Source organism: Treponema primitia ZAS-2, from assembly GCF_000214375.1.
GTDB lineage: Bacteria > Spirochaetota > Spirochaetia > Treponematales > Breznakiellaceae > Termitinema > Termitinema primitia.
The window spans coordinates 461,374-576,716 of sequence record NC_015578.1; the positions used below are offsets into that span (position 1 = coordinate 461,374).

Below are 115,343 nucleotides of genomic sequence, written 5' to 3' on the forward strand. Positions count from 1 at the left end.
GTAAAGATGCTGTTTAATATCCGGGTAGGTCCCGGTAAAATTCCGGAGCGCTTCCCCCACAGTGGAACCCTCCGTAGTAACTTCGGATTTGCGATCCGTAAAATTTCTCAGTGCCGTGGGTATCAAAATCGTAACTGCCATGCTCTCTCCTCCTCATAAAACCTTCATGCTTCAATCTTTATCTCTTCCGGCAGAAATTGCTCCCGGTTTGTAGTCAGTTCCCAGCTGGTAAAATCCCCGGCCTTGCCCTTATCCACCGCAGTAATGATGTAGGAATAAAAGGGCAGGGCATATTCCTTGTCATAGTCAGAAGGCCTTGCCGGATGGTCTGGGTGGGAATGGTAAAAGCCCAGCACTTCCAGTTTCCGTTTCCGGGCCTCCAGTTCCGCCTTCATTAAATCCTCAGCCTCGATCCTGAAACGGTGGTACTGTTCCTCAGTCTCCCGGGCGTTCCTGATAGGGATAATGTCTTCAGTATTCCTGCTTCCCCCATCATCGATTGTGCCCAACAGTATCCCGCAGCACTCGTTTGGGTAGGCACTTTCCCCCTCCCGGCGTATTGCCCCTTCCAGTTTTTCTGACAGGAGAATCATTCTCCCGCCTCCCAGAAGGAATCCGAAATATACCGGGAACCGCTGTCCCCCAGAATGGTGACCACCACTGAACCCTTTGGCAAAGTCCGCCCAAGCTGGACGGCGCCTACCACATTGGCTCCAGAGCTTATCCCCACAAAGATACCTTCTTCCCGGGCAAGCCGCCGGGTCATGGCGTAGGCTGCTTCGGTATTCACCTCCACAATCCCTTGGGGCATTTTTTCATCGTAGATCCCCGGCTTGATGGTGCTTCCCATATGCTTGGTCCCTTCGATTCCGTGGAAGGGCGAATCAGGCTGCACCGCGTACACCCGGATATCCTTGTTATAATCCTTAAGCCGCCGGGAGGTTCCCATAAAGGTGCCCGAGGTTCCCAGGCCGGTAATGAAATGGGTAACCCTTCCCCCGGTCTGTTCCCAGATTTCAGACCCCGTGGAGTTGTAGTGGGCCCGCCAGTTGGCATCGTTGTTGTACTGGTTGGGGAAAAAGTACCGCTCCGGGTCCTTAGCCGCCGCTTCCTTAGCCGCCAGAAAGGCCCCATCCGAGCTTTCCAGGGGGCTAGTCTCCACAATTTCCGCCCCGTAGTTCCTGAGTATACGCTTCCGTTCACTGCTGGCATTGGCGGGCAGGTAAATGGTCACCGGATACCCCAGGGCCGCCCCGATCATGGCGTAGGCTATCCCTGTATTGCCGCTGGTGGCGTCGATGATGGTCTTCCCAGGCACAAGTTTCCCGGTTTCCAGCCCCTCAAGGATCATCCCCTTAGCCGCCCTGTCCTTCACAGACCCGCTGGGATTGCAGAATTCTGCCTTGACAAACAGGGTTACCCCGGACATATCTTGAGAAATTTTTTTCAATTCCAAAAGGGGGGTATTCCCCACCAAATCAAGGATATTCATTGTTAGTCCTATTATAAGGGATATTATCCTATAATGTCTATATCTTTAATAGGAAATAAGAACTATGCAATTTATAAGAATTATTATGAATTGCTTCTATATGTAAGTCAATAGGGCATCTTGCATGCCTACGCACAAGGTACTTGTACTATCTCCCTCCCGCCCCCGCTGATACATTCCCCGCCCCTGGGTGTGACAATAAAGGTTTCCTCCGCCCCTGCCATCCCAATGCCGGGAACCCCCTTTTTCGGTTCCAGGGCGATGACCATGTTCTCTTCCAGGGGCTCGTCAAACCCCTTTGCTATGACCGGAAGTTCGTCGATTGTCAGGCCCAGCCCGTGGCCCAGGAATTTTACCCGGTGCGAATTGTCCACCCCCATGAAAGAATCCAGTTCTGCCGGCGAAAGGGAAGCCATGATGTCGGCGTAGATCTTCGAAGGGATTTCCCCGGGCCGTAAGCGTTCCGCGGTCCGGTGGAGTATATCCAGGCAGAGCCGGTGAGCCGCAGCCAGTTCCGCCGGGGGCTCGGCGCCGAACATATAGACCTGGGTCTTGTCCGAGTGGTAGCCGTTGATACTGAACCCTGTGTCCAGAAACACCGGGTTTCCAAGTTTCAGCCGCCGCTTGCTGTCCGCTGTCAGGGGCGCGGCGGCGCTGTTCCCCCTGCCACCCCCGGGCCCGTCAAAATTTGAGGGGTACAGGGCATTGGTCCCGAAGCCCACCTGGGCGGTGTCAAATTCAACCTGGTCCTGGTGGAAGCGCACCAGTCCCTGAAAGCCCAATTGGTACATGGCATTGGCCAGCTCTCCGATAAATTCCGCCTCAGAGATTCCCTCATGTAGCATGGCCGGGGCTTTTTCCTCCAGCAGTATCCGGTGCTGTTCCGCAGTCCGCCTGATCCAGTAAAGCTCGTAGGGGCTTTTGACGCTCCTCTGCTTTCGTATCAAGGAATCAAGGAAGCCGGTGGAGCTAAAGTGAAAGTACTTTTTCAGTCGTTCCAGGGTGACTACCGGCATGAGGTCCCCTTCTATATAAAGAGCCCCCAGTTCCGGCCCCAGTATCGCCGCAAGGTCCTGGTAACTGGTGAAGGGGACAATATCCCGAATCGGCGATTCCTCCCTTGCCCTGGCATAGCTCCGCCTGACCCCGTATAAACAGCTTCCATCCTTGCGGATGAACAGGATGCCATTCTGCATGGTCCCGGTAAAGTAATACTGGTTTACATGGCTGGTGAAAATCGCCGTGTCCCAGCCGGGCCTGGCCTGTTCCATCAGCGCGACAAAACGGGCACGCCGTCCCTCAAGTTCCTGTACTTCCAGCGAAGCTTCCGGTGATAGTGTCAATTCCATTTGTCATATCCTTTTCGCCATCTTACAGAACAAGGGTAAATTTTGCAATAAGTTAGGGCAATCACTAATAATTGATTCTTGTCATGACAATATCATATAAATAGTTGATTTATAATACAGCAACTTTTGCCATATACTAGAAGTCAAACAAGGGCAACTGTAAACCAGCCCCATCCTGGTCTGAAAGCATACGCCGTACCCGTTTGGGATCCTCCACTGAATCGATAAAGGCCCCTGAAAGGGTGATGAAGTACCGCGCCCGTTTGAGGACAACCCCCAGGCGCCGGAGCCCGTCAAAACTAAGGGACCGGTTCCGCCGCAGTTCCAGGATGCGCCGGGCCGAGGTAGCCCCGACTCCGGGGACCCGGAGCAGTTCCTCGTAGTCTGCCCTTTGCAGGTCCACCGGGAAGCGGGTCAGGTGCCGGAGAGCCCAGGCGGTTTTGGGGTCCACACTGCGATCCAGGTAAGGGGCATCCTCCAGAATTTCCCCAGCTTCAAAGTGGTAGAACCGGATAAGCCAGTCCGCCTGGTAGAGCCGGTGCTCCCGGGCCATCAAGGTTCTTGGGGCCCCCGCTTGATCCGTGATCAGGGGCGGTCCGGGGATTTCCGGCAGCCGGGGGTCCGGGATACCCCCATTGCCGTTTACCCCCACGGGGATGAAGGCGGAGTAGTAGACCCGGCGCATGGAAAATTTGCGGTACAGGGCGCTGGAAAGATTGATGATGGTCTGGTCGTCCTCTTCGCTGGCCCCCACGATGAGCTGGGTACTTTGCCCTGCCGGGGCAAACACCGGGACGGGGCTCGCCTTCCGGGCAAAACTTTTCTGAACATTCCGCCGGTCTTCCTCGTTCTCCGCACTGCTCCGGGACACATCCTCCATGGCGCCGAGTATCACCTTCCCGGATTTTTGGGGCGCCAGGTGCTGGAGGCTTTTATCCGTGGGCAGCTCAATGTTCGCGCTGAGCCGGTCCGCCCAAAGCCCCGCTTCCCGGATCATCTTTTCCCCGCTTCCGGGGATTACTTTTAAGTGTATGTAGCCCCCGAACCCCGCTTCGGTACGAAGCTTTTTCGCCGTACCAATGAGTTTTTCCATAACCATGTCCGGGTCGGTGAAGATACCCGAGGAAAGAAAGAGCCCTTCGATGTAATTACGGCGATAGAACTGGCAGGTAAGGTCCACCAGCTCATCAGTGGTAAAGGCGGTTCGGGGAGTATCCGCCGAGACCCGGTTTACGCAATAGGCGCAGTCAAAGCGGCAGACATTGGAGAAGAGCACCTTGAGTAGGCTCACACAACGGCCGTCTCCGGTCCAACTGTGGCAAACCCCGGCGGGCAGATTTGACCCAAAGCTTGACGCGCCGGATGCATCACCGCCCCTTCCCCGGACTGAGCTGCCCCGCCCCTCGGCAGTCCCGCTTCCACTGGAGGCGCATGAGGCATCGTACTTTGCTGAGGAAGCCAAGACTGACAGCTTTTCTCCCAAATCCATAATCATACTATACATATGTATAGCCTTGGTATCAAGAGGATAAAGAGAAACATGGTGTTCTTTTTTAAAAAAAGCAGTATATTTAGTATAGTCTCAATCAGGAGTTTACTATGTTTGAATATAAGACCCAGGGAACCTGTTCCAGCAAAATCCACTTCGATATCAAGGACGACAAGGTCTGCGACCTTTCCTTTGACGGTGGCTGTGACGGCAATTTAAAGGGCATATCGGTCCTTGCGGATGGTATGGATGCGAATGAACTTATCAAGCGCCTCAAAGGGCTGCGCTGCGGGTCCAAGAATACTTCCTGCCCCGACCAGCTTGCCCATGCCCTTGAACTTGCCCTGAAAGCGGCGCCTGCGTCCTAAAGGGTAGTTCCGGCTTTGCGCCCCTCGGTCATGGCCCTGGCGGCGCTGTACACCGCTTTCTTTTTATAGTCGTTGTTCCAGCGGTTTATCCCGATATAGTCAAAGATCACCGCCCCGGTATGGCGGCAGAAACGGTCCATCTGTTCCAGGCAGCTAAGTGCCCCGTTGCCGCTTCCCCCAGGGGAGGCTACCAACAGTATCTGCTTTCCCGAAAGGACTCCGTTCTGACCGAATTCGCATCTGCGCAGCCGGTCAAAGAAACTCTTGAGGGATTCTGCCATCTCCCCCCAGTAGACCGGGGTGATGAAACAGAGCTGATCCGCCTTTCGCACCGTGTCCTGGGCGGCGCCGAACCCATCCTTTTCAAAGGCGCATTTGTGCTGTTCACGACAGCTCCCCCAACCCTCCCCGCATACATGACAGCGTTCCAGCTTTTCCACGAGCAGGGTTCCTGCGGATGCGCCGCCGTCCTTAGCGCCCCGAAGCGCCTCTTCAGTAACATCCTGGCAGAGCCCGCCGCCCTTGGGGTTACCGGAAATAATCAGGTAATTCATATTGTTCCTCTCTTTTAAAAGGGGCTATGCCCTTTTGGTGAGTATACTATCCTAAAAAGGTCAATGGCAATACAGCACTACTTGCAACGAAATTTTCCACGGACAAACCCAATCACCACAAACACCAGTGAAACTGCCTGTTGTACTATTAGTATTACTTTGCCCTGGATGAACATCAGTGTTCCCATGCTGAGAACCATCAAGGCGTAGAGAAGCCAACCCGCAGGGTTTCTTCGGGCCAGGAAGAAACTACCCAGGAGGAAGCCGATAGTTACGCCTATTTCCAGAACCTGGGAAATTGTGGTGAGACCGCCGAAAGAGTAGAAACTGTACACCAGGCCTGCGAGTATCATTAAATAGGTGAAGATCCGTACTGCCAAATCAACTGCGGGTCGGGCTCTGGGCTGCCCTTTCCAGGCCAAGACTAGGCCGAGTATCAGTGAAGGGGCGCCCCCTGCTTCGTTGGCTGCGGCGATCCAGTTTTGTCTGCCCCCCAGCAGGATGACCCAGGCAGGGAGGCCGAGGATGTATATGAACCAGCCGGCTACGCGCCATTTGCGGTCATTGCGGATGCCTTCGGCATGGGAGAGGAAAATCTTTGCCAGGAGGTAGCCCGCGCCTCCCCAGATTTGCAGAAAGCTGTCCATATCGCCTATTGTAAAGGCCGCTGAAAGAAAAGCATAGACCAGGAAAAAAAATCAACGATTGAAAAAAACCCTTGACCTTATACCTACCGTTCGGTATACTAGAAATATGGACGAAACCGGTGGTACCAGGGAACATATTCTAGGCATTGCCCTGGGGCTTTTTGCCGGCCGGGGCTACGAAGCGGCGGGGGTGCAGGAGATTGTTTCCCAAGCAGGGATTACCAAGCCCACCCTATACTACCACTTCAAAAGTAAGCAGGGCCTTCTGGAAGCCATTGTAGCTGAGTACGGCGCAGTTCTGGCCGAAACGACCCGGAAGGCGGCGGCCTATAACCACGATCTGGTAACAAACCTGACAAGCCTTTTCAGGGAAACCATGAAGTTTGCCCGGGGCAATCCGGATTTTTACCGCCTGATGATGAGCCTTTTTTCCGCCCCCCCGGGAACCGAAGCTTTCCTGGCCGGGACCGGACTGCGCCGTCAGCTTGTGGGGATCCTGGAGGAACTTTTTACCGCCGCATCCAGGGATCACGGCAACATGAAACGGCGGCAGAAAATCTACGCAGAAACCTTCATGGGCCTTTTGGAGACCTTTGGGGTGCTCACGGTTAACAACGAAATCAGCCTGGATGATCATCTGAGCTTCAGAATCGTTCACCAATATATGCACGGAATATTTTCCTGAGGAGAAATTGTTATGGAAAAGAAAACAGATTTTTTTTGCGAAAAAGTTATACCGACCGGTAGGTATACAGAGGATTCGAAAATCACCGACCGGATTTTTTATCACATCTACCCCCTGGGTTTCTGTGGAGCCCCGGGGCAGAACGATTTTTCCTCCCCAGCCGGGAACGGGCTGCGCTCTATTGCGGATTACATACCCCGCTTATTGGAACTGGGAATAAACGCGATCTACCTGGGTCCTCTCTTTGAGTCCGGCACCCACGGCTACGATACCCTGGATTACTACTGGGTGGACCGCAGGCTGGGCGACAACGATGCGCTCCGTTTTCTGGTTCAGCGCTTTCACCAGGCGGGTATCATGGTGGTCCTGGACGCGGTGCTGAACCACACCGGCCGGCACTTCTTTGCCTTCAGGGACATCCAGGCCATGGGCAGCGCCTCGGCCTACCGGGACTGGTTTGCCAATATTGACTTCAGCCGGCGGAGCCCTGTGGGGGATTATTTCAGTTATGAAGGCTGGAACGGTTGTTATGATTTAGTAAAACTGAACGGTCACAATAGGGAAGTCCGGGACCACCTTTTCGGCGCAGTTGAATTCTGGATCAAAGAATTTGATATCGACGGCCTCAGGCTGGATGCAGCGGACCTACTACTCCCGGATTTTATGGACGAACTTTCTTCACGCTGCAAAAAGCTAAAAAGCGATTTTTGGCTCATGGGGGAGATGGTGGCCGGTGATTATTGCCGCCTGACTGGAGGCGGCAGCAGCGGCATTGCCCCCGGAAAGCGGCTTGATTCGGTTACCAACTACGAACTGTACAAAAGCCTCTGGTCAAGCTTTAACGACAGAAACTTTTTTGAGATTTCCTGGACCCTGAACCGCCAATACGGCCCCGATGGCCTGTACCGGGATATACCCCTCTACACCTTTGCTGACAACCACGATGTAAACCGCATTGCCAGTATCATTAAAAACAAGGCCCATCTTTTCCCCCTCTACGGCCTCCTCTTTACCCTTCCGGGGATTCCTTCGATTTACTACGGCAGCGAGTACGGCATTACGGGTGAACATGCTGCAGACAGCGATGCTGCGCTCAGACCCGCCTGGGATTCTCAGGGAATGCAAAAAGCCAGGGAAGACGGGGGCCTGGGGGCGGATATGGAACAGGCCATCGCCGGGTTTATCGGGCTGCGGAAAAACAGCGTCGCCCTGCGGGAAGGTTCCTTCAGGGAACTGTTCAAGGACCACGAGCAATACGCCTTTATGCGGGAGGCCGGGGAGGAGCGTGCCCTGGTGGGGGTGAACGCAGGGGCGGAAACGAAGGCAATCCGCATCAGCGGGGCGGCATTGGGAGGCGGGTCTCTGAAGTGGCGGGATCTTCTGAGCGGAGAGGAATTCAGTGTCAGGGACGGATGGCTGGAATTCCCGGTTCATGCTTCGTGGATGAGGGTTCTCAGGTCTACTCACCCATATTTATCTTAGATTAATGCAGCCAAGAATTATTCCGCCCTGGGCAATAACATAAGTTGACATAACCAGGGCAAGGGGATATTTTGTCATTGTTTTTACCGTATTATAATATGCCAATACGGTATCTGAAACCAGAAAACTGATTGATCCCGTAACAAGAAAAAATAGGGAATACATTTGATTGAAAAACAATAAAGAAGAACAATAACGGTATTATACATAATTTTGATACGATTCTGAAAAAATGCTTTTCAAACATAATTGACACAATATTAATTAATGCGGACAAACAAAATAAAACAAAAAATAGTGTGCCCATTATTTATTCAAGAAAATCAGTTATTGAACCGGTTATATACTGCCACGTAGAAGCAGAAACACATCTATTGTCTATAAGCAAGTGATGGTATTTCGGTTTAATAACAGCGCCGCTATTTGATATTTCCAATATATTCCAATTTGTAAGTTTATATTGATTAATTCTGTTTCTCAAAGTTCTTATGCTCACCAATTCATCATTTTTATCAATGAATAGTATTGTATCAATATTATTTTTAGAAAAAGAAGCGCTGCATAATGCTTCTTCCATATTAAATATATTTTTATATGCCCTCATGGAAGTACCGCGCTGGGCTCTATATTCTTCCGGACTAACGCTGTTTATTATCGAAGAATCATTGGTAAATGGCTGTAATAGTAATACTGTTTTAGCCTTGGTTTTTACAGCTATTGCAGGGGAAAAAAGAATGGCCTTTTCAAATTGTACCGGCGTTACTGTATTTTCATTCATTAAATGCTCAAAAACCAATGCCCCAAGGGAAAAGCCCAATAAATACAGCGGTACGCCGGCACGTTCTGCAAAAAGTTTGGCTTCACAATATTGAATATATGCATCAGAAAGCCAATCTGACTCAGTTACATTCTGCATCGTTTCAATTAAACCGGAATGCCCCGTAAGGGTTACACGGTAAACATTGTACCCTGAATCAAGCAAAAACTTAACAAGGGTTCCCTCTGTTTCAGGGGCGCCCATTTTTGATGGTTTTACATTCAGTCCATGGGCAACAATTATAACACCTTTTGAGGTTTTACCGCTTGTTTCCCAATAATGCGGCAATTCGTCATTTGTGCCAGCTATCGCCGAGGCCGGGCTTAGGGCCAAACAAGTGTTAAATATGAGAATAAACCATTTCAGGCTATTGTTTTTATTCAATTCGTCCAAAAATGTTAAAATTAATTTTGTATCCATGTTTTACCGTATAAACAGGTTTGAGAAAAAACCAATAGCACATCCCAATAGTATTGTTGTAACAATAACAATTAGAAGGCCATTTGGATCAAGTTTATATATTAAAAATGCGGTCGGCAAAACAAATAAAATTGATACAATAATACCATTTAAGAAAGAAACTGATACTAAATTTATTTTTGGAATAAATAATCCCAAAACAACCCATACAAAAAATGCCGAAACTATGAACAACTTATCCATTTTTCTTATTATCATTGGTGTTATATCAACAATAGCAGCAATTAAACCGATTAACAAAGAAATTAAGTAACTTTTCACACAATCCTCCAGAGGGTTTACCTTACTATAGTTTCAAAATTCGTGTCAAGTTTATTTTTAATAATTTTCAAACAAATTTTAGGACCAATGACAATACTATTCTGGTTGTATTTGAATTTTTCCTATTCTTGAGATTAAAAAGCACCATTTATTTCTATATAATATTCGCACACTTTCTCTGTTTCAGAATGGTTTATATTATTGAATTTACACAATTTATATCAATAGGTTCTTTTGTTATAAATTAAAAACCCATACCGTGTTATCAAATGTTTCTTTTGCCAGAATCTCTGTGTCTTTCCCCAGGACCTGTGCTGCAAATTTAACTACGTGCACAAGGTATTCCGGCTTATTGCGCTTCCTTCCCGGTTTTTCATCAGGTTTCACGGTGGGGGGCAAATTTCCGGGAGTCAGATAGGGCGCGTCGGTCTCAAACATTAGTTTATCTGGGGGGATTTTTTTCAGCAGTGGGACAAGGTGGGCGCCGCGCCGCTCGTCGCAGAGCCAGCAAGTCATGCCTATATAAGCACCGAGTTCAAGGTATGCTTCCAGCTCACGCTCCCCGCCGGTAAAACAGTGAACCACCAAACGAGGTATATCCTTGCGGTATTTTCTTATAAGGGCTGAAAAATCTTCAAAGGCATCACGTTCATGGAGGAAGAGGGGCATACCCAATTCCACTGCAAGCTGTATCTGATCCTCAAAACAGCGGCGCTGTTTATCCCTGGGGGAAAAATCCCTGTTGTAGTCCAGGCCGCATTCGCCTACCGCAACAATTACCTTATCTACGGCGCCTTTCCCGGCAGTAAGGCTGCGGATTTTCCCGGCAGACTCTTCCCAGAAACGGGCATTGTGGGGATGGACCCCCGCAGTGGCGTAGCATTTTCCCCGGTGCTTTTCCGCATAAACAGCGGCGGCAGCGCTGCTTTCCGTGTTGCTCCCGGTGATCACCAGGGGGCCAACACCCGCCGCCTCAGCAGCCGCTGTAACGGCGTCCCGGTCCCGGTCAAAAGCGGCGTTCATTAAATTGACGCCTATATCAATTATACGCATTACGCTACTCCTGGTTCGATTGCATTGTGCCATAATGGGACTGGATTGTAAAGCGCATTATGATAATATGTACAATTTATATGGCTGCAAATCTTTTTTTGCAAAACTTTCTTGACACTACCTATAGTATACTCCTGTTCTAACCTTATTAAACTGGTATAGATACTGGTTGCTGTATTTGAGTTATTATTGGCGTGTATAGATCAACATCTGTTTCTGGCGTTGATATTGAGACAATTAAAGAATACCGTACCTTTTTATCATAGAGTTTTAGATTTGTTCTTTCCCGCCACCAGCCTATGACAGAGTATACGGCTACAAAATTCGCATCACATAAGTCTACTGCATTTACTTTTTTAAAATCAGAATGAATAGAGCCTACATCACGGTTTTGGGGGCCAAGAAACCATTCTGTACTACCGCTATAACCACTGCCACGATCATTATCTTCCCTCATTTTGACATCAATACGTTTCAGGAAGTCCTTTTTGGTTTCATTTATATTTTTTACATCAAAACGAAGCTGGCAAGATGGATAACGGTATTTGTCACGCCATCCTATTTCACCAGGCCCGGGTTCAACAAAATATGATAAAGTAATTTTTAGCAATGCAGGTGTTTCCCCAATACTACGGAGAATATCAGAAGCCCAAGGTAATGTATGTAAATGCATTTCTTTCATTTTTTTGTTTTTGGCGAAAGGCTGTATTTCGCCTTCGATGACAAGATTTACACGATTTGAAATACATTGTATTGCACGTTCAAGATTTGGTATACCATAACCACAAGTACGCAATAAATCCCGCCTTCCATAGCCTTTCTTATCCTTGCCAGCTATAAACAGACGTTTCATTTCACTCGTCCAATCAGCAGAGTGTACTATTAAGGCTCGCACTGTTTCAGGCCAAATACCCGGATATTCTGACATGATTTGAGCGGCAATCCATGATGCTTGAGCCGTTGCAGAACTTGTTGCGCAAATGGTACTAAAAGGATGTTTAAGATGTTGATGACTGGTAGTTAATAATGATAAATCGGAACAATCCATATATGCGCTGCCATCTGTAGCAACATTACCGCCATCGCAAAGGATTTCAGGCTTTATCGGCCACTTAGAAGCCCAAATTTTAGAAGTAGAACTGTAAGGGCTTAATTCACCTGAATTAGCAACCGCATGATAAGATTTCAAATTTTCATCTAAAATAGTAATATCGTTGCTAAATGCTCCTACGGTGATGGCATTCCAGGCTTGACCAGGACTTTGCACGGGGCTAATCAAATTGGCATCAGGATACCCGGCTTTCATGTCTGAAAAGTCAACATTACCTGCGCTTATGAAAAATAACCGTTTTGTGTCATCATCTGCACCAGAGATGATAGTATCAATAGATCCTGACCAAGATGAGGGGGTTCCATCGGTTATGCTGTATTTATCATCTTCGGTTATCGCCATGCATAATGTTCGTACATTATTTGGCCGGGCAATTTCGGCAAGAGATATTGCTTGTTTGGTTATATCCCCATAAAGCTGCGGGTCATTTGCTCCAGGCGGCGGCGGTAATATTTTAACTGATTCAAGGCGGTGATGAATTACTATCTTTTCTTTACTTAACAGTTTTTCTTTTAGGTTATGGAACAAGGCTACACCAGCCATTTCCGTTCCATGACCATCATGATCTGATGTTTGCCAGGCTGCATTGACGGATTGCAAACAATCATCTTCGCATGATCCTGAAAGAAGGGGATGACCATTATTCAATCCTGTATCAAGCAGGCATATTGACACATTTGTAAAATCATACTGGAGTCTCGAAAATAACTCATTGGCAAATTCTTTTTGTTCACCGGGCGATAATTTCTCAAAAAAATTATTTGGTTCTTCAAATCTGCGAATTTCCGCTATGGTATCAAGGCTTTTTATCAACCTTGCAAGCTGATCCGAGTTTGCTCTGATGAGTTTTACGATTCGTTCTTTAAAGTGAATGAAATTATCATTGCAAGGTATATTTAAAAGTGAACAAACGGCTTTGAAGTCATTATTATTTTCTTTCGCATTATCCGTACTTTCATTATTATTCTCATCGCATAATAACCAAATTTCACATCATACTGGGGTTGTGTCAGGTATACCTTCGTCTTTTCCTATCCAGAATGATTTTAAAATGGCGGGGGTAATACTTTCGATACTGTCCAATAAAGGCCTGCTTGGTATTTTTTCTGCATTATTTTTGACAGCGTCCGCATACTTTAAAATTCTTTGTGCAAAAAAATTCTTTTTATCCTCTGGAACGAAAACTGTTGCCTGAATTATCCCATCGATCTCTTTAACATTTAATAGCCTAATACCTTGCCTTAAATCTTCCAGGCTTTTTGTTACCAATTCATAGCCTTGTTTTCCGGTAAAGACTATATTTACTCCCTTTTTATATTGTATTGCGGCAATTTGATCTTTAGAAAGGCTTTTTATAAAAGTTTCATTTTGCTTATATACATTTGACAACCCTTTATTCAACATAGCGGCATGGGCTTCACGCTGCCTTTCAGGGAATCTTGTCGGATCCATACGCTTCCCCTGTGCGGAATAAGGCAATTTGGTCAAAGTATTGTTTAGGAATATATTTTTCTTTTCAACCGGCATATTAGGCCCTCTTATCCGTGTATATCAAGAGCCTTTCATTGATAAGATTAAGCAAGAGTTTTTCTTCGATAGGTTTATCGGTCAAAATTGCCGATTTAATAGCATCTGTGCAAATGCGGGTAATTTCAGCATGATTGAGGGTTGACGCTTTTTCTATTATTTCATTTGTCGGGTAAAATGCGGGTTGATAGACAGTTAATTTTGTAATAAATAATTTTTGAATGTCTTTAGCAGAGGGTAAAGAATAATGCAATACATCATCAAAACGGCGGAACAGTGCTTTATCAAGTATATTTTGCCTGTTTGTTGCGGCGATAATAAGGCTTCCTGATGAATCCTGTTCAAGCATCTGCAAGAATTAGTTTAATACACGGCGCATTTCCCCTACTTCGTTATCAATTCCACGGTCGGCACCAATGGCATCAAATTCATCAAAAAAATAAACGCCCAAAGAGTTTTCAATTGAATCGAATATTTGACGAAGTTTGACACTCGTTTCTCCCATGAATTTAGTTACCAGTTTATCCATTTGAACGGTAAATAACGGTAGGCCAAGTTCAGAGGCAATAATAGAAGCGGTAAGTGTTTTGCCAGTACCCGGCGGCCCTTCAATAAGGATTTTACGGCGATTATAAATTCCATGTTTTTGAAGTTTTTTCCGGTTAAAATACTCATTGGTAATGCGTTCTATCCGCTCAAGGATTTCATCAGAGGTTATTAAATCTTGCAGCTTATTGTCAGGGAAGGTCATTAAAAGACTTTCATTTTGCGGATTTTCTGATTGGATAGTGCGGAAATGGGAAACGGGCATTTTTTCAATAGCCTGTTTTATATCACGGGCAAGTATTTCGTGCCCCTGTTTTGCTTCATAGGCGGCAATTTGCAGGGCTGTGGTTTTAAACCGTTCTCCATCACGGTCAAAATGAGAACGAATAAGGGTTTTTATTTGTTCGCCTGTTGCCATGTTATTTACCTTCCCCCAATTCAACTTTAGGCAATCCATTTACAAAACTGCCAGTCAGGACACTACCATTTATAACAGAAATGAGCAAGTCTAGTTTATACCAGATCGGGTTATACTCATTAACCCTATCAGCCATTCTTAACCTCACTGCTGTCCAAGCCTTCTATTTCCCTCTCAACCATTGCCTTTGCTTCCTCCAAAAGATTTTCACTTTCTTTGCGGAGGACAAAACTTTTGTTGATTAAATCAGCAATTTGGCGTTGGATACTAGCGTCAATTAAAGGAATGGGAATATTTGAAAATTCCGTATTGCTTATGGCGGTTAAAATTGTCCCGGAGCAACCCTGTTTTAATAAATTTTGCAGAGGTTCTGATTTTATTAAAACAAGGAGTGTTTCAGAATTTATTTTTAATGAATTAATGACATAAAAACCCGTTGAACATAAAGCATCATCATAATTATGCGGCACTAGGGCACAACTGCTTAAAGAGCCTTCTATAGTTGATACAATAACATCATTGGCATTAACTTTGCGTCGTGCGCGGGAGGGCAAGTCTTTGCCCTGCGCGGTTGTACAGCCTGTTATATTGCCTGATTTACCAATATCAGCAAGCTCAATATACTGGTATTCGATCTCATTTTCCGGTGAAAAATTATTATCCTTTATTTCACAAGCAACGCCTAGTGGTTCATAACCATTTATATATTTTTTTACAAGTTTTTCGTAATCTTCATATTTTTCCTGGTAATATTCCGCATCAAGGCGGCCTGTAGAACCAAAGGACTTTTTGAATGTCTTGACATTCACGTTTGCATTATTGGGGGTAAAGTCTTTTAAACCAATTGCTTCAAGCAGTAGATTTTCAGCATGGTGATAGAAGGAAACAGCTTTTCCTAAATGCTTGTGTGCAGTAAAATATAGTCCCTCTATTTTACTATTAAACGATTTGTTAAAAATAGGAATATCAATTTCTTTAAATTTTGCCGGGCTAAAATTGGTCTGATTGCTCGTCATTGAATATTTATCAATTTCATTCCTTCCATATTTGCAAGATAGAAAGGCAACTAATGTAGAAGAATTTATTATTTCAGTTTTAGGCCGTATTTTAAATAAATATGAAGCATAGGCATATTCTGTATTTTCGAGAACTAATGCGCTTCTGCCTACTAAGTTAGGGTTACCATTTGTTCGACAGATCAATACATCACCTTGTTTCAATTTTAAACTTTCATATTCGTCTTTCGAAATAAGCTTACAATATTTATTTGGAATATCAATAAACCGTGAATTAAATTCATTCAGACGCAGAATTGGGTAGCCCTCTTTTTCTTCATTCAATTCTTTAGAAGTTCCATATTGTACAAAATCAATTATATCCATTCCTTTCATTGTTTTTAATTGTACTATGTTCTGTTGTATCCAAAATGAAGATTCCAATCTAAAATCATTTTGCTGTAAACATTTAGAAATCAAAACCTCGCTTGCTTCCAGCCCTTCCAACAAACGCTTGTATTTGCGCTTATCGAAAGGGCTATTCAAAAAAAACTTAGATTCTCTTTTTTGGCAAACTCAATAAACGCTTCGGCTATGCCGTCTTTTGTCAGGCCGTCATGGTTGAATAAATCGTGTTTGACTATCGGATGTCCGTGTTTGTCGTTGAATGGTTCGTAGATTTTATCACCTGACGTATCCTTGCTTGGCTCCTGCATGGTGGCAAAAAAAATGGGGTAATCATCTTTTTTGGGGCAAAGTTTGGCATCCCATTTTTGTACAAAAAGCACCGATGTTTTGGTTCCGGTATGAGGCTTGAACACATTACCGTGAAGGCCGACAACCGCCAAAATTCGGCAGTGTTCAGCGATAAAATTCCGTATGTTTTTATCGCTTGAATTGTTAAATCTGCCCTGAGGCAGGACTATTGCCATGCGTCCGCCGGGTTTTAGAAATTCAAGGTTGCGTTCTATAAACAGAATATCTCTGCCAATTTTACTTACTTTTTTTCCATCAGGTTTCTTCGCTATGTCGTGAGTAGAAATTATTACATCATCGGTAATATCTCCGGCAAAAGGAGGATTAGCCATTAAGAGGTCAAACCTGAAAGTTTTGTTGCTACCTTCTTTTTGGCGCAGCTCTTCCAGGCGGGTATAACCTTCATTATATATTCCAAGCCATGCACGGTCTCTTGTTGATTCTTCCCATCGTGTATAGTCAAGGGTATTAAGTTTTAGCACGTTGCTATGGCCGTCCCCGGCAATAATATTCAAGGTGCGTCCAATACGGACGGATCGCTCGTCAAAATCAATGGCAAATATCTTATTCTTTACATAATCAGTCTCTTTTTTGGAGCGGCTGGAATTGGTAAAAAGATTGGGTTTATTAGGATTGATTTTCCCCCAAACATACATAGTGGTATGCATGGGGAAACCGCAGCTTCCGGCGGCGGTATCAATCATGGTTTCGTTTTCTTTGGGGTTTAACATCCTAACGCACATATCAATAACATAGCGGGGGGTAAAATATTGGCCCTTTTCACCCTTCTGTTCTTTGTTTACCAGATATTCAAAAGCATCGTCCACGACCTCAAGATTTGAGTTAAAGAGCTTTATATCTTGAAGATAAGACACGCAGGTTTTTAGGTGATTGTGGGACAGTTTAAATTTGGTGCCGGGCTCAAATATGCCGTTCCATTCATTCTGCGCTGATGCAAAGAGGTCGCTTATTCGCTTAAATGCTTCAGTCTCGGTTCCGGTATTCCTGAATTCAAGCTGGCGGAATTTTTTATCTTTTATATCATCAAGATTAATATCATTCTGAATGAGGGCTTCTATATTATCAGCATCGGCGCCGCTTGAAAATTCATCATACAATTTGGTAAATAGCAATTTGAAAATTTCTTCAAAACTGTCTACGCCGGAATTGGCAAGAACGATATCTTCAAATTCAAGGATTATATCTTTTAGTGTGCGGTCTTTGAGTTTGTCATTCTGCATTAACTGTTTTATGGTGTAGCGGACATTCAGGACTTCGGAAAGGGTCTGGTCTGCCCTGGGGAGGTAGGACAATTTTTCAAGATAGGTTGTCTTTGTTTTAGGGTTTTCCTGTTTGAAATAGTATTCCGCTTCGTGGCCGTCTGTCCATACGCCAATAGAAGCGCCTGAAAATTTGCAATACGATTCTAGCTGCTTCTTGCCTTCCTTTGCGGTAGGGTTGGCGGGACTTTTAAGCTCAACGATTATGTATGCCTGGGAAGGGCGTTCCTTTTCGTATATTACAATATCAGCCCGCTTGCCGCTGGAACCCATGGTAACTTCACTTTGTACATCAAACTGTTCCTGATCATAGCCATATTCGGTAATGAGTTTATCAAGGTAAAGCTGGCGGACTATTTCTTCGGGCGTTAGACGGATTTCTTTCTTGCGGATTAAGCAGGTAACAAAATATTTGGTATTTTTTTCAATGATGCGTTTTTCCAGGGCTTTGATTTTATCTGAATCAAATTGGGTAAGTTTATAGTTTGAATTCTTCAATATCGTAGAGATTATATCCAATGCCATAATACTTCTTCCCCTCTCTGTTGCTGGCTGGCCGGGTCAATATTACCCTAACAGGGTAGCCTACACCTTATGATAGCACGCCACTACCCGCCCGGCTATACTGATGCCGGCTAACTCCTCGCCAGTGAAGCGGCGGGGTTCGTAGGTGGGGTTTGCGCTGTATAATACTATGGTTTGGCTTGCAATATCCCGGTCTACCCGCTTTACCACCAGAGAATTCCCTATGGAGACTACAAAAATACCGTTCCCCTCGGTGATGCCGGGGTAGAAAATGGCTATGTCCCCATCGCAGATGTGGGCTTCTATCATACTGTCCCCGGCCACATAGACTGCCATAAGGAGATCCGGGGGGTGGGAGCCTATGAGGTTGCGGGGTATCTGGAAAACCCGCTTTTGGGGGTATTCCTCTACCGCCCTTCCGTGCCCGGCGGCGGCTTCTTGATCCAGTAGTTCTATCTCTACAGTGTCCGGGTCGAGGCCGGAGGGGCCGTTTCCGGTAAGAAACCAGTGCAGATTGACGTTGTAAACTTCGGCGAGGCGGTCAAGGAGGCTGCGGGAAGGTTTGAGAAGGCCGGAGGAAATTTGAGAACCCATCGACATTGAAAGCCCCAGGCTTTTGGCAAAGTCTTTTTTGGAAAGTCCTACTTTTCCCCGGATAAAATCGTACCGTTTCCCTTCGTTATCCATTAACAGCCGCCGTCTCTTGCTTTAGAATTTATAAAGTAGAGTTTAGTATACTTGAAAATGTTTGTAAAGGGGCTGGGAAGGGATTTTACAAGCCTTGAGGATTTCCCATAGCCCCTATCCTGCTTTTTAAATCTACTGGTTTTGACTTTGTAAATCATAGCGGCTTTGGGTAGTGTCAAGAAAGTTTCGCAAAATTGATTTGCAGTCATATAAATAAAATTAAGCCGTTACTGAAACAGCCGTTTCCAGATGTTTCATGCTCATGTATTTCTTGTCCCCCCACTGGCCACCAGCCACATGCCGCAGCCGCGCGCATACCAGCATTAATGCTGAATTACCGTCAGGAAAACAGCCGACCACCCTCGTCCGCCGCCTGATTTCACGGTTTACCCGTTCAATCATATTATTCGTGCGGATTCGCGTCCAATGCTCATACGGAAAATCCGTGTACGCGAGCGTCTCTTCAATACTGTCCTCTACCGTCTTTGCCGCCTCCTTTAATTTCATCTCCCGCAGAGCAGTTGCCACTTGGCGGGCCTTCTCCCGGGCAGCCTCACGGCTCTCTTGGGCATGGATTGCTTTCAGCATCTTGGCAACCACCGCTATCTTTGTGCGGGGTACTGTCGAAAATACATTCCGGTAAAAATGAATCGTACAACGCTGGTATTTTGCTTCGGGAAACGTCTCTCCGACCGCTTCCAGCATTCCAAGGCATTTGTCCCCAATGATGAGCTTAACTCCCTTAAGTCCACGGGATCTCAGCCATTGGAAAAATGAAACCTAGCTTGCTTTGTCTTCCTTCATCCCTTCCGCTGCCCCTAAAACCTCCCGGTACCCTTCTTCATTTACCGCTGTTGCCACAAGTACGCTGACATTTTCATAACTGCCGCCCCAATTCCGCTTTAAATAAATACCATCCACATACACATACGGGTATTGGCTTTCATTCAATGGCCGATTCCGCCAGGTCTCAATATTCCCATAGGCTTTTTTGTTCAACTCGCTGATGGTAGCCGGTGATACCTTGCTTCCCCATAACGCCTCAGTTATATCTTCCACCCGCCTAACCGACACCCCGGCCAGATACATTTCCATCAGCGCTTCCTCCACGCTGCTTTCCCGTCTCCGGTACCGTTCTATGATTGCCGTCTCAAAAGGTACCCCTTTCAGTTTGGGTACCGTAAGCTCAACTTCACCGGAGGTCGTTCCCAGTTTCCTTTTATAGCTTCCGCTCCGGTACCCTTTCCGGCCTTCCGTCCGCTCATATTTGGCAGCACCGGTTAACTGGGCGGCTTCCTGGTCCAAAAGTCCATTCAACGTTTCCTCAACGCTGCTTCTCACCAATTCCTTTAGCTCGTCCTTGATAACTCCCTCATTGAACTGTATAATCTTCTTAGACATGGTTTGTATGCTCCTTTGACAAATAAGTTGTGGTAACTCATTTTATCATTTGGCTGCAAACCTGTCTTTATTTTGCGAAACTTATTGTACCTTATCAACATATCGTATTTTTTACTATTTTTTCGTTGAGTATTTTTCGTAAAATTTTACCAATTCTTCTTTCGTAATTTCACTTTTTGCTACATTCATAGCTTTATTATACAGTATCTCATCTTTACAATTCAATGTATATTCATTTTGTATACAAATTTTATTTATTATCTATTATTATTTCCGAATAAAATATCTTTAATAATATTGCTTTTTCTTTCATTAATTTTACTCTTTCAAAAAATATTAATTCTACAGCTTTCCACATAAACACCCAACTCATTACTATTACAAATTCATTAAGAGAGTATCTTCTTTCCATAATTTGAAATATTTGTGTAATGCCTATTAAAACCATTCCTATGAGTATTAAAATAAAAGAATTCCTGTTTATATTTCTAATCCGTTTATTAATGATATACAATTTTTCTTTAATGTTTTCTTTTATTAATTTTTCAATAAATTCTATTGTTTCATTTATTTTTTTAAACGTCTCCATTGCTATTATTAAACTATTTTTTAGTGGAACATTTCCGGTTTCAATTATTAAATAATCAATTATCTCATTATTAATTTTCCCATTACCATTATTAGAAATGCTTTTATCTTCATTGATAGATATTGTAAAGTGGTTATATAATTCCATGTCATTATTAATGCATAATTTTATCTTCGTTTTATTTACATTATGCCTTAATTTCTTTGTCATTAATTCTTCAAAAATACCATTTTCCATTTCAACCCTCCCTAAATAATATTTTAAATTATTTTTACACTTTTGTCAATCCGAGGGGTGCATATATCATTCTGCTAGGCACTGTACGCGTTTTATATTTCAACCAATCCTTTTTCATCACTCCCCGTTAATCCTCTTGTGATATGTTCATTCATGGAATATGCATGATGCAACTGTACTATTGACGCTCTTCCCCAATTTCCATTTTTATCCAGTTTTATTACTTCCTTGAAATACTTATATGATTTATATAAATGTCCTATTATTTCATAGCTCGTTCCCTCCTTATTTCCCGGATTTTCTAACATTATTGTTATTGCTTTACGAAATTCAATAAAACCCAATTTGTAAATATATAATGCTTTATCTGAAATGTATTCTTTAATTCCATATTCATTTGTTAAACAATATTTCCCGTTAACTTTATTCTTTATCAACTGTTCATATACATAATTTAGTACGATCATATTTTCATTTGATATTTCTTTATCTATTTCATTATTCAGATCAGGATGAAATATTTTAACCAATTCAAAATATTTTTTCTTAATTTTTTCATTATCATTTGTGGCTTTAGAGAATAAAATGAAATTCTTGATTCTATCGGAAAATGAATTGCTCATAATTCACTATATCAATTATACGCATTACGTTACTCCCTGGTTCGATAGTATTGTGTTACAATGGGGCTGGATTGTAAAGCGCATTATATTGTATAATTATATTCTTACAATAAAATTATTTGTACTATTTCCATGCAATATTCATTTTTTTGGCATGAACGGCACAATCGCTTAAATATAGGTTTATCAAATTTTGGTATGTGATTCCTGTTTCTTCGGCCTGTTTTTTGAAATATGCTATTGTATCAACATCAAGCCGTATGGAAATTTGTTTTCTTAATTTTTTTATATAAGGATTTGGTTTAGCCTTTGAAAAATCATATTCTTTTCTCATAAATTTATCCTCCATATTGTTTTATTTCTGGCGGTGTTGCCTTTCTTGCGGATATAATCCGTATTATGCTGTCATTTTCTTTATGGCAATGACACACAACCAGTAAATTTAATTTTTGACTTAGGTCTAAATGATAAACCTGTCTTCCTTAATGGAATGGTCTGGATCATATATTATCCTGGCATTGGGATCGTAAAATACGGTTTTTGCCGCTTCAAATGTGATTTTATGCTTTGAAATGTTTAGTTTTTCTTTTTTTGGATCCCAAGTTATATCCATAAATACAATATAATTATAGTATCATTATATTGTCAAGGGGGTATATAAATTTCTGATTGTTGTATACTTTTGTATACAGGTGTGTTTGTTCTTTCTTCGTCCTGCACGGATGCAGGGCGACTCCTAAATTTCAGGTTTTTTATTTTGTTTAACGTGGAAAGTTTACGAGGAGCGAAGCCCGGTCTTCCGTAAGGAAGAAAAGCGTATATAGCTTTGTTATGCGCTGTTGTCCGCACTTTTACCAGCATATATTAATTCTTTCGGTATTACTTTAAAAAAATTACCATCAAGTGTCCATATTTTTGATTGATTTTTTATTCCATGCAGTAATATTATTGCGTCTATTAAACCAACGCCTTTGTCTATTAATTTGTTTTTATTGGAATATATTCCTGCCTCTATTACTATTTCGTGATATTCAATTTTTGGTAAATGTCTCCAATATCCTAAAATGGTATTTTGCTCTCCTTCTTTTCTTACTCCCTGCAATAATTCTCCGAAGACACATTCGACCGCTAATACTTCCTTTTTCTCTAATAACGGTGCTATTATTGTAAAATATGGTTCATGTTTTTTGAGAAATTCAATCCAAACAGATGTATCCAATATTATCAAGAGGGGAACCTCCGCCTACGGTTGAGTGTCCAAGAGGGGAACCTTCGGTTGAGTGTCATGTTCTTCTGTTTGCCTCTCGAATTTTGTTCCCATGTTCGATGATTATAGGTTTTTTGGATATTTCTTTATTGAGTTCTTTGATATTATAAATATCTATCCAATCCCGCAAAGCAATGGTTATTGCTTCAGTAACGGTTGAACTGTGGGTAAATTCCTTTACGTCATTTACCAATGCGTCTTCAATAATTGCTGTTACTTTCATATGATATAGTATACGATAGTATATCGTATACGTCAAGAGATTTTATGCGATTTTTTAAATTTTTCTTGATTTCCCAACAAATTTTAGGGCAATGGCACATAACGTTCTGGCTGTATGCGAAAATTTTTATGATGCCATAAAAACTTTAGATGCAGTGAGCCGTGGGAACGAAGTGACCTGGGCAACGGAACTCCGAGGGGCTTTAGCCCCGAAGCGTATACAGACCTGCTATACGACGTAGCAATTTGTTTTATTTTCCGTATGCTGATTTTAATAATTCTAATATTAATTCCGTGTTATTTTCTATATCCTTTTTATTCAGCCTAATTCTATACCGATTTCTTCTGTTGTTATAATCAATTAAATCAAGGCCAGAGTTTTCTATTTTTTTATCTAAATCTTCTGTCTTTATTATCTTTGGTTCAAATTTCATACCATTCCTTTGCGGAATAAGCCTGACAAAATTATTAACGTGATTATTTTCAGCAATGCCAATATAATTTTTTGTATATTTTAATTCAAAATCAGCAGAAATTGTCTTCAACAATTCCAATATTTTATCTACCATTGAAACAGTTTCTTTTGTGCCTCGTTTTTGTTCCCAGAAATTTCTATCGGTTACTTCTGACGTATCTTCTTCCTCATCATCAAAACCCAACGGCATCTGATTTAGAACCGTTGTAAATAAAAGTGATACATTATCACCATATTCTATTGCTTTCATTTGTATTGCGATCAATGGTATAGCCCCATTAAAAAGGCTTATTACATTTAGAAAGCGACTCGTAATATCTTCCGCAATAATAACTGCACAATGTTCATACTGTGGATATCTTTTATGCTCAATATCGTAATATTCTATTGTTCGTATAATATGACTTTCATCTGTTCTTCCTAATTGTATTTCAACCTCATACCTTGTTTCTTCTTCTTCATCTAGTAATAAAAGGTCCAATCTACCTGCGTGTGGCTGCATTCTTTCCCTGTCTTTTAAGGTTAAATTTCCTAAACCCAAAATGCTTGGATCGTCTGCGATTATGTCTTGAACCCATTTTTCATTATAATTTTGATGATTTTTAAGATTTATTGTCGTCGGTTTAACATATTTTATTGCCATTTTATGCCTCCTATATTCATAAAATATCGTACTTTATTATGTAAAAAATGTCAAATGGCAATGGCACTTAACGTTCCGGGCTGTATACGAAAGTTTTTTGTTGCCCGATAAAGAAAACCGTAGGTTTTCAGGGCAAAAAAATGTGACGGAAAAAAACACAAAGGCCGTAGGCCGACTGCATTTTTTCGGAGATCGAGCCGCCTACTGGCGGCGAAGCATATACAGTCCTGTTAAACGATGTTTTTTAAGGCCCCCACCAGCAAACTGCCTCCCGCCATCCATGGCGGGAGGCGTGGGACAAATGCTTATATTATTTATACAAAATAATTTTACTATTATAATATTATTCTATACTCATATACGGCTCCGGTTCCCCAACTACCTACATATAAGGTGTTCCCATGTATTAATAACGCAACACAACCACTTATGCCGTCAACTACAATATTTGTTGAACCATCTTGTGAAATTATACGCACACATCCATCCCCATTATCAACGGCAAAAATTTCATTCTGCAAACTAATGTCAATACCAACCCCCGGCCTTCCAAAATCATTGGAAAAAGGTCTAGTCGTTCCGTCAGGAAATACTTTGATAATGCTACCGCCGTAATTCGTGACATACAGATTGCCGTCTAAATCCTCAGCCACTCCAACAGGGGTCTTCATGCCATTCGCCACTCGCAATACGGTAAATAATATTTTGTGAATTGGGTACTAATTTTAACATGCTATTTACCCTCCTTGGTTTCTCTCTCAGTAAATACTTTCTTTGCAATATTTACGGCATTAAGCACTTTTGGGAAACCGGTATAGGGTATGCATTGGATAAAAGCTTCAATCACTTTTTTAGGAGAAATACCAACATTTAATGCTCCGTTAATGTGAACCGCTAATTGCGGTTCGCAACCTCCCGCCGTCAATAAACTGGTAATGGTTATAAGCTCTCTTTCCTGCAAAGAAAGCCCTTCCCGGCAATAAATGTCTCCAAAGGCAAATTCAATGATGTATGTACCCAAATCCGGTGCTATTGTTTCCAATGAGTCAATAACATTTTGCCCCGTATTGCCGTCCACCTCGTTCAACCTGTCTGTCCCTCTCTGATAGCGTGTATTTTCCATTGGAAAACCTCCTCAAATAGATTATATTTAGAAGGTACTAGTTAGAGTGGACTCTAGGTCAAGCGTTTTTGAAAGAAATCTAATTTTTAAGGAGTTTTTATGGAATATTCGATTGGGGAATTTTCACGGCTTACTAGTGTAGGCATACATACATTACGCTATTACGAACAGGAAAATTTGATTCTGCCTAACCTAAGTCCAATGGGCAACGGTGTTATTCCGAAAATGACCTTACCTGGATACAATTTATAAAACGTTTAAAAGATACAAAAATGCCTATTAAAGAAATTCAAAAATACGCTGAATTAAGGGCTTCAGGCGATCCAACAATGCCTGAACGTATGGAAATTTTAATAAAACATAGGGCCGTTCTTAAAAATGAAATTGAACAATTACAAGAATATCTTAACAACTTAGATACTAAAATTGAATTTTATAAAACAAAGATTAATAGAATATAATATTTATTTTATTCCAATATTTTTTTTAATTCATTTGTTTTTATTATTTTTGCAAATGTTCCTTGCAATCCAGCCATATATACATTATGAACAGTTTCTGCCGGAATGTTTTTATTATCCCATATTAAATCTTTTGTTGTACATGCGTCACTTAAAACTATCGTTTCATAAGAATAGTCTTTTGCAGCCCGAACAGTTGTATCTATACACATATGAGTCATCATTCCGCATATTATTAATTTCTTAATACCAGTTTTTGAAATACATTCATGCAAACCGGTTTCAAAAAAACTATTTGGTTTATGTTTAACCAATACTGTTTCATCTTCATTGGGTTTAACAGTTTTATTTATTTCATTTCCAATCGTATTTGGTAAAAAGAATGTTGCTCCTGTCTGTAAACTAATATGCTGAATATGAAATATAGGAAGTTTCTTTTGTCGAAAAATTTCAAGTGCCATACTTGCATTTTTTGCGGCTTCTTCCGTTTTATATAATGTATTACTCCCACCTGGGAAATAGTCATTTTGAATATCAACTAAAATCAATGCAAAGCTCATATAATTTCTCCTATATTTCATTATATCAAAAAAGTATTTTTTAGTCAATACATTGCTTTACGGCGATATGGATGCTGCCGTCCGATAATATCCGAGATATTTAGAAATTAATTGCGCATAACGTTCCGGTTGTATACGGCCAAGCCCGCTACTGCGGGCGCAGCATATATAGTCCTGTTATGCGAAGTACGGGCGTACTACATTATTTTATATATTTTCCAATATTTTTATCCCATATATAATTATTCCATGCCAAATCCATATACTCTTCATCAATTATCTCAAGAATTTTGAAGCCATTCTCAATATATTCTACTGACGAAAACGGATTCTCGAAATTGATGAATACAGGTACTAAACACAATTCTTCCAATTTATTTTCTTCAATATTAAAACCATAAACACAAAATACATAGCCTATATGCTGATATTGTGAATACAATAGAATTTCATTAACTCCATCTTTATTAAAATCACCTACTGAAACATCTCCATATTCCAATATTTCTCCATCCAGTTTTTCCATTAATATTTTATGGTTTTCAAATGGAACAAATTGTCCGCAATAATAATGTTTTGTGATTTCTTGTTGTTTATCAAAGGAATACAAATAATATATGTATCCTTTAGGATTAAACCAGCTCACCAAGAATGTTAATAAACCTGGAATTACATTGTCTATTTGTATAATTGAAGATATATTCATAAGGTCGGTTATTTTCATTGAAATATCATCAAATCCATAATAATTATCTTCGTATTTAATTATTTCATTTTTATAATATTCTAACGGATGCATCATTTCAACTTTATGTATATTTTGTTGAGAAAATGTATGAAAATAATTATTTTCTACTATATTTTCTGGATTAATATTAGCGCCATTATTTCTATTACTGCATGAAAGCAAAATAATAATGAGTGATAATAATCTTATAATCTTAATTAAGCTCATTATTACCCTTATACATTATTTTTGAAAATTTTTCAATATCAAAGGTGTATTTTTTTAATTTTACAATCAATTTAGCCCGTATTTCGCATAACTTCTTTTATACGAATTTCACCTACCACCCCAATATCTGCTGTTTAAACGCATTCATATAATTCTAAAAAGCTGCGATATAAACGCAGTTATTTGAATTTATACCACAGTTCATGAAAAATAAACGCAAATCACTGAACACCATTTAATCCGCCTTTAAACCACCTCGTGAGCGATCGCCTGTTAACACCCTTTCGCTTTCCTGTGAAATGGTTTACACTACTCCCATGGGACTAAACGACACTCCTTCGGCAAACCGCATTCACATCGGCTTTTTTGGTCGGCGGAACGCGGGAAAATCCAGCCTGGTCAATGCGGTGACAAACCAGGACCTGGTCATCGTCTCGGATGTTAAGGGCACCACCACGGACCCTGTTTCCAAGGCTATGGAACTTCTCCCTTTGGGGCCGGTGCTGATCATCGACACCCCGGGGATCGATGACGAGGGCGCCCTGGGGGAACTCAGGGTCCGCCGGGCTAAGCAGGTCTTAAACAAGACTGACGCGGCGATCCTGGTGGTGGACGCCGTCACCGGCAAGGCCGAGGCGGACGAGGAACTTATCGCCCTGTTCCGGGCCAAGCAGGTCCCCTTCATCATAGCTTACAATAAAAGTGATTTGCTGGAGAGCCTTCCGGCGGATGGGGTGGAAAATGCGGATGGCGAAAACATTATTTATGTGAGCGCCATAAGCAAACACAACATAGAAGCGTTGAAGGAACGGATCGGCGCCATTGCCAAAACCGATGAGCCAAAACTGCAAATCGTGGGGGACCTGATCCGGCCCGGGGATTTTGTGGTCCTGGTGGTTCCCATTGACAAGGCTGCACCTAAGGGGCGCTTGATACTTCCCCAACAGCAGACTATCCGGGATATTCTGGAGGCGGATGCGGCGGCGGTGGTGGTAAAGGAATTTGAGCTTAAGGAAACCCTGGAAAATATAGGAAAGAAGCCAAGCCTGGTGATCACCGACAGCCAGGTCTTTGCCAAGGTTTCTGCGGACACCCCTGCTGATATTCCCCTCACTTCCTTTTCTATCCTCTTTGCCCGTTACAAAGGCTACCTCGCCACTGCGGTTCGGGGGGTAAAAACACTGGACTGTATCGATGATAAGAGCCGCATCCTCATCGCTGAAGGCTGTACCCACCATCGTCAGTGCGATGATATAGGCACAGTCAAAATTCCCCGATGGATCAAACAGTACGCCGGCAAGGAGCCTGAGTTTGTGTTTACTTCCGGAGGGGAGTTCCCTGAGGACCTTTCGCCCTACGACCTGATCATCCACTGCGGGGCCTGTATGCTCAATGATCGGGAAGTGCGCTACCGGGAAGCCAATGCGGCGGATCAGGGGATACCCTTTACCAACTACGGTACGGTGATCGCCCATATCCAGGGCATACTGAAACGGAGCGTGGCGGTGTTCCCCCACATCCTGGCGGAACTGGAAGACGAATTATGAGAAAGGAACGGGACGAGCTGGGGGAACGGGAACTGCCTGACGAGGCTCTCTACGGCCTCCAGAGTCTGCGGGCGGAAGAAAACTTTTCTTTGGGCTACAGAAAAACTAACCTCAGGCTTATCCGCGCAATGGTAACGATTAAGAAAGCTGCGGCCCTGGCTTACGGGAAGATTGCCGAAAGTGACAGGCAGGATTTGGAAGGTGATAAAAACGGCAAGGCGGAAAAAAGCCGGGCCATTGTTGAGGCCTGCGACAGGGTTCTTGCGGGGGAGGCGGAGGGGGAGTTTATTGTGGACGCCCTTCAGGGCGGGGCGGGGACTTCTACCAACATGAACGTTAACGAGGTCATTGCCAACATGGCCCTGAAAATCCTGGGAAAGGCGCCGGGGGCCTACGGCATTGTTCACCCCCTGGACGATGTGAACCGGGGGCAGTCTACCAACGATGTGTACCCCACGGCCCTGCGCGTTGCTGCGATAGAACTGCTGCGGGAGCTGAGCGATGGATGCGCTAAATTGCAGGAGGCGCTTCAGAAACGGGAAAACGAATTTGAGGATATTAAAAAGCTGGGGCGTACGGAGCTTCAGGACGCGGTGCCCATTACCCTGGGGGCCGAATTCGGGGCTTATGCCCAGGCCATAGGCCGGGATCGGTGGCGGCTTTACAAGGTTGAAGAGAGGCTGCGGCAGGTAAACCTTGGAGGCGCCGCAGTGGGGCTTTCGGATAAGCTGACCAGGCGTTACCGCTTCGAGGTGATAGAAAAACTGCGGGAGCTTACCGGCATGGGGCTGGCAGCGGCGGAATACCCCATGGATTTGACGCAGAACAACGATGTGTTTGTGGAAGTTTCGGGGCTCCTCAAGAGCCTGGGGGTCAACCTTACCAAGATCGCCAACGATCTCAGGCTTTTAAGCTCCGGGCCCCATGGCGGCCTGGGGGAAATTCACCTTGCGCCCATGCAGAAGGGGAGTACCATCATGCCCGGCAAGGTGAACCCGGTGATTTCTGAGATGGTCATCCAGGTCGGGATAAAGGTCGCAGCCAACGATTTTGCCATCACCGCTGCAGCCGCCCGGGGGGAGTTGGAACTCAACGCCTTTTCCCCGATCATTGCGGATGCGATCCTGGAAAGCCTCTCCATCCTGAATCGGGCGGTGTTCCTCTTTCGTACCCGGTGCGTAGAAACACTGAGCCCCGACCGGGAACGCTGCGCTGAACTACTGGCCGCTTCTTATGCCTTTGCGGCTTCCTATGGGGGGCGGCTCGGGTATGACCGGGTGAGCGCCATTATTGCGGAAAACAGGGGAGACCCGGAGAAGATACAAAAAGCCCTGGATGCGCGGGAAACTTCGTTGCAAGTAGCGGAAGCGAATCCCCCGGACAGAGCAGCAGAACTTTAAAACTTTACAAAATATCAACCCAAACCCCTTGCACAATCTGCCCTGATATGCTATAGCTAAAGAGGATACTTTTTATCCCATCAAATTCCCTTTCAAGGAGGTACACCATGTCCGATTCGGACGGTGGCGGTAGTATACCCCGTCATAGACAAAACGCAACAAATTTAGCGTTTGTGGTATTTTCCCTGAAAGGCCGGCCTTTTATTCTTCGCGCATAAGCGCCTATCGTTTTTTCCGGTTTCTTCTATGTAAATATCCGCGAACCATAGGAGAAACAGGTATGACCAAAGAAGAACTTCTGGAACTCCTTCATGGGAATTCAAACCGGATCGCAAAACTTCATTCCATGTTCACCCAGATGAATGCGGTGGATATTGCCGAAATTTTTGTGGACACAGACCGGGACACGGTAATACAGATTTTCAGGCTCCTGCCGAAAAGTATGGCCGCCGATGTGTTTTCATACATCGATCCCGACGAACAGCAGATCATTATTGAAGCCCTCACGGATCGTGAGGTCAGCGATATTATGAATAAGCTGTTTGTCGATGATGCGGTGGATATGATCGAAGAAATGCCCGCCGCTGTGGTGAACCGTTTGCTGCAGATAGTCCCGGATGAAAAACGGAAACAGATAAACCAGATACTCCAATATCCCGATGATTCCGCCGGCAGTATTATGACTACCGAATATGTAGAACTCCGGGAGAGCGCTTCGATTATAGAAGCTTTTGAGCATATCAGAACCATCGGTATAAACAAGGAAACTATCTATACCAGTTATGTGATAAAGCCGAACCGCCTGCTGGTGGGCATTGTTTCTGCAAAGGGTCTCATGCTTGCGGAACCCCGGGATACTATCGGCCATATTATGAAAACTAATTTTGTCTTTGTCCACACCACGGATGACCGGGAAATAGTAGCGGGGCTGTTCAAGAAATACAATCTGCTTTCCATGCCTGTGGTGGACAGGGAACAGCATCTGGTGGGTATTATTACTGTTGACGATGTGATGCAGGTTATCGAAGAAGAAAATACCGAGGACTTTGAAAAGATGGCCGCCCTTAACCCCTCGGAGGAACCGTACCTTAAAACTAGTGTCCTTGCCCTTACCAGGAACCGTATTCTTTGGCTCCTGTTCCTCATGCTTTCCGCCACCATCACCGGGGGTGTTATTGCGAATTTTGAGGAAGCCCTGGCTGTATTGCCCATGCTGGTGGCTTTTATCCCCATGCTCATGGACACCGGGGGTAACGCGGGATCCCAAACTTCCACTCTGATAATCCGCGGTATGGCTCTGGGGGAAATCAGTTTCCGGGATTTAGCGCTGGTGTGGTGGAAGGAACTGCGGGTGGGCCTTCTTTGTGGGCTGGGGCTGGGGCTGATAAATTATCTGCGTATTTACTTGATGAACGGGAAAAACGGGATCCTTTCAATCACCGTGAGTTTGAGCTTGCTGATTACCGTGGTGATGGCGAAAACCATAGGCTGCATACTTCCCATGGCGGCGAAAAAATTGAAGGTTGACCCGGCTATCATGGCCGCCCCGATTATTACCACTATTGTTGACGGGGCTTCCCTGGTGGTGTATTTGTCCATTGCCAAGGCGCTTTTCAGGATTTGAGGAGCTCAAGAATTTAACCACGAAGAACCCGCTTTCGCGGGGGAGCACACGGGCAAAGACGTATTGAGGCTGAAAATTTAGCTTGCATTTATTTTAATTCTGTGGTATCCTCTAATTAACCCATATTGGGCGAGAGTTTTCTTGCCCGGACGTGGGAAATATTCATTAGACCTTGTTGGCTAAGTCCCATTGAAAACGATGGTTCTGGCTGTCCGAGGGTAAATGTAAGGCATATTGCCATGTCATTACCACCCCCGGATAATCCCGGGGGTTTTTTTGTCCCCGGAGCATCCAGCGAAGTTTCACAAGGTAAAGGAGCAGGTATGAGGCGGATAGCGGTTATCGGGGCGATTCTGGAAAAACCCGGAGTCAGCCAAAAGGCCTTTAACGACACAATCTCGTCGTTCAAGGGAATCGTTAAGGGGCGTATGGGCATTCCCGTTGCGGAGGAGGATTTGGCGGTTATTTCTATCACCCTTCAGGGGGATCTGGATGAGATAAACGCCCTCACAGGAAAACTGGGGAACCTTCCCGGGGTAACCGTAAGAACTGCGGTATCCAGCGATCTTAAAGCCGGTGGGGCATAAGCGGAAAGGACAATGTGTCGGCATAATTGAAAAAGGATTGCAACCGGCGGGGTTGCGGTCCGGGAAAACTTTTGAATAAACATGGAGGAACTTATGGTTACTGAGCTTATGGATACTGTGGAAGCAGTAAAAGTGCAGGATTCAGAGTCTGGGGTCTTTATAGACCAGTCTTATATTGAAGGGCTTTTAGAGAAGGCAAAATATACCGATGACAGGGTCATCCAGGGTATTTTGGACAAGGCAGAGCGGTTTGAAGGGCTTAATCACATTGAAATAGCTTCCCTGCTTACCACAAAAAATCCCGCCCATATTGCGCAGATATTTTCCATCGCCGGGATGATCAAGCGGCATATCTACGGCAACCGCATTGTGTTGTTTGCCCCTCTCTACGTGAGCGATTACTGTGTGAACCGCTGTGGCTATTGCAGTTATAACTGCGGCCATGAATTTAACAGGAAGAAACTTACCATGGACGAAGTCCGGGAGGAAGTAAAGCTCCTGGAGCAGATGGGCCACAAGCGGATCGCCCTGGAAGCCGGGGAACACGATCAGGAATGTCCCATCGACTATATCCTGGAATGTATGCACACTATTTATGATATGAAATTTGAAAATGGTGAAATTAGGCGGATCAACGTTAATATCGCTGCTACAACCGTGGAAAACTACAAAAAACTCAATGATGTCGGCATAGGCACCTACATCCTCTTTCAGGAAACCTACCATCAGCCTACCTACGATAAGGTCCACCATTCGGGGCCAAAGAAGGACTACGCCTACCATCTTACTGCCTTTGACCGGGCCCACCTGGGAGGCATTGACGATGTGGGGGGCGGGGTTCTCTTTGGCCTGGCTGACCCGTACTTTGAAGTGTTGGGTCTGATGATCCACAACGAGCATCTGGAAGAAAAATTCAATGTGGGGTTCCACACTATTTCTGTGCCCCGGATCTGCCCCGCAGCGGGGGCAGAAACTGCGGACTTCCCCCACCTGGTGGATGACGCCACTTTTGAGCGGATCGTGGCTATCATACGCCTGGCGGTTCCCTTTACAGGGATGATCCTCTCTACCCGGGAAAATCACGCCATGCGGGGCAAGCTCCTGCAGCTGGGGATTTCCCAGATCAGCGCCGGGTCCAGCACCGAAGTGGGGGGCTATGCCAAGCGGGAACGGCAAGAGCAGTCCAATCCGCAGTTTTTTGTGAACGACGAGCGGACTGCTCTGGAGATTATCACCGAGCTTATGGATGACGGCTATATCCCCAGTTTTTGTACCGCCTGTTACCGCAGCGGCCGAACCGGGGATCGCTTTATGAGCCTTGCCAAATCCGGGCAGATCAAGAATGTCTGCCTCCCCAATGCCCTGATGACCCTCTCTGAGTTTTCTTCGGATTACGGAGACGAGCCTTTTAAAAAGAAGGCTGCTGCTGCCATTGCCCGGGAACTGCCGGGGATCGCCAACGAAAAGATCCGCCTTAAAGCGACGGCGAATCTGGAAAGAATCAGTCAGGGCAAACGGGATTTTTATTTTTAAGTCTGTTTTAATAGCCGGTTGAATCTGACATTCGACCGGCTATTTTGGGGCTCATTTTTATGGGCCTCTGGGGAAATCGTTTGGCACTTTTCCCCAAAAGGAGTGTGTTTAGAAATGAACATGGTTGATTTATCCGGTGACGCAGAAATATTGCACTATATCACCACCGATGATCCCGCCGAAGCGGAGTCCCTCTATGCTGCTGCCCGTGAAGTCCGGGAAGAACACTACGGACAGGATGTGTATTTCCGGGGTCTCATCGAATTTACCAACTATTGCAAAAACGACTGTTACTACTGCGGCATACGCCGGAGTAACAGCAATGCTGAGCGGTACCACCTTTCCATGGAACAGATACTCTACTGCTGTCAAATGGGGGATATGCTGGGCTACCGGAGTTTCGTGCTCCAGGGCGGAGAGGACCCCTGGTTTACCGACGACCGGATCACAGAAATGGTGGAAGCCATACGTCGGGAATACCCGGAGCACGCAATAACCCTGTCCATAGGTGAACGGAAGCGTGAAAGTTATGAACGGTTTTTTCAGGCCGGGGCGAACCGCTACCTGCTCCGCCACGAGACCGCCAATGACGAACATTACGGGAAACTCCACCCTGCAGTCATGAGCCTGGCGGAACGGAAGGACTGCCTCTTTGCCCTGCGGGATATCGGCTACCAGGTGGGCGCAGGGTTTATGGTGGGAACCCCTTACCAGACCCCCGAATGCCTCCTGGAGGACCTCCGCTTCCTTGAAAAACTGGACCCCCACATGGTAGGCATAGGCCCCTTCATCCCCCAGGCCGCTACCCCCTTCGGCGCCTGCCCCGGCGGAACACTGGAACAAACCCTGAGGATGCTGGCCCTGACCCGGCTCCTGCTCCCCAAAACCCTGCTTCCCGCCACCACTGCCCTGGGGACCATAGACCCCCGGGGCCGGGAACTGGGCCTTATGGCCGGGGCCAACGTGGTGATGCCTAACCTTTCACCCAAGGCTGTCCGCAAACTCTACGCCCTCTACGACAACAAGATCTGTACCGGCGACGAAGCCGCCGAATGCCGGTTCTGTATGGAAGGCAGGATCCGGGATTACGGCTTTGTCCCCGACATGGGCCGGGGGGATTCACGGGTGGAGATTGGGGTGCCCGCTTCTGTGTAATCGAACAAAAAAATTCCCCCTTGCGGGGGAATCGGTAAACAAATCAGAACAGTTTTTCTACAGACCCGTCACGTTTTTATAGAAGAAGAACCCTAATGGGGTATAATACAAACCCTTAATACTGGGTTTCAGCATATAGGGCTGGGTGTAGAAATAGATCGGCGCAACCGCCGCATCTTCGCCCATGAAAATGTCCTCTGCCTGGTGCATATAGCGGAACCGTTCTTCGGGTACCGAGGTAGCTTTGGCGGCGGCCAGAAGGGCGTCATACCGGGGACTGGAATACTGGGGATCGTTGTTGCCGCCACCGGTGACAAACATATCCAGGAAGGAGATAGGATCGTTGTAGTCCGCGATCCAGCCGTGCCGGGCAATGAGATAGTTGCCGGTTTTGCGGTTGTCAATGAAGACTGCCCAGTCCTGGTTGCCCAGGGTTACGTTGACCCCAAGGACGGTGCGCCACATATTCTGCAGGGCTTCGCCGATGGCACGGTGCCGGTCATTGGTGTTGAAAAGGTATTCCACCACCGGGAAACCCCGGCCTTCAGGATACCCCGCTTCTGCCAGGAGCCGTTTTGCCTCCGCAACATTACTGTTGTAATCTGTAGGGGCCACGCTGTAATAACCCTTGCCTATATCGCGGAAATCGCTTCCGGCCCCTGCGGCATCGGAAATGCCCGAGGGGACATAAGCGGTGGCGGGTTTTTCACCGGTGCGGGTGATCTGATCGATCAGGTAGTTCCGGTCAATGGCCAGGGAGAAGGCCCTCCTGACCCGGGCATCGTTGAAGGGCGCCTTCTGGTTATTAAAGGTAACAAAGTAGGTGCCCAGGTAATCTGCTATGGTCAGGGTTCCCGAGGAAAGCAGGGTGGGAATTTCGTCCACCGGCGGATTCTCTGCAAAGTCAATGTCCCCACTGCGGAACCCTGCCAGTATGGCGTTGTCATCGTCCATCAGGGAAAAGCGGAGGGTGTCCGGGCCGGTGACCGGCTCATAATAGTTGGGGTTCTTTTCGTAGAGCAGATAACTGTTGTGGACCCATTCCTTCAGGCGGTAGGGTCCGTTGCTGATGTAGGTGGAGGGGCTGAAGGTCCACTGATCCGCCGCCTTTGCAATAACATCGGCGCGGACCGGAAAGGCCGCAGGGAAGGCGGCGATTTCAAAGAAATAGGGACAGTCATAGGTCAGGATAATTTCCAGGGTCCGGTCATCAATTGCCCGGATGCCCAGCTGGCTTTTGTCCAGCGCCCCGTCCATTATCTCGTTAGCGTTTTTAACCATATCGATCATATAGTTATAATCTGCGGCAGTCTCAGGGTCCACCAGGCGCTGCCAGCCGTAGACAAAGTCTTTGGCGGTAAAGGCTTGGCCGTCGGACCACTTTAGGTTGTTCCGCAGTTTAAACAGGTAGGTCACGGACCCGTCGGGGTTTACCGTTTTCTGGGGAGCGCTTTCGGCCTGGCCAGGGACCAGGACTGCGTTGCCCTTCCCGTTATCTTCATACTTGTAGAGCCCTTCAAAGCTCTGCACCAGATAGACAGCTCCGTCCACTGCGGTATTCAGCGCAGGATCGATGGAGTTCGGTTCGGAACCGACCACGATGGTCATTTGGGTCCCGCTGGCTGCGGTGGCTTTTTTGCCGCCGCAGCCGGTAAGAGCCAAGGCTGCTGCAAGAACCAGCAGGACCGATAGTACAAAATTTTTCTTCATAAGAGTACCTCCTTAAGAAATGAGTGTGCTTCCTTACTTGGGGTTTTGAAAGCTATTGGTATGATATCAGAATATGGGCAATGGATAAAGATAGGGGCGGGGGAATTAGCAATGGTTGATGTATTGGGGCCGTGTACCGCGACCATAGAACTATTGCTAAACTGTAAGGAATGCCTTTAACCAAATGAAGCTTTTCTGAAAGAATTGACAATCCATTGGGGAAGCAATAGCCTATCCTAACAATGACTGCTATAAAAGCCGTTAAAAAGAGCCACTTACCCCCCTCCCTCCTCGTATATAGAGTAGGTAATTTAGGATATACGCCATATATAGCGCCTTCTTTAGTATATAGGCCATTTGCCTTAAAATTAGGTTTACCTTATACAACATTCACTCCGAATTATAAGAAATTCATTGAAAATCACTTGAAATTCGCCCTGAATTCCCAATCATATAGACCATATTACCCGCAAGAGGAGGCGTAAAATATGGCAGATTGCATTCCCGGCGGGCATTGCGCTTTTAATCAATTCGTCCTTTATTACCAAATCGCCGCTGAACATCAACTTTGAGGAACACGACCGGGGAAAAAAGTTTTTCTCTGCGGGCGCTGGGAAATACAGCGTGATTATTTATCTCATTGGAACATTATAAAGGAGGTTTATTAATGCAGAACTATTCTAAAGTACTGGTTGGGATCATTTTAGTGTTTGGTTTTGTATTATCTGGTTGTAAGCAGGTAAATAATCCGGGAGATGATAAAACTTATTTGGTAAAAATAGGAACAGTAACAAATGGAACAATTTCTGCTAATCCAACCAGCGGGGCAGAAGGAACTGAAATAACTTTAACGGTAAGCCCCGATGATGGCTATCGGTTAAAAATCGGAACGCTCAAATATGGGACTACGCTCATTAATGAAAATACGAAAAAATTTAATTTACCGGCCTCCAATATAACCGTTACGGCTAAATTTAGAATTTTAGCTGATGATGATTCGGAAGATGAGTCCGGATTATCGATTATAAAAATTGATACCGGCGGACGGGCAATAGATTCCAAAGACACCTGGCTAGAAAATGCTGCCTATACTATTTTCAATAGTGACGGCACAACAATAACAGCAAGCGGCGCCACCGATATTAAGGGAAGGGGGAATTTTACCTGGGGCCTGGAAAAAAAGCCTTATTCCCTAAAACTGTCATCGAAAACCTCGCTTCTTGGTATGCCTTCCCATAAACGATGGGTATTACTGGCAAATCATTTGGATAAAACGCTCTTACGCAATGAAATCGGATTTAAACTTGGGGAAATATTTGACCATATTGACTGGACACCACATACCGTACAGGTTGAGTTATATGTGAATGATGTATATCAGGGTGTATATCAATTTAGCGAGGCCATAAAACTTGATGCAAATCGGGTTGCTATAGATGAAATTAAAAAAGGCAATCCGGGCGGTGGATACATTCTTGAAATTGATGAACGAAGGGGTGAAGAGTCCAATTTTACTACCACACATGGAGTGGTTTTCAACTGCTCTGATCCTGACGATGGGCTGGATAAGAAACCTACCGGCAGCCCGCAAACCTTGTTTGAAAAAATTCGAGCGGACGTACAGCACGCTGAAGACGTATTATATTCAGGTGATTTTACCGATCCGGACAATGGGTACCGGAAATACCTTGACGTTGACTCCTTTGTTGACTGGTATTTGGTCGAAGAAATTGCGTGCTATCAGGATAGTAAATTCTACTCGAGCGTATATATGTATTACGACCCCAGCGACCAAAAATATCATCTGGGACCGCTCTGGGACTTTGATACCCATTTTGGCAATGCGTGGAGCATGGTGAGTACGGGATTTCTGATAAAAGATTCAAAATGGATTTCGAGGCTGTTTGACGACCCCTATTTTGTGTCCCTCATTAAAGCACGCTGGAATGAGAAAAAATCCGCAGTTGATGCATTGCAGACATTCATTGATGCTCGTGCCGATAGTTTAAATGCTGCGCAAGCAAATAACTTTGAAAGATGGCCTATTTTAAACACCAACATAGGCGGAGCAAATTCTCAAATTGCCGGGAGTTATGCCGGAGAAATAGCTTTTCTCAAATTATGGCTGACACTAAGAATCAGTTGGCTGGATACGGCAATAAACAGGTTATAGCATTATCGTAGCAGCATTGGCATTACGGCGGCTCATTGACAAATGTCACCGGGAGGGGAACTCTCCTGGTGTATGAGCCTCCCTTAGTTAAACTGAGCATTACCAGTTAAGTGAACAGATGGCAGGCAACCTGGTGCCCCGGGGCAATTTCCTTCAACATCGGCGCCGTCTCGGAGCAGCACTGCATGGCATTGGGGCAGAGGGTGCTGAAACGGCAGCCCGGGGGGAGGTCCATGGGGCTGGGGATTTCCCCGTTCAGGATGGTCCGCTGCCGGGAGCGGGTGATCCGCGGGTCCGGTATAGGGACCGCCTGGAGCAGGGTCTTGGTGTAGGGGTGCAGGGGGTTTTTGTACAGCTCCTTGCTGGCTGCCAGCTCTACCAGGTTGCCCAGGTACATCACCCCAATGCGCCGGGAGATGTGGCGCACCACCGAAATGTCGTGGGCAATGAAGAGGTAGGTCAGCCCCAGTTCCCGCTGCATATCCTCAAGCATGTTCACAATCTGGGACTGGATAGACACATCCAGGGCGGATACGGGCTCATCGCAGACGATAAACTCAGGCTCCACTGCCAGGGCGCGGGCAATGCCTATGCGCTGCTGCTGGCCGCCGGAAAATTCGTGGGGATAGCGGTTGGCGTGTTCGCTATTCAGGCCCACCCGGGAGAGGAGGTAGTTGATCCGGTCTTTCCGCTCAGGTCTGGAACTTGCCAGGTGGTGGATGTCGATGGGTTCACCTACGATTTCGCCCACGGTCATCCGGGGGTTGAGGGAGGAGGATGGGTCTTGAAAGATGATCTGCATCTTCCTTCTATAAGGAAGCATATCCGCATGGGTAATGTCCTGGCCTCGGAAGAAGATCTTCCCCGAGCTGGGTTCGTGGAGCCGCAGGATGGTCCGCCCCAGGGTGGTTTTGCCGCAGCCCGATTCTCCCACGAGACCTAAGGTTTCCCCCTGTTCAATATACAGGGGCACGTTTTCCACGGCGTGAATGTACCGGACCTTGCCCCAGGCTTCTTTGACCCGGAACCGTTTTTTCAGGTTTTCCAGTTCTATAAGCCGGGTCATGGTTTCGGCTCCTTCTGCTCTTGCCGGGATTGCGCCTGAACCGGCAGCCAGCAGGCGACCCGGTGTTCCCGCAGGGGCGGTGAACCGGGGGATGAATCGACAAGCCCGCCGCTGACGGCCGGGAGTATTGTCTCCGGGGGCAGCTGCTGGATGCAGATCCGCATACAGCTTTCGCAGCGGGGGGCGAAGGGGCAGCCGGGGTTCGGATCCAGCATATTGATGGGGGTCCCCTCAATGGGGATCAGCCGCGTGGCTTCCTCTGCATCAATACGGGGCATGGACCTGAGGAGGCCCCTGGTATAGGGATGGGCGGGGGCGTAGAAAATATCCTCCACCGTGCCCTGCTCGGCGATATGCCCGCCGTACATCACCAGGACGGTGTCGCAGATTTCGGCAATCACCGCCAGGTTGTGGGTGATGAAGATCACGGCCATCCGGGTTTTTTCTTTGATGTCCTTCATGAGTTCCAGTATCTGGGCCTGGATGGTAACGTCCAGGGCGGTGGTCGGCTCGTCGGCGATGAGCAATTGGGGTTCGCAGAGCAGGGCCATGGCGATCATCACCCGCTGGCGCATGCCCCCGGAAAGTTCGTAGGGGTACTGGCCCATACGCTGTTCCGGGTGGGTAATGCCCACCAGGCGGAGCATCTCAATGGCCCTGTCCCGGGCCGCCTGGACGGAAATTTTCGGCGTTTCCTTTGCCCCGGCATTTTCCCCGTCGTTCAGTATTGCTGTGTCCGCCGAGTGGATGCGCAGCACATCTATCAACTGGTTCCCGATGGTATACACCGGATTGAGGCTTTCCATGGGGTTCTGGAAGATCATGCTCATCCTGTTGCCCCGGATTTTCTCCATCTCCTTCGCCGAATGGCCCAGCAGATCCTCCCCTTCAAACCGTATGGACCCGCCCACGACCTTTCCCGGGGAGTCCAGGATCCCCATTATCGAATAGGCCTCCACGCTTTTGCCGGACCCGGATTCGCCCACAATGCCCATGACTTCGCCGTATTTGAGGGCATAGCTTATGCCCCCCACGGCCTTCACTTCCCCCACGGGGGTAAAGAAGGAAACCTGTAAATCACGGACATCAAGCAAGGTATCTTCCGCCATGCCGCCCCCCTATTTCTTGAGCCGGGGATCCAGGGCATCCCGCAGTCCATCGCCAAAAAGATTAAAGGAGAGGATCAAAAGGCACAGTATTAGTGCCGGAATGATAAGCCGGTAGGTATAGGTGTACATTCCTCCCAGGGCGTCCGCTGAAAGAGAGCCCAGGCTGGTCATGGGGGCGTTAACCCCGAGACCCAGGAAGGAAAGGAAGGATTCCAGGAAGATGGCAATGGGTATCTGGAGGCAGGTGGCCGCCACCAGGGAACCTACGCAATTAGGGAGCAGGTGCTTCATGATGATCCGCGAATCCCGGGCCCCCAGGGCAACTGCGGCGATGACGTACTCCTGCTGTTTGAGCTGGAGTATCTGCCCCCGGACGATCCGGGCCAGAGTGGTCCAGTACAGCAGGGCAAAGGCGATAAAAATAGCGATAATGCTGGGCCCCAGGGCGATGACCAGCCGCCCCATAAGGTTAGTCTGGTTGGCGTCCGCGAAGGAACCAAGCAGGGGCTTCAGGGTTACTGCGAGTAGTAATACTACGAGCACATCGGGAACCGAGTAGATGATGTCCACGATACGCATCATCACCAGATCTGTCCGCCCCCCTATGAAGCCCGAAATTGATCCGTAGACCACCCCGATAAGCAGGGTCAGTATCGCAGCCATAACTCCGATGATCATGGACACCCGGGTCCCGTACATGACCCTGACAAAGATGTCCCTGCCCAGAGTATCGGTCCCAAAGACGTGGGGAAACACCTTTTCTCCCCGGGCGATCTTTTCCAGTTCCAGGGGAGAATTGGCGAGGGGCGCCAGGTTTTCACTGCCCCGCACCTGTTCCTCGTAGGTATAGGCCACGAAAAGGGGCCCGGCATAGGCGAAAAGTATGAGGAAGATGATAACCCCAAGGGAAACCATGGCGACATGGTTCCTCTTCAGCCGCCGCCAGGCGTCCTCCCAGTAAGAGACGCTCTTATGCTGGGGGATAAAGGCTTCTTTTTCTTCCCTGGTGGCGGGGGTAAAGTCCAGGGCATCCATCAGCCGGCCTCATCGTTGGAAAACTGAATCCGGGGATCGATGATCTTGTAGATCAGGTCAACCAGGACGCTCATCAGGATAACCAGGGCGGCAAAGAAGATGGTGGTTCCCATGATCAGCGGGTAGTCCCGGTTTTGGATGCTCTGGATAAAATAACGGCCCAGGCCGGGGATATTAAAGACGCTTTCCACCACAAAGGTGCCGGTCAGCACCGCCGCGATGAGGGGCCCCATGTAGGTAACCACCGGAATCAGGGCGTTCCTGAGTGCATGCTTGAAGATCAGGTGCGGGACCGGGTGCCCGTAAGCCCGGACGGTCTTAATGTATTCCTTATTAAGCACATCCAACATGGAAGACCGGGTATACCGGGCAATGGAGCACATGGGGGTGAGTCCCAGGGTAAAGCAGGGCAGCACATAGCTGATGGGCCCCCGGGAAATGCCGGAACTTGGGAAAACATGAAACACCCCCCCGGCAAAGAGGACCAGCAGCGCCGTGGCGCTGACAAAGACCGGGAAGGCCACCCCCAGGGTGGTAACTATCTGGAGCAGACTGTCCTCCCACTTTCCCCGGGTATAAGCCGCCAGGCACCCCAATCCTATCCCCGCAATGGTCGCCCAGAGCAGGGCAATAGCCCCGATCTTCGCCGAAACGGGAAACATTTCCCCGATAATGATACGAACCGGCCTGTTTTTCTGCATTTTAAGGGAAACCCCCATGTCTCCATGGAGCAGACTGAGGATATAGTTCTTTAATTGTACCGGAAGAGGCTTGTCCAGGCCGTATTTTGCCTCAAGTTCCGCCAAAACCCGGGCTGAAATGGCCTTTTCCCCCAGAAACGGCCCCCCGGGGACAGTATTCATCAGGATAAAGGTCAGGCATATCACCAGAAGCAGAGTCCCCAGGGCAAGTAAGATTCGCTTAATGAAATATCCGGCCATTGTTTTGCCTCACATTTCAGGATTGATATTTACGGTAACACCCGGGTGGCGCTTGTGCAAGAGGTTTTCATTTTTTTGTGAATTGACTTTTTTGGCTATCCGGAGTATAAATTAATCTCACCCAACAAGCAGGGCCTTTAGCTCAGTTGGTTAGAGCTGCGGACTCATAATCCGTAGGTCCGGGGTTCAAGTCCCTGAAGGCCCAAAACAATTCCATGCAATAATCGGAACGAAGATACGCCGCTGCTTGCGGCGGGGTTCTTCATTATACAATACTAATGTGTAGTGTATAAGGGAAAGGCTGACTTCCAGATAATTTTTCAAGTAAAACAATCTTTAATGGTCAATATTATGGGCAATTTTATTAAGAGTTTCTATTGAATCATTAACCAATGAGTTAATATCATTTGTTAATTTGTAAACAACCGCCTTAACATCATGGGTAACGCCATTTTCTTGCTTTAAAAGCTCAAAGGCTTCGATATTCAAGGCACTAGCCAGCTTAGCCAGCGAATCAGGATGAGGCCACTTATCGCCACGTTCAATTGCCCCGAGGAACGGTATAGAAATATCAGCTTTTTCTGCTAGCTCAGCTTGCGAAAAACCACGATGTAAACGAAATTGCTTAATATTTTGGCTTAAAATGATACGTAATTTATCGCCATTCACGAATATTCCTCATCCCATACATAAAATTATGCAAATTACTTGACATATAATACAAATATCTATTAGAATTATTAATAATTCGTTTAGGATCTTATAATGAAATTGTTGACCTCAAAATTTCCTAGTACTTTAGTAGAATATAAAAATATTCCTAAGCAGGTGAATAGTCATCTGTATTTTAATGTTTTTTAAGGAGAAATAGTATGAAAAAAAGGGTGTGCTTTGGGATAATGGCTTTTCTTATTGGAATGGTGTTTTTTGGCTGTGCGAGTTTTCAAAAATTTTATGGTAAAGCATATGCTAATAGCGAAAAAACAATTTCTAGTAGCAATCAATGGGAATTAAAAGAAGAGGCAGGAGATCTGTTTATTCATTTAAAAGATAAAATTGCCGCAGGAAAAATAACTAGAAGTGATAGAACCGAAACAAGTTTTGATATTGAAGATCTACGGATTTCCAAGAAACAAGGACTTAGTTTTCGTATTTCAAAAGCAGTTGTTTCCTCCGGGAATATTTCCGGTACTCTTTTAAACGGAAGGGGTGAACAGGCTCCGCTTGTTAAAGGGAAAGTTGTTGGGGGAAGGCTTATTACTTTTGATGCAAGTAATCTTGAAAATATTGATAAGCTATTTACTGGTGACGGAAATACGGAAATTCATTTTAATATTGATGGTATACTTGGAAGAGATCAGTATCAATTCAAATTGCTTATAGTTGGATGGCATAGCGCTTATCGGGCGCTTACTTTAGCACAAGCTGAAAGAGACAGTACCCCGGAAGGCAGAAGGCAATGGGAAATAAAAATGGATAACGGAGATAAGGTCCTTGTTTTAAAAAATAACATTAATGCAGAAACCACCTCATTTTCAGGAAAAGACGATGAAACTGAGATTGTAAATTTCCGGATATCTAAGGCGCGGGGATTGATTTTTAATGCTTCAGGTACATCAATGGCCAGCGATATTTCCGGTGTTTTGATCAGTGAGGGTGGTGAAAGATATGAGTTGAAAAATGGAAAGATTGATAGTAATGCCTATGCCTTTTATTTTGATGCAAGTAATCTTGAAATTATCGATAAAGTATTTAGTGCAGGCGGAGATACTGTTGAATTCCAGTTCACTATTTCTTCTTTCGGCCTTAAAGATACCTTTAGCTTTAGGCTGAGAACCGATGATTGGCCTGAATCATACCGCTTGCTTGATTAAAAACAATAAGAGCATCTCTAAAAACCAACCGAGTTTTTAGAGATGCCCAATAAGGGAAAGTGGAAAACAATAGCGTCACATCTAAGCTGGACTTCTAACTATGCTGTCACCCCTCCAAAAACCACTCCCAAGCCGGTCGCACCGTAATAATCCCCCAGGGCGTCCGCAGTTCCTCCCGCTCATACAGGGTGATCACCGTCGCTTCCTGCAAGCCCAGCTCCTCCATGGCCGCCGTCAGGGCGCCCAGTTCCCGCTTGCGGGTTTCCGGGTCCTTCAGGCTGGGGCAGGCCTGGAAAAGAGCTTGCGGCCCCTGGGCGGGGTTGCCCAGGAGGAAGTTTAGTTCCCGGCGCTCCCGGGTCAGGTAATAGGAGATGCCCCCCTGGCGGAGAGACGGGTAACGGCGGCGGAGTTCTAGGTAGACCGCCTGTTCCAGGCTGCGGCCCTGGTCCGGGGACGGGGTATGAGCCCAGGCCAGGCCGGGGTCCACTGCATAGACTTTCTGGGGGTTCACCCGGGTTTTTTGGGGACTGGAGGCGTAGAGGGGTACCAGAAAGATCAGGAAGGCGTCCTCCAGGTAGGCGCATATCTGGGCGGTCATCTCCCGGCTCATGGAAAGGCCCCGGGCGGATAATCGGTCCGCTAGGCCTTTCATGGAAACCAGCGTTCCGTTAAGGGCGACCAGGGTGCGGGCAAGCTCCAGGACCCCAGGAGCATTGGAAAGCCGTCGCCTTTCAAGCAGGTCCCGGAGCACCACGGCGTCCAGGTAACTTTGTAAAAGCCCGGCACGGGTAAAATGGTCCTCTAAGATGCCACTTGTAACGTCAACTTTAGTTTGAAAGTTACCAGTTCTGCTTGCAACGAAGTTTCCCGTGCTACTTGCAACGAAGTTTCCCGCGCAGGCATCGGGGAAGCCACCTTTGATCAGGTATTCCGAAAAAAGATGTTCGTAGTCCGAGCGTTCCAGGGGGGAGTCTGCGGGTGTTGCCGGGTTTTCTGTAGCTGGGGTCCCGGGCGCCGGGTAGGGCCCGGAAGCTGGATGGGGCCTGTGGGCCGGATGAGACCCGGGGATGTTTTGGTGGCCCAAGGTTTCCCGGAAACTGAAGGGCAAAAGTTCAAAGCTCCGGGAACGGCCCCTGAATTCCGGGGGAGCGTCCTCGGTGAAGGCCTGGGAAGAGGTGCCGGCAAGAAAAAGCTGCACCTTTTCGGTGTCGCTTATACGGCGGGCGAATTGGGCCCAGCCGGGGATTTGCTGGATTTCGTCAAAGAACAGCCAGGCGCCTTGGCGGCGGGCTTGGGGGTTGAGCCTGAAAAAGGTTTCCAGGAGTTCCGTTAGCAGCCCTTCCCCGCCGGCCAGCCGGAGCCGGGGGTCATCGAAGTTGCAGTACAGTATGTGGGCCCGGTTGATCCCCTGGCGTATCAGCTGGTCCATGCCCTGAAAGAGCCGGCAGGTTTTCCCGCTGCGGCGCATTCCAATGATTGCCGGGGCAAGGTTTCCTTTTAGCTCAATGCGGAGTTCCCGCCGGGTAAAGGCGGGAAGAGACCGGGCTTGGGATTCTTTGATTATTTGTTCTAATAAAGACATAAGCTTATGCTAACGCCTTAACATGAAAATTGCAAGATAATTAAATAACTTATCACTAATTATTGCAAAATTATATAGCAACTTTTATTAATAATATGAAGTATTAAATGGCAATAAGTATTATAAGCAAGAGGTGTATTTCAAACAAAAGCACATGAACCTGAAAGTCCTTTCTACCGATATCTAAGGTATGAGAAGTATCTGCCGAATTGCAAACCCTACGGGTTTGCTTCCGATTAAAATGCACAAGGTGTATGCAATTATCGCCCTTTTTCTCACCGGGTTTTGCCGGCCTGTTCCCGGCGCTTGGGGGGAACAGTTTGCCTATAAGCATACTGCGGGGGATAAGTACCGGATACTTTCTACGGTTCATGAGGATGTGTATGTAGACCGGCGGCTGGCGTTCAGATCGGAGATTCTGAACCGGATTGCCGTGGAGGTCCTGAGGGCCGGAAACGGGTCCGGGTTTCACCGGGCGCTGTTCCAGGTGGCGGAACGGGCTTTGCTAAGCGGGAGAAATGCCGGGGGACAGAGCTTCCAGTGGGCCCGGGAGTATGAGTCTGAATTTGAGCGGGATAGACTGGGGCATATCACTATTGATCGGCGTTTTTATATGCCTGTGGTGCGGAATGTGCCGGTGTTTCCTGACCGGGACCTGAAAAATGGGGAAACCTGGAGCGCTGAGGGCCACGAGATGCACGATTTTCGGGACAGTTATGGCATTGCCGAACCCTACCGGATTCCTTTCAATGCGAATTATACCTTTTTAGGGAACCGGGAATGGAAGGGCAAAACGTACCCGGCCTTTTCGGTGTCCTACCGGATCTTTTTCGAGCCCGAGCCGGCCCGGGGAACCGTCTGGCCCCGGCGTATCATGGGGGCTTCGGATCAGATCGTGTTTTGGGATTCCGTCCTGGGCCAGGAGCTTTCTTATACAGAAGAATTCAGGATGATCCTGGAGCTTTCCGACGGGCGGACCATTGAATACCGGGGGACTGCGGAGGCGGAAATTGTGGAGGCCCCCAAACTGGACAAGGAGCGGGTTGTCGAGGATATCAACCGGGATATCGCCAGGATGGGGATCGACGATGCCAGGGCGCGGGTTGTGGACGACGGGGTGGCCATCAGCCTGGAAAATGTGCAGTTCCAGGCTGAGTCGGCGGCGCTGTTGGGGACAGAGCAGACCAAACTGGACAAGATCGCCGAAATACTCCGCCGTTACCCGGACCGGGACATCCTGGTGGGGGGGCATACTGCCATGGCGGGAACCGAAGAGGGGCGGGCCCAGCTTTCCCGGGAACGGGCCGCTTCGGTGGCGGAGTACCTGATCGGAAAAAAGGTCCGGGCACCGGAGCGGGTGGTGGTCCGGGGCTATGGGGCGGAGCAGCCCCTGGGGGATAACGGTACCGAAGAAGGCCGGCGGAAAAACCGGCGGGTTGAAATTACCATACTTGAAAATTAATGCTCTTTATAGTATAAAAAATTATCCATGAATTATACCAACCCGGCAAACCTTGCCATCCTAGCGTGTCCCGGTGGGGAAGTATTTGCCGATGAGGTTATTCTTCATCTGAAAAAGTACTACCGTCATAAATACAATGAAACCGTGGGCAATTTGGTCAGGCAGTTCAATTTGAACACCGAAGACGTGATCCGGCATATCAACTTTATCAACGATGCGGCGCCCCTCACTGCCTTTGCCCGGGGGGACTTCCTGAAGTACCATAACCCCCAGTTCAAGGTTCCTGCCCGGTTTAGCCTGTTTCCCAATGGGGAGCTTAAGGCAGAGATCCTGGAATCCATCCGGGGGAAGGACATGTATATCTTCCAGGACGTGGAAAATCATCATCCCCTGAATTTTAACAACGGGTCCCTTTCAAAGGCCCTTTCTATAAACGACCATCTGATGAGCATCTTTGTCACCGTGGATGCGGTAAAACAGGCAGGGGCCAACCGGGTTACCCTGGTACTGCCCACTTACCCCTATTCCCGGCAGCATAAGCGGAAGGGACGGGAGGGGCTGACCGCCAGCAGGGTAGGGGGCATCCTGGAATCCCTGGGTGTGGACTGTATCCTCACCCTGGATATCCATTCCCGGGAAATTGTGAACGCCTTTAAGACCATGCGCCTGGAAAACCTCCATGCCAGCTATCAGATCATCCGGCAGCTTGCAAAGATGACTGAGCTGCGGGGTGACGATCTGGTGGTGCTTTCCCCGGATACCGGGGCAGTGGACCGGAACAAGTTTTATGCCACCGCCTTCAAGAAGCCCTTGGCCTTACTCTACAAGGAGCGGGACTATTCCCGGGTGACCAAGGATGCCATGGACAATAACATCTCGGAGATCAAACTTCTGGGGAATGTTTCGGGGAAGACGGTCTTTATGGCCGACGATATGCTGGGAACCGGGGGCACCCTCCTGAAAGCAATGAAATTCCTCAAGGATCAGGGGGCAAAAAAGGTTATCGCCGCCATCAGCCTTCCCCTGTTTTCCGGGAACGCCATCGGCTACTTTGATCAGGCCTATAAAGATGGCCTTTTTTACCGCATCATCGGAACCAACGCAATTTACCATGAAGAACTGTTAAAACGGGAATGGTATGTGAGCGTGAATATTACAAAACTCTTTGCCCAGACCATTTCCCGACTCCACCAGGGCCTTTCGTTAAGCTCCCTCCTGGATAACCGGGCGATTATAGAAAAAATGCTCACGGAAAACTGAACAAATGGCCTCTCGGATAATACTCTGCGCCGACATCGGCAGTTCCGCCCTGAAAGCGGCCTTCATCAATTCCGAAGGCCGGCAGTTGGCATTTGCCCGGGAAGTATATACACCGATATATACCGTTGGGACTGCCTCCGTACCGGTTAGCGCCGGTGACTGGGAGCGCGCCTTTACCCGGGCCATGGGGAAGCTTTTTTCCCAGGCTCCGGACTGCCGTCCTGACGCTATCTGCATTTCTGGGAACGGCCCCACCCTGGCGCCGCTTACCCGGGACGGCGAGACTCTGGCCCTCCTTCACTGGTATCAGGGACCCTTGGGCAGTACCGCTCCCGGTTCCCCATCCGGGGATCTGCCGGTGATACGATCTTTTTACCTGCCCCATGCCCTGGGCTTTCTCCGGGAACGGCCCGGGGAATATGAAAAAACCCGGTACCTCCTGTCCTCCCAGGAATGGCTTTCTTGGCGCCTGGGCGCGGATCCGGTGACGGTTCTTCCCGAAGGCTATGGGCCCTATTACTGGGACGATGAACAATGCCGGGCCCTGGGGATTGATCCCGGGAAGTTCCCCCCCTTTGTCAGCCTGGGAAGTGTCATAGGCCGGCTTTCACAGGAAGCGGCGCAAAGGCTGGGCAGTGCCGCTGCTGGCCTCCCTGCGGGTATACCCATCATCGCCGGGGGGTCGGATTTCATCATGGCCCTTATCGGCGCCGGTACGGTGGAAAAGGGGATGGTCTGTGACCGGGCGGGCAGCTCCGAGGGGATCAACTGCTGTGACTTACGCCCTGAGGAAACTGCATCTGCCAGGGATCTCCGGGTTTTGCCCCATGTAAGCCCTGGTCTTTGGAACGTAAGCGTTATTATCCCCAGCTCAGGTCGGCTTTTTGAGTGGTATAGAACCCTGACCGGCCAGGACGGGCGTCCCTACGAGGACATTCTGGGGGAACTGATACCCGAAGGGTTGTTGCCGTCGGCGTTATCGGCAGCTGGGTCCCTAAGCTCAGCTCTGTCCCCGGCTGGGGGGGACCAGGGGGCGCTGTTTTTCCCGGGAAAGACGGCGGCCCTGTTCGGAAAGGGCGGACTATTCAGCCGGACGGACCTGGGCCGGGCGGTTCTAGAGGCCATGGGTTATCAGGTGCGGGATGCCCTGGAGACCCTGGGCCGGCATGGGTTCCCGGTAGGGGAGATGCGGCTTTCCGGGGGACAGAGCCGAAACCGACGCTGGAATCAGCTTAAGGCCGATATGACCGGGGCTATTCTGCTGGTCCCGGAACTGGGTGACGGTGAACTGGGCGGGGACGCGGCCTTGGGGCTCATGACCCTGGGGGACGCGGCAAATTTGAAAGAAGCGATTGGCCGGATCGTCCACATACAGGAACGCTACGAACCGGACCCCGCAACAGCGGCGGTTTACGGGGAACGTTTTCAGACCTGGCGGGAACTGCGGGAGAAGGCGGGCCCTTTCAATGAAATGCTATAAACTGCCCGCCCGGATTTCGGGGCTCATCTTTGATATGGACGGGACCCTCTATACCCACGAGGAATACCTTAAAGGCCAGATCGACACAATCATTGCGCAGTTCGGCAAGGTTCGGGGGAAGAGTTTTGAGGAAGCCCGGGAAGCTGTGGAGTCCTATCAGAGCGAGTGGGCCTCGGCGCATGGAGGAAGGACGATCAGTTTGGGGAATACCCTGGCTGCCTTTGGGATCACCGTAGAGGAAGGCATACGCTGGCGTGAGGAACTGATCGAACCCAGTTTGTACCTCCGGGAGGACCCCCGGCTCAGGGAAACCCTCTCTACCCTTTCCGATTCCTTTGCCCTGGCTTTGGTAACCAACAACCCTGTGCTGGTGGCCCGTAAAACTCTTGCTTGCCTGGGGGTGGAGGAATTTTTTCCGGTCAGCGTCGGCCTGGATACCTGCGGGGTGTCAAAACCCCACGAGGCGCCCTTCATCAAAGCTGCGGAACTGCTGGGCCTGCCCCCGAAGGCCTGCGTTTCCATCGGGGACCGCTACGATATTGACCTGGCCCTGCCCCTGGAACTCGGCATGGGGGGCATCCTGGTGGACGGGGTGGAGGATGTGCATGGGCTGCCGGAACAGCTCGCTGCCACGATTTCACTGGGACTAAATAAAAACCCTTGACCGCTAGGGTTTTTCATGCAAGCCTTATAGTATGAACCTTGAAGAATTCGCCAAGCCCATGGCCGCCATCTGTTCCCACAGCCTGGTTGCCCCGGGTCGGCCCCTGCATTGGACGATCATCGCCAACCCTACTGCCGGGGGATTTACGATAAAGAGCCGGTGGAAGCAGCACAGTGCGGCGTTGAAGTTGTATATGGAAAAGGCAGAGGCCAATCCCCTGCGGGAAGACGCCGGGCCTTCGAAAACCGCTTTGGAAGCCGATCAGAGCCGGGGGAGCCTGGGCAGGCTGGGACTGACCCTTACCCAGGGGCCGGGTACCGCAGGGAAGATCGTCAAGGCTCTTCTGGAGGAGGCGTCTTCGACTCGCTCTGGGGGAAATGCGCCCTTCCACCTGCTCATCACCGCCGGGGGAGACGGGACCAGCCTTGAAGCCCTGACGGTCCTCTATACGGCGCCGGCAGCGCTCCGGTCTAACTTTGCGGTTCTGCGCCTTCCCATGGGGACCGGGAATGACGGGGCCGATGCCCGGGAACTGGACGGTGTCCTGGATCGGCTGATCCACCCTTCCACGGTTGAGTATGCCCGGGCCCTGCGGCTTACTACCGCCTCCGGGAAGGGACCCTTTATGGCTTTCAATATCCTTTCCGTGGGCCTCGACGCATTTGTTACCCACATGACCAATAAGATGAAGGGTAAGCTGCCCGGGGATTCCTACAAACTCTGGGTGGACATAGCATCCCTGCTCTATGACCGGCTCTACAAGGTGGGGCACATGGATGTCCGGGCCTTTGACGAGGCAGGCCGGCAGGTGGAGGATTTTGGCGAAAAGGTACTTTTACTGGCCGTGGGAGCCAGCGGTCACCGGACCTACGGTTCCAACAAACGGATACTGCCTGATGAGCGGAATGTCTGCGTAGTGCAGCAAATGTCCCTGTTCAGGAAGGTGGCCCTGAAAGGGCTCTTCACCACCGGGGGGCATATCCATAAGCCGGAGTCAAAACCGTTCAACGCCCATCGGGTGGAATTCCGGGGGGAGAACCCCATCCTGGCCCAGATGGACGGGGAGGCGGTGCTGCTAAAGCCGGAGGATTTTCCTGCGGCAATAGAGTTGACCGAGCTGGCTATACCGGTGCTGAAGTTGGGGGAAAGGGATTAGGGCTATTTACTTCGTTGTATATATCCTACTGTATACATACTGTATTCATAAATTGCCCTTTATAACATCACATAATATGCTCTTGTTTTCATATCCTCCAACTGCCGCAGATTGCAAATATAAATTCCATCCCACGATATTAATTTTATTATATTTGCCATAATAAATACTCAAACGATTTTCTTTTCCATTGGCATTTATAAAACTTGAATATTTACATTTTATATCTATCTCTAGGCATTTTGCAACATTCTCAACAACAGTCTTGCCATTTAAAAACATTACCTCAAAATTTTTTTTAATAAATACTTTAACACAGGTAAATCCTTATCTAAATGTTTTTGCCTGATATTTTGTGGAACTTTATCCCATTTTGGTGATGTTGCCCATTGCACAAGGTCTAAATGAACACAAGTATCATCATAATATGAGTAATTACCAAATTGTTTTATAAAATAATCAAATTGATTAAACCATGATTTATATGGGCGTAGATGAAAATAATTATTGCAGAATTCTAAAACAGTTTCTGCTTCCGCATCTGTCAAGTCTTCATTACCATTTTTATTAAGTTTTTTACGGGAACATAGTCTTTCTTTGTGGTTTATGTCTAATAAACATCCTGATGAATTGACAAATTCTTTATCGCTGGGGTTTAACGAGACTGTACAAGCCTTTGACTTATCATAATTTCCAAAATATATTATGGGTGTTGTTTGAGGCGTGATACACATATCAGGCTCGATTCGCTGTTTTAACCGCTCAATAATCATTAAATGTTCCTCCCAAATTTTTCGGCAGCTTGAAATTCCTTGCTAGGAAGTGTTCTTATAAGCTATTATTCAAAAAATATAAAACAAATTCTACCTAATCCATCATAGGCGTGTCTTCCTTTAACTAATGCCCATATGAATCAATAAATTTTCAAAATTATATCGTGCATCGTAATAATTAGGATCAACACTGATTGCTTGGTTGAAGTCATCTAGCGCTTGTTCATAATCATGGCATTTTGTATACTTAATGCCACGACTGTTATGAGCCATAGCAAGATTCAGGTTTGCTTCGGCATAATCGGGAGCAATGTTGATCGCCTGGGTATAATCTTCTATGGCTTGGTCATAATCGCCATTCTTGTAATATATAATGCCACGACTATTATAGGCAACTGCATCATCAGGGTTAATACCGATTACTTGAGTATAATCCTCTATAGCTCGGTTATAATCACCCTTCTTGTAATATATCCGGCCGCGAGTTTTGTAGGCATTGATATCATCAGGGTTAATGTTGATCGCCTGGGTATAATCTTCTATGGCCTTTCTATATTCACGCTTACGACTATACGCATCACCACGATAAGTGTAAGCATCGGCATCATTAGGGTCAATGCTGATTGCCATGGTGAAGTCTTTTATCGCCAGATCGTCATCGCCTTTTTTGTAATGGGAATTACCACGGTTGATATAAGCGATAGCATAATTGGAATTAATTCTGATTGCCTGATCAAAATCCGTTATGGCTCGGTCATAATCACCGTCATAATTATATGCATTACCACGATGAGTATAAGCATCAACATTATTGGGATCAATGTTGATTGCTATGGTGAAGTCCTCTATGGCTTGGCCATGTTTACTTTTTTTGATAAAGGCCTTAACTTCATACGCAAGCCCACGGTGGATATAGGCATCGGTATTAATGGGGTCAGACCTGATTGCCAGCGTGTAATCTGTTATGGCCAAATCTAATTTGCCTTTATAGCAATAAGCCTGACCCCGATTGAGATAGGCCTGGGTATAATCAGGATCAATGTTAATTGTCGCGGTGTAATCTCTTATTGCATGGTGATATTCGCCTTTCCCACTATTTGCAAGACCGTGAAGAAAATAGGCAGCAGCATCATTAGGATTAAGCATGATTGCAAATGTACAGAGCCATCTTGCGATATCATAATTGCCCTTATGATAATACGCACTACTTTGATTTTTTAATAAGACGGCAAGATTTGGATCAATATTATTCGCCTGAGTGAAATCCGCTCTGGCTTGGTCAGAATTGCCCATTTTGATATATGTACGACCACGGAAAAAAAGAGAAAAAGCATCACAGGGATCAAGTTTGATTGCCTGGGTATAATCCGCTATGGCTGAATCATATTCACCTTTTTTTTCAAAAGAAACACCCCGATTTTTAAACGCTTCTGCAGTATCTGGTGAACTGGAATCAACGGCTTTTAAATCCACCTCCATCCCCCCTATTAGTTAATCGATCAATCGTTATCAATATTTATTCATGTGATTCTTCTTTTTGTTTTTCTATCAATAAATCTTCAACTTCGCTCTTAATAATAGTTTGCATATATGTTTCTGTTATCTCAGAAGTTTCAATACTAATAATTAAGACTGAAACACGAACTTGTTCCCCTATTGGAATAACCTTACCGGCTATTACATAATTAGCCCCTTGACGTTTTCCGGCATTGGCAATAGAACCATCATCAGATTCAGATGGCTCTATAAACCAGCGTTTTGCAAGCTTAACATTTTTATCCTTTGAATAAAAATAAGCAAAATCATCTGCAAGCAATAGTAGTATAGGCGGATTAGTACCACCGGAAATGGTGAAAGGATAAATGGCAACATCCGGCTTTACCGCCATTGTTGAAAAATACTCGCTTGTAAGATTCATAAGAGCATTCAATTCACTTTGAATATTTTTAAGTTCATTTGGGGATTTTTTTGGAATAGGTCTATAAGTTTCAGCTGGTACAGTCTCAGGTATTGTGGTTGGTTCTGGTTTTGTATTGTTATAAACCCACCATATGCTAAAAAAAATTATTATAATTATTACAATAGGACGTATTTTCTTGAAAATAAGGCCTGCTAAAAGGATAATAAAGATTAGTATTGGATTTATTCCCGACAATAGTCCAGAAATGCTAATTAAAAATGAATATAAATATTTCGGTAATAAGTCAAAAATATTTTCAAAAATACTCAATACTTACCCCTTCAATTTCTCCATTTTCAACATTTAATACTCTGATATTAAGACACCATCGATTTGCAATCTTTATGAGTGATCCTGTTATTATTTCCGTAAGGCCAAGCCATTTACCTATAGAAATCATAGTTTCATCACTCACATCCCCTGACATTTGTAATTCCTGTTCTTTTTTCAATAATTCAATATTATCCCTGTCCACAACGCTGTATTTTTTTCCATTTTTATTTCTATCCAAAACAAGCATTGCGATTAATCCTTGTGAAATAAAATCTGCTTCAGCCGGATCTGTTGATACTATATTGATGACGCCTACTCGGGAATTAGTATTTATAATATTTGAAATATTTTGATAAGAAAGTTGCACAGTATTATCTAGTTTATCAACATTTAACTTCTCATTAATTTCAGGTTCTTTAATAATAGGTTGTTGTTCTTCAAGTTTTGTAGTTGGTTGTTCTTGAAGAACGGTTGGAGAATTTGTACATGACATTATAATCATTAAAATACCACAATAAAATATATAGGGCATTTAATTATTTCCTAAGTACCTTAAATTTGCCATATTCTCCCTAAATAATTGGTTCAACTTCTTTTCCACAAAACCTGCAAATTTTTGCAGCTTTTTTGATGGTTTCAGCACAGAATGGACATTCCCTTGTATCAGAGTTTAAGGCAGATGATGTTTCTTGAACATTTGATATTCTATTTGTATCAACATTTGACTTTATATTAAAATTCAGGTCCAATGACTTTTCTTTATTTTTTTGGCTATGTATAATGCATGGAATAGCAATAAATAGAGTAAAGCCGCATAGAACTAAAATAACTCCAAGTATTAATCCTGTAGTCCTGGATACACTATTCCCAAGGAATTTTCCAAGTTTCCATTCAAGAAAAATTACCAATACAATAAATGCTATCGATAGCAATACTACGCCAAAAGCAATGCCAGTTCCTTCCATAATTTCCTCCCGGACATTATTCTTAACACCGCCATGGTCGGTGATCTTCCGTACCCATTTCTTCCCAGTCCCTTATTTCAGGTCTCCCTCTGCTTTCTTACCGCTCTCCTTTGAGTTTTGGAGGAGTAGCATTGTATGGGCGATTTTTTCCAGATATTCTTGCCCTTGGCGGCTGATATGGGGATATACATGAGCCATGAATTTTATTTTATCATTATAGTTAGAATTAGCTAAAACCCCGGACTGTTGAATAGATAGCATGGTCTGGGCCATGTTTTCCAAACAATGCTGTCCATCCTGACTGATTTGAGGGTATATCTTAGCTATATAGGCCACATTTTCTTCATTTTCCATGAAATTTATATCCCATAGCAAGTATTCTGTTTAAGCATTACAATATAATGTACTAAGACATAATGTCAATAGAATCCATATGTTTTTATTGTTTTTGACAAGTATTTTGCTTGTTATGTAGGTAATATTTTGCTAATCTTGTAAGATATGGAGACCACAGAACCTATCCATAAGCGGGTCGTTGAGCTGCGCCATGCCTTGAACCTTTCTCAGCCTATTTTTGCGGAAAAGATAAGTATATCCAAGGGATACATTGGACACCTTGAGCTTGGGCATAAGACGATAAATGAGCGGATTATCCGATTGATTTGTACCACCTTTGGGGTCAATCCTGTTTGGCTGAAAACAGGCCAGGGGTCTATGTTCCATGAGACATCCAACGAAAAGATAGAAGAAATTATAGGGATTTTTAAACAGCTCCACCCATTTTTTCAGGATTATTTTTTAAGTCAGTTGCGACAGATTTATGAATTTGAGACCAACATAAAAATTAGGGAGGAACAAAATAAAGGCCAAGAGGGGATGGAAACGCCATCCTGAAAACCGGACTTTTGGGGACATTTTGTAACTTTTTTTGACGATGCATAAACAAGGTTGAAAAAAGCATGTAGAAAAATCACACCCGTTCCTTCAACACCTTTACTGTTTCTTCAAACTGCCCCAGTCTTTCCCTGGTCAGTTTTATAAAAAAGTTATTTTCCGCATTACCAGCCACTTGATCCATCTCTTCCCGGTTACGGTAGGTAATGCTTCTGAAGGGGTCGTGAAAATCTTTTGCCCGGCTGCGGTACACCTGGTCGGTGATCCAGCGTTGGGTTTCCAGTACCCGGTCAAGTTCTCCACAAAAAGCGGCAGCATCGGTAAGGGGGTTTTCGCCTTTCTGAAGAAAGCGGAGTACCCCCCATGCATGGCGGGCCTTGTCCAGGGGATAGGCGTCCCAAAATTCATCGTAGGCCCGGTGAATGGCATCCCAACTGTCCAGCTTGCCCTCCCTGATTTGGGCGCGCAGCTTATCTACCCGAAAGGCCGGGACGATCTGTCCGCCCAGGTTCACCCATTCGGTAACCCGCTCAGTATTACTGCCGGGGCTTTCCAGTTCGGCGACAAGCCCCTCAAAGCTGAGGCCCGGGCTCGATTCCAGCCGGGCGATGAGGGCCTTTATGGCGTAGAAGCGGAGCATTTCCAGGTAGGCAGAGCGGGCTTTCCGTGGTTTAAGGAGCACCGCCCGCCGTTTGTGTCGTTCCAGTCCCGGAGCGGGGATCTCTTCCCCGGTCTCGGGGATGTAGGCGTATTCGGGGTCTTCCTCGTCGGTACTGTCCTGGAACTGTACGGACAAAGCCGGGCCGGACGCCGGGGTCCCCGCATCGCTCATCCATGTTTCTATTTGTGCGAGGGCGGCGATGATCTCTTCTGCCGTGTCCGGGGCCAGGTAGTCGGTTTCAATATGCTGGACCTTAACTACCCGCTTGTCCCGGTCAGAGGCTTTCCAGGAATTCCGTTCCAGGGCGTAGAGATTGTACATCCAGAAATAGGCGGGCATGACTTCCAGGCGGTCCCTGCGTACATTGTTGTTCACCAGGGAGAAGGGGAGGGTGATGTTGAGTTCGTAGGGATAGTTCCCCTTGGCGATGAGGGTAAAACTGGCGAAACGGCTGGGGTGTTTCAGGGTGACCGACAGGCCGGGCCAGAAACCCCGCCCAGCCCGGATTTCCCCGTCATTGGCCCGGCTGTTGTGGTTGGAGCCGATGGTGGCCCCGGCGGCCATGTTGGAAAGGCCCTGGATCATGGAGGCAATGAGGAACGAGTTGTTGTGGTGCTGCTCGTGGATCGGGAAGACAAGGTTGTTCAGGAGTTCGCAGCAGGAAACAGTAGAATTATCACCCAGTACCGAGTGGATGAGTCGGGCGCCGTACTTAAGGTTACTGTTGCGGCCCATGACGAAGCGCACCGCCTTGGATCCGTAGAAGGCGTGGCAGCCGTAGCCTACGATGCCGTTCACCATTTCTACCCCTTCCCCAATTTGGCTGGACTCCTTGGACGATGAAAGGATGGTCAGGTTTTTGAGCTTGTTGGCCCCTTTGATATAGGCCGCTTCCCCCACATCCACATCCTTGATCACCGCGCAGCTTTTTAGTACAGATCCGGAGCCGACGATCCCGTAGAGCCCCCGTTTGGCAGCATAGTTTTGCTGGGTGATGGCGGTGAGTTTTTCTACCAGCTCCGTATCATCCCGGTAGCAGGCCCAGAGATAGGCGTCGGCGCATATCATGTCCCTGAAGGGAAGTATGGACCGCCCCCCGGCTTCGTTCATCACATCGATCCAGACCCGCACATCCTCGGTTTCTCCTTCTTTGAGGGTCCCGTTGCCGAACTTGGCATGGTTGGTGGTCTGCATCTCGTCTATCCGGGAAAGGATCACCCGATCGCCGATGATATAGTGGGAAATGTAGGAGCAATCATGAATAGCGGTGTTGTCCCCGATGTCGCAGGAGATAATGGTACTGTTTCTGATCCCTGCGAGTATGCAGAAATCGTGGTGTTGCAGAAGCAGGCCCCGCAGTTCTCCCAGGCGTATGAGGCCGTAGAAATTTGAATTTCGTATCAGGGAGGGATCAAATGGATCGCTTACCAGAAAATTGTCCCAGTTGGAACAGAAGTTGTCGTTTTTTACCAGTATTTCTATTTCCTGGACCGTGAGCTTCCGCCAGGTACGGTCGGGGTTCGGGGCTTGTTCGTTCCGCAGCCAGTATTCATCCTTTCCCGGGGGGAGGTATTCCAGGGGGATAAAATCGTAACCGTAGCGCTCAGGGAGCCGGGTGGATATTTCAGTCATTGAATGGGTACCTCATGTAAATCTTTTCGCAGTATTTTTACTGCAAAGGGTATGGCAAAGAAGAAGGATGCAATGTCCGATATGGGTTGGCTTATCTGAATGCCTAAAAGGCCCAGGATGGGAGGGAAGATGAGCAGCGAGGGTAGGAGGAAGAGGCCCTGCCGGGCCAGGGAGAGTATGCTGGCTTCCCGTGCTTTGCCCATGGTTTGGGTCATCATACTGACCAGGGCTACCCAGCCGATGAAGGGCATGGCGATACAGTGAAAGCGGAGATACCGGGCGCCCATGAAGATGACATCCGCATCATCCCGGCGGAACAGGGAAATTATCCGGGGGGCGAAGACGGCCATCAGTATGGCCAGGACCGACATGGTGATGGTGGCAAAACCAACGCAGAACCAGAAGGCTTTTTTTACCCGGTCATAGCGTTTGGCCCCGTAGTTAAAGCCGCAGACCGGCTGGAAGCCCTGTCCCATGCCCATCACGGCGGATCCGGCGATAATGCCGATCCGGTTAACGATGGATATAGCTGCGATAGCTGCGTCCCCGTATACACCCGCAAGGTGGTTGATAACGATGGTCATGGCGCTCTGCATACCCTGCCTGAGCAGGGACGGGAAGCCCCCCCGGAGGATCTCCTTATAGTTTCGGATGCTGGGGGAAAAGTGCCGCGGGTTAATAGGGATATTCCCCTTCCTGACATATCCCATGGTAATGAGAACAGAGCAACTTACAAACTGGCTTATGGCAGTTGCCAGGGAAGCCCCCATGACGCCCATCTTACACACAAAGATAAGCAGGGGATCCAGGAGCACATTGAGAATGGCTCCGGTCATCATGCCAATCATGCCGGAGAAGGAACTACCCTGGAAGCGGAGCTGGTTGTTCAGTACCAGGGAGGAGGCCATGAAGGGCGCTCCGATAAGGATGAAACGCATATAGGAGATGGCGTAGGGAAGAATTGTAGGGGTGGACCCCAGGGCGCGGACCAGGGGATTGATAAGGATAAGCCCCGTAGTGGCAATAAGGGCGCCCACGATGAGGCAGGAGAAAAACCCCGTGGCTGCCATTTGGGAGGCACGTTCAACCCGCTGTGCCCCAAGTTCCCGGGAGATATAGTTACCCGAACCTTGGCCGAAGAGAAAGCCCATGGCCTGGATAATCGCCATCAGGGGGAAAACTATCCCCACCGAGGCTACTGCGCTGGTTCCCAGGGAGCTGACAAAGTAGGTATCCGCCATATTATAGAGACCGGAGATCATCATAATGGCCATACTGGGAATTCCCAGGGTTACCACCAGCTTTTCCACCGGAGTGGTGGTCATCTGTTTTAATTTCGTTTCATTTTGGTTGGGGTTGGATATTTTATTCATTGGATTTTCCTTCTTAGTTTGGCAAAAGTCTAGCGACTATAAAAGGCTGTGTCAAATAGTGGGTTTCATTTCTTTATCAAAACATGCTAAGATTAAGGTTATCGATTTTCAACCAGGGAGTTCCCCAAAATACATGGAAAAGCAATTGTTTATCCGCCGTATCGGTACGGCTGGCAAAAAGGCCTTAAAACCTGCCTTTATCACCGCCCGGTTCCTGTTGTGCATCATGATCCCCGTTTCCTTTGCGGTGTTGATCCTGGATTTTACGGGAATACTGTATTATATCGGGCAATTTCTGGGGCCCCTGATGCGCTTTTTAGGTCTTCCCGGTGAAGCGGCCCTGGTGTTCATCAGTTCGGTGTTTGTCAACATCTACTCTGCCCTGGCGGTAATCGGGACCCTGAACCTAAGCATCCGGGAGCTGACGGTTCTGGCGGCCATGTGTTTTCTGGCCCATAACTTTTTCGTGGAATGCGTGGTGATGAAAAAAACCGGCTCATCCCTGACCAAGATGGTCTTCCTGCGTCTGTTCAGTGCCGTCCTGGCCGGCTGGGTTCTAAACCGCATACTCCCGGCGGAAATGGGAAGGCCGGTTCACGACAATCCGGTCTCCGGCACTGGTGTTGGGGTGGTGCATAGCATCGGCATTGATCTCGCCGGGCTGCCGGTGATACTCCGCGCCTGGCTTATCGAAACCCTTTTGAATGTTTTACGGATATTTTTGATTATCCTGAGCATCATGTTTGTCCAGAAGGTTCTGGACGAGTTCGGGATCATGAAACTTTTGGGCCGGGCTATGGCCCCCCTGATGGTAGTATTCGGCCTTCCTGAGCATACGGGCTATCTGTGGATAGTGGTCAATCTGGTGGGCCTGGCCTACGGGTCCGCTGTACTAATAGAAGAAGTACGCTCAGGCGCCGTTTCCAAACCCGATGCAGACCTCTTTAACCATTATGCGGGGTTGAGCCATTCCCATCTGGAGGATACCCTGCTCTTTGTCTCCATCGGGATCCCCCTGTTTTGGGCCGTCATCCCCCGGCTCGTCCTGGGCATCCTGGCGGTTTGGATCGAGCGGCTTCGCCGTTTCCTGGTGATGCGCTCCTACCGGGTAAGGGTAGGGTAGGGTAGGGAAAGGCCCCTGGAGCCTTTGTCAAAAACCTGCGTTGCTGCGGAATAGCAAGCCCGTAATCATACAAAGCCTTTTTTAATTACTACGGCGCCACCCGCTTCCGGTCCCGGGGAAAGAGGCTCGCTTCCTTTACGCTGGTCAGCCCCAGCACCTTCTGAGTAAGCCGCTCGCAGCCTATAGCAAAGCCCCCGTGGGGAGGGCAGCCGTATTTGAGGAGCTCCAGGTAGCCCCCCATGTCCTCCGTTTTCAGGCCGAACCGGGGCAAAGCTTCCAGAAAGGCCTGGTAGTCGTGGTGGCGGCGGCTTCCGGAAGTGATCTCCAGACCCCGGAAAATAGCGTCAAAGCTCATGGTGGAGCTGGCCTTACCGTCACCCAAGTCCAGGGGGTAAGTGTAGAAGGGACGGTGCCGCCGGGGGAACTGGTTTACAAAGACCAGGTCCACCCCGTTTTCTTTCAGGGACCACTCGCAGATGATCCGTTCAGCCTCAGGGTTGATGTCGAAGATCCTGCCTCCGGGATTTTTCCCTTTGGCTGCCTCGGCGTTAACGATACTGAGGCACTCATCGTAAGGCACTGTGGGGGCCTTGGCGACAGCATCGGCGGATGGAACAGTTGCATTCCAGGCATCCAGGTCTTTTTTGTTCTTCCGTTCCAACTCAGCAAAGATGTGGGCCAGGACTCCCTTTTCAAGTTCTATCAAATCTTTTTCCGATTCGATAAACCCCACTTCCACATCCAGGGAAACATATTCATTGAGGTGCCGGGGTGTATCGTGTTTTTCCGCCCGATAGACCTGCCCTATTTCAAAGACCCGTTCCATCCCTGCGGCAACGAGGGTCTCCTTGTAAAACTGCGGGGACTGGGCCAGGCAGATCTTGTCATCGAAGTACTCAACCTGGAAAAGGTTGGTGCCCCCCTCAGTACCGGTGCTGACCAGTTTACTGGTTTTTATTTCTGTAAAGTCCTGATTCCGCAAAAATCCTGCGAAGGCTTCCACGATGGTGGCCTGTATATTAAAAATTGACCGTATCTTAGGATTACGCAGGGAAAGCAAACGATTATCCAGAATTGATTCCAGCCCTGTCTTGCTCACATCCCCATTCACTTGGAAGGGCAATTCCGGCGCAGCTTTACTGAGTACCTCAAGGCCGCTGACCCGCAGTTCTGTCCCCCCGGGCGCCTTTTCGTTTGCCGCAGGGGTTCCCTTGACGCTGATCACCGATTCCAGGGTCAAGTCGGGCTTTTTTTCAAAGACAAGCTGTAGAATCCCCGACCTGTCCCGGAGTATCACAAAGGTGATGCCCCCCATGTCCCGGATACGGTGTACCCAGCCGGAAACTTCCGCTTCCCCGGTAACTTTCCCTTCCAATATATCTTTCGCTAAAACGCGCATACTTCCTCCATTATTCGTGAGTCTGGTTTAATACCGCGGAGCTTGCTCCGGGGTATTAAACCAGACGGTATAATAAACTTCCTATCGAACGATCCTCCCGTGGAGGCTCATTCTTTCTGCAGCAAATCCTGTATCTGTTCCCCGACGATTTTCGGGTCCGCCCGTCCCCCGGTAGCAGCCAGCACTTTTCCTACCAGGTAGGCCGTGAGGGCGCTCACCCGCTTAGTATTGCCCTTAGCCGCAGCTTCCCGTACCTCCGCAACAGAGGGCCCCTCAGCGGCGTATACCTTCTGCACCACTTCGGCAATTTTCACCGGGTCAGTAATTTGCTCCCAGTTCCGTTCTTTAATAATAACCTGGGGGTCCTTGTCCTCAGCGAGGACCGCCTCAAAGGTCTGCTTGCCGTTTTTCCCGGAAACAACACCTTTTGCCATGAGGGCCAGCAGTGATGCTGCGCGTTTAGGGGTCAGTTTGAAGGAACCCAGGTCCGCCGCCGCAATCCCTTCCTGGTGAAGGGTATGCTTGATGTCGGTGAGGAGGAAGTTGGCGACCCGTTTCACCGCGTCCCTTTGCTCAAGCCCCTCTGCAATAGCTTCCCGCACCGCAGCCTCAAAGTAATCCGCCTGGGCCTTTTCCTCGCAGATAAGGTCCGCCTGTTCTTCCGTGAGGGCGTACTCCGCTTCCAGGCGCTTGACCCGCTTGAGGGGCAGTTCCGTTAGTGAATCCTCCACGGATTTGAGAAATGCCGCATCCGGGGTAAAGACCGGCAGGTCCGGCTCGGGGAAGAAGCGGTAATCCTGGGCGTTTTCCTTGGTCCGCATGGGGGCGGTCTCGTCCCGGTTCTCGTTCCAGAGCCGGGTCTCCTGGACCACTACCTTGCCCGCGTCCAGCCTTTCCCCCTGGCGGCGAATTTCGTAGTTAAGCCCCAGCTTTACAAAGCGGGAGGAGTTGAGGTTTTTAATCTCCACTTTTTTCCCCAGCCCCTTGCCTGGGATGTTGATAGAAACGTTGGCATCCGCCCGGAGGCTGCCCTCTTCCATGTTTCCGTCGCAAACCCCCAGGTAACGGACCGTGCGGCGCAGCTGCTGGATGAAAAGTTCCGCCTCTTCCCCGGTTTCCATATCCGGCTCGGTGACAATTTCCAGCAGAGAAACCCCGGCCCGGTTATAGTCCAACAGTGATGCTGTTCCGGTGTGGATCATCTTCCCCGCATCTTCTTCCAGGTGGCACTCGGTGATCCGCACCCGCTTATTGATCCCCTTTCCCTGAAGATCAACATACCCTTCCTGCCCCAGGGGTGAAGCAAACTGGGATATTTGGTAGTTCTTGGTCATGTCCGGGTAGAAATACTGTTTCCGCTCAAACCAGGTCCTTTCAGGTATCCGGCAATTTAGTGCCCGGGCCACCAAGCAGCCCAAGCGCATAGCCTCGATGTTGAGGGCAGGCAGGACCCCGGGGTACCCCAGGCAGACCGGACAAACGTTGGTGTTAGGCTCATCCCCAAAAGCGGAACGGCAGCCGCAGAACACCTTAGTTTTGGTCAGCAGGTGAATGTGGACCTCCAGGCCGATGAAGGACTGGTATTTTTTTGTAGAAGTAGTGATTTTCGACTCAAACATGGTTATCTCCAAAATTCCTTGTAGCCCTCAGGGTGGGGGAAGGGGTGGCTGGCTTCATAATTTTCCACGATATCCAGAAGGGTTCCCTCGGCAAAGGCCCTGCCCAAAAGCTGGACCCCCACAGGAAGGCCGCCCTCGACGCCCACCGGGAAAGCCAGCGCCGGCAGCCCCGCCAGGTTTGCGCAGCAGGTGTACAGATCCGCCGCTTTTTGTGCAAAGGGGCTCAGGTTATCCGGCCCCCGGCCAAAGGCCCTGGTGGGAAACACCGGGAGCAATATGGCATCGCACACAGTATTGGTGAGCGAGTAATCCGGCCCCCCTAGATAGGCCTCAAAATTCCGCCGGATCCCCCCCCGGATACGCTGGGCCCGGAGATAGTATCGGTCCTGGAAACCGGATCGCAGCACAAAGGTCCCCAGAAGTATCCTGAGCTTCACCTCCGCCCCAAAGCCCGCGTCCCGGGCCTTGTCGATCAGGTCGTCGGGGTTTTCCGCCCACTCAGGCCGCTGCCCGTAGCGTATGCTGTCGAACCGTGCCAAATTGGCGCTGGCCTCCGCAGTAGCAATGGTGTAGTAAGCGGGCACCCCGTATTTAAGGCTGGGTAGATCCACATCCACCAGAGTATGTCCCAAATCTTTCAGCCGGGTCTTGGCCAGTTCAAAGCCCCGGGCCACCTCGTCTTCCAATACGGCAGCCTGGGCCGCCGCCTGGAGGGCCCCTTCCTCGCCGGCGCTTTCTGCGGCTGACGCCACCGCCCTTGCGATAGCCTCCGGTGAAAGCACCCCGATAGTCCGGGGCGCACCCTTGTTCGCCGGGCCTTTGCCGCCCGCAGAGCCGCCATTTCCAAGGCCGCCGGTGACGCCCTCAGGGTACAGGGCCGGAGCGCCGACAGGGGCGTCCTGGCTGGTCTGGTCCAGGGGGTCCGCCCCCCGTATAGCCGCAAAAACCGCCCGGCACCGCGCCGTAGTATCCGCCAGTATGCCGATAGATTCCAAACTTGAGGCATAGGCCACCAGCCCGAACCGGGAAACCGCCCCGTAAGTGGGCTTAAGCCCTACCACCCCGCAAAAAGCGGCGGGCTGCCGAATAGAGCCCCCGGTGTCGGAACCCAGTGCGTAGGGAACCAGCCCGGCAGCCACCGCAGCGGCGGACCCCCCGGAGGAACCCCCGGCCACCCGGCTCTGGTCCCAGGGGTTATTAGTCCGCTTTATGCCTGAGTTGTCCGTAGAGGACCCCATGCCGAATTCGTCCATATTGGTTTTGCCGATCACCGCCTCCCCCAGAGCTTCCAGTTTCTGCACCGCCGTAGCGGTATAGGGGGACTTCATATTTTCCAGGAGCTTTGATCCGCAGCTTATAGAAAAGCCCTTAACAGCGATATTGTCCTTCACCGCAAAAAAAGTGCCAGGCACCTTTTTTGCTGGCTCCTTTTCCGGCGGTTTGAATTCGATAAAAGAGCCGATTTTCTCTTCCCAAGTCTTGAAATATGGTAAATAGCCTTCAGGCAACGGTGCTGCCATGTACTCCTCCGTCAGGGTATGGATTTAGGTAATCAGGAAACTACAGTTCCTACAGAACGTTAGGAACCACGATGAACCGGCCATCCCGATCACCCGCATTATTTATCAGAGTTTCGGGGACCAGGGCTTCGGAGACCAAAGCCTCAGAGACTTTAGTCTCACCGTTCAAGCCCTTAGCGGCCGGATTATGGGGGGAAGCATCAAGCCGGAAATGATCCGCCTGCACAGCCCGGGTCATGCCGGTCATCTGGGGCACCGCCGCCGCATCAGCCCCGCCGCCAATAAAAGCCGCCGGGTCCTTATCAGCCGCCTCCATAGCGGCAAAAAACCCCAGCATCTGCTCAAAGGCGGGAAACGCAGCAGCCAGCTCCTTTTCACCCATATTGAGATGGGCAAGCTGGGCGGTTACCTGTAAATCTTCGATTTTCATAGCCCGATATTGGCATATAGGGGTCTTATATGTCAAGTATACGGTATATTTATGCAAAAAAGGGGGGAGCACCGCCGCCGTAACCTGAGGCCCTGGTCCGCCCAAACGCCGCCTTTACCGACGCTGCTCCCCCTCGCTCCAAAGCCGGCGAGCCCTGGGGCTCGACGGCTTTTCCGCTACCCCCACTTCTGGTTTTTGGGTACTGGGATGCTCATAAGCCTTTTTTTGTTTTTGTCTAATTGCAACCGGATTGCAACTTAGTTGCAATTATCTATATTTGTTAATTCTATATAATATAGAGAATTAAGTCGCCGAATTGCAACTTAATTGCAACTTAATGTAATTAGTTGCAATTATTTCTACTTGGGAAGCCAGCGGGTTCCTTTCGTATGCCCGGATGAAATAATGGTTCCCTCAGCTTTCAATTCTCTGACCAAAACCTGTATACTGCTGCGGTTCAAAAATGGCAGAACTTGTCGCAATTCCTCCAGTTTGGTCCCTTCTTTTGCATTTTCCTTGATATGTTTGAGCAGCAAAGCCTTATGGGTATCCCGATCAAGCCCTTTTTTCCGCGTATGGACCCCGGCCTGCCCTATAGCGGTATAGAGCCTTCGTGCCAAAATCCATTTGTATCCCGATGCCCGTGGGGCTCTTTCCAAAAGACCTTCTTCCAATAAGGCTTTTACATTCTGGGACAAATTTTCCTTTACTGATTTATTATCATATACATTTTGTAAAACGATTAAATCATCGGCGGTAAAAGAGCGTATTCTTTCTTCACCAATTTTTTCTAAAACCTTAAGAAATTCAGGGTGCTGTATTTTACCATGAAGGGTGAGCCAAAATTGGTCGGCATCTGAATGGGTAAAATCCGGAGTTTCCTTGCTTTCCAGAAGGCAGCTTTCAAAAATACGGTTCATCCCTTGACCTGAACGCTCCACAAGGCCGCATTTGGCAAAGGTCTCTGCAAGGCGGCGATTCCGCGGCGCCTGCGCCCAAAGGATATTCTCAAAAGTAATTCCCGGCAGAAGGCCGCCGGGACTGGTGATTTCAATACGTTCAGGATATTGCCGTACAAATACGGAACCGTTCATGCGATAGTCACGATGGCTTACGGCGTTCAGGATAGTTTCACGGATAGCGGATTCGTTAAAAGTTTTTATATCCCAGATAAAGAGCCCATCCTGAAAATGCTGGTTGGTATTCCGTAAATCAATGGTTTGCCAAAGCTCATCGTAAAAAGAAAAAAATCCTTGGCGATATTCCTTTCTGAACTCCGCCGGGCCGGAGGCATCATTTGCCCGGTATTCAAAGACCACTTCCGACTGGCTTAAATATCTTCCCAAAGCCCGGAAGGTTCCAAAGAGAATAAGCGCCCCATAGGTTAGTTTTCCGTCTATCAACAGTTCCGCATCGCTTAATAATTGTTTTACTGTTAATGTTGCTATGGATTTATTTCCCGACTTTTTAATCCAGCGGTTTCTAAAATCTTCAATTGCTTTTTCATCAAGATCGGAAAGAGCAGCCTTGGAACAAATTTCCGCAGTAAAATCGGGCCCGGCTTCGTCAAATATCCGGCGAAGCATATCAGCCGGCATTGAAGTCAACGACTCCCCGGATCGCATTAAATAGCGACCATTTCTATGCAAGGGCATCCCTATTGGCCGGGATGGGATGTTAAATATCAGAACTCGCCCCTGTGGAGTAGCGATCTCTTCAATTTCTATATGCAATTTTGTCATATCCATCAAGTGTATTTTTATTTTATTCAATTCATCAAACGCCCTGGTGCCAACAATGGTTCGCGGCTTCTTATCCGATACGCCAAGAATGAATTTTCCACCCCGTTCATTAGCCAGTGCGATAGTATAATCGACAAGTTTGTCAAAACTATAAGAGGATTTTGCCTCTTTGAATTCGATATGTTCATTTTCTGATTGGGCGAGTAGTTGGGTCAGGGTTTTTAGGTCCATGTGGTGCTCCTGAAGGATAGATGGGTCATGGGGTTAAAACACTTGCATCATATAATTCATGGGGAGCAATATCCTGCCCTTCCGCCCACTCAATTCCCTTACCACCGTCAGTTATATGAACGGTTTTAAAATACCCGGGATCTTTTAACCGTTCATACCAGGAACCTGAAATATAGGGAGACACGTCAAATATTTTTTCTTCCTTGGTTTCAAAAATCAGCTTTAACTTATAATCGCTTAAAGGTTCCACCTCAAGTATTCTGGGTTGTAACATATTAAATCTCCTTATTTAAGAGGATCAATCTTAAAAAATTGCTCACCGCTGGATAAAAGATGCCAGTTTGCCTGTAAATCTTCCTTATGTATTTCCATCCATGCTTCAAACAGTTTCATTTTGGCGCTCGGAATACCCCCATCAAGGGATATCACGACTTCATCTCCGGCATACTCAGCATGAATATGCGGCTTATTATGTTTTCCGGTATTTTCCCGGTACATCCGTACTATAATTCCATAAAATAATGATAAAACCGGCATTGTTAGTTCCTTAGCTTAACATTATATCATTTTTATCATGATATTGGGTACCATGATATTCTCATATTATGGGAATTGGCTCTTTTTTCAGATTACTCCTAACTCTGTATACAATAAATTAATAAATGACTTTATTCCTAATGAAATTTCATTCAATAATTTTTTTATTTCTATAGTTTGTTCATTCAATTGTATATTGAATTCAACTTTACCTGAAGTAATTGTTACTGGTATTTCATTATTTGTCTGTGCTCGTAATTCATCGGGTGTTGTTTCTGGCCCAATTTCTACATAATTATTTTCATCTTTACCTATAGTCCTCCCGTTGTAATAGGAATCTTTAAATATTACCTTTCCGCAATTCTGGATATTTATTCTATCACCTAATTTATAGCTCAGCTTATTTACTTTCTTAAGTGGTCTTGTTAATTTATCATGTTTGTTAATATTTGTCAGTTTGCATAGATTGTATAACCATTGATTACTACTTTGAAACGATTGAATATTTAACAACAGGCTATAAACATTTTTATTAATACGCACTAAATCGTTTAATTTATTTTTATTAAGACTTTTTGTGAAAAGTGACATATCTTTACCATAAGGAAAATAAATATCTTTTATTAAACCATTGTATATAATATCGTCTATATCATGTATACAAAAATCTAAAATGCTTCTGTAATTTTCTAATATGTTTTTTACCTCAACCTTGGATATTATTATAGAATAATTATCAAAAGCTGTTAAATAAATGCTATTTATGTTTTCAATTTTCTTATCATTATAACATAATAATTCATTTATATCATCTAATCTATTTGTCATTTCTTTCTCCATTATTATATGTTCCTTTGCTCCTTTATTTAACTTTAATAAATTTTACATTTTTATATATTATTTCTTGGCTAACATTGAATATTTTCAGTAGAAAGGCATTTTTATATAAAAGCAACATTGGTATTATTGATACAGATAATAAAAAAATATCATATTTTATTTTTTTTGATTTTTTATTCATTTTATCCTATTCCCCCCAAACCCCATCCACAACCTTTTTAATCTTATCCTCATATGCCCTAATCAACTCTCGGCATCCATCAACAACTTTCCGCTCATCTTCTATTTTTTCCACAATTTCATGCTGCATTTTTACTGATGGCAATGGGATTTCCAGTTGATTAATTACACCTAAAGTAAGATATTTTGTCAAATTTCCGATAGATTTTGATTTTAACTCTGGTAATTTTTGTTCTAAAATAACTTGCAAATAACTATACAAAATTTGATCCGTATTTTTTATTGTTATGATATAAGTTCGCTGATAGGCATCAAATTTTCCCATATAATATTTTATATCATAATCGGCAGAAGCATTATTCCCTGCAAGCAACAAGGCTTCACAATCAAAACTATATGTACCAATTTTATATATTTTTTTTGAACAGGTAAAAAACGGGTATTTGCCATTTTTACTTGCCGCATTTGCATTTAATTTTCCTGTGGTTATATTTACAAGTTCATCAAGATTATAAATCGGCCATTCAGTATCAATCTCAATCTGTGGCTTCCAGTTATCCACCACCTGCCGGGCGCCATCAATAATTTTCTGGTATTTTTCAATTTCTGCTACAATTTCTTGTTGAACTTCAAGAGCTGGAACAGGAAGTGCTATTTTTTCAAGATCGCCCTTGGTAATATGTACTAATCCAACACCGCCATGTAAATTTTCTTCAACTTCTGTGACAGCAAATTTCAGCATATGATAAAGAAAGTTTTTTTGAACACAATCTTTATGCTCAACTTTGAAAATATGCTGATTTAGTATTGCCTTTTGTCTTTTCCATATATGAGGGCCAAAAGATGTTCCTTTTGACCCTGACCATGAAAATAATAAGTCCCCTTCATTAATGATCACCTGGTCATCAATATTTCCAGAATAGTAATTAAAATCCACCTTTTCGTTATTAAGGTTTTGTATTCTTATAATTGGTAACCCGCCATTTTCTTTTTTCTCCCAATCGCTAGGTTTAAATGCCTTCCCATTGTAAAGATCGCAAATATCACCGATCCTCACCATCGGCCACTTCTGCTTCCCCCGCCGCTCCACCACCCGGTACCGCTCTCCGGTCAGGCTGTACTCCCCATTCTCCGCCAGCTTGTCCTTCTGAACCACCAGCGCCCCGTTCTTGCCCTCATCCTTGAAGCCGCGCCCCTTGCCCGCACGAACCGCCTTCTGGTATGCCCGGATGAGCTTTAGCGCTTCCGGTAAATCGTTCTTTTCAATCTCCCTTCGCTGGGCGCCAAGGGCAAGCCCGTCATTCTCAATCTTAACAAACAACACCGCATCACTCTTGGAAGTAAGCTGCCGGTCCAGAAGCAGAATAGAAGTCTTTACCCCAGAATAGGGGTTAAACACTCCGGAGGGCAGGGAAACCACGGCGTACAAATACTTTTCTACCAACATTTTGCGGAGCTGTTTGTAGGCGGTTCCGCTCTGGAAGATGATCCCCTCGGGCACTATCACTGCGGCCCGGCCTGCGGGGGTAAGGTGTTCGGCGATATAATCCACAAAAAGCACTTCGCTCCGCTTACTCTGAACGGAAAAGCGTTTGTGGGGGATAATGCCGCCCTTGGGGGACATGAAGGGGGGGTTGGCCAAAATCACATCGGCGTATTCGTTCCAGCGGTCTTCACTGGTAAGGGTGTCGTACTCGTAGATCTGGGGCTGGACAAAGCCGTGGAGGTACAGATTCACCAGAGAAAGGCGGACCATGTCCGGGGAAATGTCGTAACCCTTAAAGTTGGTCAGGAGTTTTTTCCGTTCCGTTGGGGTGAGTAAATCTCCGGGACGTTTGTTGGTATTGCTTCGGCGTATGTGCTTGTAGGACGAAACGAGAAAACCGGCGGTTCCGCAGGCGGGATCGATGATGGTTTCGTGCTTTTGGGGGTCCACCACTTCCACCATAAAATCAATGATGTGCCGGGGTGTGCGGAACTGGCCGGCGTCGCCCTGGCTGTCCAGGACCGAAAGGAGGTATTCAAAGGCATCGCCTAAATCCTCGGAATGGTCATAGGTAAATTCGTTGATGGTCTTGAGAAAGAGCTTTAGGGTTTCGGGGTCCCGGTAGGGAAGGTAGGCGTTCTTAAAAATATCCCGAAACAATTGGGGGATATGGGGGTTCTGGTTGAGCTTGGTTATCGCTTCCCCATACAGGCTGATAAGCTCAAAGCCCCCCAGCCGGGGATCGAATATCTTTGACCATGCGTATTTTTTATACTCCCCGGTAAAGAAGCTCGACTTGCCTCCCATGGCAATAGCTTCCTTATCCATATCATCCATAAATTTATAGATCAGCGCGATGGTTATCTGTTCCACCTGACTGCTGGGGACCGGTACTTTCCCTACCAGTATGTCCCGGGCGGTGTCGATTCTTCGTTTGACCGTATCATCCATCATGGTATCCTGTTAAGCGACAAAGTTATTGAGGGACACAAAGTCTTTGATGTACTCCGGTATAAGTCTGCGGAGATCCGGTGTTAATTCCCTAAAAGCTTCCCCATAGGGGCTGTTGTTCAATTCAGCAAAACGGCCGCTGTCTATAATATCCCTGAATTCCCGGTCCCCAATATACGCCTTAAAAACCGTTTTTGCATAGGTAAAATATTCTTCCTTGGGAAGATACCGGCTGTCGAATTTGTCAAATTCTTCATCTAAGATTTCGTCCCTGGTTTTGAAATAGGGGATAAGGCCCAATATTTTTTCTACCATTTCCCGCAGGGGGATACGGCGATCCGCATGTACGGATTTGCGGAGTTTTTCCAGGGTAAAATAATCCTCCGGCTTGTCCAAGATGTTCCCTTCGATGTAGCGTAATAACTCGTCCCACTTTCCCGCCTCGGCCTGTTCTTTAATGACCGGGTGATCAATAATGATCTGTTCAAATTTTTCAAAGAACATCCGGTCAACCTTCATCCCCTCGGGACCTATCTCCTTCTGGTTCAGAACACTTAACATATCATCAATGGTACTGGTATATTCCACCAGATACCGAGGAGGTTCATCATGCACTTCGCTTCCCTGCTCACCGTTCCTGGGAACCTGTAATGTTTCGTCGTAGTTAAACTGTTCCTCAAAATATTCGCAGTTGGCAAAGAAGTCAAAGACCTTGAACCGTTCTTTCTGAATATCACCCAGCTTTTCCTTGAGTTTGGGATCGATCACTTCCTCCGTAAAGTTATGCCGCCTGGTTCCCCGGCCTTTTATTTGGATAAAGTCGGTGGGTGAAAATATGGGCCGCATGAGGCACAGGTTAAGAAGGTCCTGGCAATCGTAGCCGGTGGTCATCATCCCCACGGTAACGCAGACCCGGGTTTTACTGGTGTTATAGGCGGGATCGAAGTTGCCGGACCCGGAGAGTTTATTGTTGGTGAAATTAACGGTAAACTGCGGGGCATCGCTTATGCGGGAGGTAACCTGAACTGCAAAATCGGAATTGTATTTACCGGGGAACATGGTATGGGCATACTCGTTAAGTATCTGGGTGATCTTGGCGGCGTGGTTTTGGGAAACACAGAAGGCTATGGTTTTGCCTATTTCCCCGCTGATGGGGTCACGTAGGGCCTTTTCCAGAAAGACTTTGCAGAAAGCTCGGTTGGTATTGTCCGAAAAAAAGGTTTTTTCAAAATCTTGATGTACAAAAACTGTTTCTTCATCGTCTCCATCTTCATTCTGAACACTTATCGTATAGCCCTTGTCTGAAAGAAGCCGGGTGGTAATATCCGTCCGGGCATCCGCCACTATTGGGTTTACCAGGTAGCCGTCCTTCACGCCGTCCAGTAATGAATAACGGAAGGTCGGGGCGGCGGCGCTTTTTTCGCCTCCGGTTTCACAACCAAAGGTTTTGTAGGTATCCAGGAGCAGCCGCCGTTCAAGCTCCCGGGGGTCCCGTTCCCCCAGGTCGGCGGTGTTCACCCGCCGGAGGTAATCCTTGGGGGTGGCGGTAAGGCCCAGCTTATAACCGTTAAAATATTCAAAGACCGCACGGCTATTCCCACCGATGCTACGGTGGGCCTCGTCGGAAATCAGAAGATCGAAATCGTTGGGGGTAAAATCCCGCTTGTACCGGTTGTTGGAGAGGAAGGTCTGAATGGTGGACACCACAATTTCCGCCTTCCGCCAGTCATCCCGATGCTGTTTGTAAACCTGGGTAGTAAAATCGTTTTTCAGGTAGGCGATAAAGGCAGTATTTGCCTGCCGTTCCAGTTCCAGCCGGTCCACCAGGAAAAGAACTTTCCGGGCGCTGCCGGTCCGCAGAAAAAGACGGATCACCGCAGCGGAAACCAGGGTCTTCCCGGTCCCAGTGGCCATCTCGAAAAGAAAGCGATCCTTTTCCTGTTCCATCGCCCGCTGTATGGCCTGAACCGCCTTGACCTGATAGGGCCGTAGAAAACGCAGTTTGTTTACTTCTATAAAATTTTTGCGGGTCTTTTCATTCTGATAAGAGGGGTCCTGGGCGTAATCCGGTTTTTGGGTTAGGACAATATAATCGCTGTCCACGAGCTCATTCACCAAGGCTTGCCGATCCGGCTTGAGGGAGGCAATACCGCTTACGTTCTCCGGGGGAGGAAAGCTGCTTATGATATTCGGATTGCCCTGCTCAAGATCCCAGAAATAGTGAATATTCCCGTTGGAGAGGATGACAAAGCGGCAATGCTGGGAAAGGGCGTATTTGCGCGCCTGCTCCTTGCCGAAGAGGGGGTTCTTGTCCTCCCCCTTGGCTTCCAGCACGATAAAGGGGAAGCCCTGTTCATCCAAAAGAAGAAAATCTATAAAGCCGTTTTTGGTTTTTTCAAAATCTTCACCCAGGTCGTTTAGCGTGGTCTCCAAAAGCCTCTGGGCGGGGAATTTGACATTGTACTCCACAAGGATATTTGCCCGCCCCTGGGGGGAGTCAAAGAAGCGCCAACCCGCCTTTTCCAGGAGTTTGTTGATTTTTATCCGGGCTTTCGCTTCTTTTTCCGCCATTGGATTACCTTTATAATGAAGATTTTACTCTATTTTTATATTTATGGTAAGTTCCTGCCCCGGTGGTCGCCCTTAGGGCTTCCCCTGCCTGTAGGCCGGATTCCCTGGGGTTGGCAGGTCATATCTATTGACATTGCTTTCTATTTAGTCTAACCTTAAGACCATTCCGGGTTGTTTTTGGAGCGATGTCCGAGTGGTTGAAGTAAGGTAGGCTCCTTGCGGAGCCAATCAGAATGGTCTTGAAAACCGTTGTGCCGTAAGGTACCGGGGGTTCGAATCCCCCTTGAAGTGTGTTGTTTTGGAGCGATGTCCGAGTGGTTGAAGCAAGGTAGGCTCCTTACGGAGCCAATCAGAATGGTCTTGAAAACCGTTGTGCCATAAGGTACCGGGGGTTCGAATCCCCCTTGAAGTGTGTTGTTTTGGAGCGATGTCCGAGTGGTTGAAGGAGGCGGTCTTGAAAACCGTTGTGCCGTAAGGTACCGGGGGTTCGAATCCCCCTTGCTCCGTATTAATAGGGTTCCGGGCTTTTTAGGGAAAGGCCGTTTGACATAGGTATTTTGGGACTTGTTCCCTGTTTATAAACTTTGGAGCGGTGGGTGAGTGGCCGAAACCAACGGTTTGCTAAACCGTCGTACCTTCACCGGGTACCGGGGGTTCGAATCCCCCCTGCTCCGAATGGCAAAATGTTGCCAGAGATGTTTGCGTTGGTCTAATAATTTTTAATAGCAAAAAAGCGGGGGATTCGAACCGGAGCCTTCGCTGACCAACGGGAGGAAAAGGCAGAAGGCGCAGGCGGGTCTCCGGTTGCGGACAGGACGTCCGCCACCGGAGACCGAATCCCCCCTGCTCCGTTAAATGAGGTTGTAGCTCAGCTGGATAGAGCATCAGATTGCGGATCTGAAGGTCGGAGGTTCGAATCCTCTCAGCCTCAACAACGTTTTTATATAGGATAAGTAAAACCAAGGGCTTGAATTGTTAACCGCTCAAAGAGGTTTGTTATGGGCCACCTAAAGGTGGCTATTGGTGTTACCTATCTTTGAACATTTTCAGTTGATCCTGCCGTTTGTCTCTTGTTCCTGGATATACTTCTTGATAGCCTCTTCATCCCGTCCAACTGTCGATACATTACTATTTTTAGGGTATGATATATAAATTTTAAAGGAGATATAAAAAATGACATTTGAAGTTAATAGTAAGAATTCATATTTTGATGATTCGGAAGTGAATAAGAATATAACAAATTTGGATATAAAAAAGGGGAAGAGTCTTTTAGAGTTGGTAGATGATTATGTAGTTATAGATATTGAAACTACAGGACTAGATCCGTCAAATGATGAAATTATTGAACTTGCGGCCGTTAAGGTAAAAGATAACAAAATTATAGATACTTATTCAACCTTATGTAAACCGGAACAAAAGATAGATGGATTCATTGAGGAGCTAACAGGTATATCTAACGAAATGGTAAAGAATGCCCCAAAAATCAAAGATGTTATCGAAAAATATATATCTTTTATTGGGGATGCTGTTATTGTAGGACATAATGTGTCCTTTGATAAAAATTTTATTTACTATAATTATAAACGATCAACTTATAAGTTATGGCTTTCGAATGATAGAATTGATACTATGCGGTTAGCTCGAAAATCTTTTCCAAATTTGAAACATCATAGGCTTAGAGATATTGTAGAATATTTTGAAATTAATAATGAAAATGCACACCGCGCCATAAATGACTGTTTTGCAACGAATGAGTGCTATTTGAAAATAAAAAATTATATTAAAGACAATGATATATCTCTAAAAAAAAATAATTCAAGAACAAATAATTCATTTACTAGAATAGATTTAAGAAATATAATTGCCATTAATGATAATTTTGATACGACTCATTTATTATACAAAAAATATTGTGTATTCACGGGAAAACTTGATAAAATGACAAGGGAAAGTGCTGTTCAGATTGTTGCCAATTTTGGGGGATTTAATGAAAATAATGTTACCAATAAAACTAATTTTCTGATACTTGGAAATAATGATTATAATTCATCTATAAAAGATGGGAAAAGTTCAAAGCATAAAAAAGCAGAGCAACATATATTACAAGGAAATGATTTACAAATAATATCAGAAAATGTATTCTACGATATTATAAATGATGAATAATGTTGGGTATGGGGCTATGTACATAACAGTGGGTGACATGTTGAATATCAAGAGAAATTCAAGACTTGTAACAAAATTAGTGTAAACGGCAATACTGCTTAGAAGGAGCAAGTATGGTCTTTTTAAAAGAAGTCCCGGATACAATTCTAGTGGAACGAGGTCATACCGTTTTTTAAATTCCCACCTGAAATCAGGAAGGCGGTGTATACTACCAATGCTATCGAGTCGGTTAATTACACGATTCAAAAAATTATCAAACACCGCCAGTCTTTCCTGAATGACGAGGCTGCGGTGAAATTAATTTTTATGGGCTTGAAAAATATTTCCAGAAAATGGACAATGCCCATACGGGATTGGGGCGCTGCCCTCAATCAATTCGCAATCATTTACGGGGAAGACAGAGTCCCCCTATGATTACCGTTTACACTAAAAAAATTACAAGTTCGGGTCAAATTTAAAAGGGCGTTTTTAAGAATTTTTTCGATTTCATCAGGTTTCCCCCGCATCATACGCCTCTAGCGCGGGGGTAAGGCAAGACAACACACCAGACACACCGCATACGGTCAATGTCAACAGAATGGTATTCTTGATTTCCTCCCTGGTAGCTCCGGCTTGCTTTGCCATCGGCACATGGGCGCAAACTGCCTGGACATTCTCCTGGGATGCCTTAATGCCGATGTAGATAAGCTGCATGGTTTTCTGGTCAAGACCATTCGGCAGAGCCAGCGATTGAATTAAACTGTTAAATGCCGCAGCCGCTTCCGGTGCCTCTTCCATAAATGTCTGATAATTGTTTTTCTTTTTCATGTTGTTAGCTCTCCATCATTTTACTTGCTAAAAAATTATCCATTTATTTCTTTTTCTTTTTTGAATTTGATAGGGGAACATTCTTTTCCAATATATTTACAACCTTACTAAAATGTTCGCCGTCATCTGTATTTACAATATAATGCTCTTTTGCGCCGTCATAGGGAAAACCTGTTTCCGCATCTTCCATTAAAGGCTTTATACAATCAAGCATTTTTACAAATGCCGTATTATCACAAACCATTACAACAGGTTTATTGTTCAAATATACTAAATATTCACCGAACATTTTTTTATACATTATTGCTCCACTGGTTTTTATTTGGCCAATAACGTATTCAACATAACTTAAATCACTTGCCATATTATGCCCCAAATGAACCGATTTCCGGCAAATTACCTTCCGGGTCGGCTGCATATAATTTCTTCTCTAAATCCTCAAAATGTTTTTATCATCTATATTTTATTTTGTCTACTAGCACGAAGCCGCTTGGCATAATTTTTCTGAAGAATTTATATTGCATTTCACATAATTAGTGTTAGGCGAAATGTAAACCAGGTAATTACACTTCTTTAGCTGCATTTGTTTATCTTTCCCTGCATAAACGTAATTGTATTTCTATTGTTTTTGATTCATCTTTACTTTTGTATGTTTTTTGCCATTTCAATGTAACATAAATAGCCACCCACATACTCTAAGGCAATCAAAGCACTTGCTCCTGCACATCCAGCATGAACAATGGATTTTCCCCTTAGCAAAACGGCCGTTTTGCTAAGGGGACCAGGCGCGGACATATTCTCCGCTTCCATACCGCCGGTATTTATAGTAAGTGTTTTTGAACCCTATCTGGTCATAGCTGTGCTGGCATCACCGGCAAGTACGGTGTCAATTTCCGCAGCGGGGATGTCGTAGTTATAGAAATGGTTGAAGAAATATTTCACGACTTCTCCCATATTTATATCAGTAAAACGATCCGGGTACATTTTGGTTCCCATCCAGAGGGGCAGCATGGCTCCTTCGCCGGAGCGGACTGACCAAAGGTAAATGCCATAAGGACAGACATAGACCCGGCCATTTTTTACTGCGGAAACAGTTTGCAGCGCGGGGTCCTTTAGCACTGCTGCGGCGCCGGTCTGGTTACTTGTCATGATAACCTGGGGATCCCATTGAACTATCTGTTCAGCGTCTACGGTCAGGGAATTTCCCGCTGCGCCTCCCAGGTAATTTTTTGCAGTGTTGATGCCTCCGGCGGCTTCGATATATTCATTGCTGATGTCCCTGCCGTTAGTGGTCGCATAGGCGTTGGCTGAATAAAAAATAGACAAAAAGCGGACTTTTTCAGTATCCGTGATGCCGGCGGTTTTGTCCCGCGCAGCTTTGATGTTTCCCTGATAATAGGTAACAAATTCGGCGGCCCGTTTTGCGGCATCCTCTCCCAAAATATCCCCGACAATCTGAAAGGACTGGCAAAGGCCGGCTACATCGGCAACATTATTGATAGGAACAAAGGCAACTCCTGCTTTCCGCAGTTGTTCTTTTTGTTCAGCTGAAAAGATGGTCCCCGGGCCGTAGGCTACCTGGGTTTCCGAGGCGATAAGCTCCTCTACTGAAGTGGCGTTGAAATTTCCGCTGTTACTTTGGATGTAATCGGGAAATACCTTTTTGAAATAGCTGTTGATGTTCTGAGTGGCTGCCGCACTGATTTTACCGCTTCCGGCGCTTACTACCTGAGTTATCTGGGCAAATGCACCAATCACGGGCCCGGCTTTTGTTACTTCCCAGGGTATTTCAACTTCCTGGCCTTCTGAATCCTTTACCACCCGCACCTCAGGGTGGCTGTTGTTTTGACTTGGCGAAACGTCTTCTTGTCCCTTCGCATACAGGGAAAACGGTCCGGCGCAGATGAAAATCCCCAATAGGGATACCGCAAAGAGCAAAGGGTTTGTTCTTTGTAAATTTTTCATGGCATACTCCTTGAAACCTGGCTCAGACCTCCAATTGGCCTGTAGCCGTAACTATGTAATACCCGCTATAAAAGGGGCTGGCATACTGCGAGATTTTTTCCTTCGTAGGAAACTTCGGTTAGAGCAACCGGAACCCCATAGGCTTCTTCAAGATTCTTTTTTGTGAGGAGTTCCCGGGCCGGGCCACAGAAGGCTTCGCCGTCTCTTTTCAACAATGCAACCCGTGCATTCAGCATCAGCGCTTGTTCCGGGTAATGGGTGGTCATGATGATTCCCAAACGGCCTGCCGCAAGATTGATAATCTGTTTCAGCACCAGCGCTTGATTGCCGAAGTCCAGGCTGTTTGTCGGCTCGTCCATCATAAGAAAAGACGGCTCCTGGGCAAGGGCGCGGGCGATAAGAACCATCTGCCGTTCACCGCCTGAAAGTTCAGTGTACATCCGGTCGCGCAGATGGATAATTCCCAGTTTGCGCATCAGAGCTTCCGCTATCTCCAAATCATCCATACCCGGTTGGTTGAAAGGTCCCAGATGAACAACCCGGCCCATAAGGATAATATCCAAAACCCGGAATGCAAACGAGGGTGTCTGATTTTGAGGCACATAGCCTACATAGCGGGCAAAATCCCCGGCCTTTAATGATGATGAAGGTTTACCGTCTATGGTAATACTTCCGCCAAGCAGGGGTAAAAACCCCAGAATAGTTTTAAACAGCGTTGTTTTGCCAATGCCATTGGGACCGAGAAGACAAAAAATTTCTCCCGCAGAAATCTGTGCGGAAAAATTTTTAAGAATAATTTTTTTGCCGTATCCGCAGGCTACCTGCTGTAATTCGATTTCCATCTTAAAGCCACTCTTTTTTGCCGCAGAATAACATATACAAAAACAGCGGCGCTCCGATGAACGAAACCAGTACACCTACCGGCAGTTCTCCGGGAATCAGCGCCCTGGCACAATTATCTACAAGCAACATAAAAAGTGCGCCGCCCAAAAGACTGACCGGAAACAAGGCCTGGTTATTAGGCCCCACAAGAAGCCGTGCAATATGGGGAATGATAAGCCCAACCCACGAGATAATCCCACAGAGACTTACCGAAGCAGCGGTAAGCAGCGTAGACGCGAGTATCACTACCGTTCGTACCTGCCGGGTATTGACTCCCATGGAACGAGCTTCTTCATCACTAAATGAAAGGATGTTGATTTTCCATCGCAGAAGGAACAGAACCGTCCCTGCCACAAGCAGTACGCCAAGCATGATCAGCACATTCTTGTTGTTTCCTGATCGGGCAAAACTCCCCATAAGCCAAAAGGTGATTTCAGGCAACTTGTTGTCCGCATCTGCAACATATTTTGTAAACGAAATAACCGATGAAAAAAGCGCATTCATAATCGTGCCCGTAAGAATAAGTATTACCGTAGAATTCCTGCCTTTTCCGGCAAATTGGGTAAGCGAAAGCACGGCTGCTACTGTAATAAGCCCAAAAATAAATGCGAAGCTTTGAATGACTACCGATGGCAGGCTGAAAAGAATGCCCAGTGCTGCGCCGAATCCCGCGCCGCTGGTAACCCCAAGCACGCCGGGCGAAACCAGGGGGTCTTTAAAAAGACTCTGGTAAGCCGCACCGGAAAGGGAAAGGGCGGCGCCAACCAGCATGGCAAGAAAAATCCGGGGAAGGCGTATGATAAAAATGATGTTATCCGCCTGAGGAACCGGATCCTTGCCGGTAAGACGGGCGCGGAACACCTTTAATAGCATGGCTGGCGAAAGGTTGAAACGACCCACAAGCAGGGATCCCAGGGCCGCCAAAACCAACAGCCCTGTCAGGCTTAGAAGAACCGCATTTTCTCGCCGGGAAAGAGGTATTTTCAGTCCTTGCTTTTGCATAGCCAAACAATAGAACGAAACTGAATAATAGTCAATAAAACCAAACAATAGTATAAAATGTATCGGTCCTACTATCAAAATCCACCATATGTCATAGAATGCATCGGTTTCTTTATGTGTTGATAATTATACCACACGTATATTAAGGTATCATATGATAGGTCATCTCATTTAAGTTTGGATTGGGTAAATAGTTCACATGGTGTGAATTATTTACCCAATTTTTTCATCCTTTATCTTGCTTTATCCTATTAGGAGCTGTCCCGTATAAGTTCCGGCATAAGTTGCCACCTGCTCTGGCTTCGATCCTGTTCTGAGCGGTATTGCTATCTGGAAATTTCTGCTTTCTATGGTTGTTTCACCGCAATTATTTTTTTTATCCCATAATTTACTATGTTGGTACGGTTGTTGCTACATTATTGTAATATGACTAAAGACGATATATAATCGTGCTCTATAATTAGGAGATAATATTGAAGCGGATAGTGGCGCGTATTACGTTTTTTCTGGTTTTCTGCGGCGTTTTAGCTGCGGAACCGGTGGAACCAGTAGCTTCCCTTACCCTCGAAGAGGCGCTTGATGCAGCCCTTAAAAACAACGTGGATTTGCAGAAAAGCCAACTTGCGGCATATCAATCTCTGCGTGAAAAGAACAATGGGTGGAATATGTTTTTGCCCTCCGTGTCCGCATCCCTGGGAATTGCGAATACCCATCCCATGCAACCTGCCGGGGATCCCACTAACTCCTGGAGCGCCGGCGCATCCGTAAGTTTGCAGCTTTCTGCGGCAATACCGGCGAATATAAAACTGCTTGATTACAAAGCAGTGGCCGCAGAAGCGGCCTATGATAATACCAGGCGGACACTGGTCACTCAAGTGTCTACAAGCTTTTACAGCCTGCTTGCGGAGAATATGAATCTTGAAATCCTGCAGAACGATATGGAGCTTAAAAAGCAGCAATACGAACAGACAAACAAAAATTATCAAAACGGCCTGGCCTCGGAGCTTGAAATGCTCAACGCCATGTACGCATATCAAATTGCAGGCCCGACGCTGAACGATGCAGCTGTCAAATATGAGCAAAATCGTGCCGCTTTTTTACTACTAATCGGGCTTGACGCCTCCGGCGGAGGTACCGGCGCCATGGAACTCGAAGGTCTTATTGAGGTAAAGCTGCTCGACCTTCCCCCGGTAGGGGAACTGACTGCGCGGTACCGCGAGAACCGGTATGACGTGCGCTCCCAGGCCCTTACCCTTGAACAGGCAAAGCTCGGTGCGCAAATCGGATCGGTAAACAGGGCGCCCAGCATCAGTTTTTCTGAAAGCATAAGTTTAAGCCCGCCCCAAAACGCGGGGTTCACCTTCGACGATCCCAGCTCATCGGGCAGGTTTTCACTTTCAGTTTCGATTCCAATTTCATCGTGGATTCCCGGCTCATCCCAATCCCTGAATGCGAAGACCCTGAAAGAAAACGCCGCCCAAACAGAATCATCCCTGGACACGGTGCGGAAAAACGCAGCCCAGGATATTCAAAAAAAAGTAGATGAGATCGGACGGATCCGTGAGAATCTGGAGTCCGCCACCCTCAATTTAAGGATTACTTCCAGGGCATACGAACTTTCGGAGCAGGGTTACCGCGGGGGCCTGGTGAGCCAGACGGATTTGCAGAATGCCAACAAAAACATGGTAAACGCGAAACAAACGCTTCTTAATACGAATACCAGTTATTTAGCCGCAGTGTACAATTTGGCTGCGGCCCTGGGGCTTGATATTGCCGAAGTATATACATTGTACGCACAGGGGAACATATGATTAAAGGGGATGTGATCGCAAAAGTTATTGTAATTGTACTTATTGCGGCATTTTTGGGGATTGCGGCGTTTAATATGCTTGCACCGAAAGCTTCGCCGGCTATGGGTAATGCTCCTGCGGGTATGCCCCCGGGTGGGAACGCTCCGGCAAGCGGGCAGAGGGCTGCGCAGGGCGGGCAGGGCGGCGGGCAATCAGGGGGTCCAGCGGGGAGTACTGCGGGAAACACCGCTGGAAGTACCGCCGCCGGAAGTACCGCGGGGAACTCGGCAGGGGGTTCCGGGGGGCGTCCTGCTGCGGGCAGGCCGGCTGCCAATGCTATTACCGTCTTGGCAAAAACACTGCAACCGGAAACTATCAGGCAGGTTGTTAAGCTTAACGGCGATGTATCTTCCCAGTCGGAAGTCAACGTAATGCCGGATACTTCGGGCAAAATAACCCGCATGATAAAAAACCTGGGCGATACGGTGCAGCGCGGCGAAGTTATCGCCTATATCGATCCTTCCCGGGCCGGACAATCCTATTCGGAAAATCCGGTTACCTCTCCGGTGGCGGGTACGATTTCCAGCCTGCCTGTTACTACCGGAAGCACTGTTTCGTCGGCCACGGTGGTCGCGGTGGTCGGTTCCCTGGACAATCTTAAAATTACGATTTATGTTGCAGAGAAATACAGCGCCTATCTGCGGAGGGGGCTCCCGGCCATTGTTTCCTTCACCTTCGCACCGGATGAAGAATTCGCAGCATCCGTATCGTCTATCAGCCCGGTGGTCAACAATAAAAACCGTACCATCGAAACAACCTTGCTTCTGGACAAACGGGACGGGCGGATTAAGCAGGGAATGTTTGCGTCAGTGTATTTGGTTATCCGCGAGGAAAATCGATCCCTGGTTATTCCCCGGGCCGCAGTAAAAAATTATAACGGCGATCCGACAGTATATATAATAGATGAAAATAACCTTGCCCGGCGTGTTCCTATTAGCCTGGGATTAACCAACGATTCGGACGCCCAGGTTATTTCAGGGCTAAAGGCAGGGGACCGGGTTATTACAGCCGGTTCGGTCACCGACGGTTCCCCGGTGCGTATTGCCGCCGCAGGGCTTTCCTCAAATACAGATTAGGGGACTAATATGGATATTTCTGAACTATCGGTACGTAAACCTGTTACGGTTACTATGCTCTATATCCTGGTGTGCGTTATTGCTGCAGTGTTTATACCCAGACTCGGTATTGCCCTGTATCCTTCCGTCAGCCCGCCCTATGTGAACGTCATAACCAGTTACAGCAATGTGGGCCCTGAAGAAATTGACAAAACCGTAACAAAGCCGATTTTAAATTCCTTGAGGCGTATTGCGGATGTAAAGGCGATTACATCCCGTTCCTCCAGCGGGCGCAGCCAGGTGCAGCTTGAATTTGGCTACAATAAGGATATGGAAGAGGCGGTTAACGATATTACCGCCGTACTGGCACGTATAACAAACGCCCTGCCCGACGGTTGTGGTGCCCCCACCATTATGCGTTTCAGCATGAGCGCCATGCCGATTATGCGAATGGCGGTAATGGGAGATCTGAGCCTGGATGAACTGCGGGTCATTTCCGAAGAAACCGTGCAGCCCCTGCTGGAGCGGATAGCCGGGGTCGCCTCCGCAGAAATAAATGGCGGGGTTAACAGGGAAATTCGCGTTGACGTGAACAATAACCGCCTTGAAGCCTACGGCCTGACCCTGCAAACGATTACCGGAGCATTAGCGGCCCGTAATATTCAGACATCCAATGGCACGCTGACCCACGGCACCACGGACTACGAAATAATCACCGATGAATATTTTAAGTCCCTGGACGATATACGCAATACCATAATTTCATCCAGTGCAGGTACTGTGGGCATACGCCTTGATGATGTAGCGGAGGTGTACGAAAGCACGGACAACACCGGGCGGCGGGTGTATATTAACGGCGAGCCGGGTATCTATATCAGTATTACTAATGAGTCGGGTACAAACCCTTCGACTATTTCAAAGGGCGTGCATGCAATACTTCCTGAAATTGAAGATAATCTCCCCAAAGGGGTAAGTATAACCGTACTGAGTGATGATACATCCCTCATTGATTCTACGATGGACGAGGTATATTCCTCGGGCATCCAGGGCGCAGTGCTCGCTATGCTGATCATCTTTTTGTTTTTGCGAAACTTCCGCAGCGCCATTATCATTGGCATGTCGATCCCGATTTCGATCGTTATCACCCTGATGGTTATGTCGCTTATGGACCTGACCATCAATATGATGACCATGTCGGGGCTGATTCTGGGCATGGGCATGACCGTGGACTCCTCGATTGTCATCCTGGAGAACATCAACAAACGGCGGGGCTGGGGTGAAAAATCGGCGGTGGCCGCCATTTTCGGCAGCCGGAATATGGTGATGGCGATTATCGCGTCCACCGCAACAACGGTGTGCGTATTTGTGCCCATGCTGCTCTATCGCGCAGATCTTGAAATGTACGGCATGATGTTTCAGGAATTGATACTGACCGTGGTAGTGTCCCTGATTGTGTCTCTCATCGTATCGGTGACCCTGGTTCCGGCCCTAGCGGGCAGTATTATTAAAATTTATACCCGGACTCAAAAACCCCTGCACTTTAAGCCCTTTGTAATAGTCGATACTGTTTTTGCAAAGTTTATCAAGGGTCTTGAAAACGGCTACGCAACAGCCCTGAGATTCTGCTTAAAAAACCGTTTGATTGTTCTGGTACTGGTGTTTGCCCTGCTGATTCCGTCAATCCAGCATCTTAGCTCAACAGGCATGAACCTGGCACCGTCGTCCCAGGCGGATGACCAGGTAAATATCAACATTTCTTTGCCCGTTGGTACCACCAGCGGACTTGTCCAGCGATACTTATTCGATTTTCAGGAAATTATCGTCAGGGAGATCCCCCGGGATGCGTACAACACCATCGTTATCAATAGTGGTGGCAGTAATTCCGGCTCAGTGCAAATTAACCTGCCTAAATTAAAGAATCAAAAGATTAGCGCCCGGGAAATCCAGGCTACGCTAACTCCCTTTACAACCCAGTGGAGTGATGTGCGGATTACCTTTTCGTCCGGCCGCGGGCCGGGGGGCATGGGCGGCGGCGGCGTTAATATCAAAGTCATCTCCGACGACACCGCCGCCATGACCCAGGTGTCTAACGAGATTGTAGCCCTGATTAAAGCAAATGTACCCCAGGCGCTCAATCCCGCAAGCGCCCTTGACTCGGGCAGCCCCCGTTACGAAGTACGTATTGACACTGATACTGCCTCTGCAGCTGGGGTTAATGTTAATACAATCTCCGGGCTGCTGAAAACTGCTATCACCGGATCGACGGCAACGACCTACCATATTGGGGGCGACGATGTGAGCATCATCGTGTCCCTTGCGGAATCGGATTTAGCCGCTCCGGCTGACTTGGGCGCTATTACCATTCAGACCGCCAATGGGCTAATGGCCCTGGATAATTTTATTAGCTACCAGGAGGGCATATCGCCCCAGCAGATCCAGCGGGAAGAAGGGGTGCGGGTTAACCGCGTAACTGCGAGCCTTGCGCCGGGAGCTATAGCTACGGAATTACAGGCCCGGGTCGAACAGCTTATAAACGAAAATATCGTGCTGCCTGATACGGTGAAAATAGAATACCAGGGTGACGCCCGGGACATCCAGCGTTTTGGCGGCGCATTCCTGGTAGTTATTCTGCTGGCCGTCTTTTTGGTGTTCTGCGTAATGGCAGCGCAGTTTGAATCACTGGTGGATCCCTTTATCATCTTTGCGTCGATTCCCCTGCTTGCCATAGGGGTCATGGCGGTGTACCAGCTCACCGGGCAAACCATGAGCCTCTATTCCCTGGTGGGCATTGTCGCCCTGGTCGGCATTGTGGTTAACAATGGTATCGTGTTGGTGGACTTTACTAACCAGTTGGTGGAACGGAAAACCCCGGTTATTGAAGCCTGTATTGAAGCGGGGCGCAACCGTCTGCAGCCGATTTTAATGACTACCCTGACTACGGTGCTCGGAATGGTCCCCATCGCGTTTTTCCCCGGTGAAGGCGCAGAAACCATGCAGCCCATATGCTTGACCATAGTAGGGGGCCTCTTATCAGGGGCCTTTATGACACTTTTTGTATCGCCGATTTTGTATTCCCTGCTCAACAAACGGCGTGAAAAGCGCTTCAATGATCCTGAATCGCTTATGAACCAATTGGAAGAGGTGGACGAGATAAAGGCGAAGAATATAAAGGTGGAATTGACACAAAAGGACACTTAGAACCCTGCCGGGGTTCCAAGCAAATCTTGCGGCTATCAGTGCTCCAAGTAGTCCTTCAGTTTCCGGCTCCTCCTGGGATGGCGCAGCCGGCGCAGAGCCTTGGCCTCAATCTGTCGGATCCGTTCCCGGGTGATGTTGAAGTAGAGCCCCACCTCTTCCAGGGTGAGGGAGTATCCATCGTCCAGGCCGAAACGCATCTTGAGGATCTCCTGTTCCCGGGCAGGCAGGGTGGAAAGCACCTCGGCAATCTGCTCCTGGAGTAGGGTAGAGACGGTCTGATTCGCCGGTTTTTCTGTGTCCTTGTCCTCAATGAAGTCCCCCAGCAGGGAATCTTCCTCATCTCCAACGGGGGTTTCCAGGCTGATAGGTTCCCGGGCTACGTTTTTCACCGACTTTACCCGCTGGGCGGTCCAGCCCAGGCTTTCTGCGATTTCCTCGTCCGTGGGTTCCCGGTTCAGGGTCTGCAAGAGGGACTTGGATTCCTGGGATACCTTGTTGATCTGCTCGATCATGTGGACCGGCACACGGATAGTCCGGGCTTGATCCGAGATACATCGGGTTATGGCTTGCCGTATCCACCAGGTAGCGTAGGTAGAGAATTTGAAGCCCTTGCGGTACTCGAACTTTTCCACCGCCCTGATAAGGCCGATGTTCCCCTCCTGAACCAGGTCGAAGAAATGGAGTCCCCGGTTGGTGTACCTCTTAGTGATGGATACCACCAGGCGGAGGTTCGCCTTGATAAGCCGGTCCTTGGCTTTTTTCATCATCACCTGTCCCCGGTTTATCTCCTTTGCCATGAGCTTGATATCCTCTATAGAAGCCTCAAACTCCGATTCTATCTGCCGGACTTTTTTCTCCGTAACCTGGATATTCTGGATAAGCTCCTTGATTTCACCTGAGCTAAGCCCTAGAGCTTCCTCCAACCGTTCCCGTTCCTCTTTGATGGTCAGGCTTCGGCCTAAGGCTCGCAGTTCCTTGAGGGAACCCACTCGAAGCCGCTTTTCGATCAGTTCCTGATCCTTTTTGTACCGCTTTATTTTTTCTTCAGCCTGGACAAACTTTTCCGAGAAGTCTGCTATTTCATCAGGGTGAATCTCAGCGGATTCAATTACCTTCAGGATACGGGCCCGTAGGTTGCAGAGATCCTGATCCTCATAGATATCCCCTCCCCGGGTGATGATCCGCCGCTTGCTTTCAATGTAGCTTTTCAGATCCCCCCCAATAGCCATGAGGGTTTCTTTGTAAAACTGGTTCAACCGGCGACATTCGGCGAAGTATTCCGTGGCTTCCTTTTTGGTCAGGCCTAATTTTCGGGAGTCCTGCTTTGAAAAAGCCCGCTGGACTAGGTGGTAAAATCCCGAAATAACTATCCCCGACTTCTTGATAACGCCTTTGACGATATTCTCCCCGCTTTCCATGAGCTTGGAAAGTTCTACCTCCTGCTCGGCGGTGAGGAGTTTTTCCTTCCCGATTTCCCTTAGGTACACCCGTATGGGGTCGTCCAAGGAGGATTCTTTCTCGCTGGAAGCCAAGCGTTTTTTATCTACCGCTTCTTTTTTCTGATCTGCGCCCTCTACCTGAGTATCTTCATCAACGAGCTGGATATTATTTGCGTTTAGCTGTACAAGAACCTGTTCCATTTTGTCAGGATTTGCAATATCCTCAGGCAATAAAAAATCAGACAGTTCATCATAGGAAAGGTATTTCTTTTTCTTTGCGTATTCAATTAAATTTACCACAGCAGGATCAAGCGGCGTTATTTCGGGCGTGCGTATTTCCATCATTTGTTTGCTTCCTTACCCGGAACATTCTTTTCTTGCAGCCCCATTTGAGCGTCTCCCATATTTCCATTGATTTCAGTATTAATTCGAGGAAAGCTGCCTGAAAACCATCAATTACGCCTTTCCTTTAAGAAAAGCAGTTGGCTAATGATATAAGTATAATGAAATTTGAGACTTTTGTCTATTCTATGGGAAATAACAGGAGTATTGGAGAAAGCCCCTGTTTTTTCCGCGAATTGGGTTGCTGTCCCTGAGGTCATCCATTTACCGCTCCTGGATTCTTAAATTCCCGGGGTCCCTTATACCGTCTTTACCCCTTTCCGGCACAGAATGGGATGGAATAGGCCGGGTATCCTCCATCTGGCCTGGCTTGGTCATGGCTACCGCTCCTTCAAGTATGCCGCCTGATATGGACAGCTTTCCGGTATCCACCAAAAGTATGGCGGGATGTTCCCGCCGTGTGCCCATATTGATTGCCGGGTTAGCTTCCCGTAATTCAGGGTCGATAATTTCCCGTATCCTTTTTAGTATATCGCTAATCGTTTCATCGGGCTTTGCCTGACGGTCCTGAGGGGGTATATAGTTGTTGTCAAAAACTGCCCCGCCGGAAATGCAGGCTTTGCCGAATATGGCCAGGGCATTTCCCATAACATCGGCGGTATTTTTTGCAATTGCCCCATCCTCCATGGAAAAAACGCTGTCGATCAGGGCATTGACCGCCCCGCCGCAGCCACAGGTGGAGTTATGGGCCACATACCCGCCTTTCATGGTAAAGGCGCCGGCCTTCCCGGCAATTTGAATGCCCCCTCCGCCTAAACCGGCTTCATTATAAGAGATCATGGCCAATGAATCGGCGGTAAAAGCGCCTTCGGTGTATACGCCACCTCCCCAGTTGCTTGCGCTGTTTTCGGCAATGTCCCCCAACAGGCAGGTGAAGCGCCCTCCCTCTGCAACATAGACGCCTGCCCCGGAACCCCCGTTCTGCGCTTCTCCCTGAGCGGCCATGGCGCGGTTTTTCCGGATTAAGCCATCATACATGGTAAAGGCCGCCCCATCATCGACATACACGCCGCCCCCCTTTCCGGAGGAAATCCTGATCCCCCCAATCTTCACGTCCCCTTGGCCGCCCGCTTGGTTTTCTTCGATAGTGCCGTCATGCAGGGCAAATTCGGCATCCTCTCCCACATATACGGCTCCTCCTGAAATGGCGGCCCTATTGCCGGCGATACAGCCGTCCCGCATGGTAAAGACGCCGCCCTCATCGGCAAATACTCCGCCGCCAAACATCTTGCTGTTATTTCGCGTTATGGCGCCGCCCCGCATGATAAATTCGCTGTCCTTACCCACATACACACCGCCACCCATGCCTACCCCGGTATCGTTGTCTGAAATTTCGCCCCCTTCCATGATCAAGGTTCCTCCTTGGATGCAAACCCCCGCCCCGCCGTTGCCGTTTACCGAACCGCCCCGGATCACAATATTGTCCCCCAGGCATAGGCTGTTGCCATCGGAAATATGCAGGACCTGCCTGTTAAGCCCCTCGGCATTCAGTATCCCCGGCTGTTCCGGGCTTTCCCCCCTAAGAAAAACCGGCGGCAGCCCCTTCCCGCAAATGTCGACCATGGCCTTCCGCGCCGCAGGCTCGGTAATAGTCCCGGTAATGACAATTTCCGCCTTTTTGTAGGATTTTCCCCCGATTTTCCCCAACGCCGCCGCAATGCTCCACAGGGGCTTTTCGCGGCTCCCGTCATTCCGGTCATCCCCATTTTCCGAAACAAACAGGGTGATTTCCGTATTTTCATTCATAGTAACTCCCTTTCCCGCTCCCTATTCAGTTTTTCGTCCACCTTAGGCTTTCCCGTATGCGAATTCGGCAAAATAATGATTCAAGTCACCCCTCTTGCCAGTATTTATGGAAAAATGCTATAATCACTTCCGGTATTGGAGCGGTGTCCGAGTGGCCGAAGGAGATGGTTTCGAAAACCATTGAACCCGCGAGGGTTCCGGGGGTTCGAATCCCCCCTGCTCCGAAGTGAAGGGGGGATTCGAACCCTCGCTGCATGGTTGCTTATTGTTAAGGTTCTAGTTTGGAGAGGTGTCCGAGTGGTCGAAGGTGCACGCTTGGAAAGCGTGTGTGCTTGAAAGAGTACCGGGGGTTCAAATCCCCCCCTCTCCGTTAAAGTATCTATATCTAAACAAGATGGGGGATTTGAACCGGAGTCCCCGCTGACCGAAGGGAAGAAAAGGGCGCATGGATGCGCCCGTCAGGGGACGTAGGCGGGGGTGGAGGAGCAAACAGGATGTTTGCGACGGAACCCCAAATCCCCCCCTCTCCGTAAAACTGGCTATTTTATATAGCTTATCTTGCTTAAATCAACATCGTGGGGTTTGCCTGTATCGGCAGCATAGCCTATCGCCACAGAAATGCCGTACTCGTAGCCTTCAGGGAAGCCAAGCTTAGCCTTCCAGTAGGCGGCGGTTTCAGGAGCATTGAACACAACTCCCGGAAGGCCCAGGATGATATTGCCGAGTCCCAGGGAGGTCGCGGCGATGGCGATATTTTCAGCGGCAATACCAACATCAATATTGGATTTATTCTTCACCGCAAGAAATAAAACCGTAGAAGCATCGTAAAAAATCTTATTGTTGCGCTGCTTGTTGCGGCTCACAATTGCTTCATTGCCGGCTTTGACAAAATAGTCAATTACCGCTTTTTCCAGTTCCAGGATCAAAGTCGTGTTCTGCACCACAATCACATTGACCGGCTGGCCATTAGCGCCCGAGGGAGCAGCCAGGGCTGCCTTTGCAAGGTCCGCTACAGTTTCATCGTCCACCTTTTGGCCCGTATAGGAGCGGCTGGACCTTCTGGTAAAAATTGCCTCTAATGTAGAATTTGCCATTTGCTACCTTCCTTTATGGCCTTATTATATCAAGGTTTTTATGTGATGTATATAAGTTTTATGGGAATACTAGGTTAAGCAGGGTTTTTTCCTACAGACTTGCGCCCACGATAAAACCTATGGGTACCGAATTGCGCTGACCTTAAAACAACAGGGCGCTGAAACGGACCTCTCTATCCGCTCCCGCGCCCCGTTACCATGACTTTTTTATTTTCCGAAATACCGTTTCAGCAATCCTACGAAACCGGCGCCGTGGCGGGCTTCGTCACGGGCCATTTCGTGGACCGTGTCGTGGATGGCGTCATAGCCCCGTTCCTTGGCACGTTTGGCCAGGTCGGTCTTTCCGGCGCAGGCGCCGTGTTCCGCTTCCGCCCGGAGTTCCAGGTTTTTCTTGGTGCTGTCGGTGATAACCTCACCCAGGAGCTCGGCGAATTTGGAGGCGTGTTCCGCTTCCTCAAAGGCATAGCGCTTGTAGGCTTCGGCGATCTCGGGATAGCCTTCCCGGTCGGCGACCCGGCTCATGGCCAGGTACATACCCACTTCGGTGCATTCGCCGTTGAAATTGGCCCGGAGATCCGTGAGGATATCCTCTTCCACACCCTTGGCGACACCCACGACATGAACCGCAGCATAGGAAGCGCCTTCAACCTGTTCGGTGAACTTGGACGCCGGAGCTTTACATTGGGGACAAACCTCGGGGGGCTTATCACCGGTATAGACATACCCGCAAACTTGACATACCCATTTCTTCATACTTTTACTCTCCATTCTCAAAATATATACCAACGGCTTAAGCCGTAGTTTTCGCTATTTCTGTTCTTTAAATTTGGACGCCGGAGCTTTGCACGTGGGACAGATTTCAGGGGGCTTATCCCCGGTATGAATATACCCGCAAATTACACATATCCATTTCTTCATAATGACACTCTCCCTTCTTAAAATATGCCACGGCTTAAGCCGTAGGTTTTACGCAATAGGCGCAGAGGCCGCTGAATACGGTTTTACGGCAATCAATTGTAGCCCCTCTTTCATTATCCATTAATTCCTCCAATTTTTCCATAATTTCAGGAAAATTGGCCGGAAGTTCCGGGGAATCATAGTCCAGGACCCGCCCGCAGCAGGCGCAGACAAAATGGGGGTGGGGTTCAACCCGGCCGTCGAAGCGCTCTTCCCCATCCACTACGCCCACGGATATAACCGACCCTTCCCGCTGGAAAAGGTTGATGTTCCGGTACACCGTAGCCAGGGAAAGCCCAGGGATGCTTGATTTTAGCTGATCATAAACCCACTGGGCCCCAGGGTGGTCGGTGGTGGACCGGATGACCCTTAAAATCTCATCCCGTTTTTTGCTGTGCTTTCTGTCTATCGCTGCTATTGACATTTTATTCCTTTTCAATAATAATAACTATTATTAATATATAACTATTTTTATCTTAATGCAAGGAGTTTTTTGAATTATTTCAATGTTTATTTGTTACACGGACAAAACGAGGTCATTGCCGTGCCGGGTTCCTTTACCGGAAGCTAATCTATTGAATGAATTTTGCGGGATTGGTATGATAATTATTTATATCGTAAAATTCAGAAGAATTTATCGAAGTTGTATACAAAACTTCGTTTCGATTTAATTGTGCGGCAGCCGCACTTGGGAGATGTTATGCAATCATTAGGGATAAATATCGGTTCCACCAGCCTGAAGATGGTGTTGGTAGAAAATGGGCAGTCCGGCGGCGATGTGCGGGTTGTGTGGAGCGCCGCGGTTCCCCACGAAGGGGATTTTAGCGCCGCAGTACGGAAGCTCCTGAGTCAAGGGCAGATTCCCCAGGGGATCCCCGCACTGGTAACCGGCAATGAGGGCCGGTTTATGTTTAACGCCGCAGGTACCCTGGAGCCCCTCTGCGTGGAGTCCGCCCTGAGGGCCCTGAATTTGACCGCCGACGCGGTGGTCAGTATGGGTGGGGAGGACCTGGTGGTGTATTCCCTCAATAAAGAGGGGAAGATTATCAACAATTTCTCCGGGAACAAGTGCGCCAGCGGCACCGGGGAGTTCCTCAAGCAACAGCTTGCCCGTATGGACATGACCCTGGACGACATTGACAAGGTCCCTGATGAGGCCAAGGTCTACACCCTGTCCACCCGGTGCTCGGTGTTCATGAAGAGCGATTGTACCCACCGGCTCAACAAACGGGAGGCGACGAAAGACGATATAGTCCTTTCCCTGTCGGACGTGATGGCGGTTAAGGTTATCGACTTCCTCAAGCGGGCGAAGATCCGCTCTGGCCGGGTGGTTCTGGCCGGGGGCATCACCCTGAACCGGCACATCATCCGGTTTATCCGGGAAAAGGCCCCGCATATCGAGTTTATCATCCCCGAAACCGCCTCGGTATTTGAAGCCCTGGGCGCGGCGGCCCTGGCCCCCCAAACGGGAAGCCCCCTGCCATCGGCGGACCAGCTCCTGAAGCCCAACGAGATACGCTTCGGCGCCCTGCCTGCCCTGAAGGACTGGACCAATAAGGTAAAAACCTTCGACAAGCCCGACGGCAAGGTCCGCGCGGACCGGAAGTACATCCTGGGGGTGGACGGGGGTTCCACCACAACCAAAGCCTCCCTGGTGGACATGGAGTCCGACGAGATCGTGGCCAGCCACTACGGCCGCACCCACGGGGACCCGGTCAAGGCCCTGAAGGAATGCCTGAAGATCATCCAGGACAAGATCATCGCCGACACGGGGGACAAAAAAATCGACATACGCCTGGTGTCCACTACCGGTTCCTCTCGGGAAATCCTGGGGGTGTTCCTGGAAACCCCCGGGGTTTACAATGAAATCATCGCCCACGCGGTGGGCACCACCTACTTTGATCCCGAAGTTGAGACCATCTTTGAAATCGGGGGCCAGGACGCTAAGTACGTGCTTCTCAAAAACGGGGTACCCATTGACTACGCAATGAACGAAGCTTGTTCCGCCGGGACCGGCTCCTTCCTGGAGGAATCCGCTGCCGGGGACCTTTCCATACACAGCGCCAAGGACATAGGGCCCATAGCCCTCAACGCCGACGCTCCCCTCAAGTTCGGGGAACACTGCTCGGCCTTTATCAACTCGGATATACGCAAGGCGGTCCAGCAGGGGGCCACCAAGGAAAACATCACCGCCGGGATAGTCTGCTCCATCGTGGCCAACTACCTGAACCGGGTGGTGGGGAACCGGACCATTGGGGGGAAGATCTTCCTCCAGGGCGGGGTGGCAAAAAACGTCGCCGTGCCTCTGGCCTTTGCCATGATGCTGGATAAGGAAATCCTGGTACCCCCCTCACCGGAACTGACCGGCTGTTTCGGGGTGGCCCTGCTGGCAAAGCGGAAAAACGCCGACGGCCTCCTGGACGAGAAGCCCGTGGACATCGACGAACTGTTAAGCCGGGAAATCGGTTACGAGCGGGTCTTTACCTGCCAGGCTTGCGACAACCGCTGCCCCATCCAGGTCCTGTCCGTGGGCGGCGCCAATGGCCGCAAGTATATGTTCGGCGGTCGTTGTAACAAGTACACCAATATGCGGAAAGCCGTAAAGGACGTTCCGGTATTCGACTATGTGGAGAAGCGGCAGAAGATGCTCTTCGAGGAATTCGCCGCCCCGGTTTCTCCGGTGGCCTTAGAAAAGCTGAAGGGCGACCCGGCGGTTACTAAAGCTGAGGGGCTGAGCGGCGGCGCGGACGCCCTGAAAACCGCTTCGTTTACCGCCGCTGCGGTGCCGAAAGTCGATCCTTCCGCAACATACAAGCGTAATTTTACTGTGGGCATTCCCCGGGCCTTCTCGGTGCATACCCTCTATCCCCTCTACTCCTGGTTCTTTCACGAACTGGGAATTCAGACCTTCCTCTCCACCGAGGTAGCCCACGCCGGTGTGGCCCGTGCGGAATCCACCTACTGCTTCCCCGCGGAAATTGCCCACGGGGCGGTACAGGACTGCCTGGACAAGGGGGCCGACTACGTGCTGCTGCCCCATTTTCGGGATATGCCCTCCTATGAAGATGATGTGCACGCCAACTTCTGCCCCATCACCCAGAGCCTGCCCTATTATATAGAAAAAGCTTTCCCCGATGTGGACAAGAAAAAGTGGCTGCCCCTGGTGGTGAGCTTTAAGTTTGGCGAAGAAAAAGCCCTGGAACTCTTTACGGTGATGACCCGCATCCTCGGAATCAGCGATGCTGAAGCCAAGGACGCCTTTGACAAGGCCCTGGCAAAACAGTATTCCTATTTTGACGCGGTAAAGAAAATGGGCGAGCAGGCGCTGGCAGATGCCCGCAAGGCTGACCGCCCGGTGATCGCCGTCCTGGGCCGGCCCTACAACGCCTTTACCCCGGAGGCCAACATGGGCATACCCCGGAAGTTTACCACCCGGGGCTATTCGATAATTCCCTTTGACATTCTTCCTTTCACGGAAGAAAAGATATTCCCCAATATGTACTGGTACTACGGCCAGCAGGATGTGAAGTCTGCGGCGCTTCTCAAGAACGAAGATAACATCTATGTTACCTACGTTACAAACTTTTCCTGCGCCCCGGACTCCTTCATCCTCCACTACCTTAAGTGGTTCATGGGGCAGAAACCCTTCCTGGTGCTGGAACTGGATTCCCACTCTGCGGACGCCGGGGTGGACACCCGGGTTGAAGCCTTCCTGGACATCATCGATGGGTACCGGGCAAAGAAGACCGATATTGAAGCTGAACGCTACAGCAACGGCTGGCGTTTTGTGGCGGAAAAGACCACGGGGAAAAACTTTGATCTCCGTATCGACAATGACAAAACCGGGGAGAAGGTCCCCATTGTGGGCAATAAGCGGGTTAAGGTGCTGCTTTCCAGCATGGGGGCCATTTCCACGGAGTACATGAGCGCCGCTGTGCGCCATCAGGGGATTAACGCCGTGGCCCTGCCGGTGGCTACCAGTAAAACTATTCAATTAGCCCGGGCCCACGCCTCGGGTAAGGAATGTGTGCCCAGCCATTTGGTCTTAGGCGGCGCTCTCCAGTTCTTCTTCAGTGAACAGTACCGCAAGGATGAACTGTACCTCCTCTTTGTGCCCATCACCACCGGCCCCTGCCGGACTGGGCAGTATTATGTTTACTACGAAAACCTCTTCAAGGACCTGCGACTGGAAAACGTGGTGATCTTCATCCTTTCTGCGGATAATTCCTACGGCGAGCTGGGCGGTGACTTTGTTAAGGAGATGTGGCGGGGCTTTGTCCTGGCGGATTACCTCAAGGATATACAGACCGCCCTTAAAGCGGTGGCGGTGGAGCCCGAGAAGGCTCTGACGGATTTTGAAAAATCCTGGCGCAAGGTCATGCACGCGGTGGAATTTAACCCCAACAATATCTGGAAAGAACTGGAACAGGTTGCCAGTGATGTTAAAAAGATACCCCTGAAGCGTAAGGTTGTTGACTGCCCCAAGGTTCTGGTAGTGGGGGAGATCTACGTGCGCCGGGACGACTTCGCCGTGGGCGAACTGACGGACCTCATGAGCGAGCGGGGCATCGTAGTAAAAGTGGCGGGCATTGCCGAGTGGATCCACTACCTGGACTTTGTCCGGGAGTACGCCCTGAACAAACTCATAAAACTGCAGAAGCCCGGACGGCGGCTTTTCTCCAAGCCCTGGCGGGATTTGAAGAAGTTGGAAATCGAGGAGTGGTGGAAACATTCGATAGAGAAGAAGACCCTTGCCATTCTGGAGCCCACAGGGCTCATCCCCAAGACCCCCCACGATATGCACGAGATCATGGAATACACCCAGGAACACTTTGTGAACCTGGAACTCAATTCGGAGATCGCCGTTTCTTCCGGGGCCGCTGCGGCGGCCATGGAACACGGCTATTCGGGGATCGTGAACATCAGCCCCTTTGCCTGCCTCATCGGCCGGGTCATCGAGGGGCTCTTTACACCCTGGGCCCGGGAACGGAACTACCCCATCCTTTCGGTGGAGGTGGACGGAAACCTCCTACCCCCGAACATCGTGAACAAACTCAACATCTTTATGGTCAACGTTCTGCGCTTTAAGGGCAGCAGCGATATGTCCAGCCTGGTGGACAAGGCGGGGAGCCACAACAAGCGCTTCGACATCTACAGCGGGACTAACGACGAAAACGGTAATGGCGGGGCAGAGGGCGTGAAGGCGAAGGCTGCGGAGAAAGCGAAGGCAGAGAAGGAGCTGGCAGGCGCGGGGCGGTAAAGGGGAGACAGTATCCCTGCGCAGCATTTGACGGGTATGATGGTCCCAAATGCTGCGGATTATCAGATATTCCCCGCGCCATGAATCGGCTAATGATGGAGGAAACCAGTGTCGCCTAATTCACCCCCTGCACTAATTGTGTCTGCCACACACAGCGGTGCGGGTAAGACGACGATTACCCGTGCTTTGCTTGCGGCGCTTAAGGCACGGGGCCTGATAGTACAGCCTTTCAAGATCGGTCCCGATTTTATTGACCCCATGTATCACACAAAGGTGGTCGGTAGGCCGTCGGTTAATCTGGATGTCTGGATGATGGGCGAAGAAGGTATTCGGGATGTGTATGCGCGGTGGACTGCGGATGTTGATGTTGCGGTGATTGAAGGGATGGGGGCGCTGTATGACGGCGCTGACGGGGGAAATAGCGGCAGCGCTGCACACCTTGCGGCGATCCTCGGGGTTCCGGTACTGGTGGTGGTGGATGTGTGGGGTATGACACGAACTACCGGAGCCATAATGGACGGGATGGACGGTTTTGATCCCGCCGTGCAAATCTCTGGGTTTGTGCTTAACCGGATCGGGAGCTCATATCACCGTGATTTGATTGAGAAGGCAATCGGCGGGACACGATGGCGGAAAGTAGTTGCCACTATCGAAGCGGATAGGGCACTTGAAGTACCGGAAAGGCATCTCGGTTTGCTGACCACCTGGGAGAATTCGTCGAGTTCGGATAACAGCGGAATTGACCGAATTGCACGGCAGATTGATATTGACCGGGTATTTTCGGAGCAGCTTGGCCCCTTGCACCGGCCGCCAGCTTCGCCGCATATAAACCGCAGTAATGGTGCGCATCTCCGCTTGGCGCTGGCGCAGGATGCGGCTTTCTGTTTTTACTATGAAGAAAATCTCGCTGCTCTTGCAGCGGCGGGCTTTGATATAATAGAGTTCTCTCCCGCGGCGGGGGAGGCGCTCCCGCCGTCTGTGGATGCGGTCTATTTTGGCGGCGGCTATCCGGAGAGTTTTGCCCCGGAGCTTGCTGCAAACAAGGGGCTGGCAGACCAGCTGAGGCAATTCGCCGAGTCCGGAATGCCGATATACGGCGAATGCGGGGGGCTGATTTACCTCGGGCGCACCCTGCGTACCTTTGATGGTATGGAACACAAAATGAGCGGCGTGCTTCCGATTGACTTTGTGATGGACCCGGGCCACCTATCGATTCGATATGCCGAATTGACCACCTGCACACATTCCTTGCTCGGGCCTGAGGGTACGGTTGTCAGGGGTCAGGAGTTTCATCAATCACGTGTTGCCGCATCGTCTATTCAGGCAAATTTTTTTACCGCAAAAACAAGTGATGGACAGAAATTCACCGATGGGTATCAATATAACAATGTGACGGCGAGTTACACCCATATATACTTTGGCGGTACGAACACTACTATTGCGGACAATTTTTTTGAGTCTGCTGCGCTATTGCAACACCGACTTTAGTCGGCAAGTTCCCCGCAAAATTTCTGAAAAACAACTAATCCTTCCGTAATAGTTCCACTACAGCTGTCTCTTACCCGCCGATCCGTATCAGCATCTTAATATGCTTCGCGTTATTCGCCGCCAGCTCCTCAAAGCCCTGATCCACCAGGGTATCCAGGGTCAGCTCTCGGGTAACCAGGGTGTCGGCGTCGACCAGCCCCCGGTCCAGGTTGTCCAGGGCGCTTGCAATTTCGTCCACATGGGCCTGGGAAGTGAAGAGCCGCCGTTCCCCTTCCTGGAAGTCGTTCATGCGAAAGACCGGGGGCTTTTCGTAGACCCCCATGACCATGAGGGCGCCGCCGCTTTTCAGTATGTCCAGGCTTGAGTCCAGGGAAGACTGGGCGCCCACACACTCATAGCAGATGTCCGCCAGGCCGCCGAAACTTTGGGCCGCCACTTCCTTCAAATTTTGTTTTTCCACATCAACATAGATGCCGCCGTTTTGTTCCACCAGTTCCTTCCGCAGCTCCCCCATGCCTGCCACAATAAGCTTTCCCGCGCCGGCGAATTTTGCAGCAAAGAAGCAGGACAGGCCGATGATCCCCGGCCCGACGATGACGGCGTTTTTGCCCCGGATGTCTCCCAGGAGCCGGGTGGAGTGGATGCCGCAGGCCAGGGGTTCCGCCAGAACCGCCCGCCGCAGGGTGAGGGTGTCGGGTATCTTAAAGAGCCGGGCCGCTTCCACGCTCACATATTCGGCAAAGGCGCCGTCCCGGCTGACCCCCACAAAGCCCAGCTTTTCGCAGATATTGTAGCGCCCGGACCGGCAGGCTTCGCAGGTGCCGCAGCTCAGGGTGCCGTTGGCGGTAACCCGGTCACCGATTTCCCAGCCCGTAACGCCTTCGCCGATTTCGCTGATGGTCCCGGTGAATTCGTGGCCCAGGATCAGGGGGGCGGTGACCCCGGTGAGGCGGTGGGGCTTTTTCACGGGGATAAAATTGGGCCCTAAGTATTCGTGGCGATCGGTGCCGCAGATTCCCGCCCAAGCGACTTTGACCGTTACATGCCCCGGAAGCGTTCCGGGCAGGGGACGATCACAGATGCGTATATCCTTATAACCATACCAAACCGCTGCTTTCATGAGTCGATTATACCGGATCGGTGCCTGAATTTAAAGCGCATTTTGCAACGAAGTTTCCCGCGCATTTTGCAACGAAGTTTCCCGCGCATTGTCAAAGGTCGGGGTTATCCCCTATATTAATGGTAATATATGCGTATAAAGAAAGATCTGAAGTGGGCCCTGGTCCTGTCTGGTGGCGGCGCCCGGGGTATTGCCCATGTGGGGGTGTTGAACGCCCTCTCTGAGATGGGTCTCCCCGCACCTTCTCTGGTGGTGGGTACCTCCATGGGGGCTATCATAGGGGGCCTCTATGCCTGCGGTATGAGCCCCCCGGAGATGATCCGTTTTATTCGCGATGAATTTGATATCACCGAATACCTGGACGGTTTTGCGTTCAAGGTTCAAGGCGCCATGGGGAAGGTGTTTCAGACCGGGCAGATTCTGGGAAGCGTGGCGACCCGGGCGGGGATCGATACGGGGCATCAGCTGTTGAAGCTGCTGGAGGATCTTACCGGGGGGAAGGCCTTTGACGAAACCCGCATACCCTTCCGGTGCAATGCGACGGATCTGGTGAGCGGCCGGGAAATAATATTCAGTACCGGTTCTGTTGCCCGGGCAATACGGGCGTCCATGTCCTTTCCGGGTTTTTTTGAGCCCCTTCTGGATGGGGATTATTGCCTGGCCGATGGGGGGCTCTGTGACAATTTGCCTGTGAGTATAGCCAGGGCTGAGGGGTTCAAGCGGGTGCTGGCGGTGGATGTGAACCTTTTTCAGGCTTCCCCCCTGTCGGATCTTAAAACTTTTTCTAAAATTGTGTATCGTTCCATTGAGGTAATGCTCAATGTGATTGACAAGAAGGGGCCCAGGGCGGCTTTGACCATTCATGCCGCGAATGGGGCGACTCCCTTTGACTTTTCCCGGAAACTGGAGCTTGTCAACCTGGGCGAGCAGGCAGTCCGGGGCAGTGAAAAAGCCATAGCAGCCTTTTTCAGCGGCGGGCCCGTAGCCTATGCGACCCGGCAGCGAAACCGGGAATGCGGCATCAGTGGCCATGCCAGTTCGGGTGTATAACTAGGAGGATGCCTTGCGCAGACTGCATAAAAGCATTGAAACCCTGACCAGTTCCTACGATTTGTACGGGCTGGTAAACCACGCCGGCAGGGATAACCTGCCCAGCCGGGATAGTATTGATCATATACTCCAGGGTCTGGACGAACTGGTCTTTCCGGGTTTCCGGGAATACGGCGCCCTGGATCACGATAACCTTCAGCTGATTACCGCCGAAAAGGTGTACCACCTGGCCCGGGAACTGGTCGGGGAGGTTGAAAAGAGCATCGCCTTTTCTTCCCGCCAGGGAGATGCCAACTGCGGTAATGACGGGTGCCATGCGGCGGCGGAACTCATCGTGGATGATTTTTTCGATGAGCTTCCCAAGATACGGGGCATCTTAGCCACGGATCTTAACGCCGCCTTTGACGGGGACCCAGCGGCAAAAAGCGCTGCAGAGGTGATACTCTCCTACCCGGGCTTTGAGGCCATCATGGTCCACCGCATAGCCCATTTCTTCTGGACCCGGGAGGTACCTCTCATTCCCCGGATTATGAGCGAGCTTACCCACGGCGCCACAGGCATCGACATACACCCGGGCGCGGAAATCGGAGAATCCTTTTTCATTGACCATGGAACCGGGGTGGTGATAGGCGAAACCTGCATGATCGGGAGAAACGTGAAGCTCTACCAGGGGGTAACCCTGGGGGCCCTTTCGGTAAAAAAGGAAGAGGCCAACCGGAAGCGGCATCCCACTATAGAAGACGACGTGACCATCTACTCCGGGGCCACCATCCTTGGGGGGGACACCATAATCGGCCGGGGCAGCACCATCGGGGGCAATGTGTGGATCACCGAGTCGGTGCCTGCGGGGGCCATGGTGTATACCACCAGCGGGGATCAGGTAGTCAGGACCGTATAGACAATAGGCGGGGCAATGATTTTATCCTGTGGTGAAGCTATTATTGACATGATTCCGGTGAAGGTTCCCGGCCGGGGGGATGGGTTTTTACCCTGCCCCGGGGGCAGCCCCTTTAACACGGCCATTGCCATCGGCCGGCTGGGTGTGCCGGTTCGGTTCCTGAGCAGACTTTCCAGGGATTTTTTCGGTGAAATTTTGATTAACCGGCTCATTCAAAGTAACGTGGGCATTGATTTGATCCCCCGAACTGAGCAGAATTCGACCCTGGCCTTTGTGAAGCTGGACCAGGGGCAGGAGCCCCGATACGTGTTCTATACCGAAGGCGCAGCGGATTGTTCTTTTTCTCTTGAGGACCTTCCCCCCGTCTTAGCTCCCGAAATCCGTTGTGTACTCTTCGGATCCATTGCCCTGACCATGGAGCCCTCGGCTTCCACCATAGAAACCTTTATCGCCCGGGTCGGCGGTAATGACGTACCTGACGATAAACGGCCGCTTGTTTCCCTGGACCCCAATGTGCGGCCCTTTATGATCCGCGACCGGGAGGCCTATGTCCGGCGTTTTGAAGCCTGGGTAGGCGCCGCCAGTATCGCGAAAATTTCCGAAGCGGATTTTGACTTTATTTACCCCGGTCTGGGCCTGGAGAAATCCCTGCAAAGGGTACTGGATATGGGACCCCGCCTGGCCCTCAGTACCCTGGGCCCCAAGGGCGCTCTGGCTTTGCTGCGCCGGAAGGATGGCAGGGTCCTCCGGGTAAGCGCCCCAGTGGTGGATATTCCCGTGGTGGACACCATAGGCGCGGGAGATACCTTTCACGGCGCCTTCCTCTCCTGGCTAGAACTCAAGGGCAAGATGTCCCATTCCGCCCTGGCCGCTCTCACGGAACAGGAACTCTACGACGCCCTGTTTTTTGCCAACAAAGCCGCCTCCCTGGTCTGTTCCCGGCAAGGCGCCGAGCCGCCTACCTTACAGGAAGTAGAAGCCCTGAAGGGGCAGTGAGGCTATACCCAATTCTCTATTTAGATAGATTCCCGCATTAAATTTCATGGTCCTTCAAGCTTCCCCAGCACCCGCTCCCGGTACGCCACGCCGATTCGTTCCAAGGTCTCCGCCGTAGTCTCCCCCGGCCGTGCCTGCTTGTGCAAATCTATCGTAAACTGATTCATGGAAAAGTGCCGGTAAAAGTATAGCTGCCCAAAAAAGGTGACAGTCACCTTTTTCAGTGCATCGGTGTAGACCTCGAAGATGCCTCTCTTTTTCATTTCCGAGTAGCCGATGATCCACACCGGCACCGGGGCCAGGGCGGCATAAAACTCTTCCAGGAGCCGGACCATGGCAAGCTGGGACCCGGCGATAGCTTCGGTCAGGCTGGGTCCGCCCAGGCGGCAGAGTTCCCGCAGTTCTACCGTGCGGGGGGTATGGATGGGGGTCTTATTCAGGATAAGCACGTTTTTGCGGAAGTCTATGCCCAGGGAGGGTTCCTCCCGAAAGAAGCGTTCGGCGATTTTGCCCGATGGGCCCACCAGGTAGCGGCGGTTTTCCCCAGCCTGTTCCCGGCGCCCCGGATTATCCCCCACCAGGATAAGCTTGATTTCGTCCTTGGGCCCCATTTCATCCATCGCCTGGTTGTAGACCACCGGAGTTTCCACAATGTAGGCAGGCCCATCCCGGGAATCCACCAGCCTTTGCTGCATTTTCCCCAATTTAGGCAGTTCCCGGCTCAACCGCTCCGTCTCTTCCCGGTAATTTTCCCTGGCGGCGGCAAATTTCTTCCACATTTTAGAAGTCATAGAACTCCTTTCCTACTTTATCCTAGCGCATCATAGTGTATAGCAATCGCTTTACGCTAACTATACCGGGATAAAGGCAGGGGCGGGCGGGCAATTCACGCCTCACCCGTCTCTGGAATTCTCTGCTGGAGGAGACCTACTGGGCTCCGTAAGCAGGTTCTACAGGTTAGGGTGAGGCGTGAATTGCCCACCCACCCCGATCACTACCCAATCCAGCTATCATAAACCAAAAGGAGAATTGCCAGAATTATAAGTAGAGAATTGCCTTTTTGGGCCGATAAATATACTATCTTATAAAAAATTATTCAGAGGTATAAAGTAGAACAATGCGGCTTCACACAGCCCTGATTTGTATGATTTTTCTTCTCATTACCGGACCGGTTTTTTCACAAACCGGGCAGAACGCAGCCCGTCCCGATGCTTTGCGGAGCTACCGGATAGGCAGGGATCTGGAAGCCCGGGACCGCATGGACGAGGCAAACCAGTACTATAACGAGGCGGCCCGGATCTGCCTGGATGAAATATCCCGGAATTCGGGGAATATGGACTCCTATACGGTCCTGACCTGGACCCTCCAGCGCCAGCGGAAGTACTCCGATGTTATTAACTGGGGCGATCGGGGGCTTAGGATCAATGGAAATGATTACCGGATCGTGGAAACCATGGGGGAAGCCTACTTTTACCTGGACCGCTATGAGGATTCCCTGCGGTCCATGCAGCGTTATGTGAATTCCGTGCCCCAGGGGGAGCGTACCTCGGTGGCCTATTTTTTCATCGGCGAAATTTTCCGACTCCAGCGGAAATTTTACCGGGCCGATATTGCCTACACCACTGCGGTCCGCCTGGACCCGGGTTCCGCCCTCTGGTGGTACCGGCTGGGTTCAGTCCGGGAATCTGTGGGGGACCTTAGCCCCGCCATTGAGGCCTATGAACGGGCTTTGCGGCTCAATCCCAACTACCGGGAGGCCAGCGAGGGGCTGGAACGGTCCCGACGGGGCAGTACCTGAGCCATTTTGCGGCAAAAAGGACCATTTCTTCGATATTTTCGCAATTCTCCCCCAAAAACAGGGTTTTCCGGTATTTCAAAAAAATAATTTTTCGTTGACAGCTCACTATACCGGGGTTATAATGGCAAGGATAAAGTCATTGTTTCTTTGCTAGGAAAGTTGTAGTCATAATTTTGAGAGGATGCCTATTACTTGAATCACATTTTATTAGGAGGGTATGCATGTCTGAATGTAGTTGTGGACACGGGGAAGAGGTAAATGTGGAGTTTCCCAAGGAACTGGTATCATTTATCAATGAGTGGAAGGTTAAACAGGGTAGTTTAATCATGATTTTGCACAAAACTCAGGAGTCCTTCGGGTTTATTCCAAGGGCTGCTGCTGAGCAAATCGCACTTATGACCGGGATTCCCCTGGCGCGGATTTATGGAGTGATAACCTTTTACCACTTCTTTAAAACGACCAAGCCCGGAAAAAACAAGGTGTCCGTATGCCTGGGCACGGCCTGCTACCTGAAAGGCGGCGGGGATCTTATTGAAGAAGCACGCAGTGTTCTTAATATAAAGCCGGATGAGGTGACTGAAGACGGCCTTTTCAGCGTAGAAGAAGTACGCTGTGTAGGTTGCTGCGGCCTCGCCCCGGTTATGACCGTTGGTGGTGAAACCTACGGTAAGTTAACTAAAAAACAGCTCCCTGAAATTTTCGAAAAATACAAGGCCAGAGGATAGGGGGAGCAATGTCAAAACTTAATACAGATGCTCTGAACAAACTGCGGGATGGCGCCAGCGGCGAGTTTCGCAATAAAAAGGGCTATACCCATTACATACTGACCTGCGGCGGTACTGCCTGTCAGTCAAACAAGGGTGTAGAAATATATGAAGGCCTGATAGCGGAAGCAAAGAAACAGGGCGTGGGCGATAAGGTCCAGGTGATCAAGACCGGCTGTTTCGGGTTCTGCGAAAGGGGTCCTATCGTAAAGGTGCTTCCTGACAACTCCTTCTATGTGGACGTTAAACCGGAAGACGCTGAGGAGATCATTTCCAGCCAGGTGAAGGGCGGCAAGGAAGTGGATCGGCTTTTTTACAAAAACCCCGACGGTTCTCCGGTACAAAAGGCTGCGGCCCACGGCGACCTCCCTCCCATCGGCTTTTATCAGAAACAGCAGCGGGTGGTGCTTCGCAATTGCGGGATCATCAACCCCGAGGTGATCGAAGAGTACATTGCAAATCAAGGGTATATAGCCCTTCAAAAGTCCCTTTTTGAATGGAAACCCGATGATATCATCAACGAATTAAAGACTTCCGGCTTACGGGGCCGGGGCGGCGCGGGCTTCCCCACCTGGATGAAGTGGGACGCAACAAAAAAAGTTGCCAACGACATAAAATATGTGGTTTGTAACGCCGATGAAGGCGATCCGGGCGCATACATGGACCGTTCAACCATAGAAGGGGACCCCCACTCGGTAATCGAAGCCATGACAATCTGCGGCAGGGCTATAGGTGCTTCCCAGGGCTTTGTCTATATCCGGGCAGAATACCCCCTGGCGGTTCACCGCCTGGAACTCGCCCTGGCCCAGGCAAAAGACTATGGCCTCTTGGGCAATGACATCCTGGGTTCGGGTTTTAACTTTGATATCGAAATCCGTCTGGGCGCTGGCGCATTTGTCTGCGGCGAAGAAACAGCGTTACTGCGCTCCCTGGAAGGCGGGCGTGGTATGCCCACACCGAAACCTCCCTTCCCGGCGGTTGCGGGGCTCTGGGGGAAACCCACCTGTATCAACAACGTGGAGACCCTGGCTAACATCCCGGCCATCCTGGTCCGGGGCGGCGCCTGGTTTGCCTCCATGGGTACGGAAAAGTCCAAGGGTACCAAAGTATTTGCCCTGACCGGAAAGATCAACAACTCAGGGCTTGTGGAAGTTCCCATGGGAACAACCCTGCGGGAAATCATCTTTGAAATCGGCGGGGGCATCAAGAACGGCAAAAAGTTCAAGGGCGTCCAGACCGGCGGGCCTTCAGGTGGTATATTGACTGAAAAAGTCCTTGATACCCCAATCGACTACGAAAGCCTGACCCAGATGGGATCCATGATGGGTTCCGGCGGCATGATCGTAATGGACGAGGATGACTGCGTTGTTGACGTGGCCCGTTTCTACATGGACTTCTGCGTTGACGAGTCTTGTGGAAAGTGTTCGCCCTGCCGCATCGGCACCACCCAGATCCTGAAGATCCTGGAAAAAATCACCCACGGCAACGGGGATGAGGCGGACCTCATCAAGCTGGAAACCATCGGTAAAGCGATGCAAAAAGCTTCTCTCTGCGCCTTGGGCGGCACGGCGGCTAACCCGACCTTGTCCACGATCCGCAATTTCCGGGAAGAGTACATGGAACACATCCATGATCACAAATGCCGGGCAGGCAAGTGTAAGAGCCTTTTGTCCTTTACAATACTTGAAGACAAGTGTAAAGGCTGCGGTATGTGCGCGAAGAACTGTCCTGCAGCTTGTATTACCGGGGAAAAGAAGAAGCCGTATACCATCGACCAGTCAAAGTGCGTAAAGTGCGGCGAATGCTTCAAGAACTGCAAGTTCGATGCAGTGGTTAGGGCATAGGAGGAAACAATGATCAACTGTAAAATAAATGGAAAAGCCGTTCAGGTCGAAGATGGGACTACCATCCTCAAAGCTGCGGAAAAGGTGAATATCAAAATTCCGACCCTTTGTTATAGCCCCGACCTTCCGCCCTGGGCATCCTGCGGGCTTTGTATAGTTCGTATGGAAGGGTCCCCAAAGATGGTGCGGGCCTGTACAACCCCGGTCTCCGAAGGTATGGCGGTGGTTACCCACGATGCGGAACTTATCGCTATCAGGAAGACGGTTCTTGAGCTGATACTTTCCAATCACCCCGCCGACTGTTTGCAGTGTCCGCGTAACGGAAGCTGCGAACTTCAGACCATGGCCGCAGAATTTGGCATCCGGGAGATTCCCTTTGCCAAGATACGGAACGAGCTGCTGATAGACGATTCCAACCCGGCGATCATCCTGAACCCCGAAAAGTGTATACGCTGCGGGCGTTGTGTAAAGGTCTGTCAGGAAATGCAGAATGTCTGGGCCCTGGAATTCCTGGGGCGGGGCATAAAAGGCAGTATCGCTTCCGCCGCGGGGACGCCCCTGGGTGAAAGCCCCTGTATCAAGTGCGGCCAATGTGCGGCCCACTGCCCGGTAGGCGCCATCTACGAGCGGGACGACACAGTAAAAGTGTGGCAGGCTTTGCAGGATCCGGAACTTCACACGGTGGTACAGATTGCCCCCGCAACCCGGGTTGCCCTGGCTGAAGAATTCGGCCTTGAACCGGGGACCATCGCTACCAAGAAGATGTATGCGGCCCTGCGCAGGCTCGGCTTTAATACGGTGTTTGACACCAACTTTTCTGCGGACCTCACCATCATGGAAGAGGGCACCGAGTTGGTTCACCGCCTGACCAAGGGCGGGGACATTCCGCTCATCACGAGCTGCTGTCCCGCGTGGGTCGATTACATGGAGAAATATTACACCGATATGATTCCGAACTTCTCCACCGCAAAGTCGCCCCAGCAGATGATGGGCGCCATGATAAAGGCCTATTGGGCGGAAAAAGCCGGGGTGAACCCCGATAAGGTTTGCTCGGTTTCAGTAATGCCCTGCACGGCAAAGAAGTGGGAAATTTCCCGCAATGACGACATGAAAAGCGCCGGACACGGTAACGATGTTGACATTGCCATCACCACCCGCGAACTTGCCAGGATGATCAAACAGGCGGGGATCAAGATCCTTGAGCTTCCGGACGAAGAGGCGGACAGCCCTCTGGGTCCCTACACCGGGGCGGGCACCATTTTCGGCGCCACCGGGGGTGTTATGGAAGCGGCGGTACGGAGCGCATATTTCCTGGTTACCAAGAAAGAGCTGGGGAATGTAAACTTCTTACCCGCCCGGGGTTTGGAAGGGGTCAAAGAAGCTGAAGTTGACCTGGACGGAACAAAGATCAAGATCGCCGTGGCCCATCAGATGGGAAATATTGCGGCGGTCCTGGACAAGATCCGTGCGGCAAAAGCGGCAGGTCAGCCCAGCCCCTGGCAGTTCGTCGAAGTGATGGCTTGCAGAGGCGGTTGTGTAGGCGGCGGCGGCCAGCCCTATGGCTGTGTAGATGAAGTCCGCGCAAAACGTGCGGCGGGGCTTTATCAGGACGATGAACAGTCCCAGCTGCGCTGCTCACACCAGAACCCCAATATCACAAAGGTGTACAAGGAATTCCTGGGTGAGCCTAACGGTCACAAGGCTCACGAACTCCTGCATACCACGTATCAGGCCAGGGATCTGTATTTAAAGTAAGATTTGAAAGGGTCCTGAGACCCGGTTTTTAAACAAAAAGCGCCCCGATTCCGGGGCGCTTTTTTTAAAGAGCTGGTTTGACACCGTCGAATTTCAGTCTGTCCCGCGCAAGCCCATTAGCCGCAGTCGTGGCAGCCTTCGCAGTCCCCGTCATCGCAGTCACAGTCCTCTTCATCGTGGCTGTGGGAGTGGACATGGCCGTGGGCCAGTTCTTCTTCGCTGGCTTCCCGTATATCCACCACAGCGACATCGAAGTTGAGGTCCAGGCCGGCCATGGGGTGGTTGCCGTCGATGGTGACCGTGTTGCCCTCAACTTTGGTTACCGTGACCATCTGGAGCTCACCGTCCGGGGTTTCTGCATGGAACTGCATGCCTGGTTTGACCGAGTCGGCGCCGCTGAAACGGTCCAGGGAGACCGTGGTGATGAGACGGTCGTCCCGTTTGCCATAAGCGTCGGCGGCGGGGACGTTTACTTTGAAACTGTCACCCTGGTTTTTGCCGTCCAGGGCTTTTTCCAGGCCGGGGATGATATTTTGATGTCCATGAAGGTAGGAAAAAGGCTCGCTGCCTGAGGAATCAAGTATCTGATTCTGGGAATTGGTGAGGGTGTAGTTTATACTAATCACCCGATCTTTGGTTATATTCATAATTTTTTATACCATGAGACAGGGTTCAGGGTAAAGTATTTGTAAAATATTTTTTTAAAACATTGATAAGTAAGGATTCCGGTGATACATTAGTAAGTGATAATCTGATATTGGAGGTTTGTATGAAAAAAACATTATTTCTCAGCTTGGTTCTGAGTTTTGTCTTGGCGGGCCTTGCTTTTGGAGCGGATACTTTCACGGTGAAAAGCTTAACCGGAAAGGTGGATCAACAGGGACCTTCGGGCCAATGGGTTGCCGTTTCTGTGGGGGATACCCTCAGTTCGGCTACGGTAGTGAAAATCGGGCTTAATGCTGTTCTGGTTGTCGGGAATGGAGGCCAGGAGACGACCATCCGGGCGGCCCGTCAGGGTACCCTGGAAAGTCTGCTTAGCGCAGGAGCCGGGGCTGGCAGGATTTCCGTGGGGGGAAATGTGACCAATTCCAATGTGGCCGCAGGCTCCCAGGGAGCTTCCAATATCCCCACTTCCGCCTCCAGGGCAAGTGAAGTCAACGGCCTGGATTGGGCGGAATAAGTTCTTTAAAGCTCATTTCTGAGTCAGATTGATCACTCCGTCCCAGTCTGGGGGCGGAGGATTATTCAGGTGCTGCCCGCTCCAGGCAAGATACAAATTCGCTACCATATCTTCCGGCCTTTGGCTTGCCAGGGTCCGGAACATTTTTTCAGCCTCATAAAAGTGCAGGGTTTCGTATAATTTCATTGCCTGTTCCCAGCGTTGCACCCATTCCAGCAGTTCTTCCGGAGATCCCGACCGTTCTTCCAGGAGTTCATATATCCGTATAGGGGTATTGACCCCTACTACTCGGACCCGATCCAGCCGCCGGAATACAAATTCGTCGTCCATTTCCTGCCGGGTATATTCGGTGACCAGGATACCCCCGGTATTGTACTGTTTGTTCACCCCTTCCATCCGGGCAGCCAGGTTTACCGCATGGCCCATGATGGTATAGTTCATCTTATTGGGAGTTCCCATGTTCCCTACGATCATGTCCCCGGTATTTATCCCTATACGGGTGAATAGGGGCGGGAGCTTGAGGACCCCCTCTTTTATCATCTGGGTAAAGGAGGGAATGGGGGTAGCTTCTTCATCCAAAAACCGTGCGTTTAACCGGGCTTCGGCTTTTTTTATATTGATTGCGGTTCGGCAGGCCAGGGCCGCATGGTCTTTCAAATCAAGGGGCGCCCCAAAGAAGGCAATAATGGCGTCCCCTTCGTATTTATCCACGGTTCCCCGGTTTTCCAGGATGATATCGCTCATTTCGGTGAGGTAAATATTGAGGAGGTTAACCAGATCTTTTGGGAGCAGGTATTCCGAAATAGAGGAAAAGCTCCGGATATCCGTGAAGAGGGCGGTCATTTTCCGTTCTTCCCCCCCAAGGTTGAGTTTGGAGGGATCCGAGATGATCTGCTCCACCACCTGGGGGGCGAGGTACCGGGAAAAAGCGGCGCGGAGGAAGGATTTTTCCCGGGAGGTGGAAAAGAAGTTTATTGCAGAAAGGCTCAGGAAGCTGAAGGTGACCGAGGCAAAGGGTACTGCCACCCCAATATAGCGTTTGGTGATAATAAAAAAGATGATCAGGGGACAAGCGCTTATGGCTATGGCGATTATGCCAGCGCCAATGGACTTCCCCACATCGTTCAGCCGGCGGATTAACAAGCCCAGGCCCAGGGACAGAGCTAAGGCGATGATGAAGGAGAGGAATGTCGGGGCGTTATCCAGAAATTCGCCGGAAAGTATCATGTTAGCCAGGGTGGCGTAGACCCCCACATTGGGGAACCGTTCCTGGAACGTGGTGAGCCCCACATCGGTCATGGAGGTGGCGTTTACCCCGATCACCGAAAGGGTACCCGAGACCCGGCGGCCCACATCTTTCCGTATGTCCAGGAGGGTGTTGAATTGTTCCCGGCTGGCGGCAAAAAGCTGTTTGACAAAATCTTCCAGGACCTCATTCCCGGCCACATCGGCCAGGATATTTTCTTCATAGAAGCCGGTCAAAAAATTTCCAGCCCGATCCAGGTATTCCTGCCGGGCTGCCCGGTAGGCTTCAAAGTTGATCCCATGGCCGCTCTGATCTTTCCCGGTATTTCCGGCATCGGCTTCAGCCGGGGAAATCTCCGTGGAGAGGAGTTTTTGAAGCTCATTGGCGGCATTATAAGCTTTCAGAGGACTGGCTGTTTCATCAAGATAATAAAAAAAGCCCGAGGATTCCATCACAGACAGGTTCCGAATGAAGTCTTTCTCAAGGGTATTGTACCTGATGAGGTTCCAGGCGGACATGGTATTGTAGTCATTAAAGGGCTTTTTGGGCCATTTGATTAAAACCGAGCCGTCCCGGGTACGGGGTATGGTAATATCCCTGATCGTTCCCCTGATATTCGCGTCCTTCAGGAGTATTGAGCTATTGGTCACCACAATTTTCGGGTTGCCGATCATTTCACGAAGGGCGGCCAGGGCGAGGTGTGGGTAATAGACGCCGGCGTGCTTCATCACCAGGTGAACCCGCCGGTAGTACCCATCCCCATCCGGCGCGGCGTTGACAAAGCCGGCGCCTTCTGCCCGGGACAGGAGTGGGAAAATGGAGGGGAGTACCCCGGGCTGGTTGCCTGTGAGGGTGTCTTTTTCGGCGCTGATGTTTTTCAGGGCGATGTGTTCCTGGAGATAGGGGATATTCATCCCGCTCAGGTCCAGTTTCTGATCCAGGCCCTGGATGTCCCCCCGGGTAATCATAGTCAGGGTCAGGAAAGATTTCCCGAAAAACCGCAGGCATTGGGCAAAGTATTCATCCTCATCCCGGCTTACATAGGAAAGGGATTCCCGGACATTTTCCCGGATCGAGCGGTAATAGTCAAAAAGCTGTTCTTTATATTCTCTCGCCTGGGAAGGGCGCAGCTCCCCGGATGAAAAGCCATCCAGCACCTGGCCGGCGGCTTCGTTAATATGGAAAAATTCGTTGTCCAACATGGCGGGCAAGGTATTCTGCACATAATCCGGGTCCACCCGCCGGGGGCTCCGGTCCAGGTAGTTTAGGTCGAAGGCCACCGTATCGGCGCCCATTTCCCGGAGGAACACGATGGCGTCCGCCAGGATATCCCGGGGCCAGGGGAATACCCCGGTATTGGCGATGGCATCGTCATCCACGGTTATGATAAGTACCGAGCTGTCTTCGGTGAGGCTGGGGATGGTTCTGAGCAAAAGGTCATAGATCTTGTTATCCAGGGAGGTGAAGAAAAGCAGTGAACAGGCAAGGGTTACCAGTATGGGGACCCCAAAGGACAGGTACTTTTTCACTTTGCCAGTATAGCGGTTTTCAAGGAGTTTAACAATCCGGGGGCTTAGGGTTAGTCCAAATTAGGAATAACCACAAGAACCGGCTTGCGCAATTTATAATAGTTTGAAAATAGGCGGCTTTTTTTTCATTGTCACCCCCGTTATCCTGGCACACCGGCATTAGTAGGTTCTGGAGAAAAGTCTTAACAAAGGGCCAAAAGTCTGGCTAAAAGTTAGGGTTTTTCAGATTGATAGCCGGTATGCTGTTGGGCAATGG

Annotated in this window: 102 protein-coding genes, 6 tRNA genes and 3 pseudogenes (1 of these 111 running past the window's edge); 40 read left to right on the forward strand and 71 right to left on the reverse strand. The window is 48.7% G+C overall.

Going from position 1 to position 115,343, the window contains the following annotated elements; genetic code table 11:
* The 5 genes from TREPR_RS02000 to TREPR_RS02020 all read right to left on the reverse strand — a co-directional run.
* Nucleotides 1-141, reverse strand: partial view of a MoaD/ThiS family protein gene (locus TREPR_RS02000; RefSeq protein WP_015706612.1) — the 5' end (the start) only. Its footprint begins 144 nt before the window's first position; 141 of the gene's 285 nt are visible here — the first part of the coding sequence; the start codon lies at nucleotides 139-141; the stop codon falls past the left edge of the window.
* A gap of 23 nt (nucleotides 142-164) precedes the next feature.
* Nucleotides 165-593, reverse strand: coding sequence for a M67 family metallopeptidase (locus TREPR_RS02005; RefSeq protein WP_015706613.1), 429 nt, complete (start codon nucleotides 591-593; stop codon nucleotides 165-167).
* Nucleotides 590-1,492 (reverse strand): PLP-dependent cysteine synthase family protein, encoded by a 903-nt coding sequence (locus TREPR_RS02010; protein ID WP_015706614.1) that lies wholly within the window; start codon nucleotides 1,490-1,492, stop codon nucleotides 590-592. Before TREPR_RS02010 ends, TREPR_RS02005 begins: the two co-directional genes overlap by 4 nt.
* Nucleotides 1,493-1,620: 128 nt before the next feature.
* Complete coding sequence (locus TREPR_RS02015; protein WP_015706615.1) at nucleotides 1,621-2,841, reverse strand: M24 family metallopeptidase; 1,221 nt, start codon at nucleotides 2,839-2,841, stop codon at nucleotides 1,621-1,623.
* Between the two features lie 136 nt (nucleotides 2,842-2,977).
* Complete coding sequence (locus TREPR_RS02020) at nucleotides 2,978-4,345, reverse strand: putative DNA modification/repair radical SAM protein (protein ID WP_015706616.1); 1,368 nt, start codon at nucleotides 4,343-4,345, stop codon at nucleotides 2,978-2,980.
* Between the two features lie 95 nt (nucleotides 4,346-4,440).
* Between TREPR_RS02020 and TREPR_RS02025 the strand changes: the two genes are divergently transcribed.
* Nucleotides 4,441-4,698: a TIGR03905 family TSCPD domain-containing protein gene (locus TREPR_RS02025; protein WP_015706617.1), complete on the forward strand. Its 258-nt coding sequence runs from the start codon at nucleotides 4,441-4,443 to the stop codon at nucleotides 4,696-4,698.
* Here TREPR_RS02025 and TREPR_RS02030 read toward each other — a convergent pair.
* On the reverse strand, nucleotides 4,695-5,252 hold the full coding sequence (locus TREPR_RS02030) for a flavodoxin family protein (protein ID WP_015706618.1): 558 nt from the start codon (nucleotides 5,250-5,252) through the stop codon (nucleotides 4,695-4,697). The genes TREPR_RS02025 and TREPR_RS02030 overlap by 4 nt on opposite strands.
* Nucleotides 5,253-5,329: 77 nt before the next feature.
* Complete coding sequence (locus tag TREPR_RS02035; RefSeq protein WP_015706619.1) at nucleotides 5,330-5,899, reverse strand: hypothetical protein; 570 nt, start codon at nucleotides 5,897-5,899, stop codon at nucleotides 5,330-5,332.
* A 106-nt stretch (nucleotides 5,900-6,005) separates the two neighbouring features.
* Here TREPR_RS02035 and TREPR_RS02040 point away from each other — a divergent pair, with 106 nt between their 5' ends.
* Nucleotides 6,006-6,584 carry a TetR/AcrR family transcriptional regulator gene (locus TREPR_RS02040; protein ID WP_015706620.1) on the forward strand — a complete coding sequence of 193 codons (579 nt, stop codon included), beginning with the start codon at nucleotides 6,006-6,008 and terminating at the stop codon, nucleotides 6,582-6,584.
* Between the two features lie 12 nt (nucleotides 6,585-6,596).
* Entirely contained in the window at nucleotides 6,597-8,066 is a 1,470-nt protein-coding gene (locus TREPR_RS02045) for an alpha-amylase family glycosyl hydrolase (RefSeq protein WP_015706621.1), read from the forward strand.
* Here TREPR_RS02045 and TREPR_RS19205 read toward each other — a convergent pair.
* The 21 genes and pseudogenes from TREPR_RS19205 to TREPR_RS02130 form a co-directional block, all read right to left on the reverse strand.
* Nucleotides 8,058-8,231 (reverse strand): lysoplasmalogenase family protein, encoded by a 174-nt coding sequence (locus TREPR_RS19205; RefSeq protein WP_148257216.1) that lies wholly within the window; start codon nucleotides 8,229-8,231, stop codon nucleotides 8,058-8,060. The two genes, TREPR_RS02045 and TREPR_RS19205, sit on opposite strands and share 9 nt — an antisense overlap.
* A 145-nt stretch (nucleotides 8,232-8,376) precedes the next feature.
* Nucleotides 8,377-9,303: an alpha/beta hydrolase gene (locus TREPR_RS02050; protein ID WP_015706622.1), complete on the reverse strand. Its 927-nt coding sequence runs from the start codon at nucleotides 9,301-9,303 to the stop codon at nucleotides 8,377-8,379.
* A 3-nt stretch (nucleotides 9,304-9,306) separates the two neighbouring features.
* A complete protein-coding gene (locus TREPR_RS18340; protein ID WP_148257217.1) occupies nucleotides 9,307-9,624 on the reverse strand; it encodes a hypothetical protein in 318 nt (105 codons plus the stop codon).
* Between the two features lie 237 nt (nucleotides 9,625-9,861).
* Nucleotides 9,862-10,677 carry a TatD family hydrolase gene (locus tag TREPR_RS02055; protein WP_015706623.1) on the reverse strand — a complete coding sequence of 272 codons (816 nt, stop codon included), beginning with the start codon at nucleotides 10,675-10,677 and terminating at the stop codon, nucleotides 9,862-9,864.
* Nucleotides 10,678-10,825: 148 nt separating this feature from the next.
* Nucleotides 10,826-12,601 carry a S8 family peptidase gene (locus TREPR_RS02060; RefSeq protein WP_015706624.1) on the reverse strand — a complete coding sequence of 592 codons (1,776 nt, stop codon included), beginning with the start codon at nucleotides 12,599-12,601 and terminating at the stop codon, nucleotides 10,826-10,828.
* Between the two features lie 180 nt (nucleotides 12,602-12,781).
* On the reverse strand, nucleotides 12,782-13,315 hold the full coding sequence (locus TREPR_RS18770) for a hypothetical protein (protein ID WP_201765755.1): 534 nt from the start codon (nucleotides 13,313-13,315) through the stop codon (nucleotides 12,782-12,784).
* 1 nt (nucleotide 13,316) lies between these two features.
* The gene (locus tag TREPR_RS18775) at nucleotides 13,317-13,664 is read right to left on the reverse strand and encodes an ATP-binding protein (protein ID WP_201765756.1); all 348 of its coding nucleotides are present in this window, start codon (nucleotides 13,662-13,664) and stop codon (nucleotides 13,317-13,319) included.
* Nucleotides 13,665-13,673: 9 nt separating this feature from the next.
* A complete protein-coding gene (locus TREPR_RS18780) occupies nucleotides 13,674-14,279 on the reverse strand; it encodes an ATP-binding protein (protein WP_201765757.1) in 606 nt (201 codons plus the stop codon).
* A 128-nt stretch (nucleotides 14,280-14,407) separates the two neighbouring features.
* Nucleotides 14,408-15,820 carry a restriction endonuclease subunit S gene (locus tag TREPR_RS02070; RefSeq protein WP_015706626.1) on the reverse strand — a complete coding sequence of 471 codons (1,413 nt, stop codon included), beginning with the start codon at nucleotides 15,818-15,820 and terminating at the stop codon, nucleotides 14,408-14,410.
* The gene (locus TREPR_RS02075) at nucleotides 15,817-17,835 is read right to left on the reverse strand and encodes a type I restriction-modification system subunit M (protein ID WP_015706627.1); all 2,019 of its coding nucleotides are present in this window, start codon (nucleotides 17,833-17,835) and stop codon (nucleotides 15,817-15,819) included. Before TREPR_RS02075 ends, TREPR_RS02070 begins: the two co-directional genes overlap by 4 nt.
* Nucleotides 17,836-17,895: 60 nt before the next feature.
* A complete protein-coding gene (locus TREPR_RS02080) occupies nucleotides 17,896-18,522 on the reverse strand; it encodes a S24 family peptidase (protein ID WP_015706628.1) in 627 nt (208 codons plus the stop codon).
* Nucleotides 18,523-18,741: 219 nt separating this feature from the next.
* Nucleotides 18,742-19,923, reverse strand: a pseudogene (locus TREPR_RS02090) (IS256 family transposase).
* Nucleotides 19,924-20,173: 250 nt separating this feature from the next.
* Nucleotides 20,174-20,749 carry a hypothetical protein gene (locus tag TREPR_RS02095; RefSeq protein WP_015706630.1) on the reverse strand — a complete coding sequence of 192 codons (576 nt, stop codon included), beginning with the start codon at nucleotides 20,747-20,749 and terminating at the stop codon, nucleotides 20,174-20,176.
* 92 nt (nucleotides 20,750-20,841) lie between these two features.
* Entirely contained in the window at nucleotides 20,842-21,372 is a 531-nt protein-coding gene (locus TREPR_RS02100; protein WP_015706631.1) for a J domain-containing protein, read from the reverse strand.
* A 124-nt stretch (nucleotides 21,373-21,496) separates the two neighbouring features.
* Nucleotides 21,497-21,706 carry a CopG family antitoxin gene (locus TREPR_RS02105; RefSeq protein WP_015706632.1) on the reverse strand — a complete coding sequence of 70 codons (210 nt, stop codon included), beginning with the start codon at nucleotides 21,704-21,706 and terminating at the stop codon, nucleotides 21,497-21,499.
* Between the two features lie 126 nt (nucleotides 21,707-21,832).
* Nucleotides 21,833-21,985, reverse strand: coding sequence for a BrnT family toxin (locus TREPR_RS19170; RefSeq protein WP_342610061.1), 153 nt, complete (start codon nucleotides 21,983-21,985; stop codon nucleotides 21,833-21,835).
* Between the two features lie 216 nt (nucleotides 21,986-22,201).
* Nucleotides 22,202-22,600 carry a PIN domain-containing protein gene (locus TREPR_RS02115; RefSeq protein WP_015706633.1) on the reverse strand — a complete coding sequence of 133 codons (399 nt, stop codon included), beginning with the start codon at nucleotides 22,598-22,600 and terminating at the stop codon, nucleotides 22,202-22,204.
* 55 nt (nucleotides 22,601-22,655) lie between these two features.
* Nucleotides 22,656-22,862 (reverse strand): DUF2191 domain-containing protein, encoded by a 207-nt coding sequence (locus TREPR_RS18345; RefSeq protein WP_148257218.1) that lies wholly within the window; start codon nucleotides 22,860-22,862, stop codon nucleotides 22,656-22,658.
* A 250-nt stretch (nucleotides 22,863-23,112) separates the two neighbouring features.
* Complete coding sequence (locus TREPR_RS02120) at nucleotides 23,113-23,979, reverse strand: hypothetical protein (RefSeq protein WP_015706634.1); 867 nt, start codon at nucleotides 23,977-23,979, stop codon at nucleotides 23,113-23,115.
* A gap of 335 nt (nucleotides 23,980-24,314) precedes the next feature.
* Entirely contained in the window at nucleotides 24,315-24,650 is a 336-nt protein-coding gene (locus tag TREPR_RS02125) for an NHL repeat-containing protein (protein WP_015706635.1), read from the reverse strand.
* 62 nt (nucleotides 24,651-24,712) lie between these two features.
* A complete protein-coding gene (locus TREPR_RS02130; protein WP_015706636.1) occupies nucleotides 24,713-25,102 on the reverse strand; it encodes a carboxymuconolactone decarboxylase family protein in 390 nt (129 codons plus the stop codon).
* Nucleotides 25,103-25,206: 104 nt separating this feature from the next.
* On the opposite strand from TREPR_RS02130, the pseudogene TREPR_RS18790 reads away from it, so the two are divergent.
* A pseudogene (locus TREPR_RS18790) lies at nucleotides 25,207-25,560 on the forward strand (MerR family DNA-binding transcriptional regulator); the annotation flags it as partial.
* Nucleotides 25,561-25,571: 11 nt separating this feature from the next.
* Here the strand turns inward: TREPR_RS18790 and TREPR_RS02140 are convergent.
* Nucleotides 25,572-26,123: a cysteine hydrolase family protein gene (locus TREPR_RS02140; RefSeq protein ID WP_015706637.1), complete on the reverse strand. Its 552-nt coding sequence runs from the start codon at nucleotides 26,121-26,123 to the stop codon at nucleotides 25,572-25,574.
* Between the two features lie 202 nt (nucleotides 26,124-26,325).
* Nucleotides 26,326-27,078 (reverse strand): hypothetical protein, encoded by a 753-nt coding sequence (locus tag TREPR_RS02145; RefSeq protein WP_015706638.1) that lies wholly within the window; start codon nucleotides 27,076-27,078, stop codon nucleotides 26,326-26,328.
* Between the two features lie 317 nt (nucleotides 27,079-27,395).
* On the opposite strand from TREPR_RS02145, the gene hydF reads away from it, so the two are divergent.
* The 6 genes from hydF to hydE all read left to right on the forward strand — a co-directional run bounded on the left by hydF (nucleotide 27,396) and on the right by hydE (nucleotide 34,924).
* Entirely contained in the window at nucleotides 27,396-28,625 is a 1,230-nt protein-coding gene (gene hydF, locus TREPR_RS02150) for a [FeFe] hydrogenase H-cluster maturation GTPase HydF (protein WP_015706639.1), read from the forward strand.
* Complete coding sequence (locus TREPR_RS02155; RefSeq protein WP_015706640.1) at nucleotides 28,622-30,025, forward strand: aspartate ammonia-lyase; 1,404 nt, start codon at nucleotides 28,622-28,624, stop codon at nucleotides 30,023-30,025. The genes hydF and TREPR_RS02155 overlap by 4 nt, the downstream gene beginning before the upstream one ends.
* A gap of 280 nt (nucleotides 30,026-30,305) precedes the next feature.
* A complete protein-coding gene (gene mgtE / locus TREPR_RS02160) occupies nucleotides 30,306-31,649 on the forward strand; it encodes a magnesium transporter (RefSeq protein WP_015706641.1) in 1,344 nt (447 codons plus the stop codon).
* Between the two features lie 323 nt (nucleotides 31,650-31,972).
* Nucleotides 31,973-32,236, forward strand: a complete 264-nt coding sequence (locus TREPR_RS02165) for a TM1266 family iron-only hydrogenase system putative regulator (protein WP_015706642.1) — start codon at nucleotides 31,973-31,975, stop codon at nucleotides 32,234-32,236.
* A gap of 93 nt (nucleotides 32,237-32,329) precedes the next feature.
* A complete protein-coding gene (hydG, locus tag TREPR_RS02170; RefSeq protein ID WP_015706643.1) occupies nucleotides 32,330-33,769 on the forward strand; it encodes a [FeFe] hydrogenase H-cluster radical SAM maturase HydG in 1,440 nt (479 codons plus the stop codon).
* A gap of 114 nt (nucleotides 33,770-33,883) precedes the next feature.
* Nucleotides 33,884-34,924: a [FeFe] hydrogenase H-cluster radical SAM maturase HydE gene (hydE, locus tag TREPR_RS02175; RefSeq protein ID WP_015706644.1), complete on the forward strand. Its 1,041-nt coding sequence runs from the start codon at nucleotides 33,884-33,886 to the stop codon at nucleotides 34,922-34,924.
* Between the two features lie 57 nt (nucleotides 34,925-34,981).
* Here hydE and TREPR_RS02180 read toward each other — a convergent pair whose 3' ends face one another.
* Nucleotides 34,982-36,634, reverse strand: a complete 1,653-nt coding sequence (locus tag TREPR_RS02180; protein ID WP_015706645.1) for a peptide ABC transporter substrate-binding protein — start codon at nucleotides 36,632-36,634, stop codon at nucleotides 34,982-34,984.
* A 667-nt stretch (nucleotides 36,635-37,301) separates the two neighbouring features.
* Here TREPR_RS02180 and TREPR_RS02185 point away from each other — a divergent pair.
* On the forward strand, nucleotides 37,302-38,807 hold the full coding sequence (locus TREPR_RS02185; RefSeq protein WP_015706647.1) for a CotH kinase family protein: 1,506 nt from the start codon (nucleotides 37,302-37,304) through the stop codon (nucleotides 38,805-38,807).
* Between the two features lie 106 nt (nucleotides 38,808-38,913).
* Here TREPR_RS02185 and TREPR_RS02190 read toward each other — a convergent pair whose 3' ends face one another.
* The 4 genes from TREPR_RS02190 to TREPR_RS02205 are packed head-to-tail and all read right to left on the reverse strand — an operon-like array spanning nucleotide 38,914 to nucleotide 42,958.
* Nucleotides 38,914-39,873, reverse strand: a complete 960-nt coding sequence (locus TREPR_RS02190; protein ID WP_015706648.1) for an ABC transporter ATP-binding protein — start codon at nucleotides 39,871-39,873, stop codon at nucleotides 38,914-38,916.
* Nucleotides 39,870-40,982 carry an ABC transporter ATP-binding protein gene (locus tag TREPR_RS02195; RefSeq protein WP_015706649.1) on the reverse strand — a complete coding sequence of 371 codons (1,113 nt, stop codon included), beginning with the start codon at nucleotides 40,980-40,982 and terminating at the stop codon, nucleotides 39,870-39,872. The genes TREPR_RS02190 and TREPR_RS02195 overlap by 4 nt, the downstream gene beginning before the upstream one ends.
* Before the next feature lie 9 nt (nucleotides 40,983-40,991).
* Entirely contained in the window at nucleotides 40,992-42,017 is a 1,026-nt protein-coding gene (locus TREPR_RS02200; protein WP_015706650.1) for an ABC transporter permease, read from the reverse strand.
* Entirely contained in the window at nucleotides 42,017-42,958 is a 942-nt protein-coding gene (locus TREPR_RS02205; protein WP_015706651.1) for an ABC transporter permease, read from the reverse strand. Before TREPR_RS02205 ends, TREPR_RS02200 begins: the two co-directional genes overlap by 1 nt.
* 131 nt (nucleotides 42,959-43,089) lie before the next feature.
* Between TREPR_RS02205 and TREPR_RS02210 the strand changes: the two genes are divergently transcribed.
* A tRNA-Ile gene (locus TREPR_RS02210) sits at nucleotides 43,090-43,163 on the forward strand.
* Between the two features lie 131 nt (nucleotides 43,164-43,294).
* Here TREPR_RS02210 and TREPR_RS17760 read toward each other — a convergent pair.
* On the reverse strand, nucleotides 43,295-43,627 hold the full coding sequence (locus tag TREPR_RS17760; RefSeq protein ID WP_052299689.1) for a helix-turn-helix domain-containing protein: 333 nt from the start codon (nucleotides 43,625-43,627) through the stop codon (nucleotides 43,295-43,297).
* A 203-nt stretch (nucleotides 43,628-43,830) separates the two neighbouring features.
* Here TREPR_RS17760 and TREPR_RS02220 point away from each other — a divergent pair, with 203 nt between their 5' ends.
* Entirely contained in the window at nucleotides 43,831-44,832 is a 1,002-nt protein-coding gene (locus TREPR_RS02220; RefSeq protein ID WP_015706653.1) for a hypothetical protein, read from the forward strand.
* 106 nt (nucleotides 44,833-44,938) lie between these two features.
* Here the strand turns inward: TREPR_RS02220 and TREPR_RS02225 are convergent, their stop codons facing one another.
* A complete protein-coding gene (locus tag TREPR_RS02225; RefSeq protein WP_015706654.1) occupies nucleotides 44,939-46,414 on the reverse strand; it encodes an ATP-binding protein in 1,476 nt (491 codons plus the stop codon).
* Between the two features lie 241 nt (nucleotides 46,415-46,655).
* On the opposite strand from TREPR_RS02225, the gene TREPR_RS02230 reads away from it, so the two are divergent.
* Genes TREPR_RS02230 through TREPR_RS02250 form a run of 5 tightly spaced genes read left to right on the forward strand, consistent with a single transcriptional unit; the run spans nucleotide 46,656 to nucleotide 52,436 of the window.
* Nucleotides 46,656-47,876 carry an OmpA family protein gene (locus TREPR_RS02230; RefSeq protein WP_041610979.1) on the forward strand — a complete coding sequence of 407 codons (1,221 nt, stop codon included), beginning with the start codon at nucleotides 46,656-46,658 and terminating at the stop codon, nucleotides 47,874-47,876.
* A gap of 27 nt (nucleotides 47,877-47,903) precedes the next feature.
* Nucleotides 47,904-49,136 carry a ribose-phosphate diphosphokinase gene (gene prs / locus TREPR_RS02235; protein ID WP_015706655.1) on the forward strand — a complete coding sequence of 411 codons (1,233 nt, stop codon included), beginning with the start codon at nucleotides 47,904-47,906 and terminating at the stop codon, nucleotides 49,134-49,136.
* A 4-nt stretch (nucleotides 49,137-49,140) separates the two neighbouring features.
* Entirely contained in the window at nucleotides 49,141-50,616 is a 1,476-nt protein-coding gene (locus TREPR_RS02240) for a xylulokinase (RefSeq protein WP_015706656.1), read from the forward strand.
* A complete protein-coding gene (locus TREPR_RS02245; protein WP_015706657.1) occupies nucleotides 50,603-51,280 on the forward strand; it encodes an HAD family hydrolase in 678 nt (225 codons plus the stop codon). The genes TREPR_RS02240 and TREPR_RS02245 overlap by 14 nt, the downstream gene beginning before the upstream one ends.
* Nucleotides 51,281-51,311: 31 nt before the next feature.
* The gene (locus tag TREPR_RS02250) at nucleotides 51,312-52,436 is read left to right on the forward strand and encodes a diacylglycerol/lipid kinase family protein (protein ID WP_015706658.1); all 1,125 of its coding nucleotides are present in this window, start codon (nucleotides 51,312-51,314) and stop codon (nucleotides 52,434-52,436) included.
* 45 nt (nucleotides 52,437-52,481) lie between these two features.
* Here TREPR_RS02250 and TREPR_RS18355 read toward each other — a convergent pair whose 3' ends face one another.
* The 7 genes from TREPR_RS18355 to TREPR_RS02280 form a co-directional block, all read right to left on the reverse strand.
* Nucleotides 52,482-52,718 (reverse strand): hypothetical protein, encoded by a 237-nt coding sequence (locus TREPR_RS18355; protein WP_148257219.1) that lies wholly within the window; start codon nucleotides 52,716-52,718, stop codon nucleotides 52,482-52,484.
* Nucleotides 52,718-53,209 carry a hypothetical protein gene (locus TREPR_RS02255; protein ID WP_015706659.1) on the reverse strand — a complete coding sequence of 164 codons (492 nt, stop codon included), beginning with the start codon at nucleotides 53,207-53,209 and terminating at the stop codon, nucleotides 52,718-52,720. Before TREPR_RS02255 ends, TREPR_RS18355 begins: the two co-directional genes overlap by 1 nt.
* Nucleotides 53,210-53,329: 120 nt before the next feature.
* Nucleotides 53,330-54,682 (reverse strand): tetratricopeptide repeat protein, encoded by a 1,353-nt coding sequence (locus TREPR_RS02260; protein WP_015706660.1) that lies wholly within the window; start codon nucleotides 54,680-54,682, stop codon nucleotides 53,330-53,332.
* Nucleotides 54,683-54,725: 43 nt separating this feature from the next.
* On the reverse strand, nucleotides 54,726-55,439 hold the full coding sequence (locus TREPR_RS02265; protein WP_015706661.1) for a hypothetical protein: 714 nt from the start codon (nucleotides 55,437-55,439) through the stop codon (nucleotides 54,726-54,728).
* On the reverse strand, nucleotides 55,426-55,974 hold the full coding sequence (locus TREPR_RS02270; protein WP_015706662.1) for a CsgG/HfaB family protein: 549 nt from the start codon (nucleotides 55,972-55,974) through the stop codon (nucleotides 55,426-55,428). Before TREPR_RS02270 ends, TREPR_RS02265 begins: the two co-directional genes overlap by 14 nt.
* A 40-nt stretch (nucleotides 55,975-56,014) precedes the next feature.
* On the reverse strand, nucleotides 56,015-56,407 hold the full coding sequence (locus TREPR_RS02275; protein ID WP_015706663.1) for a hypothetical protein: 393 nt from the start codon (nucleotides 56,405-56,407) through the stop codon (nucleotides 56,015-56,017).
* 72 nt (nucleotides 56,408-56,479) lie between these two features.
* Entirely contained in the window at nucleotides 56,480-56,761 is a 282-nt protein-coding gene (locus TREPR_RS02280; protein ID WP_015706664.1) for a hypothetical protein, read from the reverse strand.
* Between the two features lie 147 nt (nucleotides 56,762-56,908).
* Here TREPR_RS02280 and TREPR_RS02285 point away from each other — a divergent pair, with 147 nt between their 5' ends.
* Nucleotides 56,909-57,301 carry a helix-turn-helix domain-containing protein gene (locus TREPR_RS02285; protein WP_015706665.1) on the forward strand — a complete coding sequence of 131 codons (393 nt, stop codon included), beginning with the start codon at nucleotides 56,909-56,911 and terminating at the stop codon, nucleotides 57,299-57,301.
* Nucleotides 57,302-57,377: 76 nt separating this feature from the next.
* Here TREPR_RS02285 and TREPR_RS02290 read toward each other — a convergent pair whose 3' ends face one another.
* Both TREPR_RS02290 and TREPR_RS02295 read right to left on the reverse strand, forming a co-directional pair.
* Complete coding sequence (locus TREPR_RS02290; protein WP_015706666.1) at nucleotides 57,378-59,594, reverse strand: DUF4954 family protein; 2,217 nt, start codon at nucleotides 59,592-59,594, stop codon at nucleotides 57,378-57,380.
* Nucleotides 59,591-60,967, reverse strand: coding sequence for an MATE family efflux transporter (locus TREPR_RS02295; protein ID WP_015706667.1), 1,377 nt, complete (start codon nucleotides 60,965-60,967; stop codon nucleotides 59,591-59,593). The genes TREPR_RS02290 and TREPR_RS02295 overlap by 4 nt, the downstream gene beginning before the upstream one ends.
* Before the next feature lie 133 nt (nucleotides 60,968-61,100).
* On the opposite strand from TREPR_RS02295, the gene TREPR_RS02300 reads away from it, so the two are divergent.
* Nucleotides 61,101-62,090, forward strand: coding sequence for a nucleoside recognition domain-containing protein (locus tag TREPR_RS02300; RefSeq protein WP_015706668.1), 990 nt, complete (start codon nucleotides 61,101-61,103; stop codon nucleotides 62,088-62,090).
* A gap of 88 nt (nucleotides 62,091-62,178) precedes the next feature.
* Here TREPR_RS02300 and aspS read toward each other — a convergent pair whose 3' ends face one another.
* The 10 genes from aspS to TREPR_RS02350 form a co-directional block, all read right to left on the reverse strand.
* A complete protein-coding gene (gene aspS, locus TREPR_RS02305; protein WP_015706669.1) occupies nucleotides 62,179-63,489 on the reverse strand; it encodes an aspartate--tRNA(Asn) ligase in 1,311 nt (436 codons plus the stop codon).
* 107 nt (nucleotides 63,490-63,596) lie between these two features.
* A complete protein-coding gene (gatB, locus tag TREPR_RS02310) occupies nucleotides 63,597-65,108 on the reverse strand; it encodes an Asp-tRNA(Asn)/Glu-tRNA(Gln) amidotransferase subunit GatB (protein WP_015706670.1) in 1,512 nt (503 codons plus the stop codon).
* A 2-nt stretch (nucleotides 65,109-65,110) separates the two neighbouring features.
* The gene (locus TREPR_RS02315) at nucleotides 65,111-66,628 is read right to left on the reverse strand and encodes an amidase family protein (RefSeq protein ID WP_015706671.1); all 1,518 of its coding nucleotides are present in this window, start codon (nucleotides 66,626-66,628) and stop codon (nucleotides 65,111-65,113) included.
* Nucleotides 66,629-66,677: 49 nt separating this feature from the next.
* Nucleotides 66,678-67,058, reverse strand: a complete 381-nt coding sequence (locus TREPR_RS02320; RefSeq protein ID WP_015706672.1) for a glutamyl-tRNA amidotransferase subunit C — start codon at nucleotides 67,056-67,058, stop codon at nucleotides 66,678-66,680.
* A gap of 359 nt (nucleotides 67,059-67,417) precedes the next feature.
* A complete protein-coding gene (locus TREPR_RS02325) occupies nucleotides 67,418-69,031 on the reverse strand; it encodes an ATP-binding protein (protein WP_015706673.1) in 1,614 nt (537 codons plus the stop codon).
* 25 nt (nucleotides 69,032-69,056) lie between these two features.
* Nucleotides 69,057-69,305 carry a DUF2442 domain-containing protein gene (locus TREPR_RS02330; protein ID WP_015706674.1) on the reverse strand — a complete coding sequence of 83 codons (249 nt, stop codon included), beginning with the start codon at nucleotides 69,303-69,305 and terminating at the stop codon, nucleotides 69,057-69,059.
* 11 nt (nucleotides 69,306-69,316) lie between these two features.
* Complete coding sequence (locus tag TREPR_RS02335) at nucleotides 69,317-69,568, reverse strand: DUF4160 domain-containing protein (RefSeq protein WP_015706675.1); 252 nt, start codon at nucleotides 69,566-69,568, stop codon at nucleotides 69,317-69,319.
* Nucleotides 69,569-69,655: 87 nt separating this feature from the next.
* Nucleotides 69,656-70,396: a hypothetical protein gene (locus tag TREPR_RS02340; protein WP_148257220.1), complete on the reverse strand. Its 741-nt coding sequence runs from the start codon at nucleotides 70,394-70,396 to the stop codon at nucleotides 69,656-69,658.
* 199 nt (nucleotides 70,397-70,595) lie between these two features.
* Entirely contained in the window at nucleotides 70,596-73,028 is a 2,433-nt protein-coding gene (locus TREPR_RS02345; protein ID WP_041610980.1) for an N-6 DNA methylase, read from the reverse strand.
* A 9-nt stretch (nucleotides 73,029-73,037) separates the two neighbouring features.
* The gene (locus tag TREPR_RS02350) at nucleotides 73,038-75,596 is read right to left on the reverse strand and encodes a DEAD/DEAH box helicase family protein (protein WP_015706679.1); all 2,559 of its coding nucleotides are present in this window, start codon (nucleotides 75,594-75,596) and stop codon (nucleotides 73,038-73,040) included.
* A 421-nt stretch (nucleotides 75,597-76,017) separates the two neighbouring features.
* On the opposite strand from TREPR_RS02350, the gene TREPR_RS02355 reads away from it, so the two are divergent.
* The 5 genes and pseudogenes from TREPR_RS02355 to TREPR_RS02375 all read left to right on the forward strand — a co-directional run.
* Nucleotides 76,018-76,102: transfer RNA gene (locus tag TREPR_RS02355), tRNA-Ser, on the forward strand.
* Between the two features lie 80 nt (nucleotides 76,103-76,182).
* Nucleotides 76,183-76,270 (forward strand) — tRNA-Ser (locus tag TREPR_RS02360).
* Nucleotides 76,271-76,453: 183 nt separating this feature from the next.
* Nucleotides 76,454-76,527: transfer RNA gene (locus TREPR_RS02365), tRNA-Arg, on the forward strand.
* Between the two features lie 242 nt (nucleotides 76,528-76,769).
* Complete coding sequence (locus TREPR_RS02370) at nucleotides 76,770-77,762, forward strand: exonuclease domain-containing protein (RefSeq protein ID WP_015706681.1); 993 nt, start codon at nucleotides 76,770-76,772, stop codon at nucleotides 77,760-77,762.
* 150 nt (nucleotides 77,763-77,912) lie between these two features.
* Nucleotides 77,913-78,176 (forward strand): annotated as a pseudogene (locus TREPR_RS02375) (transposase); the annotation flags it as partial.
* A 75-nt stretch (nucleotides 78,177-78,251) separates the two neighbouring features.
* Here TREPR_RS02375 and TREPR_RS02380 read toward each other — a convergent pair.
* From TREPR_RS02380 to TREPR_RS02400, 5 genes are all read right to left on the reverse strand, one after another.
* Entirely contained in the window at nucleotides 78,252-78,569 is a 318-nt protein-coding gene (locus tag TREPR_RS02380; protein ID WP_015706684.1) for a carboxymuconolactone decarboxylase family protein, read from the reverse strand.
* 43 nt (nucleotides 78,570-78,612) lie between these two features.
* Complete coding sequence (locus TREPR_RS02385) at nucleotides 78,613-78,933, reverse strand: transcriptional regulator (protein WP_041611381.1); 321 nt, start codon at nucleotides 78,931-78,933, stop codon at nucleotides 78,613-78,615.
* Between the two features lie 479 nt (nucleotides 78,934-79,412).
* Nucleotides 79,413-80,534 carry an ABC transporter substrate-binding protein gene (locus TREPR_RS02390; RefSeq protein WP_015706686.1) on the reverse strand — a complete coding sequence of 374 codons (1,122 nt, stop codon included), beginning with the start codon at nucleotides 80,532-80,534 and terminating at the stop codon, nucleotides 79,413-79,415.
* Nucleotides 80,535-80,599: 65 nt separating this feature from the next.
* Nucleotides 80,600-81,376, reverse strand: a complete 777-nt coding sequence (locus TREPR_RS02395) for an ABC transporter ATP-binding protein (protein WP_015706687.1) — start codon at nucleotides 81,374-81,376, stop codon at nucleotides 80,600-80,602.
* A gap of 1 nt (nucleotide 81,377) precedes the next feature.
* Entirely contained in the window at nucleotides 81,378-82,418 is a 1,041-nt protein-coding gene (locus tag TREPR_RS02400; RefSeq protein WP_015706688.1) for a FecCD family ABC transporter permease, read from the reverse strand.
* Between the two features lie 473 nt (nucleotides 82,419-82,891).
* Here TREPR_RS02400 and TREPR_RS02405 point away from each other — a divergent pair, with 473 nt between their 5' ends.
* Genes TREPR_RS02405 through TREPR_RS02415 form a run of 3 tightly spaced genes read left to right on the forward strand, consistent with a single transcriptional unit; the run spans nucleotide 82,892 to nucleotide 88,521 of the window.
* Entirely contained in the window at nucleotides 82,892-84,229 is a 1,338-nt protein-coding gene (locus TREPR_RS02405; RefSeq protein ID WP_015706689.1) for a TolC family protein, read from the forward strand.
* Nucleotides 84,226-85,344 carry an efflux RND transporter periplasmic adaptor subunit gene (locus TREPR_RS02410; protein ID WP_015706690.1) on the forward strand — a complete coding sequence of 373 codons (1,119 nt, stop codon included), beginning with the start codon at nucleotides 84,226-84,228 and terminating at the stop codon, nucleotides 85,342-85,344. The genes TREPR_RS02405 and TREPR_RS02410 overlap by 4 nt, the downstream gene beginning before the upstream one ends.
* 9 nt (nucleotides 85,345-85,353) lie before the next feature.
* The gene (locus TREPR_RS02415; RefSeq protein ID WP_015706691.1) at nucleotides 85,354-88,521 is read left to right on the forward strand and encodes an efflux RND transporter permease subunit; all 3,168 of its coding nucleotides are present in this window, start codon (nucleotides 85,354-85,356) and stop codon (nucleotides 88,519-88,521) included.
* A gap of 35 nt (nucleotides 88,522-88,556) precedes the next feature.
* On the opposite strand, the gene rpoD is transcribed toward TREPR_RS02415, so the two are convergent.
* Nucleotides 88,557-90,305, reverse strand: a complete 1,749-nt coding sequence (gene rpoD, locus TREPR_RS02420; RefSeq protein WP_015706692.1) for an RNA polymerase sigma factor RpoD — start codon at nucleotides 90,303-90,305, stop codon at nucleotides 88,557-88,559.
* A 261-nt stretch (nucleotides 90,306-90,566) separates the two neighbouring features.
* Nucleotides 90,567-92,108 (reverse strand): right-handed parallel beta-helix repeat-containing protein, encoded by a 1,542-nt coding sequence (locus TREPR_RS02425; RefSeq protein WP_015706694.1) that lies wholly within the window; start codon nucleotides 92,106-92,108, stop codon nucleotides 90,567-90,569.
* A 137-nt stretch (nucleotides 92,109-92,245) separates the two neighbouring features.
* Here TREPR_RS02425 and TREPR_RS02430 point away from each other — a divergent pair.
* Nucleotides 92,246-92,332: transfer RNA gene (locus tag TREPR_RS02430), tRNA-Ser, on the forward strand.
* A gap of 59 nt (nucleotides 92,333-92,391) precedes the next feature.
* Nucleotides 92,392-92,478 (forward strand) — tRNA-Ser (locus TREPR_RS02435).
* 169 nt (nucleotides 92,479-92,647) lie between these two features.
* On the opposite strand, the gene TREPR_RS02440 is transcribed toward TREPR_RS02435, so the two are convergent.
* The 4 genes from TREPR_RS02440 to TREPR_RS02450 form a co-directional block, all read right to left on the reverse strand.
* Nucleotides 92,648-93,202 (reverse strand): nitroreductase family protein, encoded by a 555-nt coding sequence (locus TREPR_RS02440; protein ID WP_015706695.1) that lies wholly within the window; start codon nucleotides 93,200-93,202, stop codon nucleotides 92,648-92,650.
* A 207-nt stretch (nucleotides 93,203-93,409) separates the two neighbouring features.
* Nucleotides 93,410-93,955: an NADH peroxidase gene (locus tag TREPR_RS02445; RefSeq protein ID WP_015706696.1), complete on the reverse strand. Its 546-nt coding sequence runs from the start codon at nucleotides 93,953-93,955 to the stop codon at nucleotides 93,410-93,412.
* Nucleotides 93,956-94,009: 54 nt separating this feature from the next.
* Nucleotides 94,010-94,120: a rubredoxin-like domain-containing protein gene (locus TREPR_RS19175; protein ID WP_342610062.1), complete on the reverse strand. Its 111-nt coding sequence runs from the start codon at nucleotides 94,118-94,120 to the stop codon at nucleotides 94,010-94,012.
* Nucleotides 94,121-94,154: 34 nt separating this feature from the next.
* A complete protein-coding gene (locus TREPR_RS02450; RefSeq protein WP_015706697.1) occupies nucleotides 94,155-94,583 on the reverse strand; it encodes a Fur family transcriptional regulator in 429 nt (142 codons plus the stop codon).
* Between the two features lie 276 nt (nucleotides 94,584-94,859).
* On the opposite strand from TREPR_RS02450, the gene TREPR_RS02455 reads away from it, so the two are divergent.
* Entirely contained in the window at nucleotides 94,860-99,419 is a 4,560-nt protein-coding gene (locus TREPR_RS02455) for an acyl-CoA dehydratase activase (RefSeq protein ID WP_015706698.1), read from the forward strand.
* A 108-nt stretch (nucleotides 99,420-99,527) separates the two neighbouring features.
* On the forward strand, nucleotides 99,528-100,907 hold the full coding sequence (locus TREPR_RS02460; RefSeq protein WP_015706699.1) for a cobyrinic acid a,c-diamide synthase CobB: 1,380 nt from the start codon (nucleotides 99,528-99,530) through the stop codon (nucleotides 100,905-100,907).
* 70 nt (nucleotides 100,908-100,977) lie between these two features.
* Here the strand turns inward: TREPR_RS02460 and TREPR_RS02465 are convergent, their stop codons facing one another.
* Complete coding sequence (locus TREPR_RS02465) at nucleotides 100,978-102,027, reverse strand: alcohol dehydrogenase catalytic domain-containing protein (protein WP_015706700.1); 1,050 nt, start codon at nucleotides 102,025-102,027, stop codon at nucleotides 100,978-100,980.
* A gap of 129 nt (nucleotides 102,028-102,156) precedes the next feature.
* Here TREPR_RS02465 and TREPR_RS02470 point away from each other — a divergent pair, with 129 nt between their 5' ends.
* Genes TREPR_RS02470 through TREPR_RS02480 form a run of 3 tightly spaced genes read left to right on the forward strand, consistent with a single transcriptional unit; the run spans nucleotide 102,157 to nucleotide 104,971 of the window.
* Nucleotides 102,157-103,077, forward strand: coding sequence for a patatin-like phospholipase family protein (locus TREPR_RS02470; RefSeq protein WP_015706701.1), 921 nt, complete (start codon nucleotides 102,157-102,159; stop codon nucleotides 103,075-103,077).
* Between the two features lie 13 nt (nucleotides 103,078-103,090).
* On the forward strand, nucleotides 103,091-103,975 hold the full coding sequence (gene epsC, locus TREPR_RS02475) for a serine O-acetyltransferase EpsC (RefSeq protein WP_015706702.1): 885 nt from the start codon (nucleotides 103,091-103,093) through the stop codon (nucleotides 103,973-103,975).
* A gap of 15 nt (nucleotides 103,976-103,990) precedes the next feature.
* Nucleotides 103,991-104,971, forward strand: coding sequence for a carbohydrate kinase family protein (locus tag TREPR_RS02480; protein ID WP_015706703.1), 981 nt, complete (start codon nucleotides 103,991-103,993; stop codon nucleotides 104,969-104,971).
* A gap of 44 nt (nucleotides 104,972-105,015) precedes the next feature.
* Here TREPR_RS02480 and TREPR_RS02485 read toward each other — a convergent pair whose 3' ends face one another.
* Complete coding sequence (locus TREPR_RS02485) at nucleotides 105,016-105,762, reverse strand: uracil-DNA glycosylase family protein (RefSeq protein ID WP_015706704.1); 747 nt, start codon at nucleotides 105,760-105,762, stop codon at nucleotides 105,016-105,018.
* A 326-nt stretch (nucleotides 105,763-106,088) separates the two neighbouring features.
* Between TREPR_RS02485 and TREPR_RS02490 the strand changes: the two genes are divergently transcribed.
* The 4 genes from TREPR_RS02490 (at nucleotide 106,089) to TREPR_RS02505 (ending at nucleotide 111,132) form a co-directional block, all read left to right on the forward strand.
* Nucleotides 106,089-106,769 (forward strand): tetratricopeptide repeat protein, encoded by a 681-nt coding sequence (locus TREPR_RS02490; RefSeq protein WP_015706705.1) that lies wholly within the window; start codon nucleotides 106,089-106,091, stop codon nucleotides 106,767-106,769.
* Between the two features lie 221 nt (nucleotides 106,770-106,990).
* The gene (locus TREPR_RS02495) at nucleotides 106,991-107,494 is read left to right on the forward strand and encodes an NADH-quinone oxidoreductase subunit NuoE family protein (protein WP_015706706.1); all 504 of its coding nucleotides are present in this window, start codon (nucleotides 106,991-106,993) and stop codon (nucleotides 107,492-107,494) included.
* An 8-nt stretch (nucleotides 107,495-107,502) separates the two neighbouring features.
* Nucleotides 107,503-109,377: an NADH-quinone oxidoreductase subunit NuoF gene (gene nuoF, locus TREPR_RS02500; RefSeq protein WP_015706707.1), complete on the forward strand. Its 1,875-nt coding sequence runs from the start codon at nucleotides 107,503-107,505 to the stop codon at nucleotides 109,375-109,377.
* Nucleotides 109,378-109,386: 9 nt separating this feature from the next.
* Nucleotides 109,387-111,132: an NADH-dependent [FeFe] hydrogenase, group A6 gene (locus TREPR_RS02505; RefSeq protein WP_015706708.1), complete on the forward strand. Its 1,746-nt coding sequence runs from the start codon at nucleotides 109,387-109,389 to the stop codon at nucleotides 111,130-111,132.
* Between the two features lie 116 nt (nucleotides 111,133-111,248).
* On the opposite strand, the gene TREPR_RS02510 is transcribed toward TREPR_RS02505, so the two are convergent.
* Entirely contained in the window at nucleotides 111,249-111,779 is a 531-nt protein-coding gene (locus TREPR_RS02510; RefSeq protein WP_015706709.1) for an FKBP-type peptidyl-prolyl cis-trans isomerase, read from the reverse strand.
* 122 nt (nucleotides 111,780-111,901) lie between these two features.
* On the opposite strand from TREPR_RS02510, the gene TREPR_RS02515 reads away from it, so the two are divergent.
* Nucleotides 111,902-112,312 (forward strand): hypothetical protein, encoded by a 411-nt coding sequence (locus TREPR_RS02515; RefSeq protein ID WP_041610981.1) that lies wholly within the window; start codon nucleotides 111,902-111,904, stop codon nucleotides 112,310-112,312.
* Between the two features lie 12 nt (nucleotides 112,313-112,324).
* Here the strand turns inward: TREPR_RS02515 and TREPR_RS02520 are convergent, their stop codons facing one another.
* On the reverse strand, nucleotides 112,325-115,087 hold the full coding sequence (locus tag TREPR_RS02520; RefSeq protein WP_015706710.1) for an adenylate/guanylate cyclase domain-containing protein: 2,763 nt from the start codon (nucleotides 115,085-115,087) through the stop codon (nucleotides 112,325-112,327).
* Between the last annotated feature and the right edge of the window lie 256 nt (nucleotides 115,088-115,343).

Coding starts and splice junctions, on each gene's coding strand:
- TREPR_RS02005 (WP_015706613.1), bottom strand. CDS start 593: ATGATTCTCCTGTCAGAAAAACTGGAAGGGGCAATACGCCGGGAGGGG.
- TREPR_RS02010 (WP_015706614.1), bottom strand. CDS start 1,492: ATGAATATCCTTGATTTGGTGGGGAATACCCCCCTTTTGGAATTGAAA.
- TREPR_RS02015 (WP_015706615.1), bottom strand. CDS start 2,841: ATGGAATTGACACTATCACCGGAAGCTTCGCTGGAAGTACAGGAACTT.
- TREPR_RS02020 (WP_015706616.1), bottom strand. CDS start 4,345: ATGTATAGTATGATTATGGATTTGGGAGAAAAGCTGTCAGTCTTGGCT.
- TREPR_RS02025 (WP_015706617.1), top strand. CDS start 4,441: ATGTTTGAATATAAGACCCAGGGAACCTGTTCCAGCAAAATCCACTTC.
- TREPR_RS02030 (WP_015706618.1), bottom strand. CDS start 5,252: ATGAATTACCTGATTATTTCCGGTAACCCCAAGGGCGGCGGGCTCTGC.
- TREPR_RS02035 (WP_015706619.1), bottom strand. CDS start 5,899: ATGGACAGCTTTCTGCAAATCTGGGGAGGCGCGGGCTACCTCCTGGCA.
- TREPR_RS02040 (WP_015706620.1), top strand. CDS start 6,006: ATGGACGAAACCGGTGGTACCAGGGAACATATTCTAGGCATTGCCCTG.
- TREPR_RS02045 (WP_015706621.1), top strand. CDS start 6,597: ATGGAAAAGAAAACAGATTTTTTTTGCGAAAAAGTTATACCGACCGGT.
- TREPR_RS19205 (WP_148257216.1), bottom strand. CDS start 8,231: ATGTATTCCCTATTTTTTCTTGTTACGGGATCAATCAGTTTTCTGGTT.
- TREPR_RS02050 (WP_015706622.1), bottom strand. CDS start 9,303: ATGGATACAAAATTAATTTTAACATTTTTGGACGAATTGAATAAAAAC.
- TREPR_RS02055 (WP_015706623.1), bottom strand. CDS start 10,677: ATGCGTATAATTGATATAGGCGTCAATTTAATGAACGCCGCTTTTGAC.
- TREPR_RS18770 (WP_201765755.1), bottom strand. CDS start 13,315: ATGCCGGTTGAAAAGAAAAATATATTCCTAAACAATACTTTGACCAAA.
- TREPR_RS18775 (WP_201765756.1), bottom strand. CDS start 13,664: ATGCTTGAACAGGATTCATCAGGAAGCCTTATTATCGCCGCAACAAAC.
- TREPR_RS18780 (WP_201765757.1), bottom strand. CDS start 14,279: ATGGCAACAGGCGAACAAATAAAAACCCTTATTCGTTCTCATTTTGAC.
- TREPR_RS02075 (WP_015706627.1), bottom strand. CDS start 17,835: ATGGCATTGGATATAATCTCTACGATATTGAAGAATTCAAACTATAAA.
- TREPR_RS02080 (WP_015706628.1), bottom strand. CDS start 18,522: ATGGATAACGAAGGGAAACGGTACGATTTTATCCGGGGAAAAGTAGGA.
- TREPR_RS02095 (WP_015706630.1), bottom strand. CDS start 20,749: ATGGAAAATGGTATTTTTGAAGAATTAATGACAAAGAAATTAAGGCAT.
- TREPR_RS02100 (WP_015706631.1), bottom strand. CDS start 21,372: ATGAGCAATTCATTTTCCGATAGAATCAAGAATTTCATTTTATTCTCT.
- TREPR_RS02105 (WP_015706632.1), bottom strand. CDS start 21,706: ATGAGAAAAGAATATGATTTTTCAAAGGCTAAACCAAATCCTTATATA.
- TREPR_RS19170 (WP_342610061.1), bottom strand. CDS start 21,985: ATGGATATAACTTGGGATCCAAAAAAAGAAAAACTAAACATTTCAAAG.
- TREPR_RS18345 (WP_148257218.1), bottom strand. CDS start 22,862: ATGAAAGTAACAGCAATTATTGAAGACGCATTGGTAAATGACGTAAAG.
- TREPR_RS02120 (WP_015706634.1), bottom strand. CDS start 23,979: ATGGCAATAAAATATGTTAAACCGACGACAATAAATCTTAAAAATCAT.
- TREPR_RS02125 (WP_015706635.1), bottom strand. CDS start 24,650: ATGAAGACCCCTGTTGGAGTGGCTGAGGATTTAGACGGCAATCTGTAT.
- TREPR_RS02130 (WP_015706636.1), bottom strand. CDS start 25,102: ATGGAAAATACACGCTATCAGAGAGGGACAGACAGGTTGAACGAGGTG.
- TREPR_RS02140 (WP_015706637.1), bottom strand. CDS start 26,123: ATGAGCTTTGCATTGATTTTAGTTGATATTCAAAATGACTATTTCCCA.
- TREPR_RS02145 (WP_015706638.1), bottom strand. CDS start 27,078: ATGAGCTTAATTAAGATTATAAGATTATTATCACTCATTATTATTTTG.
- hydF (WP_015706639.1), top strand. CDS start 27,396: ATGGGACTAAACGACACTCCTTCGGCAAACCGCATTCACATCGGCTTT.
- TREPR_RS02155 (WP_015706640.1), top strand. CDS start 28,622: ATGAGAAAGGAACGGGACGAGCTGGGGGAACGGGAACTGCCTGACGAG.
- mgtE (WP_015706641.1), top strand. CDS start 30,306: ATGACCAAAGAAGAACTTCTGGAACTCCTTCATGGGAATTCAAACCGG.
- TREPR_RS02165 (WP_015706642.1), top strand. CDS start 31,973: ATGAGGCGGATAGCGGTTATCGGGGCGATTCTGGAAAAACCCGGAGTC.
- hydG (WP_015706643.1), top strand. CDS start 32,330: ATGGTTACTGAGCTTATGGATACTGTGGAAGCAGTAAAAGTGCAGGAT.
- hydE (WP_015706644.1), top strand. CDS start 33,884: ATGAACATGGTTGATTTATCCGGTGACGCAGAAATATTGCACTATATC.
- TREPR_RS02180 (WP_015706645.1), bottom strand. CDS start 36,634: ATGAAGAAAAATTTTGTACTATCGGTCCTGCTGGTTCTTGCAGCAGCC.
- TREPR_RS02185 (WP_015706647.1), top strand. CDS start 37,302: ATGCAGAACTATTCTAAAGTACTGGTTGGGATCATTTTAGTGTTTGGT.
- TREPR_RS02190 (WP_015706648.1), bottom strand. CDS start 39,873: ATGACCCGGCTTATAGAACTGGAAAACCTGAAAAAACGGTTCCGGGTC.
- TREPR_RS02195 (WP_015706649.1), bottom strand. CDS start 40,982: ATGGCGGAAGATACCTTGCTTGATGTCCGTGATTTACAGGTTTCCTTC.
- TREPR_RS02200 (WP_015706650.1), bottom strand. CDS start 42,017: ATGGATGCCCTGGACTTTACCCCCGCCACCAGGGAAGAAAAAGAAGCC.
- TREPR_RS02205 (WP_015706651.1), bottom strand. CDS start 42,958: ATGGCCGGATATTTCATTAAGCGAATCTTACTTGCCCTGGGGACTCTG.
- TREPR_RS02220 (WP_015706653.1), top strand. CDS start 43,831: ATGAAAAAAAGGGTGTGCTTTGGGATAATGGCTTTTCTTATTGGAATG.
- TREPR_RS02225 (WP_015706654.1), bottom strand. CDS start 46,414: ATGTCTTTATTAGAACAAATAATCAAAGAATCCCAAGCCCGGTCTCTT.
- TREPR_RS02230 (WP_041610979.1), top strand. CDS start 46,656: ATGCACAAGGTGTATGCAATTATCGCCCTTTTTCTCACCGGGTTTTGC.
- prs (WP_015706655.1), top strand. CDS start 47,904: ATGAATTATACCAACCCGGCAAACCTTGCCATCCTAGCGTGTCCCGGT.
- TREPR_RS02240 (WP_015706656.1), top strand. CDS start 49,141: ATGGCCTCTCGGATAATACTCTGCGCCGACATCGGCAGTTCCGCCCTG.
- TREPR_RS02245 (WP_015706657.1), top strand. CDS start 50,603: ATGAAATGCTATAAACTGCCCGCCCGGATTTCGGGGCTCATCTTTGAT.
- TREPR_RS02250 (WP_015706658.1), top strand. CDS start 51,312: ATGAACCTTGAAGAATTCGCCAAGCCCATGGCCGCCATCTGTTCCCAC.
- TREPR_RS18355 (WP_148257219.1), bottom strand. CDS start 52,718: ATGTTTTTAAATGGCAAGACTGTTGTTGAGAATGTTGCAAAATGCCTA.
- TREPR_RS02255 (WP_015706659.1), bottom strand. CDS start 53,209: ATGATTATTGAGCGGTTAAAACAGCGAATCGAGCCTGATATGTGTATC.
- TREPR_RS02270 (WP_015706662.1), bottom strand. CDS start 55,974: ATGCCCTATATATTTTATTGTGGTATTTTAATGATTATAATGTCATGT.
- TREPR_RS02275 (WP_015706663.1), bottom strand. CDS start 56,407: ATGGAAGGAACTGGCATTGCTTTTGGCGTAGTATTGCTATCGATAGCA.
- TREPR_RS02280 (WP_015706664.1), bottom strand. CDS start 56,761: ATGGAAAATGAAGAAAATGTGGCCTATATAGCTAAGATATACCCTCAA.
- TREPR_RS02285 (WP_015706665.1), top strand. CDS start 56,909: ATGGAGACCACAGAACCTATCCATAAGCGGGTCGTTGAGCTGCGCCAT.
- TREPR_RS02290 (WP_015706666.1), bottom strand. CDS start 59,594: ATGACTGAAATATCCACCCGGCTCCCTGAGCGCTACGGTTACGATTTT.
- TREPR_RS02295 (WP_015706667.1), bottom strand. CDS start 60,967: ATGAATAAAATATCCAACCCCAACCAAAATGAAACGAAATTAAAACAG.
- TREPR_RS02300 (WP_015706668.1), top strand. CDS start 61,101: ATGGAAAAGCAATTGTTTATCCGCCGTATCGGTACGGCTGGCAAAAAG.
- aspS (WP_015706669.1), bottom strand. CDS start 63,489: ATGCGCGTTTTAGCGAAAGATATATTGGAAGGGAAAGTTACCGGGGAA.
- gatB (WP_015706670.1), bottom strand. CDS start 65,108: ATGTTTGAGTCGAAAATCACTACTTCTACAAAAAAATACCAGTCCTTC.
- TREPR_RS02315 (WP_015706671.1), bottom strand. CDS start 66,628: ATGGCAGCACCGTTGCCTGAAGGCTATTTACCATATTTCAAGACTTGG.
- TREPR_RS02320 (WP_015706672.1), bottom strand. CDS start 67,058: ATGAAAATCGAAGATTTACAGGTAACCGCCCAGCTTGCCCATCTCAAT.
- TREPR_RS02325 (WP_015706673.1), bottom strand. CDS start 69,031: ATGGACCTAAAAACCCTGACCCAACTACTCGCCCAATCAGAAAATGAA.
- TREPR_RS02330 (WP_015706674.1), bottom strand. CDS start 69,305: ATGTTACAACCCAGAATACTTGAGGTGGAACCTTTAAGCGATTATAAG.
- TREPR_RS02335 (WP_015706675.1), bottom strand. CDS start 69,568: ATGCCGGTTTTATCATTATTTTATGGAATTATAGTACGGATGTACCGG.
- TREPR_RS02340 (WP_148257220.1), bottom strand. CDS start 70,396: ATGACAAATAGATTAGATGATATAAATGAATTATTATGTTATAATGAT.
- TREPR_RS02345 (WP_041610980.1), bottom strand. CDS start 73,028: ATGATGGATGATACGGTCAAACGAAGAATCGACACCGCCCGGGACATA.
- TREPR_RS02350 (WP_015706679.1), bottom strand. CDS start 75,596: ATGGCGGAAAAAGAAGCGAAAGCCCGGATAAAAATCAACAAACTCCTG.
- TREPR_RS02370 (WP_015706681.1), top strand. CDS start 76,770: ATGACATTTGAAGTTAATAGTAAGAATTCATATTTTGATGATTCGGAA.
- TREPR_RS02380 (WP_015706684.1), bottom strand. CDS start 78,569: ATGAAAAAGAAAAACAATTATCAGACATTTATGGAAGAGGCACCGGAA.
- TREPR_RS02385 (WP_041611381.1), bottom strand. CDS start 78,933: ATGGCAAGTGATTTAAGTTATGTTGAATACGTTATTGGCCAAATAAAA.
- TREPR_RS02390 (WP_015706686.1), bottom strand. CDS start 80,534: ATGAAAAATTTACAAAGAACAAACCCTTTGCTCTTTGCGGTATCCCTA.
- TREPR_RS02395 (WP_015706687.1), bottom strand. CDS start 81,376: ATGGAAATCGAATTACAGCAGGTAGCCTGCGGATACGGCAAAAAAATT.
- TREPR_RS02400 (WP_015706688.1), bottom strand. CDS start 82,418: ATGCAAAAGCAAGGACTGAAAATACCTCTTTCCCGGCGAGAAAATGCG.
- TREPR_RS02410 (WP_015706690.1), top strand. CDS start 84,226: ATGATTAAAGGGGATGTGATCGCAAAAGTTATTGTAATTGTACTTATT.
- TREPR_RS02415 (WP_015706691.1), top strand. CDS start 85,354: ATGGATATTTCTGAACTATCGGTACGTAAACCTGTTACGGTTACTATG.
- rpoD (WP_015706692.1), bottom strand. CDS start 90,305: ATGATGGAAATACGCACGCCCGAAATAACGCCGCTTGATCCTGCTGTG.
- TREPR_RS02425 (WP_015706694.1), bottom strand. CDS start 92,108: ATGAATGAAAATACGGAAATCACCCTGTTTGTTTCGGAAAATGGGGAT.
- TREPR_RS02440 (WP_015706695.1), bottom strand. CDS start 93,202: ATGGCAAATTCTACATTAGAGGCAATTTTTACCAGAAGGTCCAGCCGC.
- TREPR_RS02445 (WP_015706696.1), bottom strand. CDS start 93,955: ATGAAGAAATGGGTATGTCAAGTTTGCGGGTATGTCTATACCGGTGAT.
- TREPR_RS19175 (WP_342610062.1), bottom strand. CDS start 94,120: ATGAAGAAATGGATATGTGTAATTTGCGGGTATATTCATACCGGGGAT.
- TREPR_RS02450 (WP_015706697.1), bottom strand. CDS start 94,583: ATGTCAATAGCAGCGATAGACAGAAAGCACAGCAAAAAACGGGATGAG.
- TREPR_RS02455 (WP_015706698.1), top strand. CDS start 94,860: ATGCAATCATTAGGGATAAATATCGGTTCCACCAGCCTGAAGATGGTG.
- TREPR_RS02465 (WP_015706700.1), bottom strand. CDS start 102,027: ATGAAAGCAGCGGTTTGGTATGGTTATAAGGATATACGCATCTGTGAT.
- TREPR_RS02470 (WP_015706701.1), top strand. CDS start 102,157: ATGCGTATAAAGAAAGATCTGAAGTGGGCCCTGGTCCTGTCTGGTGGC.
- TREPR_RS02480 (WP_015706703.1), top strand. CDS start 103,991: ATGATTTTATCCTGTGGTGAAGCTATTATTGACATGATTCCGGTGAAG.
- TREPR_RS02485 (WP_015706704.1), bottom strand. CDS start 105,762: ATGACTTCTAAAATGTGGAAGAAATTTGCCGCCGCCAGGGAAAATTAC.
- TREPR_RS02490 (WP_015706705.1), top strand. CDS start 106,089: ATGCGGCTTCACACAGCCCTGATTTGTATGATTTTTCTTCTCATTACC.
- TREPR_RS02495 (WP_015706706.1), top strand. CDS start 106,991: ATGTCTGAATGTAGTTGTGGACACGGGGAAGAGGTAAATGTGGAGTTT.
- nuoF (WP_015706707.1), top strand. CDS start 107,503: ATGTCAAAACTTAATACAGATGCTCTGAACAAACTGCGGGATGGCGCC.
- TREPR_RS02505 (WP_015706708.1), top strand. CDS start 109,387: ATGATCAACTGTAAAATAAATGGAAAAGCCGTTCAGGTCGAAGATGGG.
- TREPR_RS02510 (WP_015706709.1), bottom strand. CDS start 111,779: ATGAATATAACCAAAGATCGGGTGATTAGTATAAACTACACCCTCACC.
- TREPR_RS02515 (WP_041610981.1), top strand. CDS start 111,902: ATGAAAAAAACATTATTTCTCAGCTTGGTTCTGAGTTTTGTCTTGGCG.